This is a genomic window from Rubellimicrobium rubrum, assembly GCF_006152115.1.
GTDB lineage: Bacteria > Pseudomonadota > Alphaproteobacteria > Rhodobacterales > Rhodobacteraceae > Rubellimicrobium > Rubellimicrobium rubrum.
Genome location: NZ_VDFU01000008.1, coordinates 55,717 through 165,796 on the forward strand (window position 1 = coordinate 55,717; position 110,080 = coordinate 165,796).

112 protein-coding genes and 1 pseudogene (2 of these 113 running past the window's edge) are annotated in these 110,080 nt (G+C 68.7%); 51 read left to right on the forward strand and 62 right to left on the reverse strand.

The features are described 5' to 3' along the window. Positions 1-673 carry the 5' portion of an NADP-dependent phosphogluconate dehydrogenase gene (gene gndA / locus FHG66_RS08935; RefSeq protein WP_246082527.1) on the reverse strand. It extends 773 nt beyond the left edge of the window, so the window shows 673 of its 1,446 coding nt (coding positions 1-673); the start codon lies at positions 671-673; its stop codon lies beyond the left edge, outside the window. Between the two features lie 199 nt (positions 674-872). On the opposite strand from gndA, the gene FHG66_RS08940 reads away from it, so the two are divergent. The 3 genes from FHG66_RS08940 (at position 873) to FHG66_RS08950 (ending at position 4,015) form a co-directional block, all read left to right on the forward strand. Next, on the forward strand, positions 873-1,337 hold the full coding sequence (locus FHG66_RS08940; protein ID WP_139076405.1) for an NUDIX hydrolase: 465 nt from the start codon (positions 873-875) through the stop codon (positions 1,335-1,337). 79 nt (positions 1,338-1,416) lie between these two features. Continuing rightward, positions 1,417-2,091, forward strand: a complete 675-nt coding sequence (locus FHG66_RS08945) for an exopolysaccharide biosynthesis protein (RefSeq protein ID WP_218013812.1) — start codon at positions 1,417-1,419, stop codon at positions 2,089-2,091. A 52-nt stretch (positions 2,092-2,143) separates the two neighbouring features. After that, entirely contained in the window at positions 2,144-4,015 is a 1,872-nt protein-coding gene (locus FHG66_RS08950) for a monovalent cation:proton antiporter-2 (CPA2) family protein (protein WP_139076406.1), read from the forward strand. 4 nt (positions 4,016-4,019) lie between these two features. Here FHG66_RS08950 and rimO read toward each other — a convergent pair whose 3' ends face one another. Then, on the reverse strand, positions 4,020-5,390 hold the full coding sequence (gene rimO / locus FHG66_RS08955) for a 30S ribosomal protein S12 methylthiotransferase RimO (protein WP_139076407.1): 1,371 nt from the start codon (positions 5,388-5,390) through the stop codon (positions 4,020-4,022). A gap of 115 nt (positions 5,391-5,505) precedes the next feature. Between rimO and FHG66_RS08960 the strand changes: the two genes are divergently transcribed. Beyond that, a complete protein-coding gene (locus tag FHG66_RS08960; protein WP_139076408.1) occupies positions 5,506-6,531 on the forward strand; it encodes a hydroxyacid dehydrogenase in 1,026 nt (341 codons plus the stop codon). 6 nt (positions 6,532-6,537) lie between these two features. Here FHG66_RS08960 and FHG66_RS08965 read toward each other — a convergent pair whose 3' ends face one another. From FHG66_RS08965 to FHG66_RS08985, 5 genes are all read right to left on the reverse strand, one after another. Beyond that, on the reverse strand, positions 6,538-7,038 hold the full coding sequence (locus tag FHG66_RS08965; protein ID WP_246082528.1) for a GNAT family N-acetyltransferase: 501 nt from the start codon (positions 7,036-7,038) through the stop codon (positions 6,538-6,540). Continuing rightward, entirely contained in the window at positions 7,035-7,676 is a 642-nt protein-coding gene (locus FHG66_RS08970) for a GcrA family cell cycle regulator (protein ID WP_139076409.1), read from the reverse strand. Before FHG66_RS08970 ends, FHG66_RS08965 begins: the two co-directional genes overlap by 4 nt. Positions 7,677-7,780: 104 nt before the next feature. Further along, the gene (locus FHG66_RS08975; protein ID WP_139076410.1) at positions 7,781-8,575 is read right to left on the reverse strand and encodes a metal ABC transporter permease; all 795 of its coding nucleotides are present in this window, start codon (positions 8,573-8,575) and stop codon (positions 7,781-7,783) included. Continuing rightward, on the reverse strand, positions 8,575-9,321 hold the full coding sequence (locus tag FHG66_RS08980; RefSeq protein ID WP_139076411.1) for an ATP-binding cassette domain-containing protein: 747 nt from the start codon (positions 9,319-9,321) through the stop codon (positions 8,575-8,577). Before FHG66_RS08980 ends, FHG66_RS08975 begins: the two co-directional genes overlap by 1 nt. Further along, on the reverse strand, positions 9,321-9,797 hold the full coding sequence (locus tag FHG66_RS08985) for a Fur family transcriptional regulator (protein ID WP_139076412.1): 477 nt from the start codon (positions 9,795-9,797) through the stop codon (positions 9,321-9,323). The genes FHG66_RS08980 and FHG66_RS08985 overlap by 1 nt, the downstream gene beginning before the upstream one ends. 145 nt (positions 9,798-9,942) lie before the next feature. On the opposite strand from FHG66_RS08985, the gene FHG66_RS08990 reads away from it, so the two are divergent. Next, positions 9,943-10,848 carry a zinc ABC transporter substrate-binding protein gene (locus tag FHG66_RS08990; protein WP_139076413.1) on the forward strand — a complete coding sequence of 302 codons (906 nt, stop codon included), beginning with the start codon at positions 9,943-9,945 and terminating at the stop codon, positions 10,846-10,848. A 94-nt stretch (positions 10,849-10,942) separates the two neighbouring features. On the opposite strand, the gene FHG66_RS08995 is transcribed toward FHG66_RS08990, so the two are convergent. The 6 genes and pseudogenes from FHG66_RS08995 to FHG66_RS09020 all read right to left on the reverse strand — a co-directional run bounded on the left by FHG66_RS08995 (position 10,943) and on the right by FHG66_RS09020 (position 15,644). Then, a complete protein-coding gene (locus tag FHG66_RS08995; protein ID WP_139076414.1) occupies positions 10,943-11,503 on the reverse strand; it encodes a fasciclin domain-containing protein in 561 nt (186 codons plus the stop codon). 150 nt (positions 11,504-11,653) lie between these two features. Next, positions 11,654-11,926: an acyltransferase family protein gene (locus FHG66_RS09000; protein WP_139076415.1), complete on the reverse strand. Its 273-nt coding sequence runs from the start codon at positions 11,924-11,926 to the stop codon at positions 11,654-11,656. A 70-nt stretch (positions 11,927-11,996) separates the two neighbouring features. Continuing rightward, the gene (locus FHG66_RS09005) at positions 11,997-12,752 is read right to left on the reverse strand and encodes an acyltransferase family protein (RefSeq protein ID WP_176556173.1); all 756 of its coding nucleotides are present in this window, start codon (positions 12,750-12,752) and stop codon (positions 11,997-11,999) included. 178 nt (positions 12,753-12,930) lie between these two features. Next, positions 12,931-14,494 (reverse strand): annotated as a pseudogene (locus FHG66_RS09010) (trimethylamine methyltransferase family protein). Between the two features lie 114 nt (positions 14,495-14,608). Next, a complete protein-coding gene (locus FHG66_RS09015; RefSeq protein ID WP_139076417.1) occupies positions 14,609-15,307 on the reverse strand; it encodes an HAD family hydrolase in 699 nt (232 codons plus the stop codon). Between the two features lie 58 nt (positions 15,308-15,365). Then, positions 15,366-15,644: a DUF3572 domain-containing protein gene (locus tag FHG66_RS09020; protein WP_139076418.1), complete on the reverse strand. Its 279-nt coding sequence runs from the start codon at positions 15,642-15,644 to the stop codon at positions 15,366-15,368. 94 nt (positions 15,645-15,738) lie between these two features. On the opposite strand from FHG66_RS09020, the gene FHG66_RS09025 reads away from it, so the two are divergent. After that, positions 15,739-17,241: a diguanylate cyclase gene (locus tag FHG66_RS09025; RefSeq protein WP_176556174.1), complete on the forward strand. Its 1,503-nt coding sequence runs from the start codon at positions 15,739-15,741 to the stop codon at positions 17,239-17,241. A gap of 129 nt (positions 17,242-17,370) precedes the next feature. Continuing rightward, positions 17,371-18,021: a PAQR family membrane homeostasis protein TrhA gene (trhA, locus tag FHG66_RS09030; protein WP_139076420.1), complete on the forward strand. Its 651-nt coding sequence runs from the start codon at positions 17,371-17,373 to the stop codon at positions 18,019-18,021. Here the strand turns inward: trhA and FHG66_RS09035 are convergent. Next, positions 18,018-18,728 (reverse strand): M48 family metalloprotease, encoded by a 711-nt coding sequence (locus FHG66_RS09035; RefSeq protein WP_139076421.1) that lies wholly within the window; start codon positions 18,726-18,728, stop codon positions 18,018-18,020. The two genes, trhA and FHG66_RS09035, sit on opposite strands and share 4 nt — an antisense overlap. Positions 18,729-18,871: 143 nt before the next feature. Between FHG66_RS09035 and FHG66_RS09040 the strand changes: the two genes are divergently transcribed. The 3 genes from FHG66_RS09040 to FHG66_RS09050 all read left to right on the forward strand — a co-directional run bounded on the left by FHG66_RS09040 (position 18,872) and on the right by FHG66_RS09050 (position 20,652). Then, on the forward strand, positions 18,872-19,105 hold the full coding sequence (locus FHG66_RS09040) for a hypothetical protein (protein WP_139076536.1): 234 nt from the start codon (positions 18,872-18,874) through the stop codon (positions 19,103-19,105). A gap of 285 nt (positions 19,106-19,390) precedes the next feature. Next, positions 19,391-19,969 carry a nitroreductase family protein gene (locus tag FHG66_RS09045; RefSeq protein ID WP_139076422.1) on the forward strand — a complete coding sequence of 193 codons (579 nt, stop codon included), beginning with the start codon at positions 19,391-19,393 and terminating at the stop codon, positions 19,967-19,969. Beyond that, the gene (locus FHG66_RS09050; protein WP_176556175.1) at positions 19,966-20,652 is read left to right on the forward strand and encodes an EI24 domain-containing protein; all 687 of its coding nucleotides are present in this window, start codon (positions 19,966-19,968) and stop codon (positions 20,650-20,652) included. Before FHG66_RS09045 ends, FHG66_RS09050 begins: the two co-directional genes overlap by 4 nt. Here the strand turns inward: FHG66_RS09050 and FHG66_RS09055 are convergent. Next, entirely contained in the window at positions 20,649-20,933 is a 285-nt protein-coding gene (locus FHG66_RS09055) for a DUF1467 family protein (protein WP_139076424.1), read from the reverse strand. The genes FHG66_RS09050 and FHG66_RS09055 overlap by 4 nt on opposite strands. Before the next feature lie 72 nt (positions 20,934-21,005). Continuing rightward, positions 21,006-21,410 carry a methylmalonyl-CoA epimerase gene (mce, locus tag FHG66_RS09060; RefSeq protein ID WP_139076425.1) on the reverse strand — a complete coding sequence of 135 codons (405 nt, stop codon included), beginning with the start codon at positions 21,408-21,410 and terminating at the stop codon, positions 21,006-21,008. Between the two features lie 108 nt (positions 21,411-21,518). On the opposite strand from mce, the gene FHG66_RS09065 reads away from it, so the two are divergent. Further along, positions 21,519-22,199, forward strand: a complete 681-nt coding sequence (locus tag FHG66_RS09065) for a response regulator (protein WP_139076426.1) — start codon at positions 21,519-21,521, stop codon at positions 22,197-22,199. Positions 22,200-22,213: 14 nt separating this feature from the next. Here FHG66_RS09065 and FHG66_RS09070 read toward each other — a convergent pair whose 3' ends face one another. Beyond that, on the reverse strand, positions 22,214-22,924 hold the full coding sequence (locus tag FHG66_RS09070; protein ID WP_139076427.1) for a GNAT family N-acetyltransferase: 711 nt from the start codon (positions 22,922-22,924) through the stop codon (positions 22,214-22,216). A gap of 173 nt (positions 22,925-23,097) precedes the next feature. Between FHG66_RS09070 and FHG66_RS09075 the strand changes: the two genes are divergently transcribed. After that, on the forward strand, positions 23,098-23,388 hold the full coding sequence (locus FHG66_RS09075; protein ID WP_139076428.1) for a hypothetical protein: 291 nt from the start codon (positions 23,098-23,100) through the stop codon (positions 23,386-23,388). Positions 23,389-23,657: 269 nt separating this feature from the next. On the opposite strand, the gene aspS is transcribed toward FHG66_RS09075, so the two are convergent. The 3 genes from aspS to FHG66_RS09090 form a co-directional block, all read right to left on the reverse strand. Then, positions 23,658-25,436 carry an aspartate--tRNA ligase gene (gene aspS / locus FHG66_RS09080; protein ID WP_139076429.1) on the reverse strand — a complete coding sequence of 593 codons (1,779 nt, stop codon included), beginning with the start codon at positions 25,434-25,436 and terminating at the stop codon, positions 23,658-23,660. 62 nt (positions 25,437-25,498) lie between these two features. Then, positions 25,499-26,131, reverse strand: coding sequence for an aminotransferase class IV family protein (locus FHG66_RS09085; protein ID WP_176556176.1), 633 nt, complete (start codon positions 26,129-26,131; stop codon positions 25,499-25,501). Beyond that, complete coding sequence (locus tag FHG66_RS09090; RefSeq protein WP_425471720.1) at positions 26,089-27,240, reverse strand: aminodeoxychorismate synthase component I; 1,152 nt, start codon at positions 27,238-27,240, stop codon at positions 26,089-26,091. Before FHG66_RS09090 ends, FHG66_RS09085 begins: the two co-directional genes overlap by 43 nt. Positions 27,241-27,348: 108 nt before the next feature. Between FHG66_RS09090 and FHG66_RS09095 the strand changes: the two genes are divergently transcribed. Together FHG66_RS09095 and carB are read left to right on the forward strand one after the other, a co-directional pair. Continuing rightward, positions 27,349-28,932, forward strand: a complete 1,584-nt coding sequence (locus FHG66_RS09095) for an amino acid permease (RefSeq protein WP_139076431.1) — start codon at positions 27,349-27,351, stop codon at positions 28,930-28,932. Between the two features lie 128 nt (positions 28,933-29,060). Beyond that, positions 29,061-32,390, forward strand: a complete 3,330-nt coding sequence (carB, locus tag FHG66_RS09100) for a carbamoyl-phosphate synthase large subunit (protein ID WP_139076432.1) — start codon at positions 29,061-29,063, stop codon at positions 32,388-32,390. Here carB and FHG66_RS09105 read toward each other — a convergent pair. The 3 genes from FHG66_RS09105 to FHG66_RS09115 form a co-directional block, all read right to left on the reverse strand. Then, positions 32,302-32,661, reverse strand: coding sequence for a hypothetical protein (locus tag FHG66_RS09105; RefSeq protein ID WP_139076433.1), 360 nt, complete (start codon positions 32,659-32,661; stop codon positions 32,302-32,304). The genes carB and FHG66_RS09105 overlap by 89 nt on opposite strands. Before the next feature lie 30 nt (positions 32,662-32,691). After that, positions 32,692-33,141 carry a hypothetical protein gene (locus FHG66_RS09110; protein WP_139076434.1) on the reverse strand — a complete coding sequence of 150 codons (450 nt, stop codon included), beginning with the start codon at positions 33,139-33,141 and terminating at the stop codon, positions 32,692-32,694. Between the two features lie 234 nt (positions 33,142-33,375). Further along, positions 33,376-34,203 carry a heparin lyase I family protein gene (locus FHG66_RS09115; protein WP_139076435.1) on the reverse strand — a complete coding sequence of 276 codons (828 nt, stop codon included), beginning with the start codon at positions 34,201-34,203 and terminating at the stop codon, positions 33,376-33,378. A 189-nt stretch (positions 34,204-34,392) separates the two neighbouring features. On the opposite strand from FHG66_RS09115, the gene FHG66_RS09120 reads away from it, so the two are divergent. Then, complete coding sequence (locus FHG66_RS09120) at positions 34,393-34,974, forward strand: thymidine kinase (protein ID WP_139076436.1); 582 nt, start codon at positions 34,393-34,395, stop codon at positions 34,972-34,974. Here the strand turns inward: FHG66_RS09120 and FHG66_RS09125 are convergent. The 5 genes from FHG66_RS09125 to FHG66_RS09145 form a co-directional block, all read right to left on the reverse strand. Further along, positions 34,971-35,918, reverse strand: a complete 948-nt coding sequence (locus FHG66_RS09125; RefSeq protein ID WP_139076437.1) for a 2-hydroxyacid dehydrogenase — start codon at positions 35,916-35,918, stop codon at positions 34,971-34,973. The two genes, FHG66_RS09120 and FHG66_RS09125, sit on opposite strands and share 4 nt — an antisense overlap. Then, a complete protein-coding gene (locus tag FHG66_RS09130; protein WP_139076438.1) occupies positions 35,915-36,259 on the reverse strand; it encodes a tRNA-binding protein in 345 nt (114 codons plus the stop codon). The genes FHG66_RS09125 and FHG66_RS09130 overlap by 4 nt, the downstream gene beginning before the upstream one ends. Next, positions 36,256-37,062, reverse strand: coding sequence for a pyrroline-5-carboxylate reductase (gene proC / locus FHG66_RS09135; protein ID WP_139076439.1), 807 nt, complete (start codon positions 37,060-37,062; stop codon positions 36,256-36,258). The genes FHG66_RS09130 and proC overlap by 4 nt, the downstream gene beginning before the upstream one ends. Before the next feature lie 138 nt (positions 37,063-37,200). After that, a complete protein-coding gene (locus FHG66_RS09140; RefSeq protein ID WP_139076440.1) occupies positions 37,201-37,704 on the reverse strand; it encodes a type III secretion system chaperone family protein in 504 nt (167 codons plus the stop codon). 184 nt (positions 37,705-37,888) lie between these two features. Beyond that, positions 37,889-38,188 (reverse strand): accessory factor UbiK family protein, encoded by a 300-nt coding sequence (locus FHG66_RS09145; RefSeq protein WP_139076441.1) that lies wholly within the window; start codon positions 38,186-38,188, stop codon positions 37,889-37,891. 96 nt (positions 38,189-38,284) lie between these two features. Between FHG66_RS09145 and lgt the strand changes: the two genes are divergently transcribed. From lgt to FHG66_RS09165, 4 genes are all read left to right on the forward strand, one after another. Beyond that, the gene (gene lgt, locus FHG66_RS09150) at positions 38,285-39,181 is read left to right on the forward strand and encodes a prolipoprotein diacylglyceryl transferase (RefSeq protein WP_139076442.1); all 897 of its coding nucleotides are present in this window, start codon (positions 38,285-38,287) and stop codon (positions 39,179-39,181) included. Beyond that, entirely contained in the window at positions 39,178-40,233 is a 1,056-nt protein-coding gene (locus tag FHG66_RS09155) for a class I SAM-dependent methyltransferase (RefSeq protein ID WP_139076443.1), read from the forward strand. Before lgt ends, FHG66_RS09155 begins: the two co-directional genes overlap by 4 nt. After that, positions 40,234-40,989, forward strand: a complete 756-nt coding sequence (gene pgeF, locus FHG66_RS09160; protein ID WP_139076444.1) for a peptidoglycan editing factor PgeF — start codon at positions 40,234-40,236, stop codon at positions 40,987-40,989. Between the two features lie 364 nt (positions 40,990-41,353). After that, positions 41,354-42,166 (forward strand): Hint domain-containing protein, encoded by an 813-nt coding sequence (locus FHG66_RS09165; protein WP_246082529.1) that lies wholly within the window; start codon positions 41,354-41,356, stop codon positions 42,164-42,166. 4 nt (positions 42,167-42,170) lie between these two features. On the opposite strand, the gene FHG66_RS09170 is transcribed toward FHG66_RS09165, so the two are convergent. Further along, positions 42,171-42,650 (reverse strand): Lrp/AsnC family transcriptional regulator, encoded by a 480-nt coding sequence (locus FHG66_RS09170; protein ID WP_139076445.1) that lies wholly within the window; start codon positions 42,648-42,650, stop codon positions 42,171-42,173. 153 nt (positions 42,651-42,803) lie between these two features. On the opposite strand from FHG66_RS09170, the gene trxB reads away from it, so the two are divergent. Together trxB and FHG66_RS09180 are read left to right on the forward strand one after the other, a co-directional pair. Next, a complete protein-coding gene (gene trxB, locus FHG66_RS09175) occupies positions 42,804-43,799 on the forward strand; it encodes a thioredoxin-disulfide reductase (RefSeq protein WP_139076446.1) in 996 nt (331 codons plus the stop codon). Between the two features lie 183 nt (positions 43,800-43,982). Further along, the gene (locus tag FHG66_RS09180; protein ID WP_139076447.1) at positions 43,983-45,683 is read left to right on the forward strand and encodes a bifunctional sulfate adenylyltransferase/adenylylsulfate kinase; all 1,701 of its coding nucleotides are present in this window, start codon (positions 43,983-43,985) and stop codon (positions 45,681-45,683) included. A 56-nt stretch (positions 45,684-45,739) separates the two neighbouring features. Here the strand turns inward: FHG66_RS09180 and FHG66_RS09185 are convergent, their stop codons facing one another. From FHG66_RS09185 to FHG66_RS09195, 3 genes are all read right to left on the reverse strand, one after another. Further along, a complete protein-coding gene (locus FHG66_RS09185; RefSeq protein ID WP_139076448.1) occupies positions 45,740-46,270 on the reverse strand; it encodes a cytochrome b in 531 nt (176 codons plus the stop codon). A 103-nt stretch (positions 46,271-46,373) separates the two neighbouring features. Further along, entirely contained in the window at positions 46,374-46,619 is a 246-nt protein-coding gene (locus FHG66_RS09190; protein WP_246082530.1) for a DUF1150 family protein, read from the reverse strand. Next, positions 46,616-47,038: an Hsp20 family protein gene (locus tag FHG66_RS09195; RefSeq protein WP_139076449.1), complete on the reverse strand. Its 423-nt coding sequence runs from the start codon at positions 47,036-47,038 to the stop codon at positions 46,616-46,618. Before FHG66_RS09195 ends, FHG66_RS09190 begins: the two co-directional genes overlap by 4 nt. A gap of 161 nt (positions 47,039-47,199) precedes the next feature. Here FHG66_RS09195 and FHG66_RS09200 point away from each other — a divergent pair, with 161 nt between their 5' ends. The 5 genes from FHG66_RS09200 (at position 47,200) to FHG66_RS09220 (ending at position 49,968) form a co-directional block, all read left to right on the forward strand. Beyond that, positions 47,200-47,418, forward strand: a complete 219-nt coding sequence (locus FHG66_RS09200; protein WP_139076450.1) for a YdcH family protein — start codon at positions 47,200-47,202, stop codon at positions 47,416-47,418. Next, positions 47,418-47,897, forward strand: a complete 480-nt coding sequence (gene purE / locus FHG66_RS09205) for a 5-(carboxyamino)imidazole ribonucleotide mutase (RefSeq protein WP_139076451.1) — start codon at positions 47,418-47,420, stop codon at positions 47,895-47,897. The genes FHG66_RS09200 and purE overlap by 1 nt, the downstream gene beginning before the upstream one ends. Next, entirely contained in the window at positions 47,890-48,954 is a 1,065-nt protein-coding gene (locus FHG66_RS09210; protein ID WP_139076452.1) for a 5-(carboxyamino)imidazole ribonucleotide synthase, read from the forward strand. Before purE ends, FHG66_RS09210 begins: the two co-directional genes overlap by 8 nt. Positions 48,955-49,039: 85 nt before the next feature. Beyond that, a complete protein-coding gene (locus FHG66_RS09215; protein WP_139076453.1) occupies positions 49,040-49,483 on the forward strand; it encodes an NUDIX domain-containing protein in 444 nt (147 codons plus the stop codon). Continuing rightward, positions 49,480-49,968, forward strand: coding sequence for a GNAT family N-acetyltransferase (locus FHG66_RS09220; protein ID WP_139076454.1), 489 nt, complete (start codon positions 49,480-49,482; stop codon positions 49,966-49,968). Before FHG66_RS09215 ends, FHG66_RS09220 begins: the two co-directional genes overlap by 4 nt. Before the next feature lie 153 nt (positions 49,969-50,121). On the opposite strand, the gene groL is transcribed toward FHG66_RS09220, so the two are convergent. The 3 genes from groL to FHG66_RS22210 all read right to left on the reverse strand — a co-directional run bounded on the left by groL (position 50,122) and on the right by FHG66_RS22210 (position 53,855). Further along, positions 50,122-51,765: a chaperonin GroEL gene (groL, locus tag FHG66_RS09225; protein WP_139076455.1), complete on the reverse strand. Its 1,644-nt coding sequence runs from the start codon at positions 51,763-51,765 to the stop codon at positions 50,122-50,124. Positions 51,766-51,801: 36 nt separating this feature from the next. Beyond that, on the reverse strand, positions 51,802-52,119 hold the full coding sequence (gene groES, locus FHG66_RS09230) for a co-chaperone GroES (protein ID WP_139076456.1): 318 nt from the start codon (positions 52,117-52,119) through the stop codon (positions 51,802-51,804). Between the two features lie 176 nt (positions 52,120-52,295). After that, entirely contained in the window at positions 52,296-53,855 is a 1,560-nt protein-coding gene (locus tag FHG66_RS22210) for a BON domain-containing protein (RefSeq protein ID WP_139076457.1), read from the reverse strand. Between the two features lie 404 nt (positions 53,856-54,259). Here FHG66_RS22210 and FHG66_RS09240 point away from each other — a divergent pair, with 404 nt between their 5' ends. From FHG66_RS09240 to FHG66_RS09280, 9 genes are all read left to right on the forward strand, one after another. Next, the gene (locus FHG66_RS09240) at positions 54,260-54,514 is read left to right on the forward strand and encodes a hypothetical protein (RefSeq protein ID WP_139076458.1); all 255 of its coding nucleotides are present in this window, start codon (positions 54,260-54,262) and stop codon (positions 54,512-54,514) included. Between the two features lie 81 nt (positions 54,515-54,595). Beyond that, a complete protein-coding gene (locus FHG66_RS09245; protein ID WP_139076459.1) occupies positions 54,596-55,516 on the forward strand; it encodes a manganese-dependent inorganic pyrophosphatase in 921 nt (306 codons plus the stop codon). A gap of 3 nt (positions 55,517-55,519) precedes the next feature. Next, the gene (locus FHG66_RS09250; protein WP_139076460.1) at positions 55,520-56,398 is read left to right on the forward strand and encodes an HAD family hydrolase; all 879 of its coding nucleotides are present in this window, start codon (positions 55,520-55,522) and stop codon (positions 56,396-56,398) included. A 57-nt stretch (positions 56,399-56,455) separates the two neighbouring features. Beyond that, positions 56,456-57,070 carry a class I SAM-dependent methyltransferase gene (locus FHG66_RS09255; RefSeq protein WP_139076461.1) on the forward strand — a complete coding sequence of 205 codons (615 nt, stop codon included), beginning with the start codon at positions 56,456-56,458 and terminating at the stop codon, positions 57,068-57,070. A 76-nt stretch (positions 57,071-57,146) separates the two neighbouring features. Continuing rightward, on the forward strand, positions 57,147-58,073 hold the full coding sequence (locus FHG66_RS09260; protein WP_139076462.1) for a bifunctional riboflavin kinase/FAD synthetase: 927 nt from the start codon (positions 57,147-57,149) through the stop codon (positions 58,071-58,073). Continuing rightward, the gene (locus FHG66_RS09265) at positions 58,066-58,521 is read left to right on the forward strand and encodes a YcgN family cysteine cluster protein (RefSeq protein ID WP_139076463.1); all 456 of its coding nucleotides are present in this window, start codon (positions 58,066-58,068) and stop codon (positions 58,519-58,521) included. Before FHG66_RS09260 ends, FHG66_RS09265 begins: the two co-directional genes overlap by 8 nt. Beyond that, positions 58,518-59,588: a threonine aldolase family protein gene (locus tag FHG66_RS09270; RefSeq protein WP_139076464.1), complete on the forward strand. Its 1,071-nt coding sequence runs from the start codon at positions 58,518-58,520 to the stop codon at positions 59,586-59,588. Before FHG66_RS09265 ends, FHG66_RS09270 begins: the two co-directional genes overlap by 4 nt. 28 nt (positions 59,589-59,616) lie before the next feature. Further along, entirely contained in the window at positions 59,617-60,636 is a 1,020-nt protein-coding gene (locus tag FHG66_RS09275; RefSeq protein ID WP_139076465.1) for a ribose-phosphate pyrophosphokinase, read from the forward strand. Between the two features lie 64 nt (positions 60,637-60,700). Continuing rightward, positions 60,701-61,555 carry a class I SAM-dependent methyltransferase gene (locus FHG66_RS09280; RefSeq protein ID WP_139076466.1) on the forward strand — a complete coding sequence of 285 codons (855 nt, stop codon included), beginning with the start codon at positions 60,701-60,703 and terminating at the stop codon, positions 61,553-61,555. Between the two features lie 72 nt (positions 61,556-61,627). Here FHG66_RS09280 and FHG66_RS09285 read toward each other — a convergent pair whose 3' ends face one another. From FHG66_RS09285 to FHG66_RS09310, 6 genes are all read right to left on the reverse strand, one after another. Next, a complete protein-coding gene (locus FHG66_RS09285; protein WP_139076467.1) occupies positions 61,628-62,029 on the reverse strand; it encodes a F0F1 ATP synthase subunit epsilon in 402 nt (133 codons plus the stop codon). Between the two features lie 4 nt (positions 62,030-62,033). Continuing rightward, positions 62,034-63,467, reverse strand: coding sequence for a F0F1 ATP synthase subunit beta (gene atpD, locus FHG66_RS09290; RefSeq protein WP_139076468.1), 1,434 nt, complete (start codon positions 63,465-63,467; stop codon positions 62,034-62,036). An 84-nt stretch (positions 63,468-63,551) separates the two neighbouring features. Next, entirely contained in the window at positions 63,552-64,418 is an 867-nt protein-coding gene (locus FHG66_RS09295; RefSeq protein WP_139076469.1) for a F0F1 ATP synthase subunit gamma, read from the reverse strand. Between the two features lie 14 nt (positions 64,419-64,432). Next, positions 64,433-65,971: a F0F1 ATP synthase subunit alpha gene (atpA, locus tag FHG66_RS09300; protein ID WP_139076540.1), complete on the reverse strand. Its 1,539-nt coding sequence runs from the start codon at positions 65,969-65,971 to the stop codon at positions 64,433-64,435. Beyond that, positions 65,971-66,531, reverse strand: coding sequence for a F0F1 ATP synthase subunit delta (locus FHG66_RS09305; protein ID WP_139076470.1), 561 nt, complete (start codon positions 66,529-66,531; stop codon positions 65,971-65,973). Before FHG66_RS09305 ends, atpA begins: the two co-directional genes overlap by 1 nt. A 202-nt stretch (positions 66,532-66,733) precedes the next feature. Next, entirely contained in the window at positions 66,734-67,486 is a 753-nt protein-coding gene (locus FHG66_RS09310) for a class I SAM-dependent methyltransferase (RefSeq protein ID WP_139076471.1), read from the reverse strand. Between the two features lie 75 nt (positions 67,487-67,561). Between FHG66_RS09310 and gloB the strand changes: the two genes are divergently transcribed. From gloB to FHG66_RS09325, 3 genes are all read left to right on the forward strand, one after another. Beyond that, positions 67,562-68,338, forward strand: a complete 777-nt coding sequence (gene gloB, locus FHG66_RS09315; RefSeq protein ID WP_139076472.1) for a hydroxyacylglutathione hydrolase — start codon at positions 67,562-67,564, stop codon at positions 68,336-68,338. A 216-nt stretch (positions 68,339-68,554) separates the two neighbouring features. Further along, positions 68,555-70,885, forward strand: a complete 2,331-nt coding sequence (gene clpA / locus FHG66_RS09320; RefSeq protein WP_139076473.1) for an ATP-dependent Clp protease ATP-binding subunit ClpA — start codon at positions 68,555-68,557, stop codon at positions 70,883-70,885. A 482-nt stretch (positions 70,886-71,367) separates the two neighbouring features. Beyond that, complete coding sequence (locus FHG66_RS09325; protein ID WP_246082531.1) at positions 71,368-72,381, forward strand: M23 family metallopeptidase; 1,014 nt, start codon at positions 71,368-71,370, stop codon at positions 72,379-72,381. A gap of 198 nt (positions 72,382-72,579) precedes the next feature. Here the strand turns inward: FHG66_RS09325 and FHG66_RS09330 are convergent, their stop codons facing one another. From FHG66_RS09330 to FHG66_RS09340, 3 genes are all read right to left on the reverse strand, one after another. Further along, positions 72,580-74,844 carry a peptidoglycan -binding protein gene (locus tag FHG66_RS09330; protein ID WP_139076474.1) on the reverse strand — a complete coding sequence of 755 codons (2,265 nt, stop codon included), beginning with the start codon at positions 74,842-74,844 and terminating at the stop codon, positions 72,580-72,582. A 4-nt stretch (positions 74,845-74,848) separates the two neighbouring features. Next, positions 74,849-76,027: a biopolymer transporter ExbB gene (locus FHG66_RS09335; RefSeq protein WP_176556177.1), complete on the reverse strand. Its 1,179-nt coding sequence runs from the start codon at positions 76,025-76,027 to the stop codon at positions 74,849-74,851. Between the two features lie 162 nt (positions 76,028-76,189). Further along, on the reverse strand, positions 76,190-76,729 hold the full coding sequence (locus FHG66_RS09340; protein ID WP_139076475.1) for a gamma-glutamylcyclotransferase: 540 nt from the start codon (positions 76,727-76,729) through the stop codon (positions 76,190-76,192). A 56-nt stretch (positions 76,730-76,785) separates the two neighbouring features. On the opposite strand from FHG66_RS09340, the gene FHG66_RS09345 reads away from it, so the two are divergent. Continuing rightward, complete coding sequence (locus FHG66_RS09345; protein ID WP_176556178.1) at positions 76,786-77,730, forward strand: DUF2125 domain-containing protein; 945 nt, start codon at positions 76,786-76,788, stop codon at positions 77,728-77,730. Here the strand turns inward: FHG66_RS09345 and FHG66_RS09350 are convergent. The 4 genes from FHG66_RS09350 to FHG66_RS09360 form a co-directional block, all read right to left on the reverse strand. After that, positions 77,727-78,908, reverse strand: a complete 1,182-nt coding sequence (locus FHG66_RS09350) for an extensin family protein (protein WP_176556179.1) — start codon at positions 78,906-78,908, stop codon at positions 77,727-77,729. The two genes, FHG66_RS09345 and FHG66_RS09350, sit on opposite strands and share 4 nt — an antisense overlap. Positions 78,909-78,916: 8 nt before the next feature. Then, complete coding sequence (locus FHG66_RS22215) at positions 78,917-79,831, reverse strand: prephenate/arogenate dehydrogenase family protein (RefSeq protein WP_281282913.1); 915 nt, start codon at positions 79,829-79,831, stop codon at positions 78,917-78,919. Then, complete coding sequence (hisC, locus tag FHG66_RS22220) at positions 79,828-80,880, reverse strand: histidinol-phosphate transaminase (protein ID WP_246082537.1); 1,053 nt, start codon at positions 80,878-80,880, stop codon at positions 79,828-79,830. The genes FHG66_RS22215 and hisC overlap by 4 nt, the downstream gene beginning before the upstream one ends. An 86-nt stretch (positions 80,881-80,966) precedes the next feature. After that, entirely contained in the window at positions 80,967-81,569 is a 603-nt protein-coding gene (locus FHG66_RS09360) for a hypothetical protein (protein ID WP_139076478.1), read from the reverse strand. A 230-nt stretch (positions 81,570-81,799) separates the two neighbouring features. Here FHG66_RS09360 and FHG66_RS09365 point away from each other — a divergent pair, with 230 nt between their 5' ends. Together FHG66_RS09365 and FHG66_RS09370 are read left to right on the forward strand one after the other, a co-directional pair. Further along, on the forward strand, positions 81,800-82,978 hold the full coding sequence (locus FHG66_RS09365; protein WP_139076479.1) for a calcium-binding protein: 1,179 nt from the start codon (positions 81,800-81,802) through the stop codon (positions 82,976-82,978). 64 nt (positions 82,979-83,042) lie between these two features. Continuing rightward, positions 83,043-83,312: a WYL domain-containing protein gene (locus FHG66_RS09370; protein WP_139076480.1), complete on the forward strand. Its 270-nt coding sequence runs from the start codon at positions 83,043-83,045 to the stop codon at positions 83,310-83,312. Here FHG66_RS09370 and FHG66_RS09375 read toward each other — a convergent pair. Together FHG66_RS09375 and rpsD are read right to left on the reverse strand one after the other, a co-directional pair. Beyond that, on the reverse strand, positions 83,309-84,757 hold the full coding sequence (locus tag FHG66_RS09375; protein WP_139076481.1) for a homospermidine synthase: 1,449 nt from the start codon (positions 84,755-84,757) through the stop codon (positions 83,309-83,311). The two genes, FHG66_RS09370 and FHG66_RS09375, sit on opposite strands and share 4 nt — an antisense overlap. A gap of 98 nt (positions 84,758-84,855) precedes the next feature. After that, positions 84,856-85,479 (reverse strand): 30S ribosomal protein S4, encoded by a 624-nt coding sequence (gene rpsD / locus FHG66_RS09380; RefSeq protein ID WP_139076482.1) that lies wholly within the window; start codon positions 85,477-85,479, stop codon positions 84,856-84,858. A 163-nt stretch (positions 85,480-85,642) separates the two neighbouring features. Between rpsD and FHG66_RS09385 the strand changes: the two genes are divergently transcribed. The 3 genes from FHG66_RS09385 to FHG66_RS09395 are packed head-to-tail and all read left to right on the forward strand — an operon-like array spanning position 85,643 to position 87,365. Beyond that, positions 85,643-86,449 carry a glycosyl transferase gene (locus tag FHG66_RS09385; protein ID WP_176556180.1) on the forward strand — a complete coding sequence of 269 codons (807 nt, stop codon included), beginning with the start codon at positions 85,643-85,645 and terminating at the stop codon, positions 86,447-86,449. Beyond that, entirely contained in the window at positions 86,446-86,931 is a 486-nt protein-coding gene (locus tag FHG66_RS09390) for a DMT family transporter (protein WP_139076484.1), read from the forward strand. Before FHG66_RS09385 ends, FHG66_RS09390 begins: the two co-directional genes overlap by 4 nt. Beyond that, the gene (locus tag FHG66_RS09395; protein WP_139076485.1) at positions 86,928-87,365 is read left to right on the forward strand and encodes a DMT family transporter; all 438 of its coding nucleotides are present in this window, start codon (positions 86,928-86,930) and stop codon (positions 87,363-87,365) included. The genes FHG66_RS09390 and FHG66_RS09395 overlap by 4 nt, the downstream gene beginning before the upstream one ends. Here FHG66_RS09395 and FHG66_RS09400 read toward each other — a convergent pair. The 3 genes from FHG66_RS09400 to FHG66_RS09410 all read right to left on the reverse strand — a co-directional run bounded on the left by FHG66_RS09400 (position 87,354) and on the right by FHG66_RS09410 (position 91,635). After that, positions 87,354-88,016, reverse strand: a complete 663-nt coding sequence (locus FHG66_RS09400; RefSeq protein ID WP_139076486.1) for a VOC family protein — start codon at positions 88,014-88,016, stop codon at positions 87,354-87,356. The two genes, FHG66_RS09395 and FHG66_RS09400, sit on opposite strands and share 12 nt — an antisense overlap. Positions 88,017-88,142: 126 nt before the next feature. After that, positions 88,143-89,228 carry a hypothetical protein gene (locus FHG66_RS09405; RefSeq protein WP_139076487.1) on the reverse strand — a complete coding sequence of 362 codons (1,086 nt, stop codon included), beginning with the start codon at positions 89,226-89,228 and terminating at the stop codon, positions 88,143-88,145. A 91-nt stretch (positions 89,229-89,319) separates the two neighbouring features. Then, the gene (locus tag FHG66_RS09410; protein ID WP_139076488.1) at positions 89,320-91,635 is read right to left on the reverse strand and encodes an adenosylcobalamin-dependent ribonucleoside-diphosphate reductase; all 2,316 of its coding nucleotides are present in this window, start codon (positions 91,633-91,635) and stop codon (positions 89,320-89,322) included. A 147-nt stretch (positions 91,636-91,782) separates the two neighbouring features. On the opposite strand from FHG66_RS09410, the gene FHG66_RS09415 reads away from it, so the two are divergent. After that, positions 91,783-92,220, forward strand: a complete 438-nt coding sequence (locus FHG66_RS09415) for a DUF1489 family protein (RefSeq protein ID WP_246082538.1) — start codon at positions 91,783-91,785, stop codon at positions 92,218-92,220. On the opposite strand, the gene FHG66_RS09420 is transcribed toward FHG66_RS09415, so the two are convergent. The 4 genes from FHG66_RS09420 to hisS all read right to left on the reverse strand — a co-directional run bounded on the left by FHG66_RS09420 (position 92,217) and on the right by hisS (position 96,323). After that, entirely contained in the window at positions 92,217-92,900 is a 684-nt protein-coding gene (locus tag FHG66_RS09420) for an NYN domain-containing protein (RefSeq protein WP_176556181.1), read from the reverse strand. The two genes, FHG66_RS09415 and FHG66_RS09420, sit on opposite strands and share 4 nt — an antisense overlap. A 146-nt stretch (positions 92,901-93,046) precedes the next feature. Continuing rightward, positions 93,047-93,745: an ATP phosphoribosyltransferase gene (hisG, locus tag FHG66_RS09425; protein ID WP_139076491.1), complete on the reverse strand. Its 699-nt coding sequence runs from the start codon at positions 93,743-93,745 to the stop codon at positions 93,047-93,049. Further along, positions 93,742-94,839 carry an ATP phosphoribosyltransferase regulatory subunit gene (locus FHG66_RS09430; RefSeq protein ID WP_246082532.1) on the reverse strand — a complete coding sequence of 366 codons (1,098 nt, stop codon included), beginning with the start codon at positions 94,837-94,839 and terminating at the stop codon, positions 93,742-93,744. Before FHG66_RS09430 ends, hisG begins: the two co-directional genes overlap by 4 nt. After that, the gene (hisS, locus tag FHG66_RS09435) at positions 94,836-96,323 is read right to left on the reverse strand and encodes a histidine--tRNA ligase (RefSeq protein ID WP_139076493.1); all 1,488 of its coding nucleotides are present in this window, start codon (positions 96,321-96,323) and stop codon (positions 94,836-94,838) included. The genes FHG66_RS09430 and hisS overlap by 4 nt, the downstream gene beginning before the upstream one ends. Positions 96,324-96,427: 104 nt before the next feature. Here hisS and FHG66_RS09440 point away from each other — a divergent pair, with 104 nt between their 5' ends. Then, entirely contained in the window at positions 96,428-96,616 is a 189-nt protein-coding gene (locus FHG66_RS09440; protein WP_139076544.1) for a SlyX family protein, read from the forward strand. Between the two features lie 15 nt (positions 96,617-96,631). On the opposite strand, the gene FHG66_RS09445 is transcribed toward FHG66_RS09440, so the two are convergent. The 5 genes from FHG66_RS09445 to FHG66_RS09465 all read right to left on the reverse strand — a co-directional run bounded on the left by FHG66_RS09445 (position 96,632) and on the right by FHG66_RS09465 (position 102,717). Continuing rightward, the gene (locus tag FHG66_RS09445) at positions 96,632-97,165 is read right to left on the reverse strand and encodes a hypothetical protein (RefSeq protein ID WP_139076494.1); all 534 of its coding nucleotides are present in this window, start codon (positions 97,163-97,165) and stop codon (positions 96,632-96,634) included. 119 nt (positions 97,166-97,284) lie between these two features. Further along, positions 97,285-100,785: a DNA polymerase III subunit alpha gene (gene dnaE / locus FHG66_RS09450; protein WP_139076495.1), complete on the reverse strand. Its 3,501-nt coding sequence runs from the start codon at positions 100,783-100,785 to the stop codon at positions 97,285-97,287. A gap of 96 nt (positions 100,786-100,881) precedes the next feature. Next, on the reverse strand, positions 100,882-101,430 hold the full coding sequence (locus FHG66_RS09455; protein ID WP_139076496.1) for a DUF2269 family protein: 549 nt from the start codon (positions 101,428-101,430) through the stop codon (positions 100,882-100,884). A 109-nt stretch (positions 101,431-101,539) separates the two neighbouring features. Next, a complete protein-coding gene (locus FHG66_RS09460; protein WP_139076497.1) occupies positions 101,540-102,073 on the reverse strand; it encodes a hypothetical protein in 534 nt (177 codons plus the stop codon). A 95-nt stretch (positions 102,074-102,168) separates the two neighbouring features. Continuing rightward, positions 102,169-102,717 carry a DUF2269 family protein gene (locus FHG66_RS09465; protein ID WP_139076498.1) on the reverse strand — a complete coding sequence of 183 codons (549 nt, stop codon included), beginning with the start codon at positions 102,715-102,717 and terminating at the stop codon, positions 102,169-102,171. A gap of 219 nt (positions 102,718-102,936) precedes the next feature. Here FHG66_RS09465 and xdhA point away from each other — a divergent pair, with 219 nt between their 5' ends. The 5 genes from xdhA to FHG66_RS09490 form a co-directional block, all read left to right on the forward strand. Further along, the gene (gene xdhA / locus FHG66_RS09470; protein WP_139076499.1) at positions 102,937-104,526 is read left to right on the forward strand and encodes a xanthine dehydrogenase small subunit; all 1,590 of its coding nucleotides are present in this window, start codon (positions 102,937-102,939) and stop codon (positions 104,524-104,526) included. Next, on the forward strand, positions 104,523-106,865 hold the full coding sequence (xdhB, locus tag FHG66_RS09475; RefSeq protein ID WP_139076500.1) for a xanthine dehydrogenase molybdopterin binding subunit: 2,343 nt from the start codon (positions 104,523-104,525) through the stop codon (positions 106,863-106,865). Before xdhA ends, xdhB begins: the two co-directional genes overlap by 4 nt. After that, entirely contained in the window at positions 106,862-107,785 is a 924-nt protein-coding gene (xdhC, locus tag FHG66_RS09480) for a xanthine dehydrogenase accessory protein XdhC (protein ID WP_139076501.1), read from the forward strand. Before xdhB ends, xdhC begins: the two co-directional genes overlap by 4 nt. Next, positions 107,782-109,305, forward strand: coding sequence for an ABC transporter ATP-binding protein (locus FHG66_RS09485; RefSeq protein ID WP_139076502.1), 1,524 nt, complete (start codon positions 107,782-107,784; stop codon positions 109,303-109,305). The genes xdhC and FHG66_RS09485 overlap by 4 nt, the downstream gene beginning before the upstream one ends. Positions 109,306-109,398: 93 nt before the next feature. Then, positions 109,399-110,080, forward strand: partial view of an ABC transporter permease gene (locus FHG66_RS09490; RefSeq protein ID WP_139076503.1) — the 5' portion only. Its footprint extends 449 nt past the window's final position; the window shows 682 of its 1,131 coding nt (coding positions 1-682); the start codon lies at positions 109,399-109,401; the stop codon falls past the right edge of the window.

Below are 110,080 nucleotides of genomic sequence, written 5' to 3' on the forward strand. Positions count from 1 at the left end.
ACTGCCCGAACAGGGCCCCGATCTCGGCCGGGGCCTTGCCCTGCCCGTGGCGCAGCAGGCCATAGACCTCGGCGATCAGCTGCATGTCGGCGTATTCGATGCCGTTGTGCACCGTCTTGACGAAATGCCCGGCCCCATCCGGCCCCATAAGCGCCGCACAGGGCTGCCCCTCGTAGGTGGCGGCGATGGCCTCGAACACCGGGGCGAGGTGCGCCCAGGACTCGGGCCGTCCGCCTGCCATGATCGCGGGCCCGTGGCGCGCGCCCTCCTCTCCGCCGGACACGCCGACGCCCATGAAGATCAGTCCCTGCGCCTCGAGCGCGGCGGCGCGGCGGCGGGTGTCGTGGAAGTCGGCGTTGCCGCAGTCCACGATCGTGTCGCCGGGCGAGAGATGCGGCAGCAGCGCCTCGATCGCCGTGTCAACGGCGGGCCCGGCATCGACCATCAGGATGATCGCGCGCGGTGGCGCCATCGCGGCAGCCATGGCCGCGAGGCTGTCGTGCCCCGTGGCCCGCGCGCCCAGCGGCCCGGCGGCCTGGACGAACGGCGGTACCTTGGACGCCGTGCGGTTGCCCACATGCAGCGCAAAGCCCTTTTCCAGGATGTTGAGCGCGAGCGCCGATCCCATCACCCCCAGGCCATAGAGCCCCAGGCTCGCCGTCATCTCTCGCATCCCGTCTCTCCCTGGCTGCGTGTCCCGTTCAGTTAGCGGCTTGCCCGGGGAATGAGCAACCATCGACCGGGCCGTGGCCGATTGGCCTCTGTTCAACGAAAGATTGTTCGCTACAACTTAACATAGTTCTGCGGAACGCCGTGAATGATGTCATAGGCTGGCGCGGAACCCGTTCACCGTTTCCGAGTTACTTCTACCCATGACGTTGCAGCCGAACAACCTGGCCATCCGCTTCCCTCGCCGCCATCTCGAACCTCGCTTCGCGCAGTTGGCGGCGCTGTGCTGGCGCAAGGGCAAGAGGGGACCCGAGGTGCTGCTCGTCACATCCTCCTCCGGTCGCTGGATCCTGCCAAAGGGCTGGCCCATGGAAGGAAAGACCCACGCCGAGGCCGCCATGGTCGAGGCCTGGGAAGAAGGGGGCGTGTCGCGCGGCAAGGCCTCGCGCAAGCCGCTCGGAAGCTATGTCGCCATCAAGCGGACATCCGAAGGCGACGATCTCCTTTGCCTGCACCACGTCTACGCCATCAAGGTCCGCGAGTCCCTGGACGTCTTCCCCGAGGCGCATCGGCGGGATCGCATCTGGGTCACCCCCGAAGAGGCGGCCCGCCTCGTCGATGAGGAAGGCCTCCGCGAGATCCTGCTGAACTTCCGCCGCGCAACCTGACACCCGCCGCCTGACGCGCGCGGGCTTGCGGCCGACTTCGCGACGCCCTTAATCAGGGACAGCGCCTCTGGGGAATGGAATGCATCAGGACGATCCGCTTCGGGACGAGGCCGACGAGGCCACGGGCCCCCTGCGCCGGCGGCGCACGATGCCCCCGCGCAAGAAGCTGGCGCAGATCCTGGACGAGTTGGCCGCCGACGCGACCCGGACCCGCATCTCGCTGGCCGACTTGGTGCAGGCCATGCATGGCCGCGCCTTCGGGGCCCTCCTGCTGATCTTCGCGCTGCCCAACGCGCTGCCGGCGATCCCCGGCACCTCGGGCATCCTGGGGCTGCCGCTGGTGTTCCTGGCGTTCCAGATGATGCTGGGCAAGGAGCCCTGGCTGCCCCGCTTCATCGCCCTGCGCTCCATGCCACGCGACGACTTCGCCAACCTCGTGGAGCGGATCAATCCCTGGCTCGAATGGGCCGACCGCTTCACCGCCCCCCGCATCCAGATTCTGGCCGAGCCGTTGGCGCAGCGGCTGATCGGCGGCTTCTGCCTTTTGCTGTCGGTCGTGCTCGCGCTGCCGGTGCCCTTCGTCAACATGCTGCCGGGGGCCGCGCTCTGCCTGATCGGTCTGGGCGTGCTCGAACGCGACGGGCTTTGGATGAGCGGGGGGATCGCCGTGGGTGTCGTGGCGGTGATCGTGGCCGCCTTCGTGATCACCGTCCTGTCGGGCGGGGCCTGGTTCATCTTCACCAACGCCTTTTGACGGGGCACCTCCGGCCCGCTAGGCTTCTGCGATCCCCATCCAAGGAGGCCCCATGGCCGCCGCAGAAGCCGTCGCTCACGGCCCCGATCTCGCCGCTGCCGTGACCCTGCTTGGGGCTGCCGTGGTGGCGGTGCCCATCTTCCGCCGCCTGGGGTTGGGCTCGGTCCTGGGCTACCTTGCGGCGGGGCTCGTCATGGGGCCCTTCGGCTTCCACGTCATCCAGGACCCCGAGGCGATGCTCCATGTCGCGGAGCTGGGCGTGGTGCTGTTCCTGTTCATCATCGGCCTCGAGATGGAGCCGCGCCGGCTCTGGTCGATGCGGCAGGACATCTTCGGGCTGGGGCTCGCGCAGGTTGTCGCCTGCATGGCGCTGCTCAGTTGGGTGGGCGTGGCACTGGGCTATTCGGTCGCCACCTCGCTGATCGCGGGGACGGGCTTCGTGCTCACCTCGACCGCCATCGTCATGCAGATGCTGAACGAACGCGGCGACCTGTCCCGCGAAAAGGGGCAGCACATCGTCTCGATCCTCCTGCTCGAGGATCTCGCCATCGTGCCGCTCCTGGCCCTGGTGGCCTTCCTGGCCCCTGGCGGCGGCGAGCCGATGACGGGGGGCGAGCGGGCGATGTCCGTCGCTGTCGGGCTTGGTGCCATCGCGCTGCTGATCGTCGCGGGGCGCTACCTTCTCAACCCGCTGTTCCGGGTCCTCGCCACCTTTGGCGGCCGCGAGGTGATGACGGCTGGGGCGCTTCTCGTGGTGCTGGGCTCGGCGCTGCTCCTGCAGGGCGGCGGCCTGTCGGCGGCCATGGGGGCCTTCCTGGCCGGGGTGCTGCTGTCCGAGTCCACCTTCCGCCACCAGCTCGAGGCCGACATCGAGCCCTTCCGCGGCCTGCTCCTCGGCCTGTTCTTCCTGGCCGTGGGCATGTCGCTGGATCTGGCGGTGATCGCCGAGGAGTGGCCGGTGATCCTGCTCACCGTGGCCGCCTACATCCTCCTCAAATCCGCTGGCATCTACGCCGTGGCCCGCCTGTTCCGGGCCTCGCACGCCGAGGCGGTGGAACGGACCGTGCTGATGGCCCAAGGGGGCGAGTTCGCTTTCGTCCTCTACGGGGCCGCCCTGGCGGTCGGGCTGATCGACGCGCGTGGATCGGCCATGCTCACGGCCATCATCATCATCTCGATGATCCTCACCCCCCTGCTCATCTTTGCCCATGACCGGTTCGCGCGCGGCAGCACCGAGGCGGACGACAGCGACATGGAGGCCCCGGACGGTTTGGACGGATCGGTCCTGCTGATCGGCTACGGGCGCTTCGGCCAGATCGTGGCCCAGGTGCTGCTGTCGCGGGGCTGGTCGGTGTCGATCATCGACACGGACACCGACATGATCCGCGTCGCGGGCTTCATGGGGATGAAGGTCTATTTCGGCGACGGCGCGCGGCTCGACATCCTGCACGCGGCAGGCGCCCACGAGGCGCGCGCCATCCTCATCTGCATCGACCGCCCCGAGGCCTCGGTCCGCATCGCCGAGATCATCAAGGCCGAATACCCCCTGGTCCCGGTCTATGCCCGCGCCTACGACCGCGCCCATGCGCTGGCGCTGGTCCGCGCCGGGGTCGATTTCCAGATCCGCGAAACTCTGGAAAGCGCGCTCACCCTGGGGGCCCGCACGCTCGACGACCTGGGCGAAGCCCCGGAGGTGGTGGAGGAGGTCCTCGCCGCGGTGCGCAGGCGCGACGCGGACCGCTTCGCCGCGCAGATGGCCGGCGACCTCACGAGCGGGCGGGAGCTTCTCCTGTCGAACCTGCCCGACCACCTGAGGGACGCTGCCCGCGCCACGACCCTGCCGCAGAGCCTGTCGGGCTTCGGCCCGACCTACGGGTCGGGCGTGTCGGCGCCCCAGGACGGCCCCACGCCGTCCTCGGGCTAGGGGGTCAGACCCGCGCGCCCCACAGGTCGTATTCGCCCGCCTCCTCGACCTCGACGGTCACGAGGTCTCCGGGCTTCAGCCCCTCGAAGCCTTCGTCGATGAACAGGTTGCCGTCGATCTGGGGCGCGTCGCCCTTGGTGCGGCAGGTCGCACCGTCCTCGTCCACCTCATCGACCAGCACCTCCATCCGGGTGCCGACCTTGGTGGCCAGCTTGGCTTCGGAGATGGCCTGCGCCTTCTCCATGAACCGCTCCCACCGCTCCTGCTTGACCTCCGGGGCCACATGGTCCGGCAGCGCGTTGGACCGCGCCCCCTTCACGTCCTCGTACTGGAAGCAGCCCACGCGATCGAGTTGCGCCTCGTCCAGCCAATCCAGCAACGTCTCGAACTCCGCCTCCGTCTCGCCGGGGTAGCCGACGATGAAGGTGCTCCGCAGCACGATCTCGGGGCAGATGGACCGCCAGGCTGCGATCTCGTCCAGGGTCTTCGCGGCGGCGGCGGGCCGGGCCATGCGACGCAGCGTGTCGGGATGCGCGTGCTGGAACGGGATGTCGAGGTACGGGAGCACCAGACCCTCGGTCATCAGCGGGATCAGGTCGCGCACATGCGGGTACGGATAGACATAATGAAGCCGCACCCAGGCCCCCAACGACCCAAGGTCCCGTGCGAGGTTGGTGATATGTGCCCGGTGCCCCCGCTCCTCGGCATGCTTCAGGTCCACGCCATAGGCCGAGGTGTCCTGCGAGATGACCAGCAGTTCCTTCACCCCCGCTGCGACCAGCCGTTCGGCCTCCTTCACCACGGCAAAGGCCGGGCGCGACACCAGTCGCCCGCGCATGTCCGGGATGATGCAGAACTTGCATTTGTGGTTACAGCCCTCCGAGATCTTGAGGTAGCTGTAGTGCCGGGGAGTCAGCGACACCTGCTGAGCGGGCAGCAGGTCGATGAACGGGTTGGGCGACGGCGGCACGGCGGCGTGGACCGCGTCCAAGACCTGCTCGTACTGGTGCGGGCCCGTGACGGCCAGCACCTTGGGATGCGCGCCCGTGATGTATTCGGGCTCGGCGCCCAGGCACCCGGTCACCACCACCTTGCCGTTCTGCGCGATGGCCTCGCCGATGGCCTCCAGGCTTTCCGCCTTGGCGCTATCGAGGAAGCCGCAGGTGTTCACGATCACCGCATCGGCCCCCGAATAGTCGGGCGAGATGGCATACCCTTCGGCCCGCAGCCGCGTCAGGATGCGCTCGCTGTCCACCAGCGCCTTGGGGCAGCCAAGGCTCACCATGCCGATGGTCGGCTGGCCGGGGCGGGCCACGTCGGCGATCTTCAGCTTGGGCGCGAGGTCGGGGCGAAGGTTCGGCGGATTGAGCGTCATGCGGGCAGCCTCTGGCGGGATGGGCGGACATAGCGGCTTCACGCCCGCATGAAAAGTGGGACGCCTTGCCACGCCCATGCGCCTTCCGTCAGATGCCAGCAACAACGGAGCCATCATGACCGACCGTCCCCTGATCCTCGCCTGTCCGCTACCCCGAACGCTGCCCCTTCTTTTTGCGCCCGACCTGCTGCGCGGATTGTTCGACCGCTACGACGTGATAGAGACCACCGATGACGCGCTGCCCCACCTGCCCCCCGACACGCTGCGCGAGGCCCGCTACGTCATCGGCCAGCCGCCCCTGACGCCGGACCTGCTGGCGCGGATGGAGTCGCTGCGCTGCATCTTCAACGTCGAATCCAACCTCCTCCCCAACATGCCCTACGAGGACGCCTTCGCGCGCGGCATCCATGTCGTGACGACCGGCGCGGTCTTCGCGGAACCCGTGGCCGAGATCGGGCTGGGCTTCGCGCTGAGCCTCGCCCGCAATATCCACGGCGCTGACGCCGATTTCCGCGCGGGCCGGGAGCAGTGGGGCGGCGAAGGCAATGCCGCGGCGCGGCTCCTCACCGGCTCGACGGTCGGCATCCTCGGCATGGGAATGCTCGGGCAGGCCGTGGCGCGGGTTCTGGGCGGCTTCCGGCCCCGGCTCCTTGCCCACGACCCCTGGCAAGCCCCGTCCGTCACCCGCGCGCTGGGGGCCGAGCCGGTGGACCTGTCCACGCTGCTGTCCCAGTCCGAGACGCTGTTCGTCACCGCCGCCGTGACGAGCGAGAACCAGGGCTTCCTGGGGGCCGAGACCTTTGCCAAGATGCCCAAGGGCGCCGCGCTGATCCTTTTGTCCCGCGCGGGCGTGGTGGATTTCGACGCGCTGATCGAGGCCGTCCGCTCGGGCCATATCCAGGCGGCGAGCGACGTCTTCCCCGAAGAGCCCCTGCCCCTCGACCACCCTGTCCGGAGCCTCCCCGGCTTCCTGCTGTCCGCCCACCGCGCGGGCGCACTCGACATCGCGTTCAAGCGGATGGGCGAAATGGTGATGGAGGATCTGGCGCTCCTCGACCGCGACCTGCCACCCCAGGTCTGTCGCCGCGCCGAGCGCGAGACGGTGGCGCGCTTCCGCTCCAAGCCGGTCACGACGAACTAGGCGGGATCAGATGCCGAAGGCGGGATGGTAGCCCACGGCGCCCGTGGGCTCGTCCCCAAAGGGCAGGACGAACAAATGCTCGGCCGGCAGGCCCGGTGCATGGAGCCCGCGCGGTGGGCGGAACCCGAAGCGCCCGTAGTAGCCACCGTCCCCCAGCAGGACGCAGCCTCCTGACCCCAACCCGCGCAGCCGGGTCAGCGCTTCGACGATCAGGCCGCTCCCGATCCCTTGGCCCTGACGCTCCGGCAGGACCGCGACAGGCCCCAGGCCGTGCCACCCGGACGGTCCCCCGTCCAGAGTGACCGGAGAGACGATCACCTGCCCGACCACACGCCCGGTGTCCTCGGCCACAAGGGCAACCGTCGCGGCCCCGGCGTCGTGCAGCGCGGCATGGATGCGCGCCTCGGTCCCGCTCGCATAGGGACGGCCTGCAAAGGCCGAAACGACAAGGGCGGCGACCGCCTCGCGATCACCGCCCTCTTCGTCCCGAATCCGGATGGCCGTCACCGACGCCGGTCGCGGCGCGCGCTCATGGGCTGGAAGGCCACGCCCACATGCGCCTCGCAATAGGGCTTGCCCTGCTGCACGGGCATGCCGCAGAACCAGAAGTTCGGCGTCGCGGGATCGCCCACGGGCCATTTGCAGGTCTTCTCGGTCAGCTCCATGAGGGTGAGCCGCTTGGAGGTCTTCTCCACCGCCAGCGCGGCGGCCTGGGCCTCGGGGCTGATCTCGTTGGCCGAAGGCTGTGGCGGCAGGGGCTGCCCGGCCGGGATGATCTGGCGCCGGAACGGCACCGGCGCACTGGCCTCCTCCTGCTCCTCCGCCTCTTCGGGCTCGGGTTCCTCGACCTCGACTTCGGCGGGCATCTCCTCGGGCTCGTCGTCCTCGACGGGCGCAGCGGCGACGGGCGCGCGGGCCGGGGCGGCCGGGATCGGCTGGACGGGCACCTCCTCCTCCACGATCTCGGGAAGGCCATCCTCGGCACGGCTGCCGGGAACGGCGCGGTTCGACAGGCCCAGGCGATGCACCTTGCCGATCACCGCGTTGCGCGTGACCTGCCCCAGCTCCTTGGCGATCTGGCTCGCTGAGGCGCCCTCGGCCCACATCCGCTTGAGCGTTTCGACGCGTTCGTCAGTCCAGGACATCGCGCCCCCTCCGAAAATCATGACGCACCGAGATACAGACCACCCGGGCGGAGTTCAAGACGCGGCATGACCCGACCGGATCATTCGCCGCACCCCTTCAGACCTTATCCCTGACGAACGCGCCGCGCCGCCGTCAGGATCGCGAAGGCTCCCGCGGCCACGGTCACCGTGGCGGGACCGACCCCGGAATCCGCAGCCACCGCCAGCCCGAGCCCACCCAGGGATGCCAGCACCCCGATGCCGCAGGCAGCCAGCGCCATGCCTTCGGGCGTCCGGGCCAGGGTCCGCGCCGCTGCGGCGGGGATGATGAGCAGTGCCGTGACCAGAAGCGCCCCCACGACCTGGATCGCCACCGCTACCACCCCGGCCAGAAGCAATGACAGAAGCAGCGTCCCGCGCGAAGGGTCCATGCCCCCCGCCCGCGCAAGGTCGGGGGACAGCGTGGAGGTCAGCAGCAGCGGCCAGTTCCGCCAGACAAGGAACGCCACGACCGCCGCGCCGCCCCAGATCAGCGCCAGGTCTCCACGGCCCACGGTCAGCACGTCGCCGAACAGGAACGCCTCGAGGTTGACCCGCGGCCCCGGCGTCAGCGCCACGGCAAAGAGGCCGACCCCCAGCGCCCCGTGCGCCAGCACACCCAACGCCGTGTCCACCGCGTGCCCTCGCTCTGTCAGGGCAAACACCAGCAGCGCCATCGCCCCCGCCACGAGAAGGATGCCCAGCGTCACCGGCGTCCCGAAGGCGAGGCTCAGCGCGATGCCCAGGATCGAGGCATGGGCCGTCGCATCCCCGAAATAGGCCATCCGCCGCCAGACGACGAAGCAGCCCAGAAGCCCGGCGGCCAGCGCCACCCCCACGCCCGCCAGCGCGGCGCGCATCAGGAACGAATCGAGGAGCATCACGCCTCCTCGCCGTGGTGGTGGTGATGATGCGCCGCATGGTCCGCGTGGTCGTGATCGTGCCGGTACAGCGCCAGCGCGCCCCTGGTCCCCGTTCCGAACAGCTCCCGATAGGCCGGCGCGGCGGACACCATGGCCGGATGCCCCTCGCAGCAGACATGGCCATTGAGGCAGACGACCCGGTCCGACGCGCTCATCACGACATGAAGGTCGTGGCTGACCATCAGGATCGCGCAGCCCAGCCGTGCCCGAATCTCCTCAAGGCTTTGGTAGAAGGCCGCTGATCCCGGCTGATCGAGGCCCTGCGTCGGCTCGTCCAGCATCAGGATGTCGGGCCGGGACAGGATCGCGCGGGCCAGCAGCACCCGCTGGAACTGCCCGCCCGACAGGTCGGCCATCTGCCGCCCCATGACGTGCCCCGCCCCCGCCTCGTCCAGCGCGGCCTCGGCCTCGGCCGTCCCGACCCGCGTCGGGAGATCGAGGAAACGCCGCACGGTCAGGGGCAGCGTCGGGTCGATATGGAGCTTCTGCGGCACGTAGCCGATCCGAAGCCCAGCCGCCTTGAGGATGCGCCCCTTGGTCGGCCGCTGCGCCCCGATCAGGCAGCGCAGCAGCGTGGACTTGCCGGACCCGTTCGGGCCGACCAGCGTGACGATCTCGCCGCCGTCGATCCTGACGGAGACGTCATGGAGGACCTGCGTCCTACCATGGCGCACGTCGAGATGCTCCGCCGCGATCAGGGCCATCAGGCCGCTCCCTTCGCATGAGGCCGGCAGGCCGGGCAAAGCCCCTGCGCCTCGACCACCGTCCGCTCGATGGCAAAGCCCTCGGCCTCGGCCTCCGGGGCAAGGGGCGCTTCGATGGCCTCCTCGGCCACGCGGCGGCACGACCGGCAGACAAGGAAGCTCGGGGCGTGCGGGGCGCCGGGCCGCGCGCAGGCGACAAAGGCCGACAAGCCCTCGATCCGATGGGCAAAGCCGTTGTCCACCAGGAACCCCAGCGCCCGATACGCCACAGGAGGCTTGGAGCCGAAGCCTTCGGCCTCCAGCCGCGCCAGCACGTCATAGGCCCCCAACGCGGCATGGGACTCGAGCAGGATTTCCAGCGTCCGACGGCGCAGGGGCGTCAGCGACAGGCCGCGCCCGTCGCAGGTCTCCTCGGCCGCGCGCAAGGCCGAGGCGATGCAGGTGCCGTGGTCGTGGCGATCAAAGGCATGGGGCATCACAGGGCCTGCGTTACAAGGTAACGACGATTAGCATCCCCGCGCCTCCCAACGCAAGGCCACCATTACAAGGTAACGATGCCTCTTGTTATACTATAACGACGCCGGTAGGACGGAGGGCGACCAATGCCTTCAAGGAGCCGTCATGCCCGCCACCTTCCGCACCAGCGCCCTTCTCCTGCTCACCTCAGCGCCCGCCTGGGCCGAGGTGCCGACCGTGCTCGCGGACACCGCCCCTGTCCATAGCCTCGTTGCCATGGTCATGGGCGACCTGGGGGAGCCCGCGATGATCGTGCCGCCGGGCACTTCGCCCCATGACGCCAGCCTGTCCCCGTCCGAGGCGCAGGCCCTGACCGAGGCCGAGCTGATCGTCTGGACGGGCGACGCTTTCCTGCCCTGGCTAGGGGAAAGCCTAGCCTCCCTCGCGCCGCAGGCCGAGGTGCTCGGCCTCCTGGACAGCCCCGGCTGGGAGCCCCTGCCGGCCATGGCCGACGAGGACCATGGGCACGAGCATGACCACGACCATGGCGGGGCCGAGATCGACCCGCATGCCTGGCTCGATCCGGCCGTCGCCGCGGCATGGACCGCCAGCATCGCCGACGCGCTCGCCGCCCTGGACCCCGACAATGCCGAAACCTATCGCGCCAATGCGGACGCGGCCTCTCAGCGCCTGACGGTTTTGGGCCAGGACCTGGCCTCGCGCCTTGCGCCCCATGCGGGCGTATCGGTGGCCGTGGGTCACAACGCCTACCGGTATCTTGAACGGGCCTCGGGCCTCGGGTCCAGCCGCGCCATCGCCCATGCCGACGGCGCCGGGCCAGCCCCTTCGGACGTGACGACCCTGCGCGAGGCCGTCCTCGCGGGTGAGGTCCGCTGCCTGCTCGTGGACGCCGAAACCGACCCGTCCTGGGCCGAGACGCTGGGCGAAGGCGCGCAACTGCGCACGGCCACCGTGGACCCGGACGGGGTGAACCTTGCGCCTGGGGCCGATCTCTACCCGACCCTGGTCGAGAACATCGGGCAGGCGCTGGAAACCTGCCTCGCGCCCTAACGAAAAACCGCCGGATCGCAGGGGTGCGATCCGGCGGCCAGGTCACCGGGTCCAAGGACCCGGATCGCGACCCCGTTCCGGGGCCTGCGTCAGGTCACTGCTGGGCGTCGGCCGACGGCAGCAGCACGGTGTCGATCACGTGGATCACGCCGTTCGACTGGTCCACGTCCGCGATGGTGACGGTGGCCGTGCGGCCCTGCTCGTCGGTGATCATCACCATGCCGTTCTGGGTCGTGGCCTGCAGCACGCAGCCGCCTACGGTCTCGATCGGGTGGGTGCCGCCATCGGCCTCGATCATGCCGACGATGTCCGTCGAAAAGGCTTCGGCGGCGATGACGTGGCAGGTCAGGATCTGCGTCAGCCGGTCCTTGTTCTGCGGCTCGAGCAGCGATTCCACGGTGCCCGCGGGCAGCGCGGCAAAGGCTTCGTTGGTGGGGGCGAGCACGGTGAACGGTCCCGCGCCCTGAAGCGTCTCGACCAGGCCGGCAGCCTGGACGGCGGCCACGAGCGTGGTGTGGTCGGCCGAATTCAGCGCGTTGGTCACGATGTCATTGGTCGCGGGCATCTCCGCGCCACCAACCATGGGATTGGCCATCTGGGCCAAGGCAGCCCCCCCGACGAGCGCGAAAGCGGAAGCGGCAAGAAGCGTTTTCATGATCTGGTTTCCCTGACTTCGGTTCTGACACCCCGGGGATCGTCCCGGGAACACCCAAAGTCACGAAGCGGGCCGGGACAGAGTTTCAGCAGTCTGCAAATTCTTGTGTTCACGAACGCGTGAAGACGAACAGACGTCAGAGCAGGCCCGCTAATGGCCGGTGAGCCTGGCCCTCAAAGGACGGAACGGCTTTTCCACGACCTCGTACACCAGGGCGGCCACGGCCACCGACAGGGTGAAGGACAGCAGGATCAGGGGCACGCTTCCCATCGCCAGACCGTTCCGGACCAGCGCCTGGATGATGACGAAGTGGATGAGGTACATCGTGTAGGGATACACGCCGATCCGCCGGACCCAGCCCCAGTTCAGGACGCGGAACACCGGAGCATCGGGCCACGTGACGGCGTAATGGAACACCGGCATGAGAGCGAGGCCCTGAAGGCTGTAACGGAGCGTGGAGCGGAATGCCTCGCCCTGATGGACGAAGGTTCCTTCAAAGACGACGCAGGAGGGCCAGGGCGGAACGGCCGGTCGGGAAGACCTGCCCCGCCACGCCGCGCCAGTGCATCAGCGCCAGGACGCAGCCGTACAGAAGGCTGTCGAACCGGGTATCGGTAGAGATGTAGATCGACCATTCCGACGACCCGAGGACGAAGTACCGAAAGCTCCGCCAGACGAGCAGGGCAACGAGCAGGACGATCAGATGCCTCAACCCGATCCAGCGCCGCCCGATGGCGATGAACAGGGCGGGCCAGATCAGATAGAAATGCTCCTCCACCGACAGCGACCAGAGAATCCCCAGGCCATTGACCCATTCGTCCGACCCCGTGAGGAGGGAGTGGTAGTTGTAGTAGAACAGGATCTGGCTCACCAGCGTCGAGCGGTCCAGATCCGCTCCGGCCAGCCCCAACATCGCCGCGACGCCCGCAAGCAGCAGGCAGGCCAGCAGAGGCGGCCCCAGGCGGACCAGGCGCCGCAGGTAAAAGGCCCCCAGCGCGATCGAGCCATACCGGTCGTGCTCCCGCGTCAGCAGCGTCGTGATCAGGAAGCCCGAGAGGAAGAAGAACACCGTCACCCCAAAGCCGCCCGGAATCAGGCACGACGCCCCGGCGTGGCTCAGCAGCACGATGAGGATGGACGCCGCCCGCAGGCCATCGAGCGAGGGGATGTAGGACGAGCCAGCGATCCCGGATGGGTTGGTCCCCCGGCCCCGGCCCTTCAGCGGGATCGCAGGCTCAGGCTGCCCCAAGATTCAACGCACCCATACCCAAGTCGGCCACCCCGAGATGACACAGCCCATGATGCGGCCCCGTCTTGGTTCTGGGATGTGGTGCTCCGGGGCGGCTCCTGCAAGCGTGCCTTGCAGGAACACGCACCTGCCACGGGGCGTGGACGGAGCGTGGACGGAGCGTGGACGAAGTCCGGCCTCAGAAGTCCGTCGGCGCGCCGCCCTCGCGCTTTCGCCGGGGCCACGAAGTCCGTCAGCGACTCGCGTGTGGCCGGGTCCATGGGCGGCTCCTCGAAACTCGCGAGGATCTCCTTGTAAAGCCGGGGCGCGCGCTCCTGCGTCCAGACGCCGCCTGCGACCTCCCAAGCCTCGCAGTTCCGCCAGTCCGAGACAAAGGGCGCGTAGAAGGCCTTCGCGTAGCGACCCTGCGTATGCTGGATGCCGAAGTGATGCCCTGACGATCCGACCTCGCGGATCGCGTCCAGCGCGATGTCGTCCACGCCCGTGGCCCAGACCGCGGGCTCCATGTAACGTTGGATCACCTGCAGGACCTCGCAGTCCATGACGACCTTCTTGGGGGAAGCGATCAGCCCCCCAGCCAGCCGCGTGACAGACCATGTTGGTGCGCGCTTGGACCGCCGACCACAGGCTGTTGCTGGTTTCCCACATCGCCTGCCCGTCCGGCACGTTGGCGGCACAGACTCCGCTCGCGCGCAGGGGCAGCCCGCAGAACCGCGCCATCTGGCCGGTCATCGGCGTGGCGCGCAGGTATTCCGGCGTGCCAAAGGCCGGAGCGCCCGACTTCATGTCCACATTGCTGGTGAAGTTCCCGATCACGCAGGCGCACCCTGGCGCGGCCCACTGGAACAGCGCGATGGCCGACAGCGCCTCGGTGACCGACAGCGCAACCGCTCCCGCCATGGTCACCGGCGCCATGGCGCCTGCCAGCGTGAAGGGCGTCACCACCACCGCCCACCCCCGCCGGATCATCCGCAGGCAGCCGTCGATCATCGGCCGGTCGTGCTTCAGCGGCGAGGTCGAGTTGATGTTGGCGTACATCCAGGGCGTCGCCTGGAACTTCCCCTCGGACAGGCCCCCCCGCGATCCGCACCATCCCCATCGCGTCCTTGACCCGCTCGCGGCCCAGCGAATAGGCGTGCACGACCTTGTCGGTGATCGTCAGCTTGTCGAACAGCACGTCGAGGTGACGCACCGAGGGATGGATCTCCACCGGCTCCACCGGATAGCCGCCCGCGACGTGGATGCGGTTGACGTGCTGCGTCAGCCGGAACAGGTCCGCGCAATGCCCGCGCGTCCCCGGCACCTTCCGCCCGATCTCCATGTCCCAGTGGTTCGGAGGCGAGGACACGTTGCCGAACAGGATGGCCGTGTCGCCGATGGGCAGAACGCGGTCCGGGTTGCGGGGGGTCGATCGTGAACTCCGGGCGCGCGGCCCACCATCTCCATCACCCAGTCCCGTCCCATGCGGAGGTTTCGGCCGTTGACCGTGCAACCAGCCTGCTGGAACAGCGCCACGGCCTCGTCGTTCAGGAACTCGATCCGGATCTCCTTGAGGACGCGCATCGCGGCGGCGTGGATCGCCTCCACGCCCGCCTCGTCCAGGGGCTCGATGCGACGGTCGTGGTCGACGGGATACGCCAAGGCATCTGCTCCATGACGGCCGTGCCCCGCCGCGCTGCGTTCCCGGCCCGTTCCCCATGGCGGCGCTTGCGCCCGCCCGCATCGGCCAGATCGTTGGGCATGGGGCCCTCCCTCCCGGTTCCGGGCACAGCCTGTCAGGCGGCCCGGTCCCGGTCGGACCCTCCTGCTGACGTCGGGGGTCGCTTTCGGGAAACGCCCTTGCCGCGTCCCGGCGCTCAGCCCCGCTCGGCCACCCAGTCCGGCAGCTCGGCGATCGACTCCAGCACCACGGTGCCGGCAGGCTCCAGCGCCTCGCGCCCGGCCACGCCGGTCAGGACGCCGACGCCGGCCATCCCCGCCGTCCGGGCGGCGGCAAGGTCATGCAGGCTGTCGCCCACCATCACGCAGGCGGCGGGCTCCAGCCCAACCGCATCGGCAAAGGCGAGGAGCTGCCCCGCCGCGGGCTTGCCGCCCCAGCCGCTGTCGAACCCGGCGATGAAGCCGAACCGCTCCTCGATCCCCGCCGCGCGCAGATGCGACCGCGCGGGCCCTTCGGTGTCGTTGGTCGCCACCCCCAGCGACAGGCCCATGCCCGCCAGCCGGTCCAGCACCTCGCGAAGACCCGCGACCTCCACCTGCGGCGCGTCGGCGGCGCGGTCGTTCATGCGCGCCATCAGCGCCTCCTTGTCCACCCCCGGCAGGACGGCGGTCAGGTGCTCGGCCACTGTCTCGGTGGTCGAGGCGATGACGATGCTGTCGGGATGGAACCGGCTCGTCGCCAGATCGTAGCCCAGCACCTCGGCGATGCGGTCGCGCAGGGCGGGGTCGCCGCCCGACTCGGCCTCGATCATGCCGCGGCTCCAGGCCCCCCAGGTCGCCTGGAAATCGAACAGCGTCCCGTCCTTGTCGAAAAGGATTCCCTTGATGCGCGTCATTCCACCGACCACGGCTCTGGAACAACAAAGGCCTTTAGGCCCGATGAGTGAACGCGCATCACGGCCACTCGTCCCGTTGCTGCCCCGGCAGCGCCATCAGCGCCCGCATGGGCGCGTCATAGGGCAGGCTGTGGTCGTCGCAGAACCTCTGGACCCAGCGATCCTCCATGGTGAGGAACTCGAGGATTCCGGCAAGGAAGGCAGGGTCCTGGGCCCGCTCCCTGGCATCTTCAAGGCTCGCTCCCGTTGCACCGCTCAACTGCGGGAGAAGCTCCTCGTCGGCGGCGATCCAGGCCAGGGCCTGCAGGGCGATGGTTTCGGCTTGGTCAGGGTTCATGAGAGATGGTTACCAGCATGGAAAGGGATTCTTAAGGTTTTGGTCTCAGATTTGACACAGAGGGACAAGCGGCGGCCAACGAAGGATGGAAATGATGGGCGGCCACGTCTTGATTGTCGATAGGGACCCGGTGCGACGCGCCGCCCTGGGGGCCGACCTGGCCGAAGTGGGCAAGAAGACGGCGGAATGCGGCCATCCTTCGGACCTCCCCGGCCTTGTGGCAGCCTGCCGTCCCGACCTCCTGCTCCTCGACCTCGATGAGGACGGCGCCGCTGCCATCGAAGCCATGGAACAGGCCAGGGCACGACCCGGCAGCCCCCTCCCCACGCTGGCGCTGACTCCGCTGGGCCGGCCAGACCTCCGGCTGGCGGCGCTGCGCGCCGGGGCCGAGGATGCGACCAGCCGCGGCATGGCCGCACGGCTCCTCCAGGCGCGGGTCCGCAGCCTCCTGCGCGGCCGCGAGGCCTCGGTCGATCTCGGCGGGCCGGAGGAGCAGGCGCTGTCCCTGTCCGGCCTGTCGGAGGAACCCGCGGCCTTCGTCGCGGCCCCCGCCCCGTGGCGGCCGGCGCCCACCCGCGTCGCGGTCCTGTCCGCGCTGCGCGGGGCCTCGCTGCCGCCTGGCGCGCTGGCCCCCCTTTTGGGGTGCGAGGTGACGAGCCTTCCCCTCGTCACCGGCCTGCCGACGAGACTCAGCCCCGACCTGGTGGTGATCGACGTCAGCGGCATGCGGGGCGATCTCGCGCAAGGCGCGCGCGTCCTGGCTCTTCTGGCCGAACTGAAAGGCCACGCCGACACGCGCAACGCCGCCACGCTGGTCCTCCTCCCCGCCGAGGCAATCGAAACCGCCGCCCTCGCACTCGATCTCGGGGCCGGCGACGTTGTGGTCGGCCCGGTTCTTCTGGACGAGGTGGCGGAGAGGGCCCGCGCCCTCCTGAGCCGCCGCGCGGTGGCGGAACGCTTCCGCGCCCAGATCCGGCGGCATCTGCGCGCGGCCGTGACCGATCCCCTCACCGGGCTGCACAACCTGCACCACGCCGACCCGGCCCTGCGCCGCATGGCCGAGGCGATGGGACAATCCGGCCAGGGCCTCGCGGTCATGATGCTCGACATCGACCACTTCAAGTCGATCAACGACCGCCTGGGCCACGCCGCCGGGGACCGCGTGCTGACCGAGGTGGCGCGACGGCTCAAGGCCCGGCTGCGCAAGGGCGACCTCCTGGCCCGCGTGGGAGGGGAGGAGTTCCGCGCCGCCCTGCCGGGCTGCACGCCCGAACGCGCCCGCGCGATTGCCGAGGATCTCCGGCAGGCCGTGGCCGCGCGCCCCTTCGCCGTCGGGCCCGGCCGCCCGTCCGTGAGCCGCCGCGCCGTGGCGGCAGTCGGCGCCAGGGCCTCGGCCCCCGTCGCTCCGGCAGCCAAACCGACGCCCGGCCCGGCAACGCTGACCGTCACGCTGTCCATCGGCATCGCGACGGCATCGGCCGAGGACGTGGCGGCGGGCCTGTCCCTGCCCCAGCTCGTGGCGCGGGCGGACGCAGCGCTTTATGCGGCCAAGGACGCAGGCCGCAACACGGTGGTGCTGGCCCCCTCCGGCCCCTGAGGCCGGACGGCGGGGGTTCCGCCCAAAGATCGGAAGCGAAGGGATCCAAGCGAGCCTTGGGGCGTTATCCATGCGTCATCCCCCGCAGAGCCGGCGCATCCCTGCGCCCCATCAGCCCCGATCAGGTCCATGGAGCAGCCCTCCTTCGTCTATCCCGCCTACGCCCGCTCCGAGCGGATCGCCGATGGCGTGATCCACGCGCTGGGGGTCACCTTTGCCCTGACGGGGGCCTCGATCCTGACGACCTTCGCGATCCTGCACGCCGACAGCGCGCGAGCCGTTGCGGTCGCGGTCTACGGTTTGGCCCTGATAGGGACGTTCATAGCCTCGGCCTGCTACCACATGACCCCATGGGAGCGGCTCCGCCCCACGCTGCGGCGCCTGGACCACGCCGCGATCTTCCTCAAGATCGCGGGCACTTTCACGCCGCTCGCGCTCCTCATCAACGGCGCCTTCGCCTGGGCGGTGCTGGCGCTGGTCTGGTCGCTGGCGCTGTTCGGGGCGGTGTCCAAGGTGTTCTTCTGGCGCGAGCCCGGACGATTGGGCTACGCGATCTACCTTGGCCTGGGCTGGCTGGGCGTGCTGCTTCTGTGGCCCCTGGCCGCCGCGCTGCCGCCGCCCGCTCTGCTGCTGACGGCGCTGGGCGGCGTGCTTTACACCTTGGGCGTGGTGTTCTTCGCCTGGGATTCCCTCAAGTTCTCGAACGCGATCTGGCACGCCTTCGTGCTCGCGGCCTCGGGCTGCTTCTTTGCCGCCATCGCGATGGGGACCTTCGCCTAGCGCCGGATCTCGGCCGCGGCCCGCGCCACCGTCGCGATCCGCTCCCCGTTCGACGGATGCGTGCCCAGGAAGCGGTTCCCCGGATCGGGCAGCCGAAGAAAGAACTGCGCCCCCAGGATCGGGTCATAGCCGGCCTGAGTGGCCACAAAGGTGCCCAGCCGGTCGGCTTCCAACTCGAAGTCCTTGGAGTAGCTGCGCGCGCCCACCTGCGCGCCCAACCGCTGCGCTTCGCGGATCGAGGCGGGGGTCGCGCCCTGGGCCTGGCTGGCAAGCTGGCCAAAGACCGCCGCGCCCAGGCTCGCGTATTCGTCCTGCAGCGCCAGATGCCCGGCGATGTGATGCGACGCCTCGTGCGCCATGACAAACGCCAGCTCGTCCGGGTTTTGCACCGCCGAGATCAGCGACACCGTGAAGGCCAGGAGAGGCCGCCCGCCGGATTCCAAGGTCTGAAAGGCGTTGGGCGGCATGCCGGGACGGTCGTCCACCACGATCCGGAAATCGCAGTTGGCCGTGGGATTGCGCTGCGCGCATTCGGCCTCGGCCACCGGCTCCACCCGCGACACGACCTCCAGGAAACTTTGCGCCTGAGCCCGTCCGGCTTCCAGCGTAGCCTCGGGAATCACCCGCTCGGACCCGGGGCGCAGGGGAAGGCCGCAGGCGGCAACGGTCAGGCAGGCCGCCAAAGCGGCGAGAAGACGCAGGCTCATGAGGTCCGGAAAAGCCAGAAAGGGACGCGAGCCAAGCCTACCGGGGGCCGCGCCCGCGGACCAGCCGCGACATGCCCCCGCTCACGAGATCGGCACCATCCTGTCCTGTTGCGGCCACGGGCTCCGCGCCCTACCCTTTGGCCATGGTCACCATCGAGCACGACTTCGACGCCACCGTCGTCACCCTTGTGGATGACGGCCCCGCCCCTCTCCAGGAGGATGTGACGATCTGCCTTTTCGAGGAATGCGTCACCGTGGAGCAGTACGACGAACGCCGGGACGAGGTGGTCAAGGTCACCCTGTCCACGGCCCAGGTCCGCGACCTTCGCGCGGCGCTGAACCTGCCGGAAGGCATCTACAAGGTCCGCGCCAGCTGAACGCGGTGCCGGCCCGCAAGCCGGCTCCCGCCTCAGCCCCCGGCCCGGAGGAACCCGCCAGGCCAGCGCGCAGCCTGCCGAGCGCGCGCGGACGATGATGATGTGCCAGTCGCCCTGCATGACGCAGGGCCTTAGCGCCCGCCCCGCACGCGCGAAGCGACGGAGGCAACCTCCGGCTTCGTTATTGGGGATGGCCGGATTGCGGATGGCGGGGGCGCGGCGAACGCCCTTCCAACGCCGCCGGCCAGGGATTACGTCAGCCCCGACGCATCCGAAGGACGACCCATGCCCGACAAGAACCCTGCCGCGCTCGACTTCCTGCTTTCGCGCCGCTCGCGCCCCGCGCGCACCCTCGGGCTGCCCGTCCCGTCGCAGGACGAGGTCGGCCAGCTTCTGGCCGCCGCGACCCGCGTCCCCGATCACGGCAAGCTGGAGCCATGGCGCTTCATCGTCCTGACCCGCCCCGCGACCGACCGGCTCGCCCGGCTGGTCGAGGAGCGCGGCCCCGTCCTAGGGCAGGAGCCTGAGCGGATCGCCAAGGCGGCCTCGCAGTACTCCATGTCCGACCTCGCGGTCGTCGTCGTGCAGGTGCCCCGGCCCACAGAAAAGGTGCCGCTGATCGAGCAGACCTACTCCGCCGGGGCGGTCTGCCTGTCGCTGCTCAACGCCGCACTTGCGCAGGGCTGGGGTGCCAACTGGCTGTCCGGCTGGCCCACCTACGACGAGACCTTCCGCCGCGAGGGCCTGGGCCTGCGCGATGGCGAAACGGTGGCGGGCGTCATCCACATCGGCACGCCGGTGGCCGAATCCCCCGACCGCCCCCGCCCCGACGTGGCCAAGCTTACCACTTGGATCAGCGCGTGATCCGGGACGTCACCCTCGCGGTCGGGCAGCTTCCCGATCGGCGGTTCCAGCGGGTGCTCTGGCGCGGCGTGGCGCTGGCGCTGCTCCTCCTGGCCGCGGCCTCGGCGGGGCTGCTCTGGTTCCTGGCCTGGGCACTGCCGGACACCTTCACGCTCCCCTTCGTGGGCGAGGTGACTTGGCTCGACAACCTCGCGGGCTGGGCGGCGGTCCCGGTCGTGTTGGTACTGTCGGTGTTCCTGATGGTGCCCGTCGCTTCGGCCATGACCTCGATCTTCCTCGACGAGGTGGCCGAGGCGGTGGAGGACCGGCACTACCCCGGCCTGCCCCGCGTGCGCCCGCAAGGCTGGGGCGAGGCGCTGCGCGAATCGGTCGGCGCCTTCGCGGTCGTCCTCGTGGCCAACGCCCTGGCGCTGGTGGCCTACCTGCTGCTGGCGCCGCTCGCCCCTGTGATCTTCGTCGTGCTGAACGGTTTCCTGCTCGGCCGCGAATACTTCCGCGTGGCGGCCCTGCGCCGCGAGGGACGCGCAGGCGCGGACGCGCTACTGCGCGCCCACCGGGGCAAGGTCTGGCTGCTGGGCGGCCTGATGGCGATCCCGCTCTTCGTGCCGATCCTGAACCTGATCGTGCCGACGCTGGGCGCGGCGGCCTTCACCCATCTCTATCACCGCGTCAGGCGGCGTTAGTTCGCCACGCGCGGGGGCTCCATCCGGCCGAACCAGTCAAGGTCGCGGACCCCCCAGGGCCCCCAGGTCAGCATGATGGCCAGCCCCACCCAGATCGCCACGGCCCAAAGCGTGGTGATCCGCGCCTTCCGCCCGAGCGCGAACTCGTGCGGCGAGGAGGCATGCGTGCCCGGCACGATCTCGCCCGCGTCGCCCTGCGTGACAAGCCGCAGGGGCAGCACGATGAAGAACACCATGAACCAGACGACGGAAAACAGCACGATGGCGCCGGTGATGGTCATGGATTCCTCCCTGCAGGCCCGCCCGACATAAGCGGCGCCGCGCCCAAGGCCAAGGCGCCCCGGTGCCGCAGGTCAGGCCTGCTCCAGCTCGATCAGGGTGCCGTTGAAGTCCTTGGGATGCAGGAACAGCACGGGCTTGCCATGCGCGCCGATCCTGGGCTCCCCGCCACCCAGCACGCGCGCACCCGCTCCCACCAACCGGTCCCGTGCCGCGAGGATGTCGTCCACCTCGTAGCAGATGTGATGGATCCCGCCCGAGGCGTTCTTGCCCAGAAATCCCTCGACCGGGCTTCCCTCGCCCAGAGGCTCCAGCAGTTCCACCTTGGTGTTGGGCAGGGTCACGAAGACCACCCGCACCCCATGCTCGGGCAGGTCCTGCGGAGGTTCCACTTCCGCCCCCAGCGCATCGCGGTAGCGCGCGACGGCCTCAGGCAGGTCGGGGACCACGATGGCCACGTGATTCAGGCGTCCGATCATGAACGGATTACGGGCCAGCCGCAGCCGAAAGGCAAGTCGTTCGTGCTTAACCAAGAATTCACCAGAACGCGCGAATCTGTTTCCCAGGACAGAACGGAAGCACTCCTCATGGGCAGCCTCGACGATCTCCTCCCACATCGTGCCGCTTCAGCCGACCAACCGCTGGCCGGGCTGACCCTCCTCCTCGTGGAGGACAGCCGCCTCTCTGCCGAGGGGGTGCGGATGTTCTGCCGCCGGTCCGGGGCACGCCTGCGCCGCGCCGACAGCCTGGCCACCGCGGAACGGCACCTGCGCGGCTACCGGCCGGACGTCGTGATCGTGGACCTCCACCTGCCGGACGGCTCGGGGCTGGACCTGATCGCCCAGTTGTCCCAATCGCGGCCGCGCATCGACGCCATCCTTGCCCTCAGCGGCGATCCCGACACCGCGCTCTTGGCGCGCGCGGCCGGGGCCGATGCCTTCCTGGCCAAGCCGCTGACCCTTGCGGCGTTCCAAGACACGCTGCTGTCGCGGCTCCCCTCCGACCGGCGTCCCCAGGGCTGGCGCGCCGGTCCCCCCGTCCCGCCGGTGGTCGATCCCACAGCGCTGCGCGAGGATCTGGAGCACGCCGCAACCCTGCTGGCGCAAGCAGATGCCCCCCTCGAGTATGTATCGGGCTTCGTCAAGGGCGTGGCCCGCACCGCCGGGGACCGCGCCCTCGCCCAGGATGCCGCCGCCGCCGCCAGCGGGACGGCACCCGACGTCGAACGTCTGACCCGGTCGCTCGGGCGCAGGCTCTCTCACCCCTAAGGCCAGGGTCCGCCCTAGGCCAAGGGGTCGCGAGCCACCAGAACCGGCGCGGTCAGCGCGGAAAGCGCCTCCCTCTGCCGCCGCATTCCAACGAAATTCCCCGGGTCGAGCCAGCGGTCAAAGGCCGCCTCCAGCGCGGGCCAGTCCTTGTCGATCGCGGCGAACCACGCGGTGTCGCGGTTGCGCCCCTTCACCACCGTCGCCTGCCGGAACACCCCCTCGAAGGACAGTCCCAGCCGTTGCGCGGCCCGGCGCGAGGGACGGTTCAGCGCGTCGCACTTCCATTCATAACGGCGATATCCCGCCGCAAAGGCCCAGCGCATCATCAGGACCATCGCCTCGGTCGCCGCCGGCGTCCGCTGGAGCGCGGGGGACAAGCAGATATGCCCGACCTCGATGGACCCCGCCTCGGGCGCGATCCGCAGGAAGCTCGCCACCCCCGCCGCCCGGCCGGTGTCGAGATCGCGGATCGCGTAAAAGAAGGGGTCCTCTCGCCGGGCCATGTCCTCGGCCCAGTCCTCCCAGTCCCGCTGCGCGGCGAACGGGCCATAGGGCAGGTAATCCCAGATGGCGTCGGACTCGCGGTTGGCCGGGTGGATCTGCGGCCCGTGCCGCGCCGGGTCCAGCCGTTCGAGCCGGACCCAATGCCCGTCCAGCACCGCCGGACCGGGCCGGGGCGGCGGGGTCCAGTTCAGGACGGGCTCACCGAAAAGAGGCGCGGACATGGGGGCTCCTTAGCTATGCGGGCGCACCGTGGCGCGCGGCCCGCGCAACCGCAAGGGCGGCCCCCCGCCGCATCCCGACCCTCGCCCGCCCCGGCGCGCCTCCGCCGTGGACAGGCCGCCGCCCGTGCCCTAGCCTTCCCCTCGTCCAGCGCCCCACCCTCCTGAGGCCCCCGATGACAACCCACGCCTCCGACCGCCGCCGCCTGCTCCCCTGGGCCATCGCGGTCGTCGTCCTGCTGCTCGTGGCCGTCGCCATGCAGGTGACGGACGCAGTCAACTGGGCCCCCGGGGATTTCCTCGCCGCCGCCCTGATCATGGCCCTGGGCTTGGGCGTTTGGGAAATCGCTCAGCGCCTCACGCCGCATCGGGGACGGCGCGCCCTCGCCGCCGCCGCGATCTGGCTCGTGGTGATCTGGATCTGGGCCGAACTTGCGGTGGGCGTCGTCACCACCCTGGGGTCCTGAGGCCGGGTCGCGGGGGACCGCTCGGCGCCCTCGGGCTTCGTTAATCGCGACGCGCGATCCTGCCAGCGATCCGGGCCCTGCCCCGGCCATCCAAGGCGAGGGCTCGACCCGTGACCACCCGCGACCACGACATCTCCTGGATGCGAGCCTATGGCTGCGATGACGCGTTCCTGGCCACCGTCCGCCTAAACGAATCCAGGCGCAAGGCGCGGGATTCAAAATGGCGCGCCGAGCTTGCGCCCGAGGAGCGGCGCGCCTGGGACCTGATCCTAGGCCTCGCGGACCACCCGGAGCCCGAGGTCGCGCAACTGGGCAGGCGTGGGCTCGCTGGGCGCGCCCATGAGCAGGTCCTCGGCCCGCTGGTTCATCGGGAACAGGATGACCTCGCGAATGTTCTGCTCATCGGCGAGCAGCATCACCATCCGGTCGATCCCGGCCGCGCAGCCCCCGTGCGGGGGGGCACCATAGCGAAAGGCGTTGACCATGCCGCCGAACCGCTTCTCGACCTCGTCCTGCCCGTAGCCCGCGATCTCGAAGGCCTTGAACATGATGTCGGGCCGGTGGTTCCGGATGCCCCCGGAGATCAGCTCATAGCCATTGCAGGCGAGGTCGTACTGGTAGGCGTGGATGGAGAGCGGGTCCCCGTTCAGAGCCTCCAGCCCCCCCTGCGGCATGGAGAAGGGGTTGTGCGAGAAGTCGATCTTCCCGTCGTCGGTCTTCTCGTACATCGGGAAATCGACGATCCAGCAGAAGGCGAAGCGGTCCTTCTCGGTGAGCCCCAGCTCGTCCCCGATCACGGTCCGCGCCCGCCCCGCGATCTTCTCGAAGGCGTCGGGCTTGCCGCCCAGGAAGAACGCCGCATCGCCCAGCCCGAGGCCCAACTGCTCCCGAATAGCCTCGGTCCGCTCAGGCCCCAGTGCCTTGGCGATGGGCCCGGCGGCCTCCATGCCCGACTTGTCCTCGGCCTCGCGCCAGAAGATGTAGCCCATCCCCGGCAGCCCCTCCTTCTGGGCCCAGGCGTTCATGCGGTCCGCGAACTTGCGGCCGCCGCCCTTGGGCGCGGGAATGGCGCGGACCTCGGTCCCGTCCTGCTCCAGCAACTTGGCAAAGATGCCGAAGCCGCCGCCCCGGAAGTGGTCCGAGACGACCTGCATCCTGATGGGGTTCCGCAGGTCGGGCTTGTCCGTCCCGTACCAGAGCGCCGCGTCGCGGTAGGAGATCAGCGGCCAGTCGGCATCGACCTTGCGGCCGCCGCCGAACTCCTCGAACACGCCCTTGATGACCGGCTGGACGGTCGCGAAGACGTCCTCCTGCGTGACGAAGCTCATCTCCAGATCAAGCTGGTAGAAGTCGGTGGGCGACCGGTCGGCGCGCGGGTCCTCGTCACGGAAGCAGGGCGCGATCTGGAAGTAGCGGTCGAAGCCCGACACCATCAGAAGCTGCTTGAACTGCTGCGGCGCCTGGGGCAGCGCGTAGAACTTGCCGGGATGCAGACGCGAGGGCACGAGGAAGTCGCGCGCGCCTTCGGGCGAGGACGCGGTGATGATCGGCGTCTGGTATTCGCGGAAGTTCTGGTCCCACATGCGCTGGCGCAGGGAGCGGACGACATCGCTCCGCAGCATCATCTTGCGCTGCATCTGCTCGCGCCGCAGGTCGAGGAAGCGGTAGCGGAGCCGCGTCTCCTCCGGGTATTCCTGGTCGCCGAAGACCTGGAGCGGCAGTTCGCCCGCCGGGCCCAGCACCTCGACCTCACGGATGAAGACCTCGACCTCGCCGGTCGGGATCTTGGGGTTCACGAGGGAGGCATCGCGGGCCTTCACCACGCCGTCGATGCGGACGCACCATTCGGCGCGGAGCTTCTCCACGTCCTTGAAGGCCGGGGAGTCGGGATCGGCCAGGCACTGCGTGATGCCGTAATGATCGCGCAAGTCCACGAACAAGATGCCGCCGTGGTCGCGGACGCGGTGGACCCAGCCCGCCAGCCGCACGGTCTGCCCGACGTCGGAGGCGCGCAGGTCGGCGCAGGTTTGGGTGCGATAGCGATGCATGGGCGGTCCTCCGGAACGGTCGGGCCGATCCATCGCAAAGGGGCGGGGAAGTCAAGCCGGGGTCAGGCTACCAGCACCGCCGGCACAAGGCCCCGCAGCGCATTGCCGACCGCGAGCCGCACCCGGGGCAGGTCCTCGGCCCTCAGCACCTCCTCGCGCGCGCCCTGCTCCAGCATCTCCTCCCGCAGGATGCCCGGAAGGCAGCCGCAGGCGAGCGGAGGGGTGCGCCAGCCCTCGCCCCGGTCGAAGAACAGGGTGGTGATGGTGCCCTCGCAGACCTCGCCCCGTTCGTTCAGGAACAGCCATTCCTCGATCCCAGCGGGCAGCGCGGCTCGCGCCTGATCGTAAAGGGCACGGCGCGTCGTCTTGTGACGCAGCCAGGGGTCGGCCGAGGCAAGGCGCGTTGGGTGGACCGCGACACGCCAAAGCGTTGCGGGGGCGGGCAGCGGCCCCTCGGTGACGTGGAACCGGCCTTCATGATCCATCGTCAGCCGCAGGCGCGCGGGAGTCGTCCGGCCCTCGCGCAAAGCCGTTCGGGCCGCCCCACGGTCGAAGCCCCAGCCCAGCGCGGCGGCGGAGCGGGCCATGCGGGCCAGGTGGCGCCCTTCGCGCAGCGGGGCCGCGCCGTCCCAGGCCAGCGTCTCGATGAGCGTCAGGCCGGGCTCAGCGCCGGCCCGACGAAGCGCGTCTTCCACAGCGCCTCCTCCCATTCGCCCTGGGCGGTTGAATCCGCCACGATGCCCCCGCCCACGTTCAACGTGACGTCCCGCCCCTCGATCCTCAGAGTCCGGATCGCGACCGAGAAGTCGCAGGACCCGTCCGGCCCCATCCAGCCGACCGCGCCGCAATAGACCCCGCGCGGATGCGGCTCCAACTCGCGGATGATCTGCATGGCCCGGATCTTGGGCGCGCCGGTGACAGAGCCGCAGGGAAACAGCGCGGGCATCAGCTGCGACAGCGAGGCGGGCTCGGCCAGATCGCCCTCGACCGTCGAGGTCATCTGGTGGACCGTGGCGTAGGGCTCCAGGGCATAGAGCGCGGGGACGCGGACGCTGCCGGGTCGGGCCAGCCGCCCGATGTCGTTGCGCAGAAGGTCCACGATCATCAGGTTCTCGGCGCGCGCCTTTTCGCTGGCCTGCAATTCGGCCGCGAGCGCCGCATCGCGGGCGGGGTTCGGGTCGCGCGGCGCGGTGCCCTTCATGGGGCGCGACGTGATGCGGCCCGCTGGGTCCACCCGGAAGAACAGCTCGGGCGAGAGCGACACGACCGTGGGCCCGACGCCCAGCTCGGCATAGGCGGCGTGCCCGGCCCCTCCGGCTCCGCGCAGGCGGTGGAAGAGATCGAGCGGCGTGCCTGTCAGGCGCGAGGACAGCGGGAAGGTCAGGTTCACCTGATAGCAGTCCCCGGCCGCGATGTAGGCCAACACCGCGGCAACAGCGCGGTCATAGTCGTCGCGGGCAATGAGCGGCTTTGGCTCGGTGAGCGTTGCCGCACCGGCTTGGGTGGCTCCCAGGCCCCCTCGGGCCGGCCCGTCCGGAAAGACCCCCATGACGAGGAGCGGCGCATTCCCCCGCGCGATCCCGGCCAGACGCGGTTCAAAGGCCGCCCCGGCCTCGTAGGCGATCCAGCCCGCGACCCAGTGACCCGCAGCACGGGCTTCGTCGAGCCGCGCCAGGGCGGGCGCGACCTCTGGCACGGCATGGGCCGTGACGACCTCGCGCGCGGATTCGAACCAGGCCGGGCCGTTCGGGCCATGCTCAACGAAGACGCGAGGCTGTTCAGTCATGGCGCGCAAGCGGCACATCCAGGTTGGGAAAGTCAACGAGCCCGCTTGCCGCATAGGTCAAGCTCATGCTCACTGAGGACACGGCGGAGCAGATAACCGCGAAAAACACAACAGGAGAGGACTAACTTGAGCGACTATTCCGATCACGACCGACACGAGGACATCAAGGTCCTCCACGGCATGGGCTACGCCCAGGAACTGGAGCGGTCGATGAGCCGCTTTTCCAACTTCGCGATCTCCTTTTCCATCATCTGCATCCTGTCCGGCGGGATCAACTCGCTCGGGCAGGCGACCTCGGGCGCGGGGGGCGCGGCCATCGGCATCGGCTGGCCCCTGGGAGTCCTGATCTCGGGCGTCTTTGCGTTGGGGCTCGCGCAGATCGCCTCGGCCTATCCCACAGCCGGGGGGCTCTACCACTGGGGCTCCATCCTGGGGAACCGCTTCACGGGGTGGCTGTCCGCCTGGTTGAACCTGCTGGGCCTCGTGACCGTGCTGGGGGCCATCAACGTCGGCACCTACTACTTCTTCCTGGGCGCCTTCGGACCCGCCCTGGGCATGGAGGACACGCTGGTCACCCGCGTCGCCTTCGTGGCGGTCATCACCGCGCTGCAGGCGCTGGTGAACCACATGGGCATCCGGCTCACCGCCAAGCTCACCGACTTCTCGGGCTACCTCATCCTCCTCACGGCGGCGGCGCTGGCCATCACCTGCCTTCTCGCGGCCGACACCTGGGAATGGAGCCGGCTCTGGACCTTCGGCAACTACACGGGGACCGAGGGGGCGAGCGCCGTCTGGCCGGTGGCCGTGGGGGGGCTCATGGCCTTCCTTCTGGGGCTGCTGCTGCCGGTCTATACGATCACGGGCTACGACGCCTCGGCCCATACCGCCGAGGAGACGATCAACGCCTCGCGCGCAGTGCCCATGGGCATGGTGACCTCGGTCCTCTGGTCGGGCCTTGCCGGGTGGATCATGCTGTCCAGCTTCGTGCTCATGCTCCCCAGCATGGACGAAGCAGCGGCGCAGGGCTGGAACGTGTTCTTCTGGGCCATGGACACCCAGGTGAACCCGGCGGTGAAGGTTGTGCTCTACGTCGCGATCTTCGCGGCGCAGTGGCTTTGCGGGCTGGCCACCGTGACCTCCGCCTCGCGGATGCTTTTCGCCTTTGCGCGGGACAACGGGGTGCCGGTCGCCTCGCGGACGCTCGCGACCGTGTCGCCCCGCTACCGCACACCGGTGGCGTCGATCTGGACGGCCTCGACCCTTGCCGTGCTGTTCGTCTGGTTCACCTCGCTCATCACCATCGCGGGCACGCCCGCCTATTCCATCGTCGTGTCCTGCACGGTGATCTTTCTGTTCCTGAGCTTCGCGCTGCCGATTGGGCTGGGCCTGGTCGCCATCGGCGGGCCGAAATGGCCGGTGATGGGTCCGTGGAACATGGGAATCGGCACCTACAAGGTCGTGGCGGTCCTTTCGATCCTGTCCATGGCGCTGATCTTCTTCATCGGGGTCCAGCCGCCCAACGACTGGGCGCTGGAGATCACGCTGGGCTTCGTCGTGCTGGCGCTGCTGATCTGGGTGCTGGTCGAGAACCGCCGCTTCAAGGGCCCGCCCATCGGCGACGAGATCGCGCGTCGCCAGGCGGCCATCGCGGCGGCCGAGCGGGCCGTGGGCCAAGGTTCGGCCCCGGCGGCGGAAGGTCAGCGGGCCTGAGAGTCCCCGCGGCATCGGCAGGATCGGTGAAGGGGGGCGGGCCTGCGACGGCTCGCCCCTTTTCATGTCCCTTGCGGCCCCGCGCCCCGTGTCTATAAGCGCGTCGATTTGCGCGAGGGGTGGGACCAATGCCGAAGCGGACCGACATCAAGAGCATCATGATCATCGGCGCTGGCCCCATCGTGATCGGGCAGGCCTCCGAGTTCGACTATTCCGGCGCCCAGGCCTGCAAGGCCCTGCGCGAGGAAGGGTACCGGGTGATCCTGGTGAACTCCAACCCCGCGACGATCATGACCGACCCGGGGCTGGCCGACGCCACCTACATCGAGCCCATCACCCCCGATGTGGTCGCCAAGATCATCGAGAAGGAGCGGCCCGACGCGCTGCTGCCCACGATGGGCGGGCAGACGGGTCTGAACACCTCGCTCGCGCTCGCGGATATGGGCGTGCTGGAGCGGTTCGGGGTGGAGCTGATCGGCGCCAAGCGCGAGGCCATCGAGATGGCCGAGGACCGCAAGCTGTTCCGCGAGGCGATGGACCGCATCGGCATCGAGAACCCGAAGGCCGAGATCGTGACCGCGCCCAAGGATGCGAACGGCAAGCGCGATCTCGCTGCCGGCGTGGCCATTGCCATGGAGGCGCTGGAGCATATCGGCCTGCCGGCGATCATCCGGCCCGCCTTTACCCTTGGCGGGACCGGGGGCGGCGTGGCCTACAACCGCGCCGAATACGAGCACTACTGCCGCACGGGCATGGACGCTTCGCCTGTGGGGCAGATCCTTGTCGATGAATCCCTGCTGGGCTGGAAGGAGTACGAGATGGAGGTGGTCCGCGACCGTGCGGACAACGCCATCATCGTCTGCTCCATCGAGAACGTGGACCCGATGGGCGTCCACACCGGGGATTCCATCACCGTCGCCCCGGCGCTGACGCTGACCGACAAGGAATACCAGGAGATGCGCAACGGCTCCATCGCCGTGCTGCGCGAGATCGGCGTGGAGACGGGCGGGTCGAACGTCCAGTGGGCGATCAACCCCGCCGACGGCCGCATGGTCGTGATCGAGATGAACCCGCGGGTGTCGCGGTCCTCAGCGCTCGCCTCCAAGGCCACGGGGTTCCCCATCGCCAAGGTCGCGGCCAAGCTGGCCGTGGGCTACACGCTGGACGAGCTCGACAACGACATCACCAAGGTCACGCCCGCGTCCTTCGAGCCGACCATCGACTATGTCGTCACCAAGATCCCCCGCTTCGCCTTTGAGAAGTTCCCGGGCGCGCAGCCGCTGCTGACCACCGCCATGAAGTCCGTGGGCGAAGTCATGGCTATCGGGCGCACGATCCACGAATCGCTCCAGAAGGCGCTGGCCTCCATGGAGACGGGGCTCACGGGGTTCGACGAGGTGGCCATCCCCGGCGCGCCCGACAAGTCGGCCGTGGTCGCGGCGCTGTCCAAGGCGACGCCCGACCGGCTGCGGACCATCGCCCAGGCGATGCGCCATGGCCTGACCGACGACGAGATCAACGCCGCGACCAAGTACGATCCCTGGTTCCTGTCCCGCATCCGCGAGATCGTCGAAACCGAGACCCGCATCCGCAAGGACGGCCTGCCGGTGACCGAGCACGGGTTGCGGCAGCTCAAGATGATGGGCTTCACCGATGCGCGTCTGGCCAAGCTCACGGGCCGGGACGAGGGGCAGGTGCGCCGCGCCCGCCAGCGGCTGGGCGTCCATGCCGTCTTCAAGCGCATCGACACCTGCGGCGCCGAGTTCGAGGCCCAGACGCCCTACATGTATTCGACCTACGAAGTCCCCGCGATGGGCGACGTCGAGGACGAGGCCCGGCCCTCGGACGCGAAGAAGGTGGTGATCCTCGGCGGTGGCCCGAACCGTATCGGCCAGGGGATCGAGTTCGACTATTGCTGCTGCCACGCCTGCTTTGCGCTGAGCGAGGCCGGCTATGAGACCATCATGGTCAACTGCAACCCCGAGACGGTCTCCACCGACTATGACACCTCGGACCGGCTCTACTTCGAGCCCGTCACCTTCGAGCACGTCATGGAGATCCTGCGGGTCGAGCAGGAGCGCGGCACGCTGCACGGCGTCATCGTCCAATTCGGCGGGCAGACGCCGCTGAAGCTCGCCAACGCGCTGGAAGAGGCGGGCATCCCGATCCTGGGAACCACGCCGGACGCCATCGACCTGGCCGAGGACCGGGAGCGGTTCCAGCAACTCGTGGAGCGGCTAGGGCTGAAGCAGCCGGTGAACGGCATCGCGTCCTCGCCCGAGCAGGCCTTTGCCATCGCCGAGCGCATCGGCTTTCCGCTGGTGATCCGGCCCTCCTATGTGCTGGGCGGCCGCGCCATGGAGATCGTGCGCGACCAGGACCAGCTGAGCCGCTACATCCGCGAGGCGGTGAACGTGTCGGGCGACAGCCCGGTGCTGCTGGACAGCTACCTGTCGGGCGCGACCGAGGTGGACGTGGACGCCCTGTGCGACGGCACCCGCGTCCATGTCGCGGGCATCATGCAGCATATCGAGGAGGCCGGGGTTCATTCCGGCGATTCGGCCTGCTGCCTGCCGCCCCATTCGCTGGAGCCCGCGATCATCGAGGAGATCCGCAAGCAGACCGAGGCGCTGGCCCTGGCGCTGCAGGTCGTGGGCCTGATGAACGTGCAGTTCGCGATCAAGGACGGGGTGGTCTACCTCCTCGAGGTGAACCCCCGCGCCTCGCGCACGGTGCCCTTCGTGGCCAAGGCCACCGACAGCGCCATCGCGTCCATCGCCGCGCGGCTGATGGCGGGCGAGACGTTGGACGGATTCCCCCTGCGCGAACCCTATCCGAACGCGACCTACGACACCCCCCTGCCCTATGCCGATCCGATGACGCTGGCGGACCCGAACATGCCTTGGTTCAGCGTCAAGGAAGCGGTGCTGCCCTTTGCCCGCTTCCCCGGCGTGGACACGATCCTTGGCCCCGAGATGCGCTCCACGGGCGAGGTGATGGGCTGGGACCGGTCCTTTGCCCGCGCCTTCCTCAAGGCGCAGATGGGCGCAGGGGTCCAGCTTCCGCGCGACGGGCGGGTCTTCGTGTCGGTCAAGGACGCCGACAAGGGCCCTGCCATGCGCGAGGCCTCGGACGTGTTGGTGACCCTTGGCTTCCAGATCGTGGCCACCCGGGGCACGGCCTCCTGGCTGGAAGGGCACGGCATCCCCTGCGAGATCGTCAACAAGGTCTATGAGGGCGGTCTCACCATCGTGGACCGACTCAAGGACGGGCATATCGCGCTGGTGATGAACACGACCGAGGGCACGCAGGCGGTCAGCGACTCGCGCGATATCCGCGCGGCGGCGCTGAGCGAGCGCATCCCCTACTTCACGACGGCGGCTGGAGCCCACGCGGCGGCGCTGGCGATCCAGGCCCGGGAGGAAGGCGAGGTGGGGGTGAGGAGCCTGCAGGCGTGATGTCGTCCTGGCCGGACCCAGGCCCGTCCGCCTCGCGGCGCCGGGCCTCGGACCTGGCGTCGTTCTCGCCCTCGCGCCGTCCAAAGTAGTAGCCGATGACCACGCCGACGATGCCGGTGTAGACGCTGGCCGTCTGGGCGAAGTACTGCGAGTACTCGGTCAGCGGCACGTTCGGCTTCAGCAGCGGATAGAGCGCCATGGAGCCGGTGATCGTCATGAAGAACCCGACCACGAGAAGGGCCAGGACCGACTGGACGTGGGGCTTTCTCATGCTGGTGACCTGTCCTTCATGGGTTGTTCGTCACTCCTGAAAGAGCACGTAAAGCTGGACCTCCTTGATCACCGCTTCCATGGTCTCGGAGTTCTGCTTCACCACGACCCTGCGTGGCTCGGAGTAGCCGAAGGCCAGGACGTACTGCCCGTACAGCCATTCGACGAGGACATTGGATTCGTCCTCGACGTCGCGGGTGAAGCGGAAGATCAGCATCTCGGTCGTGTTGGCGTCGATCAGGCGCTTGCCGCCGACGATGCCGCTGCCCAGGTCCATCCGGGCCAGCGAATAGCCGTGACTGTTCAGGATCTCGACGACCTTCTTCATCAGGGGACGGGCTTCGGGCACGTCCGGAAAGGTCGAGCCGGTCGGAAATTCCAGGGCCGTGTCCGGGTGGAAGACGACGTCAGCCTGAGCGACGGCTCCCAGCACGACGCAATGGAGGGCGATCAGGGAACCGACGACCCGGGAGATGACCATGGCACCCTCCTTGTCTCCAGCGAACCCCTAAACAGTAGCATCAACTTGTGCTTCTGTGTGGATAAACTGGAAACACTGGGCGACTGGCGTTGGGCCGAGCCGGACCATCGCCTGACACCCCCGCGAGGCGCCATGGGTGATTCCGAGCCCGGGCTCTTGCCGGGCCTAGCCATGCAGAAGGCGCCCGGCCCAGAGGAGGTGCCCGCCCCGTAAGGCGGGCCCGAGGCATGCGGCTTAGCGCACGCCGAGGTTCGCCCGGTCGAAGGCGTAGCGCTGCTCAATCTCCTCAAGGCTCGCGCCCCGGATCGCGTCGTCGATCCACATGGTCGAGGTCGTGGGGATCTGGCCCAAGCCGTTGGGCCGCAGGATCATGAAGCGTTGGTTCACCTGGTCCGCGCCCTCGGCGGCGAGCGTGGGGCCGGTGTAGCTGTAGACGAGTTGGTTGTTCAGCAGCACCCGGAACAGGCCGTCCGCGCCCTTGGACCAGTTGGCCAGCACCACGAATTCGTTGAACTGGTCAAAGGGGCTGACGCGGAGCGTGGTGTCCTGCGGCTCACCGACGCCATAGCTCCCCTGCGGGCAGCGGTTGCGCAGGAACATCCGGCGGTCCGCGATGCTGTACTGGATCGAGAAGCACGGCCCCGCATTCTGCTGGAACCACTGGACCAGCGTCGGCGCCGAGCCCGAGCTGGCCTGGCCAAAATCGCCGCCCAGCATCAGGCTGAAGGCCTGGAGCGTGGTGCCGGCCAGGGGCGTGGTGTCGTTGATCTCGATCCGCTCATTGCCCTCGGCGCAGTCGTCGGGAAGGCCGCCGCCGATCCGCGCCCCGCAGTCGCCCGGGACGAGCTGCATGCGGATGGAGGTCGCGCCCAGGCGGATGCGGTTCGGATCGGTATCGACCGCGATGCGGCCCGGGCGCAGGGACGCCTCCTGCGAATGGGCCGGGGTGAGGCCCGCAAAGTTCTCGGCCACCGCCGCGCTCTGGAAGTCGAGGCCCTGCGCGTGCCCCAGATTGGCGGCCAGCATCAAGCCACCTGCCAGAAGTAGACCTCGTCCCGTCATGGCTCGTGCTCCCCATGGGTTTCGGGGGCGGCTGCTTGGCCCCCCTTTCGTTCTGGAGGTAAGCGGGGATCGCCATGGGGGAAGTCAGGATTTCCCCGACGGGCCGGGATGCGCCAAAGCCACGCCATCCGGCGACGGTCGCCCCCGGAACCCTGGAAGCGGGCGGCCTGCGGAGGTAGTCCTGAGGGCATGGCCAAGCTGCATTTCAACTATTCGACGATGAACGCGGGGAAGAGCACGATCCTCCTCCAGGCGTCCTACAACTACAACGAACGCGGGATGGCGACCTACCTGCTGACCGCCCGGCTGGATGACCGGGCGGGCCAAGGGCGCATCCGGTCGCGCATCGGAATCGGAGCGGAGGCGGACACCTACGGGCCGCAGGACGACCTTTACGCGATGATCGCGGCACGGCTGGCGACCGGACCTTGCGCCTGCGTCTTTGTCGATGAGGCGCAGTTCCTGAGCCCCGCGCAGGTCTGGCAGCTTGCGCGGGTCGTGGACGACTTGGGCGTGCCGGTGATGGCCTATGGGCTGCGGGTCGACTTTCGTGGAGAGCTGTTCCCGGGCTCGGCCACGCTGCTGGCGCTCGCGGACGAGATGCGGGAAGTGCGGACCATATGCCATTGTGGGCGCAAGGCCACGATGGTGGTGCGGCGGGATGCCGAGGGCCGCGCCTTTCGCGAAGGGCCGCAGGTCGAGATCGGCGGCAACGAGCGGTACGAGTCGCTCTGCCGCCGCCACTGGCGCGAGGCGGTGGGCGACCGTTAGAGCGTGTTCGGGGGCGTGCGCCCCTCGGCGAAGGCCACAAGGTTGTCGAGCGCCATCCGGCCCATCGCCTCGCGCACGCTGAGGGTTGCGGTGCCGAGGTGGGGCAGCAAGACGGCGTTGTCGAGCGCGCGGAGGCGCTCGGGGACCTCGGGCTCGCGGGCATAGACGTCGAGGCCCGCGCCCGCGATCTGGCGGGACTCAAGGGCAGCCATGAGCGCGTCCTCGTCCACCACGTCGCCGCGGGCGATGTTCACGAGGAAGGCGCTGGGCTTCATCTGGGCAAGTTCGGGCGCGCCGATCAGGCCCCGCGTCTCGGCCCCGCCGGGGACGGCGGTGACGACGATATCGGCTTCGCGCAGGAGGTCGGGAAGGTCGGCCACCTGCCGAGCGGGCAGGTCCACCGCCTTGGGCGAGCGGTTGTAGTAAAGGACCGGCATCCCGAAGCCATGATGGCAGCGCCGCGCGATGGCTTGGCCGATGCGGCCCATGCCGACGATTCCGACCGTCAGGCCGGTGACATGGGTGCCCAGCATCTGCGTGGGCTCCCAGCCGGTCCATTGTCTGGCGCGGAGCATCCGCTCCCCCTCGCCCGCGCGGCGGCAGGTCATGAGGATCAGCATCATCGCGATGTCGGCGGTGGCGTCGGTGACGGCGCCGGGGGTGTTGGTCACGGTGATCCCGGCGGCCTTGGCGGCGGCGACGTCGATGTGGTTCACGCCGACGCCGAAATTGGCGAGGATACGGCAGCGGAACGGGCCGCCCGCAAAGGCGTCGGCGGTGAAGCAGTCGCCCAGCGTCGGCAGGATCGCGTCGTAGTCACGCAGCGCCCGCGCGGCCTCCTCGGGCGAGAGGCCGTGGTCGTTGTTGGCGAAGGTCGTGTCGAAGTGCTGCGCGGCAAAGGCCATGTTGGCCTCGGGCAGGCGGCGGGTGACCAGGAGCTTCAATGGAGCCGCCCGCCCACGGGGACCTGATGCTCGGGCTGGACCAGGACCACGGCGCCGTTCTCGTCGGGGAGGCCCAGGACCAGCACCTCGGACACGAACTTGCCGATCTGGCGCGGCGGGAAGTTGACCACGGCCAAGACCTCCTGCCCCACAAGCTTCTCGGGTGCGTAATGGACGGTGATCTGGGCGGAGGAGCGCTTTTCCCCGATCTCGGGGCCGAAGTCGATCCAGAGCTTGATCGCGGGCTTCCTGGCCTCCGGGTAGGGTTCGGCGCGGGTGATGCGGCCCACGCGGACGTCCACGCGAAGGAAGTCGTCGAAGGTGATCGTGTCGTCGGTCATGCGCGTCCAAGCTCCTCGCTCCGCGCGGCAGCGGCGCGGACGGTACGGCGGATAAGGGGGGGCAACTCGGCCATCAGGACCTCCAGGCCCGCCTGGGTGGTGCCGCCCGGCGAGGTCACGTCCCGGCGAAGCTGGGCGGGGTCGGTTCCCGTCTCCTGCGCGAGGGCCCCGGCCCCGGCGACGGTCGCGCGGGCGAGTTGGAGGGCGAGGTCGGGGGACAGCCCCTCGGCCTCGCCTGCGGCGGCGAGGGTCTCGATCAGGTGGAAGACATAGGCCGGACCGGAGCCCGAAACGGCGGTCACGGCGTCCATCTGGGCCTCGGCGTCGAGGCGCACGACCTCGCCCACGGCGGACAGGAGCGACTCGGCCAGCGCGATATGCGCGGGCGTGGCCTGAGCGTTGCCGATGATGGCGGTGATGCCGCGCCCGATGGCAGCGGGGGTGTTGGGCATGGATCGCACGACCGGAGTGCCGGGGCCGAAGGCAGCCTCGAAGGCGGACAGCGGCGTGCCGGCGGCGATGGACACGACCAGCGTCCGCCCCCCGCCCAGCGCGGTCATGACGGGCAGCGCCTGTCCCATCATCTGGGGCTTTACGGCGACCAGGGCCACGGCGGGCGCGTCGGGCATCGGGCCGTTCAGGGCCGCGCCGGTGGAGCGGAGCCAGTCGGACGGATTCGGCTCGATCACATGGACGGCAGAAGGCGGCAGCCCCCTGGCGAGCCAACCCCTCAGCAGCGCCGATCCCATCTTACCGCAGCCCAGGAGCACGAGCCCCCGCGCCGCCACATCGTCCATCGCCATCGCATCCCCCGAGAAGTCGGGGCGACCCTAGGGGCACGGCGGGGCCGCTTCAAGCACGGCTGGGTTTCAGGCGCGGTTGGGCAAAACGAAACGGCCGGGCGCTGGGCCCGGCCGTCGAGATCGTTGCCGTGAGGCGGGTCAGGCGCGGCCATAGGCCTCGGCGATGGCGACCTGCATCGCGTCCTTGGGCGACTTGCCGCCCCAGACGGCCAGTTGCACGGCGGGGTAGAAGCGCTCCGCGCTCATCATCGCGGCGTGGATCATGGTGTCGATCTGCTCGGGGCTCGCGATCTGGTCGCCCGCCAGCACCAGGCCGTAGCGGAACACGACCATCTTCTCCTCCTCCCACCAGGTGAAGGAGCCGGCCCAGCACAGGTCGTTGATCCGGTTCAGGAGGTCGAAGAGCGCGGGCAAACGGTCCGCAGGCGGGTCGAGCTCGTAGGTGCAGAGAAGGCGCAGGGTCTCGTCCGAAGGGGACCAGGCAAGGGTCAGCGCATAGGAGCGCCACTGACCTTCGAGGGTCATGGCGATCTGGTTCTCGGCCACGCGGTCGAAGTCCCACTCGTAATGCGTGGCGATGGTTTCCACCACGTCGATCGGGTGGATTTCGCCTTCGTCGAGATAGGTTTCGGAGATGGTCATAGCTCGGGCCCCTTGCTGTGGCGTCCCGGAGCGGAATGCGTCCGGAGCGCGTTGCCTGCTCCAAGGTTCGGTGGGCTTGCCACCGCCCCCTACGAGATATGGTGAGGCTTACGGCGAGTCTGTAAAGCGGTTTCTTGGGGACAAACGGGAACACGGGCGTGAACGACACGCCCTTGCCGCTTTGTCAGGCGCCGGGGGAACCGGGCCATTCGTCCTGGGATTGCACCTCATGGGCCGCGCCCTGGAGACGCGACTCGAGCGCGGTGATGCGGGCGGACAGGGCGTCGTTCTCCTCGCGGGCCTTTTGGGCCATGGCGCGCACGGCCTCGAACTCCTCGCGGGTCACGAGGTTGCGGTCGGCCAGGATGCGATCCACCAGGGACTTCATCGCGCCCTGCGCCTCGTCCCTCGCGCCCTGCGCGACGCCCATGGCGTTGGTCACGAGTTGCGACATATCGTCGAGAAACTTGTTCTTGGTCTGCATGGGGCGCTCCGGCATCTGGTCGTATCGAGATATGGGGGGAGCCGCGCCCCCACGCAAGGTTGACACCCCGCGCGGTCCTGCCCAAGGAAAGGGCTTATGACCGGCATCCCTTTTCCCGACATCTCGCCCGAGATCTTTTCCGTGACGATCTTCGGCCTGCATTTCGCCCTGCGGTGGTATGCGCTGGCTTACATCGTCGGCATCGTCATCGGGTGGCGGATCGCGGTCGCCGCCCTGAAGCGCCCGCATCTTTGGGCCGGGGGCGTCCCGCCGATGACGCCCGCGCAGCTCGAGGCGCTGCTGACCTGGATCATCCTGGGGATCATCGCGGGCGGGCGGCTGGGCTATGTGCTGTTCTACCGCCCCGGCTACTACTTGGAGACCTGGTGGGAGATCCCGGCCATCTGGCAGGGCGGCATGTCCTTTCACGGCGGGTTCCTGGGGGTGACGACGGCCATCCTCGTGTTCTGCTGGCGCGAGAAGGCCCCCTTGGGCGGGGTCGCGGATGCCATCGCCCTGGCTTCGCCCCCGGCGATCCTGCTGGGACGCATCGCCAACTTCATCAACGCCGAGCTTTGGGGCCGGCCGACCACCCTGCCCTGGGGCGTTATCTTTCCGGGCGAGGCGGCGCAGGACTGCCCCGGCGCGGTCGATGCCTGCGCGCGACACCCGTCGCAGCTTTACGAGGCGGGGTTGGAGGGCCTGCTGCTAGGGACTCTCCTGATCCTGCTGGCGTTCCGCTGGGGGGCTTTGCGGCGGCGCTGGTTGCTGACGGGGGTGTTCCTGGCCGGCTACGGCATCGCGCGGTTCCTGGTGGAGTTCGTGCGCCAGCCCGACGCGCAGTTCGTGTCGCCCGGGAATCCTTTGGGCCTTGCCGTCCATTGGAACGGCTGGGGGCTGACGATGGGGCAACTGCTGACGCTGCCGATTCTGCTGGCGGGCGCGCTGCTCATTCTTTGGGCACGGCGGCGGACGCGGGCGGTCCCGGCGTGACGCCTCTGGCCCGCCTCCTGGCCGAGCGGATCGCCGCGACGGGGCCGATGACGGTGGCGGACTACATGGCGGAATGCCTGCTGCACCCGCGCTATGGCTACTACGCGACACGCGATCCCCTGGGCGCGGCGGGCGACTTCACCACCGCGCCCGAGATCAGCCAGATGTTCGGGGAATGCCTGGGGCTGGCCCTCGCGCAGGCCTGGATTGACCAGGGCGCACCTGCGCCGTTCGTGCTGGCCGAGATCGGGCCGGGGCGCGGGACGCTCATGGCCGACGTGCTGCGGGCGACGCTCCGGGTGCCGGGGTTCCACGACGCGCTGTCGGTGCATCTGGTCGAGGCCTCGCCCACGCTGCGGGCCGAGCAGGCCAAGCGGGTGCCGGGCGCGGTCTGGCACGACACGGTGGAGGGCCTGCCCGACGCGCCCCTGTTCCTGCTGGCCAACGAATTCTTCGATGCGCTGCCGATCCGGCAATTCCTGCGAGAGCCCTTTGGCTGGTCCGAGCGGGTGGTAGGGCTGTCGGACGGGCAACTGGGCTGGGGCCTTCGACCGCTGGGACAGGTTCCGGTGCTGGCGGAGCGGCTGGCCGACACCCCCGAAGGAGAGGTGGTCGAGCATTGCCCCGCCCTGCCCGGCATCATGGGCGAGATCGGCCGCCGCATCGCCGCGCATGGTGGCGCGGCGCTGGTGGTGGATTACGGCGGCTGGCACCTGACGGGCGACAGCTTCCAGGCCGTGGCGCGCCACGCCTATGCCGACACCCTCGGGACGCCCGGCGAGGCGGACCTCACGGCTCATGTGGATTTCGAGGCGCTCGCCCGCGCCGCCCTGCCCGCCCGCGCCACGACCATGGCGACCCAGGGCGAACTGCTCCTCCGGCTCGGCATCGCCCAGCGGGCCGAGGCGCTGGCGCGGAAGCTTGCGGGGGATCGCCTGATGTCGCACCTCGCTGCGCTGCGGCGCTTGACCCTCCCCGACGAAATGGGGACGCTGTTCAAAGCGGTGGCCTTCCATCCGCCCCATACCCCACCGCCGCCTGGATTTGAGTAGTTGAGCCTCGACATCATCACATCGCCCGTGCTGGAGCCCGTTCGCCACGCCTTCTTCGGCCGCGCGGGGGGTGCGTCATCGGGGGTCTTCGCGGGCCTCAACTGCGGGCAGGGCTCGACCGACCAGGCCGAGGCCGTGACCATCAACCGCCGCCGGGTGGCCGAGGCGATGGGCGTTCCCGCCGAGGCGCTGGTTGGCGTGAACCAGGTCCATTCCGCCGATGTGGTGGTGGTCGAAGGCCCCCTTGCCACCCGGCCCCGGGCCGACGCGCTGGTCACGCGCGTTCCGGGCCTTGCGCTGTCGGTCCTGACCGCCGACTGCCAACCCGTGCTGTTCGCCGATGCCGAGGCCGGGGTCATCGGGGCGGCCCATGCGGGCTGGAAGGGCACGCTGGGCGGCGTCCTCGAGGCCACTGTGGCGGCCATGGAGCGGCTGGGCGCCCGGACGAACCGCATCCATGCGGCCATCGGGCCCACGATCAGCCAGCGTGCCTATGAGGTCGGGCCCGAGTTCATGGACCAGATTCTGGCCGAGGATCCCCGCGCCGCGCGCCACTTCGCCAGCGGCAAGGGGGACCGGCTGCTGTTCGACCTTCCGGGCTATGGGCTTCAGCGGCTCCGGCAGGCGGGCCTGGGCGAGGCGGCCTGGACGCGGCACTGCACCTATTCCATGGCCGACCGCTTTTTCAGCTACCGCCGATCGGTCCATGCGCGCGAGGCGGATTACGGGCGCCTGATCGCCGCCATCCGGCTTTAGGGCCGGTCGTTACGCCACCTTAACCGGCCCTCGTGCAGGTTGTCCGTGCAGGGCACCCCCGCCCTGCCGGAGCCTGGATGATGACGCGGCTGCATGGCCCACCCATGACCCTGTATGGGCCGATCCGTCCGATTCGGCCGGCTGGACCGGTTGGCCGGACCGCAGGCACACGCCCGGGGCGAGGTCTGGCGATGGATTGGGACAATCGCCCCAGCCTTTGGATGATTGACCCTGCGCGTTCAGCTCACCCGCCCCGGTATTTGACTGGGCGTCAGCGCTCGGGCGATCCAAGGGGGGAAGCCATTCTTCATGGCTGTTGTCGGTGGGGGCCGACAGCTGGCGTGACGCACCGAACGGTGATCGGATGACCAAGACGTATGGACCCCCGCCCGGGACGGCCGCAGGCCGCTCCCTTCCCTTCCTGCCCGAGCCCGGGAGCGCGCCGACGCCTGGCCTGGGTGCGGAGCGCCCGACCCGCAGGGCCGTGACGCTGCTGCGGCGCGTGGAGGTGGTCACCCTGTCGCCACGCGGCGGGATCGAGGAGACGAGCTGCCTCCTCCCGTCCCTGCCCGCCTTCGAAGAGCCCTTCTCCGCCTTTGCGCGCGGCACGATCTTTGCGTCCGACCGGGGCATGGTCTCGGTCGAGGATGTGTGGCCCGGCATGGTGCTGCGCATCGCGGACGGGGGAACGGCGCGGGTGCTCTGGCGCGGATCGACAGTGATCGTCCCCCGGGGCGAGGGCCAGGATCCCGCGATGACACGGCTGACCCGTGTCGCCGCCGAGTCGATGGGACTGGGGAAACCGTTCCAGGATCTCGTGCTCGGGCCGCGCGCGCGGGTCGTGGTTCGCCGCCCCGCCGTGCGCCTGCTCACGGGGCGGGATGCCGCGCTCGTTCCGGCAGCGGATCTGGTGGACGGGGTGAGCCTTGTCGAGGTGACGCCCCCTTCTCCGGTCGAGGTCTATCACCTGGCCTTCGCCCGCCACGAAACGCTTCTGGCCAATGGCATAGAGGTGGAAAGCTATCATCCCGGCCCGCTGCACGCGCTTTCGCTCCGGGGCGATCACCTGGCCCTGTTCCAGAGCTGTTTCCCGCAGCACCCGGACCTGCTGTCCTTTGGCGATCCCGCGCTGCCCCGGCTCCGGCGGCACGACCTCGATCTGTTCGACGCGGTCTGATGGGTCAGGATGCGGGGGGGACCGGAACGCCGGGCTCGTCCTTGCCGCTGCGGATCACGAGGCTGGTCTTGACGCTGGCCACGTTCGGCGCCGGGGTCAGGGCCTCGGTCAGGAAGCGCTGAAAGGCGCGCAGGTCGGGGGCCGCGCATTTGAGGATGAAGTCCACCTCGCCGCTCAGCATGTGGCATTCGCGGACATAGGGCCATTCGCGCGCAAGGGCTTCGAAGGCCTGCAGGTCGGGTTCGGCCTGGCTTTTCAGGCGGACATGGGCAAAGGCCCTGACCTCGAAGCCAAGGCGCTGGGGGTCGATGTCGGCGTGGTAGCCGCGGATGTACCCGGCCTCCTCCAGCGCGCGGACGCGGCGCAGGCAGGGCGGCGGCGAGATCCCGACGCGGGCGGCCAGTTCGACGTTGGTCATGCGGCCCTGCGCCTGGAGCAGGGCCAGGATGTGCCGGTCGATATGGTCGAGCCGCTGGCCGGGCATGGGTCCTCCGTCAATCCGCGCGACCCTACAGGCCACCCCCGGCACGCGCAATTATGTTTCGCGCCACACATTGTCGCCATGCAGGGCGCGAGGGTTCCGCAGGCTGGTGCGGCAGGTTATATGCAGGCCCTGCACGCCCGAGGGAGATGAACCATGGCCGATCCGCGTCACGTCCGGCTTCTGATCGTGGGGTCCGGCCCCGCCGGTTACACGGCTGCCGTCTATGCCGCGCGCGCGATGCTCGCGCCCGTGCTGATCCAGGGCATGGAGCCGGGCGGGCAGCTCACGACGACGACGGACGTGGAGAACTGGCCGGGCGATACCAGCGTCCAGGGGCCCGAGCTGATGATGCGGATGGAGGCTCATGCGCGCGAGATGGGCGCGGACATCGTCACCGACCTCGTGACCCGGCTCGACCTGTCGAAGCGGCCGTTCCGGGCCGAGACGGACTCGGGGCAGGTCTGGCTGGCCGATGCGATCATCCTGGCCACGGGCGCGCGGGCCAAGTGGCTCGGGCTGCCGTCGGAGGAAAAGTACAAGGGCTTTGGCGTGTCGGCCTGCGCGACCTGCGACGGGTTCTTCTACAAGAACCAGGAGATCGTGGTCGTGGGCGGCGGCAACACCGCGGTGGAGGAGGCGCTGTTCCTCACGAATTTCGCCAGCAAGGTGACGCTGGTTCACCGCCGCGACACGCTGCGGGCCGAGAAGATCATGCAGGACCGGCTGTTCCGGCATCCCAAGATCGACGTGATCTGGAACCACGCGATCGAGGAAGTCCTGGGCGAGCAGGGCGTGACGGGCGTGCGCCTGCGCGATGTCAGGACCGGTGCTGTCCGCGACGTGCCCGCGACCGGCTTTTTCGTCGCCATCGGCCACGCCCCGGCCTCGGAACTGGTCGATGGGCAGCTGGAGTTGCACAACGGCGGCTACGTCAAGATCGAGCCCGGCTCCACCCGGACCAGCGTCGAGGGCGTGTTCGCCGCGGGCGACCTGACGGACCACGTCTACCGTCAGGCGGTGACCAGCGCCGGGATGGGCTGCATGGCCGCCCTGGATGCGGAGCGATGGCTGGCCGCGCAGCCTATGACCCACCTGGGCGAGACGCTGTCCAAGACCCAGGATCCGAGCCCCGCTTTCTCGCATTGGTAAGGCGTTCGCACGGGCCGCCTTGCTGATGCTGCAATGCGGCGTTTCGTGACCTTGGGGCCTTTCCCTCCTTGCAGCGCGCTCGCGCCGCCGTTACGGGGGCGCGCTAACCCGTGTGCCTTTTCGCCAGAAAGCTTTCGAATGCTGGACTCCTCCGTATCCGCCTCCGACGAAGGTCCCTCTCCGATGCAGAACCTCGGCCCGATCCCAGAGCTCTACGTGTCCGCCGATTCGGCTCAGAAGCTGAAGGTCGAGGCCGGCAACCTGCCGAGCCATGACCTGTCGGCCCGGCAGATCTGCGATCTCGAGCTGCTGATGAACGGCGGGTTCTTCCCGCTCAAGGGCTTTCTCGGGCAGGCGGACTACGACTCGGTCGTGGATAGCATGCGGCTGAAGGACGGCACGCTTTGGCCGATGCCGGTGACGCTCGACGTGTCCGAGGCGTTCGCCGACAAGGTAGAGGTCGGGCAGGACATCGCCCTGCGTGACCAGGAGGGGGTGATCCTCGCCGTCCTGTCCGTCACCGACAAATGGGTGCCCAACAAGGCGGTCGAGGCGGAAAAGGTGTTCGGCGCCGACGACCCTGCCCATCCGGCGGTGAACTACCTGCACAACAAGGCGGGCAAGGTGTACTTGGGCGGGCCGATCACCGGCCTGACGCCGCCCGTCCATTATGATTTCAAGGCGCGTCGCGACACGCCGAATGAGCTGCGGGCCTTCTTCCGCAAGATGGGCTGGCGCCGGATCGTGGCGTTCCAGACCCGGAACCCGCTGCACCGCGCCCACCAGGAGCTGACCTTCCGTGCCGCGCGTGAGGCGCAGGCCAACCTGCTTATCCATCCCGTCGTCGGCATGACCAAGCCGGGCGACGTGGACCACTTCACCCGCGTCCGCTGCTACGAGGCGGTGCTGGACCAGTACCCGTCCTCGACCACACACCTGTCGCTTCTGAACCTCGCCATGCGGATGGCTGGTCCGCGCGAGGCGCTGTGGCACGCGATCATCCGCAAGAACCACGGGCTCACGCACTTCATCGTGGGACGCGACCATGCGGGTCCGGGCAAGAACAGCCAGGGCAAGGACTTCTACGACCCCTACGCCGCGCAGGATCTGGTGCGCCAGCACCAGGCCGAGATCGGCATCGAGATGGTCGACTTCAAGCAGATGGTCTACGTTCAGGAGAAGGCGCAGTACTTCCCCGTGGACGAGGTGCCCGCCGGATCGACCGTCCTCGACATCTCGGGGACCGAGCTGCGCCGCCGCCTGCGCGAAGGGCTGGAGATCCCGGAATGGTTCTCCTTCCCTGAGGTGGTCAAGGAGCTGCGGAAGACCTCGCCCGCGCGGTCCAAGCAGGGATTCACGGTGTTCTTCACCGGCTTCTCGGGCTCGGGCAAGTCCACCATCGCCAACGCGCTGATGGTCAAGCTGATGGAGATGGGCGGGCGTCCGGTGACGCTTCTCGACGGGGACGTGGTGCGCAAGCACCTGTCGTCGGAGCTGGGCTTCTCCAAGGAGCATCGCGACATCAACATCCGCCGCATCGGCTATGTCGCGAGCGAGATCACCAAGAACGGTGGCATCGCGATCTGCGCGCCCATCGCCCCCTACGCGACCACCCGCCGCGAAGTGCGCGAGATGATCGAGTCGTTCGGCGCCTTTATCGAGGTGCATGTGGCGACATCGATCGACGAGTGCGAGCGCCGCGACCGCAAGGGACTCTACAAGCTGGCCCGCGAAGGCAAGATCAAGGAGTTCACGGGCATCTCGGACCCCTATGACGTGCCGGCGAGCCCGGAGTTGCGTGTCGACACCGAGGGGCTCGATGTCGATACCTGCGCGCATCAGGTGATCCTGAAGCTGGAAAGCATGGGCCTCATCAAGGGCTGACACGACAAAGGGGGCCGCAAGGCCCCCTTTTCACATCCAGCGACAGGCTGCGACCGTCAGGTGCCCGCAGTGGGGCGGACCATGCGGCGGATGATGTTCTCGCCCAGGACAAGGTGCAGCAGCGCCCCGCCCACATGCAGCACCACCAGCAGCAGCAGAACCCAGGCCAGCAAGCTGTGCAGGTTTCCGGCCGCGTCGATGCCGAAGAACCAGGCCAGAACGCCCAAAGGCGGCATCAGCAGCAGAACGATATAGAAGGCCCAATGGTTGAGCCGTCCCAGCAGGGCCAGGATGTGATGCTTGCTGCCCGCCGCCGTTTCGACCGGGCGCCGGAGCCGGGCGGCCAAGCGGCCCAGCATGATCAGGAAGATCGCGATGCCGAGGCAGATGTGCACGAAAGCCGGACCCCATTGGCTAATGGACTGGCCTTGCTGCACCGCCTCATAGACCTGTGACATGCCTCCGCCGATCAGCCAGTTCACCACCACGAGGACGGCAACCGTCCAGTGCAGCGTGATCTGGTAGGAGGAATAGCCATGCCGCGCATGAGCCGCGCGCGCCGAGGGAGTCGTAGGTGTCGTGGTCATGCCTTGGGTCCGGTCGTCGGGGCCCCGCTGCCCCTGCCCGGATAAACCTGATCCGGCGGGCCGGGTCGTCAATCCCCTGCCCGCCTCGTCGGGGGTGCCTGCATCAGTGGACTGTCACCGGCACCCGGTCGTATTGCCGCGCAAGCACAAAGGCGAGGTCGCGATCCGCCACCAGCGCGAGTTGCTGGCCTTCGGCGTCATGGACGGCAAAGATGGTCTCCAACTCGCCCGCCTGCTCGCGCAGTTCCTCGGGGAGGTCGGCGACAGCGATGGGCTTCACATAGACGATGTCCGCGCCGATAACCTTCAGATCAGGCTTGGCGCGGTGGTTTGCATAGGGACCAGTCACTTGACCGCACTCCTTTTGATGCGGACGGTCTGGACGACCGTCTCGGGGACATGGCGGGTCAGGTCGACATGAAGGAGACCGTTCTCCATCACCGCCTCACCTACCTCAACGCCTTCGGCCAGCACAAAGCTCCGCTGGAATTGGCGTGACGCGATGCCCCGGTGCAGAAAGACCCGTCCTTCGCCGTCCTCGACCTGCCGCCCGCGGATCACGAGCTGCCGATCCTCGACGGTGATCGAGAGGTCGGTTTCGGTGAAGCCGGCCACCGCGAGGGTGATCCGGTAGGACCGATCCGAGGTCTGCTCGATGTTGTAGGGTGGGTATCCGTCGTTCCCGGTCTTGGCGGTCCGTTCGACCAGGCGTTCGAGCTGCTCGAACCCCAGCAGGTACGGATGGGTCCCCAAGGTGAGTTTCGTCATTGCGACACGTCCTTTGCGCGAAAGCGACCGTCAGTCACGGTCCCCATGGTAGGCAACCGCTTGTGGCAAATATGGGGAAGCTCTTGGGCTCCAGCAAGAGCCCCGGGGCTGGTCGGGGCGGGCCTGACACGTTAATGTTCTCGCACCCTTGCGAGGATCCGATGAACATTACAGCCGCGATGGACGAGTCCGAAGTGCTGCACGTCGAGCTCGACGTGCTCCGGCGCGAGCACCGGGAGCTTGATGAGGCGATCCAGGCCCTTGAGGCGGAAGGGTCGCGCGACATGCTGACGATCCGCCGCAAGAAGAAGGAAAAGCTGGCTCTCAAGGACCGCATCCGGATGATCGAGGATCGTCTCCTGCCGGACATCATCGCCTGATGGCCTATGTCGGGATCATCATGGGCAGCCAGTCGGACTGGCCCACCATGCGCGAAGCCGCGCGCGTCCTGGACGAGCTTGGCGTCCCGCACGAGGACAGGATCGTGTCGGCCCATCGAACCCCGGACCGGCTCTGGTCCTATGGCAAAGAGGCCAAGAGCCGCGGCATCCGGGTCATCATCGCAGGGGCCGGGGGCGCGGCGCACCTGCCCGGCATGATGGCGTCCAAGACCCCCCTGCCCGTCATCGGCGTCCCTATCGAGACCAAAGCCCTGGGCGGCGTCGATTCGCTGTATTCCATCGTGCAGATGCCGCGCGGCTTTCCGGTGGCGACCATGGCCATCGGGGCGGCGGGGGCCGTGAACGCGGCGCTGATGGCGGCGTCCATCCTGGCGCTGTCGGATGACAGCTTGGCCGAGCGGCTGGAGGCGTGGCGCGACGCGCTGTCGGCCTCGGTCCCCGAGGTGCCGCATGACTGACGTGCTTGCCCCCGGGGCGACCATCGGCATCCTGGGTGGCGGACAGCTTGGCCGGATGCTGGCGGTGGCCGCCGCGCGGCTGGGCTACCGTGTCCACATCTACGATCCGGACCAGGGCGCCCCGGGGGCCGAGGTGGCGCGGGTCGCGACGCATGCGTCCTATGGGGACGAACAGGCGCTGCGGGCCTTTGCTCAGTCCGTCCAGGTCGTGACCTACGAGTTCGAGAACATCCCGCCCGCCGCTCTGGACCTCATAGAGGCGGTCGTGCCGATCCGTCCGAACCGCAAGGCGCTGGCCACCTCGCGCGATCGGCTGGACGAGAAGACCTTCCTGCACGAGTTGGGCCTGAGGACCGCGCGCTTCGCGGCCGTGGACGACGCGGAGGATCTTGCACAGGCGCTGACGGTGATTGGGACGCCCTCGATCCTCAAGACGCGGACCATGGGCTATGACGGCAAGGGGCAGGCGCGCATCCTGTCGCCCGAGGGGGCCGAGGCAGCGTTCGCTCAGATCGGCGGGCGGGCGGCCATCCTGGAAGGCTTTGTCGATTTCGACCGCGAGGTGTCGGTCATCGCCGCGCGGGGGCTCGATGGGTCGGTGGCGGCCTATGACCCCGGCGAGAACGTCCACGAGGGCGGCATCCTGCGGACGACCACCGTGCCCGCCCGCCTGTCGCCAGGGATGCGAAGCGATGCGGTCCTTGCGGCGGCCCGCATCCTGAACGCGCTGGGCTATGTGGGAGTGCTGGGGGTGGAGTTCTTCGTGACCCCCCGTGGCCTTCTGGTGAACGAGATTGCGCCGCGCGTCCACAACTCGGGCCACTGGACCGAGGCCGGGTGCCTGATCGACCAGTTCGAGCAGCATATCCGCGCCATCGCGGGGCTGCCGCTGGGCGATGGCAAGCGGCACGCGGATGTCGTGATGGAAAACCTGATCGGCCATGACATGGACCGGCTGCCCGACCTGCTGGCGGACGGCGCGCAGATCCACCTGTACGGCAAGGCCGAGACGCGCGAAGGCCGCAAGATGGGCCATGTGAACCGCATCAGGCGTTAGGTCCCGCCACACCGGCAAGGAGGGCCGTGGGCTTTGGCTCGTGTCCCCTCTTGCGGGGCGACCACCAACGCGCCACCCTGAGGGCATGCCGACGCCCCGCCTTGCCGTCCGTGCGCTGATCCTGCGCGACGACCGCCTCCTCCTCGTCAACGCCTGGAAGGGCCGCACGCATCTGTGGTGCGCGCCGGGCGGCGGGGTTGAAGTGCACCAGTCCCTGCCGCAGGCTCTGGTCCGAGAGATCCGGGAAGAAACCGGCCTGGCGGTGGAGGTCGGCCCGCCATGCCTCGTGAACGAGTTCCACGATCCGCATGGGTCGTTTCATCAGGTGGACATCTATTTCCGTTGCCACATCCTGGGGGGTGATCCAGAGGGCGACTGGGTGGACCCGGAGGGCGTCGTCACGCACCGCATCTGGGTCACCCGTGAGGAGATGACGGCGCTGACAGTCAAGCCGGACAGCCTGGCCGCCGTGGCCTGGGGTGATCCGGGAGGCATTGCCTACGATCCGCTGGAGCCCATCCTGCGATGATCCGTCCGCTGCATCCGGGGACGGACCAGGATGCGGTGCTGGATCTTTATGCGCGGGCTTCGGACTACCTGGATCTCGAATCGGGGCGCGTGCCCACTCTTGCCATGGTGGAGGAGTTCTTTTCCGACGCGCCACCGGGCGGCAATCCATCGAAGTCGCTCAAGCTTGGGCTGTTCAACGAGGAACGGCTGCTGGGTCTGGCCGATCTGGCGTTCGGCTATCCCAATCCGACCGACGCCTATCTCGGCCTGATGATGCTGGCGGCGGACGCGCGCGGGCGTGGGCTGGGCCGGATCTTCCTGCGCCATGTGGAGGCTGCCGCTCGGGAGCGCGGGGCTGTGCGCCTGCTCCTTGCCGTCCTGGAGGCGAACCCTCGCGGGCGGGCCTTCTGGGAGGTTCAGGGGTTCGGGGCGCCCAAGGTGTTTGCGGCGACCCGGATCGGGGAGCGGACGCATGTGCGGATCCGGCTGGAGAAACCGCTCTGACAGGTTCGGCCCGGACGGGCGAAGGATAGCCAAGTAGATCGAGGCGGGCCCGTCAGGCCCGGCGAAGGCGTCGCACTTCAGGACCCGAAGGGACGGAACGAAAAAGGGCGCCCGGAGGCGCCCTTTCCCTTGGTCTGTCGGTCGGTCAGGCGATCAGAAGTCGCCCATGCCGCCCATGCCGCCGCCCATGCCGCCGCCGGCGGGGGCCTTCTCGTCCTTGGGCTTGTCCGCAACCATCGCCTCGGTGGTGATGAGCAGACCGGCCACGGACGCGGCGTCCTCGAGCGCGGTGCGAACCACCTTGGCGGGGTCGATCACGCCGAAGGCGAACATGTCGCCGTACTCTTCGGTCTGGGCGTTGAAGCCGAAGGCCTTGTCTTCGGACTCACGGACCTTGCCGGCCACCACGGCGCCGTCGACGCCGGCGTTTTCGGCAATCTGGCGCATCGGGGCTTCGAGGGCGCGACGGACGATCGAGATGCCCGCGTCCTGGTCGGAGTTGATGCCCTTGAGGTCCTTGAGAACCTTGGCAGCCTGGACGAGCGCCACGCCGCCGCCGACCACGATGCCTTCCTGAACGGCAGCGCGGGTCGCGTTGAGCGCGTCATCGACGCGGTCCTTGCGCTCCTTGACCTCGATCTCGGTCATGCCGCCGACGCGGATGACGGCAACGCCGCCGGCCAGCTTGGCAACACGCTCCTGCAGCTTCTCGCGGTCGTAGTCCGAGGTGGTTTCCTCGATCTGGGCGCGGATCTGCGAGACGCGGGCTTCGATCTCGGCCTTGTCGCCGGCACCGTCGATGACGGTGGTGTCGTCCTTCTTGATGACGACCTTCTTGGCGCGGCCCAGCATGTCGAGGGTGACGTTCTCGAGCTTCATGCCGAGGTCGTCGGAGATCACCTGGCCGCCGGTCAGGATCGCGATGTCCTGCAGCATGGCCTTGCGGCGGTCACCGAAGCCCGGAGCCTTGACGGCGGCGATCTTGAGGCCGCCACGCAGCTTGTTGACGACGAGCGTGGCCAGAGCCTCGCCTTCCACGTCCTCGGCGACGATGACGAGCGGGCGCTGCGACTGGATCACGGCTTCGAGCAGGGGAACCATCGGCTGGAGCGACGACAGCTTCTTCTCGTGCAGGAGGATGTAGGCATCCTCGAGGTCGGCGGTCATCTTCTCGGCGTTGGTCACGAAGTAGGGCGACAGGTAGCCGCGGTCGAACTGCATGCCTTCGACGACTTCGACTTCCGTCTCGAGACCCTTGTTCTCTTCGACGGTGATGACGCCCTCGTTGCCGACGCGCTGCATCGCGTCAGCGATGAAACGGCCGATCTGGACTTCGCCGTTGGCGGAGATGGTGCCGACCTGGGCAACCTCGTCCGAGTCCTTCACGGGACGCGAGGAGGACTTGATGTTCTCGATGACCTTCTGAACGGCGAGGTCGATGCCGCGCTTGAGGTCCATCGGGTTCATGCCGGCGGCGACCGACTTCATGCCCTCGATGACGATGGCCTGGGCGAGAACGGTGGCGGTGGTGGTGCCGTCGCCGGCCTCATCGTTGGTGCGCGAAGCGACTTCGCGGACCATCTGGGCGCCCATGTTCTCGAAGCGATCCTCGAGTTCGATCTCCTTGGCGACGGTGACGCCGTCCTTGGTGATCCGGGGGGAGCCGAACGACTTTTCGATGACCACGTTGCGGCCCTTGGGGCCGAGGGTCACCTTGACGGCGTTGGCGAGTACGTTGACGCCGCGCAGCATGCGGTTGCGGGCATCGGTGTCGAACTTGACGTCCTTGGCAGCCATGATCTGCTGTCTCCTTGGAATGTCAGTGAAAAGGGATCAGGCGGCAGCGGCCTGGGCGGCGGACGACTCGATGATGCCGAGGATGTCCGACTCTTTCATGATCAGGTATTCCTGACCGTCCAGCGTCACTTCCGTGCCCGACCACTTGCCGAACAGGATGCGGTCGCCGGCCTTGACGGAGGGGGCGATCAGTTCGCCGGAGTCCTTGCGGGCGCCTTCGCCGGTCGCGATGACTTCACCTTCGGCAGGCTTTTCCTTGGCGTTGTCGGGGATGATGAGCCCCCCCTTGGTCTTCTCTTCGCCTTGGACGCGGCGCACCAGCACCCGATCGTGAAGCGGCTTGAACGAGGCCATTGTGAAGCTCCCAGTGGTCTTGTGGTTTGAATCTCTGGCTCTGTTAGCACTCACCGTTCAGGAGTGCCAGCAACGCCGAGATAGGAAACCGCTGGGCGGCTGTCAACAGGGTCGATCACCGAAACGAGACCGGCCGCCCGAAGGCGGCCGGTCCGTGCCGATCCGATGGATGCGGGTCAGCTGCGGCTGGACGAGGAGCCGGAGGTCGAGCCCAACCCGCTGGAACCCGACATCGATTCACTGCTGCCCGTGGTGCCCGAGCTTGCGGTGCTCGACGATCCCGAGCCGCTCAGCGATGAGCCCGGGGCTCCGTAGGTCGTGCCCGAGGTTCCGGAGGATCCGCTGGAACCCAGCGACCCGGACGATCCCAGGCTGGAGCCCGACGACGATCCCGTCGAGGAGCCGGACGATCCGATCGACGAACCCGACGAGGCTCCGCCGGACATCGCGCCAAAGCCCGACGACTGGCTTTGCACGCGGATGTTGTTCTGAACGTGCTTCACGCCCGACACGTCATCCGCGATGTCCTCGGCACGCCGCTTCTCCCAACGGGAGTTGACGGTGCCCGACAGGGTGACCTCGCCGCTGCTGACCGAGACATCGACCTCGGACGCGTCGATGCCGGCCTGGGAGAGACGCTCGTTCACGTCTTCCTCGATCCGCTGGTCGGAGCGGGTGTAGCCCTTGGGACCGCGGCCACGCTGCTGCTGCCCTTGTTCGCCACCGAAGCCCAGCGCGCTGGCCGCCGCGCCGATCAGGCCGCCGACGAACCCGCCGCCCATGCCGCCCTGCTGGCCGGCCTGGTTGCTGTACTGGTTCTGCTGGCCGTAGCCCTGGTCATGGCCCGATCCGAAGTAGCCGCCCTGCTGGCCGCCCTGGCCCGAATACTGGCTGTGCTGGCCATATCCGCCCTGGGACGACGAGGAGCCCTGGCCATAGCCGCCCATGCCAAGGCCGCTGCCCTGACCGTAGCCGCCCTGCTGGCCACCCGAGGAGCCGTGCTGGTTCTGCTGGTGCCCGCCGTGACCATAGCCGCCTGAGGAGCCGTAGCCCTGGCCGCCGAAGCTCGACCCGCCCTGGCCGCTGTAGCTGCCAAACGAGCCCTGCCCCGCGCCGCCGAAGCCGCCGGTGCCTTGGCCATAGCCGCCCTGACCGCCTTGGCCGCCCTGCCCGAAGGTCGAGCCGGACTGCTGGCCGTAGCCGTAGTTGTGCTGCCCGCTGCCGGCGTTCTGGTTATGCTGACCGCCTTGGCCGTAGCCATAGCCGCCCATGCCGAAGCCACCCTGGCCGCCCTGCGAACCGTAGCCGCCCTGCGAGCCGCCGAAGCTGCCCGAGCCCATGTCGCCATAGCTCTGCTGGCCACCCTGGCCGCCAGAGCCGTAGCCCGACTGGCCGTAGTTGCCCGACCCTTGGCTGCCCGCGAAGCCCGATCCCATGCCGGAGCCCTGACCATAGCCGCCGGAAGAGCCGAAACCGCCCTGGACGCCGCCTTGGTGCCCTTGATGGCTTTGGCTGCCGCCATAAGCGCCACCATAGCTGCCTCCCGAGCCGCCATAGGTGCCGCCCTGGTTGCCTGGGCTGCCGGGGTTGCCGTGGCTGTACTGGTCGCGGCCTGCCTGGCTTTGGCCATGCTGGCTTTGATTGTGCTGGCCGCTGCCGAAGCCGCTGCCCTGGCCATAGTCCTGGGAACCGCGGCTCCCGCCGAACTGCCGATCGTCATCGTGATTGTTGGCCATCTTCTCCTCCTGAGTTGACTGCCACGAACCGGTTGCCCGTCGCCCCGACGAGCTTCGGTTCTGCGAAGGATGAACGAGTCGCCGTCTTGTCTGTTCCATGGGCAGATCGCGAAACGAGGCGGCCGGCTGAGTTGCGCCGGCGGAACAGTCTGCCGCCAACTCAGAAAAAATCGACACCTCACGAACAATCACGCTGGCGCGAGCGCATGAATCCTGGTATGTGCCACGTTGTGGCGCGGCATTGCCGCACCGACGATGGAGGCTGCTCATGCACCAAGGATTTGCACCCGCTGCCTATTGAAGGCGCCCGCAGCTTCCCCCGGCCGCTTCCTGCGGCCAGACCCTCATCGCCAGCCTGACATCGCTCCGATTGCCCCGGGCTGGGCTCCCGTGAGATCGCCACCATGCTTCCGTTCCACACGGTCGATCATCGGATCGACCACACCTCCTTGCCGTTCGAGGAACGCCGGGTCCTGCGCCGCTCCTCGCCTGAGCGGCTGCGCTTCGATTGCCCCGCCGCCACGACGCAGTTCCTGCGGCTGGGCGACCTGCCCCCGCCCGAACCGGCGATGGTCCGGCCCTCGTGGCTGCGGATGCGGCTGGGGTCCATGCTCATTGCCTGGGGCCAGCGCCTGACGGCGCCGACCCATGGCCTGTAAGGCCGGGCCGGGGGCGGCGCGTGGACAAGCGTGCCGCCCCCCGCTATGGGGTCGCGCATACCATCCTGGGGACCCTGCCACATGACCATCTTCGTCTTCGGCCACAAATCGCCCGACACCGACTCGACCGCTTCGCCCATCATCTGGGCCTGGTTCCTCGACCATGTGGGCGAGCCTGCGGAGGCGCGGCTCCTGGGGACGCCCAACACCGAGGCGCAGTTCGTGGCCAAGCGCTGGGGCTTTGAGCTGCCCGAGCAGATCCTGGACGTCGAGGACGGCCAGCCCGTGGTCATCGTGGACACCAACAACCCGGCCGAGCTGCCCGCCAACATCAACCGCGCCGAGATCCGGGCGATCATCGACCACCACAAGCTGGTCCCCGGCCTCGAGACCAAGAACCCCATCGAGGTGACGATCCGCCCTCTCGCCTGCACCGCCACGCTGCTGTGGCAGCTGATGGGCGGTCATGGCGGCCACGCGCCCGAAGGCATCAAGGGCCTCGCGCTGTCCGCGATCCTGTCCGACACTCTCGAGTTCCGCTCGCCCACCACGACGCCGGTGGACCGCCGCCTGGCCGAGCAGCTGGCGCAGGATCTCGGGATCGACATCCCGTCCTATGCCGCCGAGATGTTCGCGGCCAAGTCCGACGTGTCTGCCTTCTCCGAGGCCGAGTTGCTGCGCATGGACTCCAAGGAGTTCACCGTGGACGGCATGGACTTCCGCGTCTCGGTCCTGGAAACCGTGTCGCCCCAGCAGATCCTGGCCCGCAAGGACGCCCTGATGGCCGCCATGCCCCAGGTCGCCGCCGAGGATGGGGCGCAGCAGGTGCTGCTGTTCGTCGTGGACATCCTCAACGAGGAAGCGACGATGCTGATCCCCAATGAGTTGACCAAGAAGGTGGCCGAAGCCTCCTTCGGCGCTACCGTGAGCGGCGACACAGTGGTTCTGCCGGGTATCATGTCGCGCAAGAAGCAGATCATTCCTTCGCTCAAGGTCGCCTGACCCGTGGCGCAGATCATCCAGGGCTTCGCGGAGATCGCGGACCGCTACGACGCGGCCTTCGTGGACCTTTGGGGCTGCATGCACAACGGCCTTAGGGCGTTCCCCGAGGCCGTGGCCGCGATGACGGCCTACCGGGAGCGGGGCGGAAAGGTGATCCTGGTCACCAACGCCCCTCGCCCCCGCGCCAGCGTGGAAGCGCAGATCGAACGGCTGGGCATCCCGCGCGAGTCGTGGGACGCCATAGCCACCTCGGGCGATGCCGGCCGGGTGGCGCTGTTCCAGGGCGCCGTCGGCAACCTGATCTGGTTCATGGGCGAAGAGCGCGACCGCGTGTTCCTGGAACCGCCCCGCATCGTCCAGAACCCCGTCCCGATCACCGAAGTCCCGCTGGACGAGGCCGAGGGCATCGTCTGCTGCGGCCCCTTCGATCCGTTCGCGCATCCAGACGTGAACCGTCCCGGCTTTGAGCTGGCGATCGCCAAGGGGCTTCGTCTCCTGTGCGCCAATCCCGACCTCGTGGTCGACCGCGGCGAAAGCCGGGAATGGTGCGCGGGCGCCCTGGCCCGGCTCTACGAAGAGATGGGGGGCGAAAGCCTCTATTTCGGCAAGCCCCATGCGCCGATCTACGATCTGGCGCGCAGGCGGCTTTCGCAGATCGGGCTGATGCCACCAGACGACAAGATCATCTGCGTGGGCGACGGCATTCTGACCGATATCGCAGGCGCGGTGGGCGAAGGCTTGGACAGCCTGATGATCACCGGAGGCCTTGCCGCCGCCGAGACGCGGACGACCCCGGGCGGCCAGCCCGATCAGGGCGCGCTGGACGCCTATCTGGAGGTGGAGCGCCTGAAGCCCACCTACGCCATCGGGTTCCTCCGCTAGGCGCTGGGCGGGGCGGCCGGGCGGCATAGCTCCGGAAGGATCATTCCGGAGCTTCCCATGCCGCTTCAGCTTCCACCCGAGGCGTTCCGCAAGGACGACACGACGCCCGACAGCCGCTTCTACCAGGTGCCCCGCTTCGTCACCCATATCGACGACCAGGTCATCGCGGCGATCACCGAAACCTACCGCGAGATCCTTCCCGTCGGGGGTGCCGTCCTTGACCTGATGTCGAGCTGGGTGAGCCATCTGCCGCCCGAGCTGGACTATGTGGTCACGGGCCATGGCATGAATGCAGAGGAGCTGGCCGCCAATCCCCGCCTGTCCGACTGGTGGGTGCAGGACCTCAATGCCGACCCTGTGCTGCCGCTGGAGGACGCGTCCTTCGATGCCGCCTGCCTGTGCGTGTCGATCCAGTATCTCCAGGACCCCGTGGCCGTGCTGACCGAGTTGCGCCGGGTGCTTCGTCCGGGCGGGCCGCTGGTCGTCTCGTTCTCCAACCGCTGCTTCCCGACCAAGGCGGTGGCGATCTGGCTGGCGCTGGGCGGGCGCGACCAGGCGCGGCTGGTGTCGGCCTATCTGACCGAGGCCGGGTTCGACGCGGTCGAGATCCGCGAGCCCCTGCCGCCCGGCGGGCGCGGCGACCCTCTCTGGATGGTGATCGGGCGAGCCTGAGGCCGATGGCCAAAGGCCAGGGCGGCATCACCGTGTCGGGTTGCGCCTTCTACGCTGGACAGCTAACCAGCCGCCCATGCTCATCCTTCGCGACCGTCATGCCATCCCGCCCGGGGCCCGGGGCACCTCGGCGGCCATCGGGAACTTCGACGGCGTGCACCTGGGGCATCAGGCCGTGCTGGATGCCGCACGCCGGACCGGCGCGGCGCTGGGCGTCGTCACCTTCGAGCCCCATCCGCGCGAATGGTTCGCGCCCGACGCCCCGCCCTTCCGTCTCATGAACGCCCAAGCCAAGGCGCACCGGCTGGAGCGGCTGGGCGTGGACACCCTGTTCGAAGTGACCTTCGATGCCGCGCTGGCGTCGCTGACCCCGGAGGACTTCGTGTGCGACGTCCTCGTCCGCGACCTGGGCCTGTCGCACGCGGTGGTGGGCGCGGATTTCCGCTTCGGCAAGGGCCGCACCGGGACGGCCGAGGTCCTGCGCGCCCTGGGGCACGAGGCCGGGCTCGACGTCACCATCGCCCCGATGGTCGAGGTCGGCGACGGCGAGGTGTCATCGACCGCCATCCGCCAAGCCCTGACGGACGGGCGGCCCCGCGATGCGGCGCGGATGCTCGGGCACTGGCACAGGATCGAGGGCCCGGTGATTCAGGGCGACCAGCGCGGGCGGACCTTGGGCTATCCTACCGCGAACATGAGCATCGCGGGCCTGCATCCTCCCCGGTTCGGCGTCTATGCCGTCAAGGTCGATATCCTCGACGGCCCCCATGCGGGCAGCTACGGCGGCGCGGCCTCGATCGGGGTGCGGCCGATGTTCGGGGTCAATCAGGCGAATTGCGAAACCTTCCTGTTCGACTTCGCGGGCGACATCTACGGAGCGACGCTGTCGGTCGCCCTGCTCGACTATCTACGGCCCGAGATGACCTTTGACGGCCTTCCGGCGTTGATCCGGCAGATGGACGCCGATTGCGCCCAGGCCCGCGAGATCCTGGCCCATGCCTGACGACCTGCGCCCCCGCTTCTGGGAGCTTCCCCTGCGGTCGCTGACGCGCCCCGAATGGGAGGCGCTCTGCGACGGCTGCGGGAAATGCTGCCTCAACAAGCTCGAGGACGAGGACACGGGCGAGGTCGCGCTGACCAACGTGGCTTGCCGGCTGCTCGACGGATCGACCTGCCGGTGCAGCAAGTATCCGACGCGGCACGACTATGTGCCGGAATGCATCGTGCTGACGCCCAAGACCCTTCGCAAGAACATGTACTGGCTGCCCCAGACCTGCGCCTACCGCCTGCGCTACGAGGGGCGGCCCCTGCTCGACTGGCACCCCCTTCTCAGCGGCGACCCGGACAGCGTCCACCGCGCGGGCATGTCGGTCGCGGACATGACCGTCTCGGAGGCCGAGATCACCGACGACGAATGGGAAGACCACATCATCGAGGAGCCCGGCACGTGAACTTTGCCAGCGACAACGCAGGCCCGGTCCATCCGCGCGTGATCAGCGCCATCATCGACGCCAACGAGGGCCATGTCCCGGCCTATGGCACCGACCGCTGGACCGAGGAGGCCGTCGCCCGCATCCGCGAGATCTTTGAGGCGCCGGATGCTGCCGTGCACCTGGTCGCCACCGGGACCGCGGCCAACTCACTTGCCTTGGCTGCGCTGGCTCGGCCATGGGATGCGGTCTTCTGCACCGAGATGGCGCATATCCACGAGGACGAGTGCAACGCGCCCGAGGCCTTTACGGGCGGCGCGAAACTGCTGGGGCTGCCCGCCCCACAGGCCAAGCTGACGCCCGAGGTTCTGCGCCCCGCCATGGCCCGGCTGGGTAGCGTCCATGGCCCGCAGGTCGGTCCGGTGTCGATCACCCAGGCCACCGAAAAGGGCACCGTCCATTCGCTCGACGAGATCCGCGCCCTGACGGCGGTCGCCCGTGAGTTCGGCGCCCGCGTCCACATGGACGGGGCCCGCTTCGCCAACGCGCTGGTCGCCCTGGACTGCACGCCGGCCGAGATGACCTGGAAGGCGGGCGTGGATGCGCTGAGCTTCGGCGGCACCAAGAACGGGTTGATGGGCGTCGAAGCGGTGATCCTCTTTGACCCCGCGCAGTCATGGGAGATGGAGCTGCGACGCAAGCGCGCCGCCCATCTGTTCAGCAAGGGCCGCTACCTGGGCGCTCAGATGGCGGCCTACCTGACCGATGGTCTGTGGCTCGAGATGGCACGCTCGGCCAATTCGGCGCTGGCCCTGCTGGTCGAAGGGCTGCGAAGCCTCGGCGTGACGCCGGAATGGGAGCCGGACGCCAACCTCGTCTTCGTGCGCCTGCCACGCGCCATGCACCAGCGCCTGCGGGATGCGGGCGCGACCTACCACCTTTGGGACGGTCCGCTGGAGGAGGGTGACCCCGACGAGCCCCTCCTCTGCCGCCTTGTCTGCGATTGGTCGCTGGGCACCGGGGCCGTGGACCGCTTCCTTGCCGTTGCGGCTGGGCAGCCCGTTCCGGCTGCCGTGCCTCCGTGCTAGGCCCCGGCCAGCGTAGAAGGAATCACCCATGCCCGTCATGACCGAGCCCAAGCTCATCTCCGGCAACGCCAACGTCTCTCTGGCCAAGTCGGTCGCGCGGCGCATGTCGCTGCACCGCGGCGTCGCAGTGGAACTCGTCAGCGCGCGGGTCGAGCGGTTCAACGACCAGGAAATCTTTGTCGAGGTCTTCGAGAACGTCCGCGGCGAGGACATGTTCGTCATCCAGAGCACGTCGAACCCTGCGAACGACACGCTCATGGAATTGCTAATCATGACCGATGCGCTGCGCCGGTCCTCGGCCCATCGGATCACGGCGGTGATCCCCTATTTCGGCTATGCCCGGCAGGACCGCCGCGCCAAGGCCCGCACGCCGATCAGCGCCAAGCTGGTCGCGAACCTGCTGACGACCGCCGGGATCGACCGGGTGCTGACGCTGGACCTCCATGCCGCGCAGATCCAGGGGTTCTTCGACGTCCCGGTGGACAACCTTTATGCCGCGCCGATCTTTGCGTTGGACATCGAGCATCATTTCAACGGGCGCTCGGCCGAGATGACGGTTGTGTCGCCCGACGTGGGCGGCGTGGCCCGCGCGCGGGAGTTGGCGCAGCGGATCGGGGCGAACCTCGCCATCGTGGACAAGCGCCGCGCCCGTCCGGGCGAGATCGCCGAGATGACGGTGATCGGGGACGTCAAGGACCAGATCTGCGTCATCGTGGACGACATCTGCGACACCGCCGGCACGCTGGTGAAGGCGGCCGAGCTGCTCTGCATGCAGGGGGCCAAGGAGGTCCACGCCTACATCACCCACGGCGTCCTGTCGGGTCCTGCTGTCGAACGGGTATCGAATTCCATGCTCAAGAGCCTGGTCATCACCGACTCCATCGAGCCGACCGAACATGTCAGGGCCGCCCACAACATCCGCATCGTCCCGACCGCGCCGATGTTCGCGCAGGCAATCCTGAACATCTGGAACGGCACGTCGGTGTCGTCCCTGTTCGAGGCCGACAGCCTCGCCCCGATCTACGAGGGGATGTACTCGCGCGGGTGACCCCCGGAACGACAGGGGTCAGCCGGGGCCGATCGTGCTAACCTCCCGAGAGGAGGTGACCCGCATGACCACTGCATCGGCTGGCAACGCCGCACAGGCGGAGTACTGGAGTTCCCCCTCGGGACGGCTCTGGATCGATCACGAGGCGGCGCTCGACGCTACGCTCGAACCCGCGCTTGCCGTCCTCATGGAAGCTGCCGCGCCCCACCGGGGCGAGGAGGTGCTCGATGTCGGTTGCGGCACCGGGGCCAGCACGCTGCGTCTGGCAGAACTGGTCGGAGCCGGGCATGTGACGGCCCTGGACATCGCAGAGCCGTTGCTGGCGCGGGCGCGTGAACGGGCCGAGCGGGCCGGGCATGGCTCCATCCGGTTCCTGCGGGCCGACGCGCAGACCCACGACCTCGGCCCGGGCCGTTTCGACCTCATCCTGTCGCGGTTCGGAGTCATGTTCTTCGAGGACACGGTGGCAGCCTTCAGGAACCTTGGCCGCGTGCTGAGGCCCGGAGGGAGGATCGCCGTCGTGGCCTGGGCCGGAGTGGAGCAGAACCCCTGGTTCCTGATCCCGCAGGCCGCCGCCGTCGAAAGGCTCGGGAGTCCCCCGGCAATTGAACCGGGGGCCCCGGGACCCCTCGCCTTCGCCGACCGGGATCACGTCGTCGCGCTCCTGCGCGCGGCCGGGCTCACGGATGTCCGGAGCCAGGAGCGCCACGTCATGCTGACCCCGCCCGGCGATGTTCAGAGCGTGGCCCGCCTCACCAGTCGAGTGGGCCCGGCCGCGCGGATCCTGAGACTCCGGGAAGGCAGCGGGGATGATGTAGCGGCCATCGAGAGCGCGGTGGCCGAGCGCCTAGGCGGTTTCGAGAGCGGTGGAACAGTGCGCGTTCCGGCCACGCTCAACCTGTTTCTTGCTTCGGCGTGATGCCTGACCATCGCCAAATGGAAAAGGCCCGGCATCGCTGCCGGGCCCCATAGGATTGGGATGCAACCGAGGTCAGCGGGTGCCGATCGCCTCGACATCGGCCAGCGCCTTGGCGGCTTCGTCCACGCGGCTCGAGTCGCCGGCACCCTGTGCAGTCACGACCGCCTCGCGGGCTTCGGCGACCATGCGAGCGTGCACGTCGGCCGTCACTTCGGCGCGTGGCAGGGCCTGCTCGGCCAGGACCGACACGTTCGTCGCCGTGATCTCGGCGAAGCCGCCAGAGACCACGAACTCCTCGGTGCCGCCGGTGTGGAGCACCCGCAGGATGCCGGGCCGCAGCGTGGTGATGGTGGGGACATGCCCCGCCATCGCCGTAAGATCCCCGTCCGTTCCGGGGATCTGCACCTCGCGGGCCGTGACGGAGGATAGCCTCCGCTCCGGGCTCACGAGGTCGAACTGGAGCGTGTCCGCCATCTGATCAGGCCGCCGCCGCTGCCATGCGCTCGGCCTTGGCGATCACGTCCTTGATGCCGCCGACCATGTAGAACGCACCCTCGGGCAGGTGGTCGTACTCGCCGTTCACCACCGCCTTGAAGGAGGCGATGGTTTCCTCGATCGGCACCTGCACGCCGGGCGAGCCGGTGAAGACCTGCGCCACGTCGAAGGGCTGCGACAGGAAGCGCTGGATCTTGCGGGCGCGCGACACGGTCAGCTTGTCGTCCTCGGACAGCTCGTCCATCCCGAGGATGGCGATGATGTCCTGGAGCGACTTGTACCGCTGCAGGATCCCCTGCACGGCGCGGGCGGTGTCGTAATGCTCCTGCCCCACGACCTGCGGGTCGAGGATCCGCGAGGTGGAGTCGAGCGGGTCCACGGCCGGGTAGATCCCGAGCTCGGAGATGGCGCGCGACAGCACGGTCGTGGCGTCGAGGTGGGCGAAGGACGCGGCCGGCGCGGGGTCGGTCAGGTCGTCGGCTGGAACGTAGATCGCCTGCACCGAGGTGATCGAGCCGTTCTTGGTCGAGGTGATCCGCTCCTGCAGAACGCCCATGTCGGTGGCGAGCGTCGGCTGGTAGCCCACGGCCGAAGGAATACGGCCAAGAAGGGCCGACACTTCGGACCCGGCCTGGGTGAAGCGGAAGATGTTGTCCACGAAGAACAGCACGTCCGTACCCGAAGCGTCGCGGAACTGCTCGGCGATGGTCAGTCCGGTCAGGGCCACGCGGGCGCGCGCTCCCGGCGGCTCGTTCATCTGGCCGTAGACGAGGGCCACCTTGGACTTCTCGAGGTCGTCCATGTTGATGACGCCGGACTCGATGAACTCGTGGTAAAGGTCGTTCCCTTCGCGGGTCCGCTCACCCACCCCGGCGAACACGGAGAAGCCCGAGTGCACCTTGGCGATGTTGTTGATGAGTTCCTGGATGAGCACGGTCTTGCCCACGCCGGCGCCGCCGAAGAGGCCGATCTTGCCGCCCTTGGCATAGGGGGCGAGGAGGTCGATCACCTTGATGCCGGTCACGAGGATCGTCGACTCGGTGGACTGGTCGGCGAAGAGGGGCGCGTCGGCGTGGATCGGGCGCGTCTCGGTCGCATGGACCGGGCCACGCTCGTCCACGGGCTCGCCCACGACGTTGAGAATGCGTCCGAGGGTGCCCGGTCCTACGGGCACCGAGATCGGCGAGCCGGTGTCGGACACGGCGGCGCCACGGACGAGGCCGTCGGTCGCATCCATGGCGATGGCGCGCACGGTGCTCTCACCGAGGTGCTGCGCCACCTCGAGGATGAGGCGCCTGCCGTTGTTGGTGGTTTCCAGGGCGTTCAGGATCGCGGGCAGGTGCCCGTCGAAGTGCACGTCCACGACGGCGCCGATCACCTGGGTGATCTTGCCGCTGGGGGTGGCGTCCAGTGCCATTGCGTCTCTCCTCGTGTGTCGGTGCGGGGGCGGTCCCCCGTGGTCTGGTCGTCCGGCCGCCCGAGGGGGCCAGGGGGCGCGGGCTTAGACCGCCTCCGCCCCCGAGATGATCTCGATGAGCTCCTTGGTGATCGCGGCCTGCCGGCTCCGGTTGTACTGGATCGTCAGCCTATCGATCATGTCGCCCGCATTGCGGGTGGCGTTGTCCATGGCCGACATCCGCGCGCCCTGTTCCGAGGCCGCGTTCTCGAGGAGGGCCGCGAAGATCTGCGTGGCCACGCCGCGAGGCAGCAGGTCGGCCAGGATGGCCTCCTCGCCGGGCTCGTAGTCGTAGTTCGCGGACGCGCCCGTGTCCTCGAAGGTCGCGGGGATCACCTGCCGCGCCGTCGGGATCTGGGAGATCACCGACTGGAAGCGGTTGTAGAAGATCGTCGCGACGTCGAACTCACCGGCTTCGAAGCGGGCGATGATGTCGCGGGCGATGCGCTGACCGATGGCGTAGCCCAGCCGACGCTCGGCCGAGAGGTCCACATGGGCGATGAAGTACTGGCCCAGGTCGCGCCGCAGCGCGTCCCGGCCCTTCTTGCCGACGGTGACGATCTTGATCGTCTTGCCGGCCGCCAGGAGCCGCTGGGCTTCCAGGCGCGCCATCCGCGAGATGGACGAGTTGAACGCGCCGCAAAGCCCCCGCTCCGAGGTCATGACGACCAGCAGGTGCACCTGGTCGCGCCCCGTCCCGGCCAGAAGCGCCGGTGCGGCGGGCGATCCCGCCGTGCCGCCCGCGAGTCCCGCCATCACGGCGTTGAACCGTTCGGTGTAGGGACGCGCCGCTTCCGCCGCGTCCTGGGCACGGCGGAGCTTGGCCGCCGCGACCATCTGCATGGCCTTGGTGATCTTCCGTGTGGATTTCACCGAGGCGATGCGGTTCTTCAGGTCCTTTAGGCTGGGCATCCCCTATCCCACCCTTATGCGAAGTCGCGGGCGTATTCGTCGAGGGCCCCACGGATGGCCTTCTCGGCGTCGCCGGCGATCTTCGGATCCTGCGTCGTGAGCATGTCGAGCACGTCACGGCGACGGTTCCGCAGGTGGCTGAGCAGCCCCGCTTCCCAACGGCCGACCTGGTTCACTGGAACCTTGTCCAGATAGCCCTTAGTGCCCGCATAGATGACGCAGACGATCTCGGCGTTGGTCAACGGCGAGTACTGCGGCTGCTTCATCAGCTCGGTCAGGCGCGCACCACGGTTCAGCAGCTGCTGGGTGGACGCGTCGAGGTCCGAGCCGAACTGCGCGAAGGCGGCCATCTCGCGGTACTGCGCGAGTTCCAGCTTCACGGGACCGGCCACGGACTTCATCGCCTTGGTCTGGGCCGAGGAGCCCACACGCGACACCGACAGGCCCGTGTTCACGGCCGGACGGATGCCCTGGTAGAACAGCTCGGATTCAAGGAAGATCTGGCCGTCGGTGATCGAGATCACGTTGGTCGGGATGTAGGCCGAGATGTCGCCGGCCTGCGTTTCCACGATGGGAAGCGCGGTCAGCGAACCCGAGCCGTTGTCCTCGTTCAGCTTGGCCGAACGCTCCAGCAGGCGGGAGTGGAGGTAGAACACGTCGCCCGGGTAGGCTTCGCGTCCCGGCGGACGGCGCAGCAGCAGCGACATCTGGCGGTAGGCCACGGCCTGCTTCGAGAGGTCGTCATAGATGATGAGCGCGTGGCGGCCGTTGTCGCGGAAGTACTCCGCCATGGCAGTCGCGGCGTAGGGCGCCAGGAACTGCATGGGCGCGGGGTCGGAGGCGGTCGCGGCGACCACGACGGTGTAGGCGAAGGCACCCGACTCCTCGAGGCGGCGGACAAGCTGCGCCACGGTCGAGCGCTTCTGGCCCACGGCGACGTAGACGCAGTAGAGCTTCTTGCTCTCGTCGGCGCCGGCGGCCTCGTTGTAGACCTTCTGGTTGATGATCGCGTCGAGCGCGATGGCCGACTTACCGGTCTGGCGGTCGCCGATGATGAGCTCGCGCTGGCCGCGGCCGATCGGGATCATCGCGTCCACGGACTTGAGGCCCGTGGCCATCGGCTCGTGCACCGACTTGCGCGGAATGATGCCAGGGGCCTTGACGTCAGCCACGCGGCGCTCGGCGAAGGCGATCGGACCCTTGCCGTCGATGGGGTTGCCCAGCGCGTCCACGACGCGGCCCAGGAGGGCGTCGCCGGCGGGCACGTCCACGATGGACTGGGTGCGCTTGACGGTGTCGCCTTCCTTGATGTCCCGGTCCGAGCCGAAGATCACGCAACCGACGTTGTCGGTCTCAAGGTTGAGTGCCATCCCCATGATGCCGCCGGGGAATTCGACCATCTCGCCGGCCTGGATGTTGTCCAGGCCGTAGATGCGGGCGATGCCGTCGCCGACGGAGAGCACGGTGCCCACCTCGGCCACCTCGGCTTCACGGCCGAAGTTTCTGATCTGGTCCCGAAGGATCGCCGAAATCTCGGCCGCTTGGATCGCCATCATCCCACCTCTTTCATCATGTTCTGCAACCGGCCGAGCTTTGCGCGGATCGATGTATCGATCATGCGCGAGCCCACCCGAACGACGAGGCCGCCGATCAGCGACTCGTCGACTTGTGTCCGTAGTCTGATGCGCTTGCCTTCGCGGGCCGCGAGCATCTCTCCCAGGTTCCGCTCCTGCTCGGGCGTGAGAGGCTGGGCCGAGATGACTTCGGCCGTGACCTCGCCCCGGGCCTGGCTCAGCCGCTCCCGAAGGACGGCGACCAGTTGGGGCAGCACGAACAGGCGGCGTTTTTGGGCCATGAGGCCAAGCACGTTGCGCATCACCGGCGTCAGGGCCATGCGCCCCGCGACCGCGTCCATCGCCGCGCCCTGCTCCTCTCGGGAATAGATGGGCGACGAGATCAGCGACCGCAAGTCGGCGCTGTCCGAAAGCGCCGCCTCGAGCGCATTGATGTCGGCTTCCACGCCGTCCAGCATCCCCTCCTCGCGCGCGAGGTCGAAGACGGCCTGGGCATAGCGGCTGGCGATGCCGGTCGAGATCGAAGCTGGTTCGGACACGTCCACCCTTCCGTTTGTCGATGGCCCCCGTCCGCCCTGTCGCAGAGATCCTGCGCCAAGCGTCCGCCCGGAGCCCGGCTCCGGCGGAGGCGTTCATTCGTGGGCGCGTCTAGCAGACCGATCCTGCGCTCGCAACGGCTTGGAAAGGGTTTTCGCTGACCACCCGGCCCCCTGCGACCTTGGTCGCGGGGCGTGCCGGACCTCAAGATGAGGGGAGGCGGCCGACCGGCGCCGGCATGCCTTGAGGGATCGCGATGGGGCGCCGCACCGCTTCGGTCAGGCCGGGCCGGGTGGGGTTCGCGACCTGCTTGGACGCTTCGACCATCAGCACGCCCCCGGCGGCGAGGGCCGGCATGCGGCGGCCCGCCTGCTCCATGACGCCGCCGACGCGCCGCCAGATCCGCTTGGTCGAAGGCGGCTGGTACAGGGTCGAGTGCCCCCGCTCGATGGTGAAGCGGTGACGGCGCAGCACCACCTCGAGCTGGCCCATGGTATAGGGGCGGCCGTAGCCGAACGGCGTGGCATCCGTCCGGGACCAGAGCCCCGCCCGGTTCGGCACCACGAAGACCGCCCTCCCCCCTGGTCCCAGAACGCGCCAGCATTCCTCGAGAAGGGCGGCGGGATGCTCGCTCACCTCCAGGCCGTGCATGACCACGAGCTTGTCCACAAAGCCCGTTGAGATGGGCCACAGGGTTTCCTCGCACAGGAGCGAGATGTTGGGCTGCCCGGCGGGCCAGGGCATGACGCCCTGTGGTCCCGGCATGAGGCCGATGACGCGCCGCGCCTGCGGGAGATAAGGCCGCAGCAAAGGAACCGCGAAACCGTAGCCCGCGACCGCCTGCCCCTTGGCCTCGGGCCAGAGCCCTATCAGCTCGTCGCGAATGACCCGCTGGGCCGCACGCCCCAGGGCGCTGCGGTAATAGAAGTCGCGAAGCTCGGTAACGTCTAGATGCATGCGACGGGTTGCATTGCGGGTAGGCCTTTGCCCGGGCAGGATGCCCCGACCATATCAAGAGAAGGCAGCCCCGCCATGCCCGACAACGACGCCCCCCTGACGCTCGTCACCGTGCCGTGCCTCCAGGACAACTATGCCTTCCTGCTGCACGACGAGGCCACGGGCGAGACCGCGCTCGTGGATGCGCCCGAGGCCGCGCCGATCAGGGCCGAGCTCGACAGGCGCGGCTGGACCCTGAGCGACATTCTGATCACTCATCACCACGACGACCACATTCAGGCGGTGGATGCGCTGCGCGGGGGTGCTCGCGTGATCGGAGCCCGCGCGGATGCGCACCGGCTGCCAAGGCTGGATCTCGAGGTCTCGCCCGGCGACAGCGTCACGGCCTGCGGCGAGGCCGCTCAGGTCATCGACGTGTCCGGCCATACGGTGGGGCATGTGGCCTTCCATTTCCCCCGTTCGAAGATGGTCTTCACCGCCGATAGCCTGATGGCGCTGGGCTGCGGGCGGCTCTTCGAGGGAACGGCGCCCATGATGTGGGACTCGCTCCTGCGGCTTCGTGCGCTGCCGCCCGACACCACGGTCTGCTCCGGCCATGAGTACACGACGGGCAACGCGCGCTTCGCCCTGTCGATCGACGGAGAGAACGCGGCGCTCCAGGCCCGGGCCGAGGCGATCCGCCAGGCGCGCGAGCGGGGCGAACCCACCGTGCCGTCTCTGCTTTCGGAGGAGATCGCCACCAACCTCTTCTTGCGCGCGGACGACCCCGTTCTTAAGTCCGCGATGGGAATGCGGGACCGCTCCGACGCCGAGGTGTTCGGCGCGATCCGCTCCGCGAAGGACAGGTTCTGAGTGCGCCTAACGAACAGGCGCTTTCCGTGTCGCCTGTCCCTCTCCGGACCGCTTCGGCGTCGCTGACGCGGCGTCGGACCCTTACCCATGGGATCGTGATCGGCCTGCATAAAAAAACCGCTTGAAGCGCGGGCGCAAACACCGATCTTTAAACCCAAGAGGCCCAAGGTCGCGTGGGGCAAGTCCCCTAACGGCCCCCGACAGAGGAGCACGCAAGTGCCGTCTTTCTCGACCACTCTCGAGCAGTCCATCCATGCCGCGCTTGCCATCGCGAACAGCAAGCGTCATGAACTCGCCACCCTCGAACACCTGCTCCTCGCCCTCATCGACGAGCCCGACGCGGCACGCGTCATGCGCGCTTGCTCGGTCGATCTGAAAGAGTTGCGGAAGAACCTCGAGGATTTCATCGACGACGACCTGTCCACTTTGGTCACCGACGTCGAGGGGTCCGAGGCCGTGCCCACCGCGGCGTTCCAGCGCGTCATCCAGCGGGCGGCCATCCACGTCCAGTCCTCGGGCCGCACCGAGGTCACGGGCGCGAACGTGCTGGTCGCGATCTTCGCGGAGCGTGAATCCAACGCCGCCTACTTCCTGCAAGAGCAGGACATGACCCGCTATGACGCCGTGAACTTCATCGCGCATGGCGTGGCCAAGGATCCCGCCTTTGGCGAGTCCCGTCCCGTCACGGGCGCCAGCTCCTCCTCGTCCAAGAACGAGGAGCACGACAAGTCCGAGTCCGCCGACGACAAGGAGAGCGCCCTGGCCAAGTATTGCGTCGATCTGAACACCAAGTCCCGCAAGGGCGACGTGGACCCGCTCATCGGCCGCGAGCTGGAGGTGGAGCGCTGCATCCAAGTCCTCTGCCGCCGCCGCAAGAACAACCCGCTCCTGGTCGGTGATCCCGGCGTGGGCAAGACCGCCATCGCCGAGGGCCTCGCCTGGAAGATCGTCAATGGCGAGGTTCCGGACGTGCTCGCGGGCGCGACCATCTTCTCGCTCGACATGGGCGCGCTGCTGGCCGGGACGCGCTATCGCGGCGACTTCGAGGAGCGGCTCAAGGCCGTCGTCAGCGAGCTGGAGCAGCATCCCGACGCGGTTCTGTTCATCGACGAGATCCACACCGTGATCGGCGCGGGGGCAACCTCCGGCGGCGCGATGGATGCCTCCAACCTGCTCAAGCCCGCGCTCCAGGGCGGCAAGCTGCGCTGCATGGGCTCGACCACCTACAAGGAGTTCCGCCAGCACTTCGAGAAAGACCGCGCCCTGTCGCGGCGCTTCCAGAAGATCGACGTGAACGAGCCTTCGGTGGAAGATACCGTGAAAATCCTCACGGGCCTCAAGCCCTACTTCGAGGAACATCACCACATCAAGTACACCTCCGACGCGATCCGGATCGCGGTGGAGCTGTCGGCCCGCTACATCAATGACCGCAAGCTGCCCGACAAGGCGATCGACGTGATCGACGAAGCCGGGGCCGCCCAGCACCTGATGCCGTCCAGCAAGCGCCGCAAGACCATCGGCGCCAAGGAGATCGAGGCCGTCGTGGCCAAGATCGCCCGCATCCCGCCCAAGAACGTCTCCAAGGACGATGCAGAGGTTCTCAAGGACCTCGAAGGCGCCCTGAAGCGGGTGGTGTTCGGGCAGGACGATGCCATCGTGGCGCTGTCCTCGGCCATCAAGCTGGCCCGCGCCGGCCTGCGCGAGCCCGAGAAGCCCATCGGCAACTACCTGTTCGCCGGCCCCACCGGCGTCGGCAAGACCGAGGTGGCCAAGCAGCTCGCCGACACGCTCGGCGTGGAACTCCTGCGCTTCGACATGTCCGAGTACATGGAGAAGCACGCGGTGTCGCGGCTGATCGGGGCGCCTCCGGGCTATGTCGGCTTCGACCAGGGCGGGATGCTCACGGACGGGGTGGACCAGCACCCGCACTGCGTGCTCCTCCTCGACGAAATGGAGAAGGCGCACCCGGACGTCTACAACATCCTGTTGCAGGTCATGGACCACGGGAAGCTCACCGACCATAACGGCCGGTCTGTGGACTTCCGCAACGTGATCCTGATCATGACGTCGAACGCGGGTGCGGCGGACATGGCCAAGGCGGCCATCGGCTTCGGCCGCGACCGTCGCGAGGGCGAGGACACCGCCGCCATCGAGCGGACCTTCACGCCCGAGTTCCGGAACCGTCTCGACGCCGTGATTTCCTTCGCGCCCCTGTCGAAGGAGGTCATCCATCAGGTGGTCGAGAAGTTCGTCCTCCAGCTGGAAGCGCAGCTGATGGACCGTCATGTCCATATCGAGCTGTCGCGTGAGGCGGCGGCGTGGCTTGGCGAGAAAGGCTACGACGACAAGATGGGCGCGCGTCCCCTGGGCCGCGTGATCCAGGAGCACATCAAGAAGCCGCTGGCCGAAGAACTGCTGTTCGGCAAGCTGACGAAGGGCGGCGTGGTCCGCGTGGGCGTCAAGGACGACAAGCTGGACTTGAAGTACGAGTCCGCTTCGGTCCCGCGCCTGACGGACAATAAGCCGCCGCTTCTCACGGCGGAATGATCAAGGAAGCGCCGCCCTCCGGGGCGGCGTTTTCATTAGTGGGTTCTGGACAGCAGGCAGGGCTGCTGAAAGCCCTGCCCAAGCTTGGCCACTTGCCCTGAAACGGAGGGGCAGGCCGTGCCGCCGGGTGTAAGTCGCGCGGCCATCTGGACGGCGAAGTCTTGCCCGGCGGGATGCAGCGCGGTCGGGTCATAGACACGGTTCTTGAACCGAAAGCTTTGGCTATAAGGGTCTCGCACGGCCCTCACCCTGTCGAACAAGCTTCTCCATGGTTTCTACAGCTTCGACCCGATGTCGATGCGGGCGTGGAAAACGGTGCTACCGCAATACGGCAAGTCCTGGCCAGTCTGCGCGCGATTCCCTGCGGATCTGACAAAGGTTGTCCTGATCCCCAGCCGCCCTCAGGATGCTCCACACGACATTCGAGGCGCTCCGAGGCAGGATTGGTCCTGCCAAAGGCGCGAAGCGACGGAGGGGTGCCCATGACGAGGATGCAGGAGTCGACACAGGCAACAGGCCGGGCACGGTCCTGGACAGCGCTGGGTCTGGTGCTGGGTTTGACGCTGACAGTGTGCCCCAAGGGCGCCGGTGCGTTCGAACTTGCCTTTCCGGTCGCCTGCACGCCGGGCGACGATTGCTATCTCCAGAACCTGTTCGACCACGATCCGGGTCCTGGCGCGCAGGATGCCGCCTGCGGCCCGCTGGCCTATGATGGACACGACGGGACCGATATCGCCCTGCCGACGCTGGCTGCCCAGCAGGCTGGGGTCGAGGTCAGGGCTGCTGCGGCCGGAATCGTCCAAGGTGCGCGGGACGGCATGGAGGACATCCCGCAGGGCACGGACGGCGCGCCGGACGTCGCCGACCGGGAATGCGGCAATGGCGTCCTGATCACCCATGAGGACGGCTGGGAGACCCAGTACTGCCACATGGCCCGGGGTTCGATCGCGGTGGCCCAAGGGGATCAGGTGAAGGTTGGGGACGTGCTTGGGCGTGTCGGCCTTTCCGGCCAGACCGAGTTCCCGCATCTTCACCTCACCGTTCGGACGGACGGGCAGGAGGTGGACCCCTTTGCGCCGGATGCCCCATCGACCTGCGGCGCCCTGCCTGCAACGGATCTTTGGGCCGTCCCGTTGCCGCTACCCCAAGGTGGCGTCACCAATGCAGGCTTCGCGACCGCCGTGCCGGAGTACGATGCCGTTCGTGCCGGCACAGCGGCCGTTGCGCCGGTTCCCGACCAGCCGCTGGTTCTGTTCGGCCTGTTCTTCGGTGGGCGCGAGGGGGACGAGGTGCAAATCTCCATCCTCGGTCCCAGCGGCGAAGAGGTGCTGGACCACTCCGAACCGCTGGACCGCACTCAGGCCCTCCTGTTCCGCGCCGCCGGGCTGCGTGCGCCCCAGGGTGGCTGGCCCGCAGGAAACTACCGTGGAACGGTGACCCTCGTCCGCAACGGCGCCGAGATCGGCCGGCAAGAGATCACGACCGACATGCCCTGACATCCGGGCAGGGGCGGTTACCAGAAGGACGTCCGCTCTCGGCGGGCCGGGCCCCGGCAGGACGCGACAGACTGGTGGTGCCATGCAGTGGGCGGTCGATGCCCTGCCCGCGATAGGCAGACGGCGAGCCTGTGCCGACCTACTGGGCAAGCGGCAGAGCGGGCTTTCGATCATCGCTCGCTGCCCGGAGGAGCCGCGTTACCGTTCCGTCAGCTTTATCTCGATCCGGCGATTGCGCGCACGGGCCTCCGGCGTGTCGCGCGGATCGACGGGCTGGTACTCTCCATAACCATTGGCGGACAGGCGCTCGGCGGGGATGCCCTCGACCTCGCTCATCTGACGGACCACGGACAGGGCGCGTGCCTGACTGAGTTCCCAGTTGTCGCGGATCGTACCCGTGCCGGACAGGGGAAGGTCGTCGGTGTGGCCGTCCACCTGGATCACCCAGTCGATCTGGGGCGGAATATCGGAGGCGATCTCGGTCAGGAGGCTGGCCACGCGCGCGATCTGGGCCTGCCCTTCGGGCGATAGCTGGGCACTGGCTGGCTCGAACAGCACCTCGGAGGAGAAGACGAAACGGTCACCCACGACCTGGATGCCTTCGCGGCCCTCCAGCAGCCGCCGCATGTTGCCGAAGAACTCGGACTTGTAGGTCTCCAGGTCCTCGGCCTCAGCGGCCAAGCGTGCGGCTTCCTCGCTCAACCTCTGTCGTTCGGCCTCCTCCAACTCGGCACGGCGGCGCTGCTCGGCGGCGACCCGGGCCAATGCGGTGTTGAGCTCGGCCCCTAGGGACTCGATCTGCACCTGGGCGTCTTCGTCGGCGTCCTGCGCCACCTCCAGCAAAGCCTGGAGCGTGCCGACCTGGGCCCGCAACTCGGCCACCTGCTGGTTGAGCGCGGCGACCTGACGCTGCGCTTCGGTGGAAAGCTCCTCCTGATCCGCAAGTTCGGCCTGGGCGATGGCGAGAAGCGCCGCCTGACGCTCGGCTTCGGTCAGCGCCTGATCGGACGATGCCTCGGCTTCGGCAAGGCGTTCCAGCGCCGCCGTGAGGCGGGCTCGCAGATCGTCGTCGCGAGTCGGACCGGCTTCGGGCTCCTGCCGTGCCAAGGCTTCGGCCAGTTGCGCGGACAGGTCCCGCCGCTCGGTCGTAAGGCGCTCCAGTTCTGCCTCCGCCGCCTCGCGAGCAGAGATTTCCCGGGCGAGACGTTGGCTCATCGCATCCTGACCCTCGGTGGCGCTGGCCAGCGCCGCTGCCCGCTCTCGTCCCTCGACTTCCAGGGCGGCAAGGCGGGCCTCGGTCTCCTCGCGCTGCGCCTGGGCGGCGTCGCGGGCCAGGATCGCCTGGGCCAGACGCTCCTCCACCTCCTGCCGGCTGGCCTGGGCCTCGTTGAGGGCCGCTTCCAGGGCTTTCTGCGCCTCCGCCATATTGCCTTCGGTCAGGTCCTGGGCGGACAGCGCGGCGGCGAGGCGGGTGGAGAGCGACGCCCCTTCCGCCTGGGCGGCCTCCAAGGCTTCGCGGGCGGTATCGAGTTCGGCCTGGGTGCTCTCCTGAAGGTTGAGCGCCGCAAGCAGCCGAGCGTCGAGATCGTCGCCTTGCGTCCGAGCCTCCTGGGCCTGCCGGTCGGCCTCCTGCCGCGCCAGGATCGCGGCGGCAAGCTGGATGTCGAGGTCGTCGCGCGCGGCCTCGGCAGCGGCCAGGAGGGTCAGGGTTTCCTCGGCCTTTCTGCGCTCGTCCTCGAGGGTGAGGGTCATGGCTGTCAGTTCGGCCTCGGAGTCCTCCAGCCGCTGCCGCAGGGCTTCGGCCGCCGCGGCGTCGACAAGACGTTGCTGCTCGGCTTCGGACAATCGCTCGTTCACCTCGGCCAGCGCCTCCCCGCCCTGGGCGGTCTGGTTCTGGAGCGAGCGAACCAGTTGTTCCAGCGCCTCGCGGCGGGCAGCAGCAAGGCGGGCCTGTTCGGTCTGCGTGTCGATCTCGTCCCGGGCGGAGGCGAGCGCCTGGCTGAGGGTCGCCGCTTCCTCCGCCTGCTGCGCAGCCTGGGTCTCGAGGGCCGCCACCTGACCCCGAGCCTCGTCACGTTGAAGAAGAAGGGTGGCAACCTGCGCTTCGATGTCGGTGATGCGGATCCGCGCTTCGGTCAGGGCAGCGTCCTGCGCCTGCCGTTCCTGTGTCAGGCTGTCGATCAGGGTTGCCTGCTCGTCGCCGCGCCGGGTGGCTTCCGCCAGAGCGTCCGACAGGTCGGCCTCGCGCCCCTGCGACAGGCCCAACGCTTCGGTGAGCGAGGCCACCTGCCCGGTCAGGTCGTCCAGCCGGGTCTGCTGGCCGCTGATCTGGTCGCGCAGGGTGAACTGCACCACCGTGAAGATCGTGAGGACGAACATGAGGACAAGCAGCAGGCCCGTCATCGCATCCACGAAGCCGGGCCAGGTCGCCGCATGGACCCCGCGTCGGCGGGCGCGCAGCATCGCCCTACCTCGTTTCGTCGCGAACCCGCGCCGGGCCGCGCAGGGTCCGGGTCAGGCTGGCAAGATCGGCGCGCAACTCGGCCATGCTTTCCTGCCGGCCCGCCGAGATTTCCTCGAGGATGCGGAGCAGCTGCACGTCGATGGAGCGAAGGCGCATCCGGCTTTCCGCGTCCGCGCCACCCTCGGCCATCTGCTGGCCCAGCCGGTCCAGGGCGGCCGCCATGCGATCCTGCCCCTCCACGAGGCGCTGCAGAGCGGGGCCGGTGTCGCGCTCGTCGATCTTCTGGACAAGCTGGCCGATCGCGATGGCAAGATCCCCCAGCCGCCGGTCCGTCTGCGCCCGCGCGCTATCGGACTGCGCGAACATCCGGTTCAGCCCCTCCATCTGCTCGGCCATCGTGTCGACGACCTGCCCCAGCATGGACGCCTCGGCCGAGCCGCCCTCCTCGCCCGACAGGCCCACGCGAGTGATGGAGGACAGCCATTCCTCGAGTTCGCGGTAGAAGCGGCCCTGCCCGTGGCCGGCGAACAGTTCCAAGAGCCCCACGATCAGCGATCCCGCCAAGCCCAGGAGCGAGGAGGAAAAGGCGGTGCCCATGCCGCCGAGCTGGCTTTCCAATCCCGCCTGGAGCCGGCCAAAGATGTCGGCCCCCGTCTCTCCCTCCGCTGGTGTCAGGGAGCGGATAGTCTCCACGAGCGACGGAACGGTGGTGGCGAGGCCGTAAAAGGTGCCCAGGAGCCCTAGGAAGATCAGCGTGTTCGACAGGTAGCGCGTGATCTCCTGATCCTCGTCCACGCGCGTGGCAACCGAGTCGAGGATCGAGCGGGTCGAGGTCGAGGTGAGCTGCATCCGTGCGCCCCGCGTCCGCATCAGCGCCGCCAGGGGCGCGAGGAGCGAAGGCGGCGCGGGCAGGCCCTCGGCTCCGCGGGATCGGGAGAAGGCTTCGATCCATGACACCGAACGCATCAGGAGGAACACCTGCCGGAAGCAGCTGAACACCCCGAGCGCGAAGACGACGGCGATGGTAGTGTTAAGATAAACGTTGGTGAAGAAGATTGCCTGAAGCGTGCGGAAGCCGAAATACGCCCCGGTCAGCACGAGCCCAAGGGCGACCAGCATCAGGGTGATCTGGCGCACCGGCTGCGAGAAGTGCGGCGCCGCTTCGGAATCCTGCCTGTCCATGCCCCGGCTGTTACCCCTGCCCGTCAACACCATCGTATCACGCTAAAGGACCGCATGGCGAAACCCAAGCCCCGCCACACCCGCACAGGCGGAGTCCCCCTGCCCTGACGCAAGGGTATGACCGATCCAACACGGCGGAACTTGGGCGGGGGCGCGGCGACCTCAGGAGGCGAGGCTTCGGGTCCGCTCGATCAGCGCTTCGATCTGCGCGTCCTGGATGCCCAACCGCAGGAGTTGTGCGGCTGTGTTGGACAGGTACTCCATGTTCCGCCCGCGCAGTCCCCTGGCCTCGACGATGGTGCGGGCCTGGGTGTCCAGGTCCACGCTGGCGTATTGCCGATGATCGCGCCGGACGACATAGGTGACCGCCGTCACGGCCTGCCCGTCAGTCAGCGTCACCGACAGCCAGCGCTCCTCATAGGCATCCGACACCAACTCGCGCGAGCGGACCTTGTCCAACACCTCATCCCGGCGCTCGGGCTCGACCTTGAGGGCCACCCCCTCGCAGAAGGCGCCCGCGTCCTCGTCCAGCGCGAGCACGAGGCCCGGGCGTTCCTCGGTGCCCCGGTAGTGGAACGACCACATGCAGAAGCTTCGCCGCCAGCCGTCGAGACGGGCGCGCACCGAGCGGGCGGGTTCGAAGCCTGGATCCCACAAGAGCGAGCCGTAGGCGAATAGCCATAGATCCGTTCTGTCCGTCACGTCTCTGGTCCCTCCCGGCCCGACATCTATAGATGAGCGTGGAAAGGAACACCCCGATGCGCGCTCTCTTCTTCGTGGTCGCACTGCTGGCGGCGCTTTACGCCGGCTACTGGTTCATAGGCTCCTCCCAGGTCGAAACCCGGGCCGAAGCCGCCCTGGCCCAGTTGGAATCACGAGGCTGGGAGGTGGACTACACGGACCTGTCCACGCAAGGCTTCCCGTCCCGCTTCGACACGACCGTGACCGATGTCCATCTCGGCTCCCCCGACGGGCAGGTCCGTTGGGACGCACCCTTCGTGCAGGTCTTCGCGCTCAGCTATCGGCCCAACCAGGTCATCGCCGTCTGGCCCCCGGAGCAGCGCCTTTTGGTGGCCGGACAGCCGCTGACCGTGATCTCGGAAGGGCTGCGCGCCAGCGGCACCGCGCAGTTGTCGCCGGACCTGCCGCTGGATCATGCGGCGGTGGAGAGCGGCCCGTTGAGCGTGACCTCGGAGCAGGGCTGGAGCGCTTCGCTCAGCCGCCTGCTGGGCGCAATCCGTGAGGCGGGCGCTGCGCCCGCCACCTATGACGTGTTCGTCGAGACCGAGAACCTCGTCTCGCCCGCCGTGCCTGTCGGCTTGGACCTCCTACGGCTCGATGCCCAGGTCACGCTGGACCAGCCGCTCAACCGTCATGTGACGGGGACGCCCCACCCCCGAAGCATCGCGCTTCGCGAGGCGAGGCTCACACGGGGCGACGTGGCCATCTCCGCTCGGGGCGATCTGGCCCCCGACGCCCAGGGAGTCCTTGCCGGCGAAGTGACGGTCACAGTCAATAACTGGCCGGGGCTGCTGGATCTGCTCCAGGAGTTGGAGTTCCTGCCTTTCGACCGTCGCGCGCTGTTCGAGGGCGCCTTCAGGAGCCTCGCGCAAGGCGAGGACAGGATCGAGGTGCCCGTGACCTTTACCAATGGCAAGGTCGAGGCGCTGGGGCTCGTTCTCCTCGACGCGCCGCGCCTTTAGCGGCACAAGGCTCCGCGGCCGCGCGCGGTATCGAGATGCAGGTGGTCGTCGTGGAAGGCGTCCGAGCCCGGCCCCAGCACCGTCGAGAAGTTCTGGCAGGCGGCCTCGCGCATGGCGCGCAGGGCCGGGTCGGGCCAGTCCCGCAGCACCTCGATTCTGGATCCGTCGGCAAGGATGGCCGCGCCGATGTCCACCGCGCGGCCCCGGCCATGTTCGGACAAGCGCGCGCCGGCCTGATTGTTGCGAGGGCGGCAGGAGTAGCTGCCCATCACCTGCAGCCCCACGAGCCCGCCACCACGGCTGCCCACGGCGGGCCGCGCCCCGTCGCGCGTCCATTCGAGCAGCGCCTCGGCGGTGACGCAGTCCATGGTGGCGGGCTCGGACAGCGCGATGCCATCGACCGAGCGGATCTCGACGGGCTCCTCGATGCCGCAGCCATTCCCTGACCGGATGGCGGCGGTGACCTCGCCCTGGAGGCCCGGGTTCCCGCAAACCTGCCCCTGGATCAGCGCGGCCTGCCTCCGGGCAGCCTGTTCGACGATGTCCGGGGGACGCACGGTCGGCAGGCGGACTCGCGCGACCGCCAGACGCGAATACTCCGGCCCGATGGGAAGGATGTCCGGCTGCGTCTCGGGCGCATAGGCCGGAGGGGCATCGGGTTCGGGGGGGAGAAGCGGGCGCGGATCCTGCGGAGGCAGCGGCCGGAGACGGGGACGACCCGGCTTGGGGGGCTCGGCCCGACGGGGCTCGGCGTCCGGACGGGTGGGCGGCGTGCTGCCGTCCCAGCCGTCCAGCATCACCGGCACGGGTGGCGGCTCGGTCATCAGCTCCTCGGCCCGGACGATCCCCATGGAGCCCTCGAGTTTCGGCTCCGGCGGCTCGGTCTCGATCAGGGGCGGCTGGCGTGGGACCGGAGGAAGGACATCGCGCTGGAGGTCCGGGATGGACCCCCCACCGATGGCAGGGCGGCCCAGGCTTGGGGCGGCGTCCTGGGCCGCGGGTTCGTCGCCGGGGCGAACCAGGTCCACCGGCGGGCTGCCCCGGTCGGTACGGGGTCCGGGGCGAACAGGAGCATTGGACAGGGGGCGCGGTTCGGGCCGGAGCGATCCTTCGGGGGCCTGCTGCGCCACCACTGCCTCGGCCAAGGCGATGAGCCCCAGCGCCAGGAGCGGCGGCACGAGCCGCCTCATGCGCCGGGGGCCGGCACCCGGCCGAAGTTCGGGGCGGCCGTGTCCTGCCCCGCCTCCACGATCCCGCGCCGGATCGCGCGGGTCTTGGAGAAGTAGTCGTGCAGGTGCTGGCCGTCGCCCATGCGGATGGCGCGCTGGAGCACGAACAGCTCCTCGGTGAAGCGTCCCAGGATGTCGAGCGTCGCATCCCTGTTGGTCAGGAACACGTCCCGCCACATGGTCGGATCCGACGCCGCGATGCGGGTGAAGTCCCGGAAGCCCGAGGCGGAGTACTTGATGACCTCGCTGTTGCTCACCTGCTCCAGATGGTCGGCGACGCCGACCATCGTATAGGCGATCAGGTGCGGCGTGTGGGACACGACCGCGAGGACGAGGTCATGGTGATCGGGGTCCATCTCGTCCACGTTGGCGCCCATCCCGCGCCAAAGCTGCGCGAGCCGCTCTACCGCCTGCCGGTCCGCCCCGTCGGGGACAAGGATGCACCAGCGATTGTCGAACAGCGTGGCGAACCCCGAACGTGGGCCGGAGTACTCTGTCCCGGCCAGGGGATGCCCAGGGATGAAGTGGACGCCATCGGGCACATGAGGGCCGACAGCCCCGATCACCGCGCGCTTGACCGAGCCCACGTCGGTCAGCGTGGCCCCTGGCCGCAGCACAGGGGCGATCTCCTCGGCCAGGGCCCCCATCGCACCAACGGGCACGGCCAGCACGACAAGGTCCGCCCCGTCCGCCGCCTCGCGGGCGCTGTCCACGACCCGGTTGCAAAGCCCGATCCCGCGCGCAACGTCGCGCGTCTCGGCCGTCCGGGCATAGCCCACGATCTCGCGGGCCAGTTGCCCACGCCGCATGGCATGGGCCATGGACGAGGCGATCAGCCCCAGGCCGATCAGCGCGACGCGTTCGTAGATCACCGCAGGCCCTTGAACTGACCGATGGCGTGGGCCACGCGGCGGCACGATGCCTCGTCCCCCACGGTGATCCGCAGGCAGTGGGGCAGCTTGTAGCCCGCAACCCGACGCACGATGATCCCCGCCCCGCGCAGATGCTCGTCGCAGGAGTCCGCCTCGGCGGCGTCGGAGAACCGGGCCAGGATGAAGTTGGCGGTGGACACGTCGGAGGGTACGCCCATCTCTGCCAAGGCACGCGCCAGCCAGTCGCGCCAGCGGGCGTTCTCGCTGCGGCAGCGAGCAACCCAAGCGCGGTCGCGAACGGCAGCCTCGGCGGCCATCAGGGCGGCCGTGGACAGGTTGAAGGGGCCGCGGACGCGGTTCAGCACGTCGATGATCGCCTGCGGACCATAGCCCCACCCCACGCGCAGGCCGCCAAGCCCGTAGATCTTGGAGAAGGTCCGCGTCATCACGACGTTGTCCTGTTCGGCAATGAGCGCGGCCCCGGCGTCGTAGCCTTCGACATACTCGGCATAGGCACCATCCAGCACCAGGATCGCCTGCGGAGGGAGACCCTCGGCCAGACGCCGCAGCTCGGACGTGCCCACCATGGTCCCGGTCGGGTTGTTGGGGTTGGCCAGGAACACGAGGCGGGTCCGCTCGTTGCAGGCGGTCAGGATCGCGTCGATGTCGGTGGTCCGCTCCCGCTCCGGCACCTCGACCGGGGTGGCCCCGACCGCGAGGGTCGAGATGCGGTACATGGAGAAGCCGTGCTCCGTGTGGATCACCTCGTCTCCGGGGCCGGCATAGGCCTGGCACAGGAAGGTGATGATCTCGTCCGAGCCCACGCCGCAGATGATCCGCCGCGGATCGAGGCCCCATACCTCGCCGATGGCCTGCCGGAGGCTGGCGTGGTCGGTGGAGGGGTAGCGGTGCAGGTCGCGCACGGCGCGCTGGAACGCCTCGCGCGCCGGTTCGGGCGCGCCGAAGGGGTTCTCGTTGGAGGACAGCTTGAGGACATTGGCCCGGCCCTCCAGATGCGACACGCCCGCCTCGTAAAGGGCGATGTCCATGATGCCGGGCTGGGGGACGATCCTGGTCACGTCGGGGGCCTCCTGTCGGGCGCCCTTCTAGCGAGGCGTGACCAGGGATGCCACCGTCATTTCACGGCCCTGGCCACCAGCGCCGACAGCCGTTCGGGACCGTATTCCGGCGGCAGGACATGGGCCGCGCCGTTCTTCACGACGGCCAGGGTCGGAAAGCTGCGAAGCCCGATGCGCCGCCCCTGTTCCCAGACGGCCTCCCAAAGCTGCGGGTCGTGGATGTCCGGCAGGTCCGGCGGCAACCCGATCGCGGCAAGCAGAGGGGCATAGGTGTCGGCCCTGTTGAGATCGCGGCCCTCGCCGTGGTGGGCGTCAAGCACGCTGTGGGCGAACTCCACCGCCCGATCGGGTTTCATACCCGCCGCATGGGCGATGGCCACCGAAGGGGGGCCGCTGTTCGCATCCACCCCCGGCGTCTCGATGAGACGGAAAAAGGCCTCTGACGGCTCACGGCCCGTGACCGTCCTGAGATGCCCCGAGGCCTCTCGGATGAAGCTTTCCATCTCCGCATAGGGGCCGACGCGCTCGTCGGATATCAGGCCGGCCATGACCAGGCGGATGGGAAGGTCCGGGTGATCCGCCGCCACACGGCGCATCGCGGGCACGAGGCCGTAGCACCAACCACACAGCGGGTCGAAGCCGTAGATCAGTTCGGCCATGGTCCAGTCCCCCGAAGAACGTGTTGGGCCCGCGCCCTGCTCCTCGCAGATGGCGGCGCGTGATCCGTCCCGCAAGGGCCCAGGGCGGCGGGCCGGCACCGGTCCTTTTCGCCACCCTGTAAGAGCGCGCCCCGCGACCTAGGTGATAGGCGCTGGGGCAACAACTCGGCCGGGCGTCCCAACACGCCGTCCCGGCCCACAGCGCTCCTATGGCGCACCGGAGGAATTGAATGCCGACGAACTTCTCCTTTTCGGACAACTCGCTGGCCGAGCCGACCTATCTGAGCCGCGGGCTCTTTACGACTGGACCGGGCGGGGGCGTGGATGACCGCACCTCCTTTTCCGCGGCGGCGTTGAACCAGTCCATCGAGTCCCCTGGCGACGTGGACATCTTTGCCGTGACGCTGGTGGCCGGGCAGCGCTACACCTTTGACGTGGACGACGGAGCGGGCGACTCGAGCGACATCGACCTCGAACTCGATCTGATCAACAACGAGGGGTTGCGTGTCGCGTCCAGCGACGACTCCTCGGGAAGCGACGATCCGCGCTTGGTCGTCACGGTAAACACGACGGGCGTCTATTACGTGGCCGTTCATGAGGACGAGAACGACTACGTCAACGGCGGCTACCGGTTCGTCAATCGGGACGACGACACCGGCGACTACACGCTCAACGTGTCCACCCCCAGCCTTCCCCGCCTGACCGCCCTGACCGATGGCGCCAACAGCAGGAGCTATGGGGATACCGCACAGCGCGTGCTCGCGCTTGGCGGAAACGACATCCTCAACATGAACGGGGGCAATGACATCGCCTTGGGCGGTGCGGGCAATGACATCCTGCGGGGCGGCATCGGCAGCGACGAACTGGTTGGCGGCGATGGCACGGACCGGCTAGAAGGCCAGAGCGGCTCCGATGCGCTGGTTGGCGGCAGCGCACGGGACTTCCTGTATGGCGGCAGCAGCGGCGACGACCTGCTTGGCGGCACGGGCGGCGACCTCCTCCTGGGCGAGACCGGCAACGACGACATCGACGGCAACTCGGGCAACGACCAGCTTTACGGCGGCGACGGGGCCGACTTCGTGCGCGGCGGGACCGGGGTCGATGTGCTTTATGGCGGCGCAGGGGCGGATACCTTCCACTTCCTGGCCAACGAAGCCCCGGCCAGCAGCCGCTCGATCGAGGACCGGATCGAGGACTTCCAGGAGCAGGACACCATCGACCTGAGCGACCTGCTGCTGGGTGAGTTGTCGTTCGGTGGCACGGGCCGCAACTCGGTCCGCGTCGTGGAACTGACCAATGGGTACTACGACGTCCGGGTGAACCTCGATTTCGACTCCGCGAGCGAGTTCGAGATCCTGGTCGACTCGATCGGCAACTTCCGCCCCAGCCGGGACGACTTCATCCTCTGATCCTGCCAGAGCGGGCGTCCGGATCTGTCCGGGCGCCCGGTCCTACCCTGTCCGGGACGGGCCCATGGACGACACTCTTCTCCGGCAGGCGATCCGGGATCGCCGCGTGATCGAGTTCCGATACCACGGCGAACATCGGACCGTCGAACCCTACCGGCTGGGCCTGGATGGCGGGCGGCTGCGGCTCATGGGCTGGCAGGCCCGCAAGGGCTGGCGCAGCTTCTACGCGCACGAGATGCTGGACCTCGAACTGACCGAGCGCACATTCCTCGACCCGCGCGAGGGCTACACGCGCGGCGATCCCCGCATGGACCGCATCTTGGCCGAGGTCTAGGTCGCCAGCACGTTCAGGAAGGCCCAGGGCTCCTTGTCGTCATGCTCCTCGGGGAACAGGTCCCACCGGGTCGCGAGCGGGGTCCAGTCGGTGTAATGCGCTTCGACCGGCCCCAAGTAGGGGCGCTGGATCTCCAGGCACCGGGCGTGGTCCATCTCGTCGGTTTCGACGATTCCGGCCTCTGGGTTCTCCAACGCCCAGACCATGCCTGCGATGATGGCCGAGGACACCTGCAGCCCCGTCGCGTTCTGCAGGGGTGCCAGCCGCCTCGCTTCGTCGTTGGACAGGCGCGAGCCGTACCAGAGCGCGTTCTTCTCGTGGCCGAACAGGAGAACCCCCAGCTCGTCCCCGCCTTCGGTGATCTCGTCGGCGGTGAGGATCTCGAGCCGATCCTGCTTGCGGCCTCCGCCGAACAGCTCGTGCAGGGACAGGATGGCCTCGTCGCAGGGGTGGTAGGCGTAGTGGCAGGTCGGGCGGAACGTAGGGGAGGCGGCGTCGCCGACCGTGTAGTAGTCGCTGATCGAGATGGCTTCGTTGTGGGTCACGAGGAAGCCGAACTGCGGCCCCGGCGTCGGGCACCAGCTATGGACTCGGGTGATCGCGCCGGGCCGCTCCAGCCAGATCGCGGAGCGGCAGCCCGTCTCGAAGCGATGGCCGTTCTCGGGGAACCAGGGCTCGAAGGTGCCCCAGCCCAGTTCGGCCGGCTGGAACCCTTCGGCGATGAAGCCCTCGACGGACCAGGTGTTGACGAACGTTCCGCGCGGCTTGGGACGGGCGCGGGCCTGGGTGTCCCGCTCGGCGATGTGGAGACCCTTGACCCCCAGTGACTGCATGAGCCGCGCCCAGCCCTCGCGGGTGGTCGGCGCCGTGACCGCGCGGCCGGTGTCGGCGGCAAGCCGCAGCAGCGCATCCTTGACGAACCAGGACACCATGCCGGGGTTGGCGCCGCAGCAGCTGACCGCCGTGGTGCCGCCGGGGTTGCGCGCCGCCTCGTCCCGCACGGCCTGGCGCAGCGCGTAATTGGTGCGCGCGGCGTTGTCCTCGGTCTCGAAGTAGAAGCCGGACCACGGCTCCACCACCGTATCGATGTACAGGACGCCGATCTCGCGGCAGAACTTCATGACGTCGAGAGAGGACACGTCCACAGACACGTTCACGCAGAAGCCGGGCCCGCCCGCGAACAGATCGCCCAGCACCTCCCGGTAGTTGTCGCGGGTCAGCCCAAGGCTGAGATGCCGGATGCGGTGCTGCTTGAGCCAGATGGCCATGTCCGGATCGGGATCGATCACGGTGAGCCGGCTGGCGTCGTAGTCGAAGTGCCGCTCGATCAAGGGCAGGACGCCCATGCCGATGGAGCCGAAGCCGATGATGACCACGGCGCCGTCGATGCGGCCGTGGACGGGATAGCTGGGCGTCGTGCGCCCGCGAGGAGCCGTTTGAACCATGATGCCGCCCCTATGCCTTGGGACGAGGGGTTCGGCAATGCAAAGACCCGCCGCGAGGGATCGCGACGGGTCTGAAGCCTTGGCCAGAAAGGCTGGTGTCAGCCGTTCTTGGCGTAGAACTCGACCACGAGGTTCGGCTGCATGATGACCGGATAAGGCACATCGGACAGGCCGGGCTGGCGCACGAAGGTGGCGGTCAGCTTGTTGTGGTCCACTTCCAGGTAGTCGGGCACGTCACGCTCGGTCAGGGCGATGGCTTCCTGGATCAGGCCCATCTGCTTGGACTTGGCGCGGACCTCGATGACGTCGCCTTCCTTCACGCGGTAGGAGGGGATGTTCACCGACTTGCCGTTCACGAGGACGTGGGCGTGGTTCACGAACTGCCGGGCAGCCCAGATGGTCGGCACGAACTTGGCGCGGTACACCACGGCGTCGAGGCGACGCTCGAGGAAGCCCACGAGGTTCTCGCCGGTGTCACCGGTGACGCGGGCGGCGTCGGTGTAGATGCGCTTGAACTGCTTCTCGGTCAGGTCGCCGTAGTAGCCCTTGAGCTTCTGCTTGGCGCGCAGCTGGGTGCCGAAGTCCGACAGCTTGTTCTTGCGACGCTGGCCGTGCTGGCCGGGGCCGTATTCACGCTTGTTGACCGGCGACTTGGCGCGTCCGAAGACGTTCTCGCCCATGCGGCGGTCGAGCTTGTATTTGGCAGCGGTGCGTTTGGTCACCCCTGATCTCCTTCGATGGGCCCATGGCGGGCAGGTTGAAGGGCGTTGTCCTTTCCCCGAAGGGCGACAGGCATCCCCTTGCGGGGGCCGCCAACACCAGGCGCGCCTCATGACCTCTCGGAGAGGGGTTGTCAACCCTGGCGGCAGGGCCAAGAGTGGCGCCATGCACAAACAGTTCCTGGCCATCCGCTGGGGCCGGAAATACGGGCCCGAGTACCTCAACCGCCTCTACGGCATGGTCGCGCGCCATACCACGCCGCCCTTCGACTTCTGGTGCCTGACAGACGACCCGGTTGGCACCAGGCCCGAGGTGAAGTGCCTCCCCCTGCCCGATCTCGGCTGCGAGCCACCCAAGAACACCCTGGGCAAATGGGGCAAGTCGCGGCTCTGGCGTCCCGACTTGGGCGGCCCCACGGGCCCCGTGCTGTTCCTGGACCTCGACGTGGTGGTGACCGGCTCCATGGACGGCTTCTTCGAGGTAGGCTCGCCCGACGACGTCATCCTGGCGCGCAGTCCCACAAATCCCTTCGAGAAGCTGGGCCAGACGTCGATCTACCGTTATCCGGTGGGCAAGCTCGCCCCCTTGCGCGAGATGTTCCTCGCGGACCCCCAGGGCATCGCGGACCGTTACCGCTTCGAGCAGCGCTTCGTCAGCCGCCATGCACCGGGCGGCATCAGCTTCTGGCCCAAGGGCTGGGTTGCGCACTACAAGCGGCATTGCATCCCGACATTTCCGATGAACTACATCCGGACGCCGCATCTGCCCAAGGAGACCCGCGTGGTCATCTTTCCCGGCCCCCTCAACCCCCCTGACGCCATCGCCGGGCGCTACCGGGACACCGTGCCGGAGCGCCCTCCGCTCGATCATATCGCGGCCGGGTTCAGGGGTGAGCGGCGCGAAGGGCTGCTCAGCCATTTGCGCCACTATACGCTGCCGGCGCCCTGGGTTGCGGAGCACTGGCGCGAATGACGGCCGGACCTGATCCAGCCGCCGCAACGCGTCCGCGCGTCCTTCATGTCTTGGCAGCGTTGGGAACGGGCGGGCTGCTGTCGCTCATGGTGCTGTGCAACTCCACCATCACGGCCCATGCGAACGCGCTCTGGGGGTCTCTGGTCCCGCATGCGACCGGCACCCTGGCCGCGGCCCTGGCTTTGGCGCTGCTGGTCCGCCGATCCCATGGCGAACGGACCGGCAGCGCTCCCGCTTGGGCCTATCTCGGCGGGCTTCTGGGGGCGCTGACGGTGATGCTGTCCTCGGTCGCGGCAAACACGGCGCTGGCGCTGTCGGGAACGCTGGCGCTGGGGCTTCTTGGTCAGGCGGGGTTCGGGCTCGCGGCGGACCGATGGGGACTGCTGGGGCTACCACGGCGCCGGGCGACAGGTCGGGACCTTCTGGCGCTGGGCCTGATCCTGGGGGGCAGCGCCATCCTGATCTTTGGGGCGCCCGCGTGATCGCACCCGTCGCCATGTCAATCCTGGCCGGCGTCCTGATCGGCCTGAGCCGTCAGGTCAACGGGCGGCTGTCGCTGACCAAGGGGGCCTTGGGGGCTTCGTTCTGGAACCACCTCGTCGGTGCGATTGCCCTTGCGCTTGCGGCCTTGGCGGCATGGGGTGTGTCGAATGGACCCCTGGTGCCGCCCGGCCTGTCAGAGGCACCCCTGCCCGCCTGGGCCGGCGGGCCGCTGGGCGTGCTGTTCGTCGCGGCGGGAAGCTGGCTCGTGGCCCGGATCGGCGCGGCGAACACGGCGCTCCTGGTGATCGCTGGACAGATGGTCTCGGGGGCGCTGCTGGACACCCTGCGCGAGGCCGAGGGCGCGCCGATCCGTGCCCTCGGCGTGGCCATCATCCTGGCAGGGGTGGCGATCCCGCGCGGGTCAAAGGGGTAGGACCTCCACCCCTTCGGGACCCGTTCGTGGTCCGTCGATGCCTTGGGCACGCAGGCGGCGCCAGAACCCCAGGCCATCGGACAGCGTCGGGTCGGCCCGGGTCTCGGGCAGGCAGTACAACTCCACCACGTCGTCGCCCCAGGCCAGGAAGGCCACATCGACACGACCCTCGGGCTGGTCCAGCGTTACTGCCGCCCGTTCCTCCAGCCCCAGGCCCAGGAAGAAGGCCCGCATGGGACCAAGCTCCGTGCAGGAGATACCGATGTGGTCGTGGCCCCAGGGTGCGGGGACGGCAGGGGACCGCTTGGCGATCAGCTCGAACTTCGCGCCCTCGGGGCCGTCCAGGAACACGTAGTCCACGCCGTTCTCCCAGAACTCGGCGATGGAGAGCGGCCCTGTGGGCGTGGCTGCTGACAGGTGCCCCCCACGCGCCAGGCAATCCTGCAGGGCCGAGCCGAGGTCCGGCACCGACAGGGCCAGATGGTCGATGCGCCCGTGCCGTCCATCCGGCTGGCCCCGCGACAGGAGCACGGTCTGGGTGCCCAGAACCATCCGGTCCCCCTGCCGCTCGAAGCCGAAGACCTGCTGCAACTGGGCCGCGCCAGCTTCCGGGTCGGACAGCACGAGTTCGGGGATCAGGGCGCGCGTCATGGGGGCATCCTTGGACAGGGAGTGACGCCTCCTAGCCAGCCCGGTCACGGATGGCGAGTCTTCCAACGCACAGAAGGGCGCGGCCTGATCGGCCACGCCCCCGGACCCCTGCGCAAGCGCGAGGGGTCAGTCGTTCTCGACGCCGCCCTTGCGCTCGTTGCCGGCCATGGAGTCGTCCAGGAACTCGCGCGTGTCTTCATAAGTGCGGGAGATGCTGTCGGTCTGGTTCAGCTCCTCCGCCTCCAACTCCTCGTTGACGCCGATCTCGGCGCCCGAGGACAGCACGTCCTCGCCCGGCGTGGCGATCAGCTGCTCCTCGAGCGACAGGTTGTCGTCGGGCATGGCCCTGTGCTCGGGCAGGAAGGGCATGTTGTTGGGGTCGCGGATGGATCCGTCCTCCATCACGTCCTCGGCCATGTCGTCGATGGCCATGTCGCCCAAGACTTCCTCCTCCTCGGACAGTTCCGAGTCGAAGGTAGGATCGTCGCCCTGATCGATGGTGGGCGAGGCATCCCCGCCTTCCCAGCCCTGCATCACGCCCCCCAGCACGGCGCCGCCCACGCCCGCATCCTCGGAGGTGGCGTCGCGCAGGTCGCGCTCGTCGTTTTCCAGATCCTGGAGATGGGCCACGCGCTCCCGGTTCCAGGCGGCCTTGTCCTCGTGGCCGTGGCCGATGATCGACAGGTCCGTGGGCTCGTCCTCGATCGGGACGGGGCCTTCCTCGGGCGCGGTCATCTGGATGCCGTGCCCTCCATTGAGGTTCGGGTCGGTGTCGCGGTTCCCGCCCAGGGCGTCCCCGCCCGGCGGAACCAGGACATCCTGCAAGGCATCCGGGTTGGCACCCAGCGTCTCAGCCTCCGTGTCGTCCGAGGTGCGGTAGCCGTCCTCGTCCGCCTCTTCGGCATCCTCGGCGTCATCGTCGTTGTCGAGGTCGTTGTCGGCATCACGATAACCGTCGTCGTCCTCGGTCTCGATCTCCGGGTCCACGTCGTCCCGGTCCTCGGACGGATAGCCCGCGCCTTCGATCCGCGTGTCCTGCTGGCCAGTGGTCTGGACCTGCGGGGCCGGCTCCCCCTCGGGGCGGCGACGGCTGAAGGCGGCGTTGATGGCGCGGCCCGCCCCTGCCGTGGAGCCGACAGGGCGGGTGTCCATGGACACGGCGCGCTCGGTGACGGCGTCGTCCCGATCGGGTGGGTTCGGTTGGTCAGCCACGGTAGCGCTCCTTCGGATGCAGTGCCTTGGGGGCGGCATGCCTGTCCCGGCCCCTTGCCTGCTCAATGCCCGAGGCGCGCGGGGGTTCCTGTCAGCCGCAGCGCGAGAAGCCGCAGGTCGCGCAGCTCAGGCAGCCCTCCTGCACGCGGACCTCGTAGCTCCCGCAGGAGGGGCAGGCCATGCCGGGCGGGGCTGCGACCGCGTCCTGGGCCGGGGTCTCCTCCCAACCGGCATCGTCGAACTTGCCGGTCCGCACCACGGGCGTGGCGGTGCCCTGCGGCTCGACCAGGGACGCCGCGCTGTCCAGAAAGCCGGTGTGCTTGAGGTGCTTCTCGATCTCGATGCCGATGGCGGCCAGGATCGAGGGCACGTACTTGCCCCCCATCCAGGCCCCGCCGCGCGGGTCGAACACGGCCTTGAGCTCATCGACCACGAAGGCCACCTCGCCGCCGCGCCGGAACACGGCCGAGATCATGCGCGTCAGCGCCACCGTCCAGGCGTAGTGCTCCATGTTCTTGGAGTTGATGAAGACCTCGAAGGGCCGCCGCCGCCCGTCCACGACGATGTCGTTGACGGTGATGTACATGGCGTGCTCGGACCCCGGCCAGCGCAGCTTGTAGGTGGCGCCCTCAAGCTCCTCGGGGCGCTCCATTGGCGGGTCCTCGGCCTTCGGCTCGGGCTTCGGAGCCTCGGCGACCGACAGCACGGACCCGGTGACCGCGTTCGGGCGGTAGGTGGTGCAGCCCTTGCATCCCCCGTCCCAGGCGGCCTGATAGACGTCGCGGAACTCCTCGAAGGGGATGTCGGCGGGCACGTTGATGGTCTTGGAGATGGAGGAGTCCACCCATTCCTGCGCCGCGGCCTGCATCCGCACGTGATCCATCGGGGTCAGGTCCTGCGCCGTGACCACGTGGTCAGGCAGCGGCGCGGCGCCCCTAAGCCTGCGCCAGAGCGCGACGGCATGATCGACGACCTCCTCCTCCCGCCGGCTCCCGTCCGGCATCAGCACCTTGCGGGTGTACGCGGTGGCGAAGACCGGCTCGATCCCCGAGGACACGTTGCCCGCATAAAGCGAGATGGTCCCCGTGGGCGCGATGGAGGTGAGGAGCGCGTTGCGGATGCCATGCGCCCGCACAGCCTCGCGGACGTCCTTGTCCATGCGCGACATGGTGCCGGAGGCCAGGTACTTCTCCGCATCAAAGAGCGGGAACGGCCCCTTCTCCTTGGCGAGGTCAACCGAGGCCAGATAGGCCGCCCGCGCGACCTGCCGCATGGTGGCGCGGGTCCAGTCCGCCGCCTCCTCGGAGCCGTAGCGCAGCCCTACCATCATCAGCGCGTCCGCGAGCCCCGTCACCCCGAGTCCGATGCGCCGCTTGGTCCGGGCCTCCTCGGCCTGCTGGGGCAAGGGAAAGCGCGACAGGTCCACGACGTCGTCCATCATGCGAACGGCCACGGCCACGAGATCTCGCAGGTCCCCTTCGTCCAGTTGCGCGCCCGGCCCGAACGGGTCCCGCACCAGCCGCGACAGGTTCACGGAGCCGAGGAGGCAAGCCCCATAAGGAGGCAAGGGCTGCTCCCCGCAGGGATTCGTGGCCGCGATGGTTTCGGCGTAGCGCAGGTTGTTCTCCCGGTTGATCCGGTCGATGAAGATCACCCCCGGCTCCGCAAAGTCGTAGGTCGACCGCATGATCCGGTCCCACAGGTCCCGCGCCCGGATGGTCCTGTAGACCCTGCCGCCGAACACGAGATCCCAGTCGCCGTCGGACCTGACCGCTTCCATGAAGGGGTCCGTGACCAGCACGCTCACGTTGAACATCCGCAGCCGCGCCGGGTCCTGCTTGGCGGTGACGAAGTCCTCGATGTCGGGATGATCGCAGCGCAGGACCGCCATCATCGCGCCACGCCGCGATCCCGCCGACATGATCGTCCGGCACATCGCGTCCCAGACATCCATGAACGACAGCGGGCCCGAGGCGTCCGCGCCCACGCCCTTCACCTCGGCTCCCCTGGGCCGCAGGGTCGAGAAGTCGTAACCGATCCCGCCCCCCGCCTGCATCGTCAGCGCCGCCTCTTTGAGGGCGTCGAAGATGCCGGCCATGGAGTCCTGGATCGTGCCCATGACGAAGCAGTTGAACAGGGTGACGGACCGCCCGGTCCCCGCCCCGGCGACGATCCGGCCGGCCGGCAGGAAGCGGAAGCCATCGAGCGCGGCTTGGAACCGCGGCTCCCACACCTCCGGTTGCGCCTCGACCGAGGCCAGCGCCCGCGCCACCCGGCGCCAGGTGTCCTCGACCGTGACGTCCAAAGGCGTCCCGTCCGGCCCCTTGAGGCGGTACTTCATGTCCCAGATCGATTCCGAGATCGGCGCGAGGAAGCGCGAGCCGATGGGGTTCTGGTCGTTGGCCATCAGGGTCTCCACTCAGCCGAAAGCCCGATCCTGGGGCCACATGGGGGATGGGTCAACAAGATGTGGGGTCGCGACCCTTGCGGGCAAGCGGCCCGACCTTATGCTGCCGCGGCTGGAACGGAGGCGGGATTGGCGGAACTGCACTTGATGAAGCTGTCGGTCGGCACGGAGGACGTGGCCGACCTCGCCGCATGGCAGTCCGGGCGGGGCCGAGGGCCCGACGGCCTGCCCCGCCACGTCACGCGCATGTGGCCCAAGCGCGAGGCGGAGCTTCTCGACGGCGGCTCGATCTTTTGGACGATCAAGGGCGTGATCCTCTGCCGCCAGCGCCTCCTTCGGCTGGAGGAGGTCGTGGGATCGGACGGCATCCCCCGCTGCGCGCTGATCCTCGACCCCCAACTGGTGCGCGTCACGCCGACGCCCCGCCGCCCCTTCCAGGGTTGGCGCTACCTGCCCCATGCCGAGGCCCCTCGGGACCTTGGCGAGTGGGATGAGGCCGAGGACGAGTTGCCCCCCAAGCTGTCGATGGCCCTGGCGGAGTTCGGTGTGGTCTGGGGCCCAGCGCCCAAGCGGTCGGCGTCCTAACCGCTGATCCAGCGGACCCAGGCCTGCGGTCCTTTCGGATCGAGCGCATAGAGGCTCGGGCGCTCCGACAGGTAGGATCGCCAGTTCGCAGCGCCGATGCTGGCCAGCGTGACCTTGTGAACCGAGCCCATGCGCGCGCCCAGCATCATCATGGCCATGGCGTCACCCTGGCCTTCGGCACGGATCAGATCCCGAATCTTGGCATCGATGGTGGGCAGAGGCTTGGAGGAAACGACCGTGCCAACCACCTCGGCCTGTGCGGGCATCGCAAGCGCGACGAACTCCGTACAGGCCGCCCGCCATGTGGCCGGCGCTTTCGTCGTCCCGATCCCCAGGATGGGCAAGCCCCGCTCACGCAGCCAGTGCGCCAGATGCGTGAAGTCCCTGTCGTTCGACGCGACGGCAAAGGCCCCAATCCCGCCCTGGCAAGCCAGTTCCACCGCCTCGATGCAAAGCAGCAGATCCGTCCCATTCTTGGCCCCGCCCACACGGATGGCGCGGAAGCCCGCCACCCCCTCCCAAGCGCGAAACCCGGCCTCGGCGGCATAGACACGGCGCAGATCTACGCGCCCGAGTTGGGTGGCTGTTCCCAGGATCGCCCCGGCCAGCACCGGTGGAAGGTTGTCCCCATCCACTAAAAGAGCGACTCGCCGAACCGACCCTGGGAATGACACGGCCACTCGTTCCTCGTGCTGTATCAGCACAGGACTCCAGCCCGAATGCGGCATGGTAAAGGCGCGTTTACGTCCACGGGCCCGCTTGGGACACAAACCCCGTCAGCAGCCTGCCATTGTTGACGGATCGTCGCTCCCGGTCTGCGGGGCGATCATTTCGGTGGCAGGCGCAACTGCTCCCGCAGCCGGAGCAGAGTCTTCTGCTCCGTGTCGTTCCAAAGCGCGAGGCGGCTCAAGAACAGGGTGGCCTGACTCTGGTGGATGACGCCGTCGGCCAGAACCTTGAGGCCGTTTGCCCGCAGCGTCTCGCCCGTGGAGGTGATGTCCGAGATGGCCTCGGCCGTTTCGCCCCGGACCACGCCTTCGGTCGCGCCCTGACTGTCCACCAGCAAGTAGTCCGCGACTCCGTGCTGACGCAGGAAGTCGCGCGTGAGCCGGTGGTACTTGGTGGCGATCCGCAGCCGGTGGCCGTGGTTCCGGCGAAAGGTAGCGCAGGCGGCGTCGAGGTCGTCGAGTGTTTCCACGTCCACCCAGAAGCGCGGCACCGCGATTACCACATCGGCCGCACCGAAGCCCATGGGCGCCAGTTCCTCGACGCGGTCCTCCCATCGAGCGACCTTCTCGCGCACCAGATCCGAGCCCGTCACGCCCAAATGGATGCGCCCCGCCTCCAGTTCGCGGGGGATCTCTCCGGCAGACAGCAGGACGGGCTCCAACCCGTCCCAGTCCGACTGCGCGGCATATTCCCGGTCGCTTCCGCTGCGACCTAGCGTGACCCCTCGTGCGGCGAACCAGCCGAAGGCATCTTCCATCAGTCGTCCTTTGGACGGCAGGCCCAGCCGCAGCGTCATGCTCCACCCCGCAACTGCGCCACGAGCTCGGGCCGGATTACCCCACCCACCGCCGGGACCACGCGCCCCTGCCCCAGCACCCGCGTCAGCGCGTCATAGCGCCCGCCCGTAGCGACAGGAGGAAGCTCGGGCCGGGCGGCCGCAAAAAGGCCGAACACGAAGCCGTCGTAATACTCCAGTGTCGTGCGGCCGAAGCTGCCCTCGAACGTGACGTCAGCAAGGTCGATGCCACGCCGCTCCAGGGCCTCCACCCGACGCTCCAGCCGATAGATCGCGGGTCCGATCCCGGGGGCGTCCTGTTCGAGGGTTCTCAGCGTGTCCAAGGCCGAGGGCACCGGCGCGGCGAGCGACAGGAGAGCATCGATGAGAGCGAGTTCCTCGCCCGGCAGCGGCGGCGCCAGCGCCTCGTCGCGAAGCTGCTGGAGTCGGGCCTCGATCTCGGCCCGCGTCCGAACCCCGATCTCGGGACCGGCGTCCGCCAGGGGATCGGCCAAGGCCAACAGGGCTGCGCGCTCCTCGGACACGGGGATGCGACCGGCGAACCGGTCGAGCAGCGCCCTGAACCGCCGCGGCCGCCAGACATGCCGCCGCAGCGCGGCCTTGCGCATGGGCGTGGTAGAAAGCCCGTCCACCGCCGCGAGGATGAGGCCGATGTCCCCCATGGCCGCGCGCAGATGCAGGTCGGACAGGGCAGAGGCCAAGGACACGAAGACCTCGGCATCGGCATCGGCCGGATCACGCCCCCCGAACAGCTCGAAGCCCACCTGGAGGAACTCGCTGGGCCGCAGGGGATCGTCCGCCTCCTGCCGCCGGAACACCTCGCCCGCATAGGCGTAGCGGGCGGGGTCGAGCCCCGCCTCCATGTGCATCCGCACGACCGGCACCGTGAAGTCGGGCCGCAGCATCATCTCGCCCCGCAGCGGGTCCTGCGTGACGAAGGCCCGGGCCCGGATATCCTCGCCGTAAAGGTCGAGAAGCTCCTCGGCGGGTTGGAGGATGGCGGCCTCCACCTCCTCCGCGCCCAGGGCACGGAGGTGAGCAAGGAGGCGCTGCGCCTCGGCCTTGGCGGCCGACTTCTGGGCGGGAAGGGTCACTTGGCGAGCAGGGCCTTGAGGTGGGCGACCAGGTCCGTCCGCGCGATCTCCTGCTGCGCGGGACGGTCCTTCCATTCCTCGAGGCTCGCGGTCTGGGCGGCCTGCGCCCCGGCGATCAGGTCCTTGACCTGTACGACCCCCCTCGCCTTTTCGTCGCTGCCTTCGATGATCGCAAAGGGCGCGCGGCGGCGGTCGGCGTATTTCATCTGCGCGCCGAACTGCTTGGGGTTACCCAGATAGGCCTCGGCCCGGATGCCCGCCTGACGAAGCTCGGCCACGATGGCAAAGGTGTCGGCCATGCGATCGCGGTCCATGACGGTGACGACCACCGGCCCCGGTTCCTCGGCCTGCGTCCGCCCCTTGGCCCGCAGCGCGGCGAGCAGCCGGTCCACGCCGATGGAGACGCCCGTCGCGGGGACCGCCTCGCCGGTGAAGCGCTTCACGAGGTCGTCGTAGCGCCCGCCTCCCGCGACCGAGCCGAACTGGCGCGGCTTGCCGTCCTCGCCCAGGATCTCGAAGGTGAGCTCGGCCTCGAAGACCGGGCCGGTGTAATAGCCAAGACCCCGGACGGTCGCGGGATCGAGCAGGATGCGGTCCGCGCCGTAACCACCGGCATCGAGGAGCTCAGCCATCTGCGAGAGTTCCGATACCCCTGCCGCGCCGATCTGCGTCTGCCCGCACAGGGCCGTCAGGTTGCGGAGGGTGTCGGGCCCGGTCGCGCCACGGGCCTCGATGAAGCCCAGGACGACCTGCACCTGATCCTCGGAGAGCTTCGCGCCCTTGGTGTAGTCGCCGCTCTCGTCCTTTCGGCCTTCGCCCAGCAGCGCCTTCACGCCTTGGGGGCCCAGCCGGTCGAGCTTGTCGATGGCGCGCAGCACGATGCCCCGTTCGTGGGCAAAGCGGTCGGGGTCGGCGGGATCGAGGACGCCCGCAGCCTCCATGACGCCGTTCAGGACCTTGCGGTTGTTGATCTTCACCAGGTAATCGCCCCGCGCGATGCCCAGCGTTTCCATCGCGTCGCAAAGCATCCCGCAGATCTCGGCATCCGCCGCGACGGTCGGGGTGCCGACGGTGTCGGCATCGCATTGGTAGAACTGACGGAAGCGGCCCGGTCCCGGCTTCTCGTTGCGCCAGACGGGGCCCATGGCATAGCGGCGATAGGGCGTGGGCAGGCTGGCGCGATGCTGGGCATAGACGCGGGCCAGCGGCGCGGTCAGGTCGTAGCGGAGCGCGAGCCAGTCGCGATCCTCCTCCTGCCAGGCGAAGACCCCTTCGTTCGGGCGGTCTACGTCGGGCAGGAACTTGCCCAGCGCCTCGACCGTCTCGACCGCGCTCGTTTCCAGCGCCTCGAAGCCGTAATGGCGATAGACCTCGGCGATCCGCGACAGCATCGCGGTGCGTTCGGTCACCTCGGCGCCGAAGGTGTCGCGAAAGCCCTTGGGCGTCTCGGCCTTGGGGCGGCGGGTCTTGGGTTCCTTGGGCACGCGGGCTCCTCCGGGCTGCCGGGCCGCTTTAGCGTGGCCGATGGGCGGGGGCAACGGCGGGGCTGGACAGGGCGTAGCCGCTCGGGCTTGGTGCGGCCATGGACCTGACCCCCCTGGAAGAACGCATCGCCCACCTCACCCGCGCCATGGACGATCTGTCCGAGGTCGTCGCCCGGCAGGAGCGCGAGATCGCCCTTCTCACGCGCCGGGTGCAGATGCTCATGGAACGGGAAGGCGAGCGCGAGGCTCAGGGGATGCGCGACGTCCCCATCGACCGGCCGCCCCACTGGTAGGGCTGAACCCGACAGTTAGCCCCCGTCCACTGCCACGAGATCGCCGTCATGGAGCAGCAGGTCGGTGTGTCCCTCCGCTCCGAAGACCGGATAGACCGACACGAACACCGTGTCCTGCGCCAGTTGGGCCAGCCGGGTGCCGCAGGGCTGCCCCGGGCCCGCGCCGCAGACCTGCGACTTGATCCGCTCATAGGCCGCGTCAGTCGGCGAGTAGGCGACGGCCGATGCGCCATAGCGCGTGGTCTCGTGGGTGGCGAGGTCGCCGAACATGACCAGGGCCCCTGTCACGGGCCGGGCACAGCCATCCGCGAATCCTGTGATGTAGTGCGTCCGCGGGGCGACGGTGTTCGGTGCGGTGTCGTGCACCACGTAGCCTGCCGCTGTGTCAATCGCCGGCCCAAGCTGGGCTTCGGACAGGCCGCAGGCGGAGGGGACCGCGGTCGTGGCCTCCGCGAAGGCTGCGGTCACGCCCGGTGCTGGGGCCAATCCCGCCTCGCAGGCCGGAAGGGCCAGAAGGGCCAGGGCAGCCAGTCCGACGGCGCGGGTCATGGGGGAGTCTCCTTGGGCGATGCGATGCCCGAAGGGTGTAGGACGCCCCCGGCGGATGTCGAAGACTGCGGCCCGGGTCGGTGGTTCCCCGCGCAGCCGGCGCGCCGTGCTGGCCGCCGTCAGACCTCCTCGACCTCGACCACGCCGGGCAGCGACCGCAGCGCGCGGCGGATCTGGGGCGTGACGGGGACCGTATCACCGATCTCCACCTCGACCTCGCCGGGGAGCGAGGGGTGCTGGAGCAGCAGGACCACCGGACCGCCCCTTGTCCGCTTGGCGGCCTGACGGGCCTGTTCGAGCACCTTGGCGACCGAGACCAGCGCCTCTTCGGCGTCCACGAAGACCCGCAGGCCCGTCCCGCTGTTGGCGAGCGCGTCGTCGATGGGGGTCACGGCGCGGCCTGTGAGCCTGAGCTGGTCACCTTCGGAGGTGGCCTCCACCTGGATGATGACGCGCGAGCCCGGTTCGAGATGGGGCCGCCCGGCCTCCAGCGCCTCGGAGAACAGCGTCACCTCGAACTGGCCGGTCGGATCGGACATCGCGACAAAGGCGAAGCGGTTGCCGCGGGCCGATTTACGTTCCTGCCGGGCGGCGACGGTGCCCGCGATCTTGGCGATGTGGGGCCCCTCCTGCACCCGGAGCGTCACCTCGTCGTAGGTGGACACCCCCTGCCGCTTGAGAGCGGGGAGATAGTCGTCCAGCGGATGGCCGGTGAGGTAGAAGCCCACGGCCTTGAACTCCTCGGCCAGACGCTCGGGCGGGTCCCAGTCGTGGGTGTTGGGCAAGCGCGGCTCGGGAAGGTCGGCCCCCGCCTCTCCAAACAGGCTCACCTGAGAGGAGGCGCGCTGCTCGTGGACGGCTGCGGAGTAGGCGACGAGTGCATCAAGCGACTCGCAGACCCGCTTGCGGTTCTTGTCGAGCATGTCGAAGGCCCCGGCGCGGGCCAGCATCTCGAGGGGCCGCTTGCCCACGCGCTTGAGGTCCACGCGCCGCGCCATGTCGAAGACGGTGGCGAAGGGCCTGCTCCCCCGTCCCCTGACGATCAGCTCCATCGCATCCACGCCCACGTTCTTGAGCGCACCGAGCCCGTAGACGAGCTTTCCGTCCTCCACGCTGAACACCGCTTGGGAGCGGTTCACGCAAGGGGGCACGGTCGGGATCTTGAGGTGCTTGCGCACCTCCTGGAAGTAGACGGCCAGCTTGTCGGTGATGTGGAGGTCGCAGTTCATGACGCCGGCCATGAACTCGACGGGGTGGTTCGCCTTGAGCCAGGCGGTCTGGTAGCTGACCACGGCATAGGCGGCGGCGTGGGACTTGTTGAAGCCGTAGTTCGCGAACTTTTCCAGAAGGTCGAAGACCTCGCCCGCCTTCTTGTCGGGCACGCCGTTCCGTTTGGCGCCGTCCACGAACTTGGGACGCTCCTTGGCCATCTCCTCGGCGATCTTCTTGCCCATGGCGCGGCGCAGCAGGTCCGCGCCGCCCAGCGAATAGCCCGCCATGACCTGGGCGATCTCCATCACCTGTTCCTGGTAGACGATGATGCCTTGGGTTTCCTTGAGGATGTGGTCGATCGTGGGATGAATGGACTCGAGCGGCCGGGTTCCGTTCTTGACCTCGCAATAGACGGGGATGTTCTCCATCGGACCGGGACGGTACAGCGCCACGAGCGCCACGATGTCCTCGATGCAGGTGGGCCTCATCCGCTTGAGCGCGTCCATCATGCCGGTGGACTCCACCTGGAACACGGCGACGGTTCGCGCGCGGGCATAAAGGTCGTAGGTCGCCGCATCGTCCAGCGGAATGGCGAGGATGTCGTTCTCCGTTCCCGGCGCGGGGTCGTAAAGACGCGTGCCATCGGCAGCCACGTGCAGGTCGCGCGTCTTGCGGATCAGCTTCACCGCGTTGTCGATCATGGTCAGCGTCTTGAGGCCCAGGAAGTCGAACTTCACGAGGCCCGCCTGCTCCACCCATTTCATGTTGAACTGGGTCGCGGGCATGTCCTCGGTGCCCGGCGCGCGGTAGAGCGGCACCAGCTCATCAAGCGGCCGGTCGCCGATCACGACACCCGCCGCATGGGTCGAGGCGTTCCGCAGCAGCCCCTCCAGCTGCTCGGCGTATTCCATGCAGCGCTTGACCACCTCGGCGGCGCGCATCTCCTCGCGCAGGCGGGGCTCGTCGGCCAGCGCCTTGGTGATGGAGACGGGCTTCACGCCCTCCATCGGGATCATCTTGCTGAGGCGGTCCACCTGTCCGTAGGGCATCTGGAGCACGCGGCCCACGTCGCGCACGGCGGCCTTGGACAGCATCGCGCCGAAGGTGATGATCTGGCCCACCTTCTCCGCGCCGTAGCGGTCGCGGACGTACTCGATCACCTTTTCGCGGCGGTCCATGCAGAAGTCGATGTCAAAGTCGGGCATCGACACCCGTTCGGGGTTCAGGAACCGCTCGAACAGCAGCGAATATCGCAATGGATCGAGGTCGGTGATGGTGAGCGCATAGGCCACCAGCGAACCCGCCCCCGAGCCCCGGCCCGGCCCCACGGGGATGCCCTGCGACTTGGCCCATTTGATGAAGTCGGCCACGATCAGGAAGTAGCCGGGAAAGCCCATCTGCTCGATGATGCCGACCTCGAAGGCGAGGCGCTTCTCGTACTCCTCCACGGGCGCGGCGTGGGGGATGACCTTCAGACGGGCCTCCAGCCCTTCCTTGGCCTGACGGCGCAGCTCCTCCACCTCGTTGTCGGCGAACTTGGGCAGGATCGGCTTGCGCTTGGGCACCTTGAAGGCGCAGCGGCGCGCGATCTCGACGGTGTTCTCCAGCGCCTCGGGCAGATCGGCGAACAAGGTCGCCATCTCGGCCTGGGACTTGAAGTAGTGCTGGGGCGTCAGGCGGCGGCGCGGCTCGGACTGATCGACATAGGCTCCTTCGGCAATGGCCAGCAGCGCGTCATGCGCTTCGAACAGACCCTCCTTGGGGAAGTAGACGTCGTTCGTGGCCACGATAGGCAGGTCGAGGTCGTAGGCCAGTTCCAGCGTCGGCCGTTCGGTCAGCCGCTCGGCCTCGGGCAGGCCGCCATCGACAGGGTGACGCTGAAGTTCGACATAGAAGCGGCCCGGAAAGATCCCGGCCATGCGGCGAAGGACCTCTTCGGCCCGGCCGCGCTGGTTCTGCTGAAGAAGCCGCCCCAACGGACCGTCAGGCCCGCCGGACAGGCAGATCAGGCCCGCGCTGTGTCGCTCCAGATCCTCAAGGGTGATCTGCGGCAGGCCGTCGCCGTTGGTGTCCGCCAGATAGGCGCAGGAGGACATCTTCATCAGGTTGTTCCACCCCGCCTCGCTTTGGGCGAGGAGGACGATCGGGGCGGGGCGGTAGGGCGGCCGGCCCGGATCGGGCGGCAGGTAGCACAGGTCCATCTGCGCGCCGACGATCGGTTGGACGCCCATCTTGCAGGCGTAGTCCGAGAACTCCAGCGCGGCGAACATCGCGTTGGTGTCGGTCAGCGCCACGGCGGGCATTCCGGCCTCGGCCGCCAACTTGGGCAGCTTCTTCACGGGAACCGCGCCTTCCAGGAGGGAATGCTCGGAATGGACGCGGAGGTGGATGAAGCGAGGATTGGCCATCCCCGCAGTCTAGGCCACCCCGCGCCCGAGTCGGAAGCCGGGTTCAACAACAACCGCGTGGGGCTGTGCCCGATGGGCCGGGCCGGATGCTGTGGCTCAGGCCGGTTCGACCAAGCCGGGCAGCGGTCGCAAGGTCAGCAGGGCACCGATGGTGACCAGGATGCCAAGGCCCGCGATGATGCCCTCGTCGGTCCAGGCGGGCTGGATCACGTTCAAGGCCAGGATCGCGAACTGGAGCACCTGATCAAGCCGCGCGATGCGCAGGGCGCGCCGACCGCAGGCCAGGGCCCGCGTCTCGTCCCCGTCCCGTTCCCAGATCAGGGTGGCCCATTCCGGCTTGGGCCCAACCACCCCGGCCCCCAGCCCGAAGATCGCAGCCACGCCCAGGAGGGAGAGCAGGACCCAGGCCTCCCACTCCAGCCCGCCGGCCCAGACCATGCCTAGACCGCTTAGCAACACGAGCAAGCCTGCCGGGACCGACAGCGTGGGCCCGAGGATGGAGGCCCCCTTGATCACGCGAAGGGCGTCGGCGTTGTCGTGCGACCGTTCGGCAGCGGCGAAAAGGACCAGAAGACCGAGGCCGCCGCCGACCCAGACGATGATGGCCCCGATATGGACCACCTTTAGCACTTCATAGAGACCCATGATGTCTCTCCACTTGGAACTGCACCTGGCCGTGAGCCGGGAGTCTACATCATCCAGACCTTCGGGCGGAGGGTGGTTTTCCGCACCTTTGCCCGTCGCGCCCTTCCGTTCAGACTGCGTCGGAGGCGCCTTCGCCCATGCCGCGCGCCAGCGCCACGGCCAGACCCAAGCAGGCGGCCAGACCGGCCAGTAGCGCGGCCTCGCTCCAGCCCGGCGTCAGGATCAGCGCCGCCAGCGCCCCAAGCTGGAGCATCAGGCTCCCCCGCAGGAGGCGGAGCGCTTGGCGGGCCTGGAACGGGGCAGCCCCGTGCGGCATCTGGATCGCCTTGTCGCAGGCGGGCTCCGCGGAGCGTCGGGCCACGACCCAGGCGGTCAGCGACAGCCCTCCGGACAGAAGCACCCAGGCCTCGCTCACGAAGCCGCCGATGCCGGCCAGCACCACAAGCGCCAGAAGGGTTACCGACATGGCCGGGCGGATGCCCCGGCGCGAGATCAGGGCGGATTCGGCCGCCGCGCGAAGAACGGCGTCGTCGTCGCCATCCCGGTCGGCGCTCAGGAGGATGAGGCCGAGCACGGCCGCCGCGCCCATCCAGGCCAAGGCGGCCACGATGCCGGCAAACTCCAGCGCAATCATTAGGTCCATGATAATCGATCCTGAAATGGCTAGTTGGAGCTAGAACAGTTGCCGCCATCTCTGGGGCCGGACTGTCCGGCCCCGCTTGACGGACGAAGGCAGCCTCAGGCCGGCTGCGCTGCTGCTGGGGCGGTGGTCCGCAGAAAGGACAGCGCGCCCGCCACGAGGATGACCACGGGTACCAGCAGGTGCAGGTCGGCCCAGGACGGCTTGAGCACCATCAGGCTGATGATCGCGAACTGCCCGGCCAGATCGAGCTTCACGAGGCGCAAAACCTGCCGCCCCATGGCGATGGACGCCGCTACGTCGCCCGTCTCGGCCCAGGTCTTGACCGAGCGTTCGCAGGTCGGGCCGAGCACCAGTGCCCCCAGAAGGAAGGTGCAGGCGACGATCGCAGCCGCAAGGATCGTCCAGGCCGCGAAGCCCCAGCCGCCCAGCCAAGCCAAGGTCAGGCCGGTCAGGATCGTCAGGAGGCCCAGGGGCGCGAAGACCCGGTTGCCGAGCAGCGCGACATAGGACACGCCGGCCATGGTGGCCCGGTCGTCGCCCCGCCGGTCGAGGATGACGACAAGCAACGTCAGCACCGACGCGCCGCCGACCCAGATGATGGCGCCCACGACATGGACGAGCTTCAATAGAAGGATGATATCCATTGTTGAATGGTCCTGGAAAATGATTGTCAGTTTGAATGATGGTTCATGACCTACCCTCAGGTGCCGGGATGGAGACAGTCCGGTTTTCCTGACCGCGGCAGGGTCACGCGCACGGCACTTGCCAACCGGGCGCGCTTTGGGCTTTGATCCCCGAAGCGCGGTCTACGCCGCATCGACCGCGCGACCTCACGGCCACCTGGTAACGCGGCGGGCTTTCACATGCAGATCGAGTTTCTCCTGAACGGGGAGACGGTCAGGGCCGACGGCCCGGCCACACGCACGCTGCTGGACTGGCTGCGCGAGGAGCGGGGACTTCGGGGCACCAAGGAGGGCTGCAACGAGGGCGACTGCGGGGCCTGCACGGTGATGGTGACCGATACGCGGGGGGTTCATGCGCTGAACGCCTGCATCCTGTTCCTGCCCCAGCTTGCCGGAAAGGCCGTGCGGACCGTCGAAGGGATCGCCTCACCGGGCGGGGACCTGCATCCGGTCCAGCGCGCGATGGTCGAGCATCACGGGAGCCAGTGCGGCTTCTGCACGCCGGGCTTCGTGGTGGCGATGGCGGCAGCGCATCTGAACGGCGACCGGGATCATGACACGGCCCTTGCGGGGAACCTGTGCCGGTGCACCGGGTACGCGCCGATCATCCGCGCGGCCGAAGCGGCGGCCTCGGAGCCGGTGCCGGACTGGCTGCGCGACGTGCCCCCGGGTGGCGCGCCCACGGGGACCATCGGCACGGCCGGCGCGACCGGAGCGGGCGACATGCCCCCCGCCGAGGGGTGGGCCGGAACGCGCGACGATGCCGTGGGGACGGCCGACACGTCGGCCACCGCTGGAGGGCCCTCCCCTGCTTTCAAGGGCGAACGGGGTGAGACGACGGGCGGAGCCGTGTCCTCGGGCACGGGAGTGGCCGCGCCGGTCGCCCTGCCCCCCGCAATGCCGGAGACGGATGGAGAGGCGTTCCTGCCCGAAAGCGCCGACGCACTCGCCGCGTGGTACCTGGCGAACCCGGACGCCACACTGATCGCAGGGGCGACGGATGTTGGCCTGTGGGTGACCAAGGGCCTGCGGGACTTACCCAAGGTCGCCTTCCTGAACCGTGCGCGCGACATGGCCCGGATCGAGGTGGCGGGCGGCCGCATCAGGTTCGGCGCGGCGGCCACGATGAGCGAGGTGCTGCGGGCCGTCGAAGAGCCTTTCCCAAGCTGGGCGGCGCTGATCCGGCGCTATGGCTCGGCGCAGGTGCGGAACGCCGCGACCATCGGGGGCAACATCGCCAATGGCAGCCCGATCGGGGACAACCCGCCCGCGCTGATCGCGCTGGGGGCGACCCTGCATCTGCGGCGCGGCGCCGACCGGCGCGAGATGCCCATCGAGGCGTTCTTCTTGGATTATGGCAAGCAGGACCGCCAGCCCGGCGAGTTCGTGGAAGCCGTGACGGTGCCACTGGGCGCCTCGGCCTTCCGGGTCTACAAGCTGTCCAAGCGCTTTGACCAGGACATCTCGGCCGTCTGCGGCGGCTTCAACGTCACCGTGCAGAACGGGACCGTCGCAACGGCGCGGATCGCCTTTGGCGGCATGGCGGGCGTTCCCCAGCGCGCGACCGCCGTCGAGGCGGCCCTGACCGGCAGGCCCTGGACCTCGGAGACCATTGCGGCGGCAATGCCGGCCTTGGTCACCGATTTCTCGCCACTCTCGGACATGCGCGCCTCGGCGGCCTACCGGCTGGAAGGTGCGGGGGGGATGCTCATGCGCTACTTCGCTGAACTGTCAGGGGCGGCCACGGACATCCGGGAGGTCGCGCCATGAGCGTGGGTCTTCGCGAGACGCACGACTCGGCCCATCTGCACGTCACCGGGCAGGCACGCTACGTGGACGACATCCCAGCGCCGGCGGGTTGCCTGCATCTGGCCTTTGGGCTTTCAGCCATTGCCCGGGGACGGCTCCTGACGCTCGACCTGTCGGCGGTACGGGGTGCGCCCGGCGTGGTCGAGGTGATGGTGGCCGAAGATTTGCCGCGCCCCGCCGACACCTCGCCCAGCGCCCATGACGAGCCGCTCCTCTGCAACGGGCCGATCCACTTCCTGGGCCAGCCTCTTTTCCTCGTGATCGCCACGAGCCACCTCGCGGCCCGGCGTGCCGTGCGGCTGGCCAAGGCCGAGGTCGAGGAGAACACGCCGATCCTCACCCTCGACGAGGCGCTGGCCGCGAACAGCCGCTTCGAGGACGGGCCCCGCATCTGGACCAAGGGCGATGCCGAGGCCGCGTTAGCCAAAGCGCCGCGCCGCCTTGAGGGATCGATGGAGATTGGCGGGCAGGAGCACTTCTACCTCGAAGGACAGGCGGCGCTGGCGCTGCCGGGCGAAGGGCAGATGGAGGTCCACTCCTCCACCCAGCACCCGTCCGAGATCCAGCACAAGGTGGCCGACGCACTGGGCGTCCACATGAACGACATCCGCGTGGTGATGCGGCGGATGGGCGGCGGCTTTGGCGGCAAGGAAAGCCAGGGCAACGCATTGGCCATCGCCTGCGCCGTCGGGGCGGAACGCACCGGGCGCGCCTGCCGGATGCGGTACGACCGCGACGACGACATGGTCATCACCGGTAAGCGGCACGACTTCCGCATCGACTACGAGGTGGGCTTTGACGAGGACGGGCGGCTCCACGCCATCGACGTGACCCAGTATGCCCGGTGCGGCTGGTCGCAGGACCTGAGCCTGGCCGTAGCCGACCGGGCGATGCTCCACGCCGACAACGCCTACCTGATCCCGGCCATGCGGATCACCTCGCACCGGCTCAGAACCAACACCCAGAGCGCGACGGCCTTCCGTGGCTTCGGCGGCCCGCAGGGCATGCTGGGGATGGAGCGCATTATCGAGCACGTCGCCCGCGCGCTGGGAAAGGACCCGGTCGAGGTGCGTCGCCTGAACTTCTACGACCCCCCCGGCGGTGCCAAGACCGGCCCCGGCACCGGGCGGCGCTTCGGCGGCCCGCACTCCCGCCCCGCTGGGGATGAGCAGACCACGCCCTACGGCATGGAGGTCACCGACTTCATCCTTCACGAGATGACCGAGGACCTGCTCGAGGCGTCCGATTTCACCAAGCGACGCGAGGCGATCCTCGACTGGAACGCGCAAAGCCCGATCCTGAAGAAGGGCCTGGCCTACTCTCCCGTAAAGTTCGGCATTTCGTTCACCCTCACCCACCTGAACCAGGCGGGGGCGCTGGTGAACGTCTACCGCGACGGCTCGATCCTGCTGAACCATGGCGGGACCGAGATGGGCCAGGGCCTGCACCGCAAGATCATGCAGGTGGCGGCGGCCCGGTTCGGCGTGCCGCTGGACCGCATCCGCATCAGCGCGACCGACACGACCAAGGTGCCCAACACCTCGGCCACGGCGGCGTCCTCGGGCGCGGACCTGAACGGCATGGCGACGCAGGCCGCCTGCGACACGCTTCGCGACCGCATGGCCGCGCATCTGGCGGGGCTCTATCAGACCACGCCGGACCGCGTGGAGTTCCGGGACGGCATGGTGGCCGTAGGTCCGGAGAGCCTGACCTGGGACGGGGCAGTAGAGGCCTGCTACCTTGGCCGCGTCTCCCTGAGTTCGACGGGCTACTACGCCACGCCGGACCTGGAATGGGACCGGCTGCGCGGCACGGGACGGCCCTTCTTCTACTTCTCCTACGGCTGCGCGGTGACCGAGGTCGTCATCGACACCTTGACGGGCGAGAACCGCATCCTGCGCGCCGATATCCTGCACGACTGCGGCAACTCGCTGAACCCCGCGCTGGATATCGGCCAGATCGAGGGGGGCTACGTCCAGGGTGCGGGTTGGCTGACGACCGAGGAGCTTGTCTGGGACCAGAAGGGCCGCCTGAAGACCCACGCCCCCTCGACCTACAAGATCCCGGCCGTGTCCGACCGGCCGGCCTTGTTCAACGTCCGTCTGTGGGACGCTCCGAACCGGGTTGAGACGATCTACCGTTCCAAGGCCGTGGGGGAGCCGCCGCTCATGCTGGGGATCTCGGCGTTCCTGGCGCTGCAGGACGCCTGCGCGGCGTGCGGGCCCGCGTTCCCGGACCTTCACGCCCCCGCGACGCCCGAACGGGTTCTGGCGGCGGTCAAGCGGGCGCGGGCCGGATGAGCCTCGACCTCCCCGCCCTGCGCGAGGCGGTGGCGGCGCATGGGCGCGTCGTCCGCATCCTCGTGGTGACGGTTGCGGGGTCCGTGCCCCGGGACGCCGGGACGTCGATGCTGGTCTGGGACGGCGGCGAGGACGGCACCATCGGAGGCGGGGAACTGGAGAACCAGGCCGTGCGCGAGGCGCGAGCGATGCTGGCGGGCGAGCCGGGGCCGTTCCTGCGAACGGTGCCGTTGGGTCCCGCGCTGGGGCAGTGCTGCGGAGGGGCGGTCACGCTGGCCTGGGAGCGGTTCGACGCCGCGAGCCTGCCGGACGCCCTCCCGCACGCACGCCCGTTGGCAGGGACATCGGGGGCAGGTCCGCTGGTGGAGCTTCGGCCCGGCGCGCGCCCTGTCGTGCGTGACGGCTGGCTGATCGAGGCTGGGCCCGCACCCGGACGGCCGCTCTGGGTCTGGGGCGCGGGTCATGTCGGCCGGGCGATCGTGAACGTTCTGGCCCCCTGGCCCGGCGTCGCCGTCACCTGGGTGGACTTGGGACCGGACCGCTTCCCCTCCAGCGTGCCGCCCGGCGTGACCACCCTCCCGGCCACCGAGCCTCCGGCGCTCGTCCGCTATGCCCCTGGGAACGCGGACCACCTCGTGCTGACCCGGTCGCACGAGTTGGACCTCCAGCTCTGCCACGCGCTGCTCCATCATGGATTCGCGAGCCTCGGTCTTATCGGGTCCGCGACTAAGATGGGCCGGTTCCGTTCGCGCCTCACTGCGTTGGGTCACACAGCTGCCCAGATTTCGCGCATTGCCTGTCCGATAGGCGACCCCAGCCTCGGCAAGCACCCCCAAGCCATTGCCGTTGGCGTCGCTGCCGCGCTAATCAGGGCGGCAGGGACAAGCGGGCAATGCCAGGACAAGGATGCCACCGGATGAGTGAGGTGCTGCTGGCGATCCGAGGCCTGACCAAGGCCTATCCGGGGGTCGTCGCCAACAGCGAGGTGAGCTTCGACATCCGCCCCGCCTCGGTGCATGCCCTTCTGGGCGAGAATGGCGCGGGCAAGTCCACGCTGGTCAAGACGATCTACGGCCTCGTGCGGCCGGATGCAGGCGCCATGGTCCTCGCGGGTCAGGCCTACGCCCCGCCCGAGCCCCGTGCCGCCCGCGCGGCCGGGGTGGCGATGGTGTTCCAGCACTTCTCGCTGTTCGACGCTCTCAACGTCGCGGAGAACATCGCCCTTGGCATGGAGAACCCGCCGGCCCTAGGCGTTCTCGCCCAGCGCATCACCGAAGTCTCGCGCGAGTATGGCCTGCCGCTCGATCCGCGCCGCACCGTGGGCGACCTTTCGGCCGGTGAGCGTCAGCGGGTGGAGATCATCCGTTGCCTCCTCCAGTCCCCCCGCCTCCTCATCATGGACGAGCCAACCTCTGTCCTGACCCCGCAGGAAGTCGAGATCCTGTTCCGCACCCTGCGCCAGCTTCGGGACGAGGGGCTCGCGATCCTCTACATCTCGCACAAGCTCGAAGAAATCCGGGCGCTCTGCGAGGAGGCGACGATCCTGCGGGGCGGCCGGGTCGTGGCGACCTGCGACCCCCGCTCGACGTCGGCCCGCCAGATGGCCGAGATGATGGTGGGTGGCACGCTCAAGACCCCGACGCGGGCCGCCTCGGTCGGCGGCGAGGTGGTGCTGGAGGTCCAGGGCCTGACGGCGGCGCCCACCCGCCTGCACGGACAGGCACTGCGGGACGTGACCTTCAGCGTAAGCCGGGGCGAGGTGCTGGGCATCGGCGGGGTCGCCGGAAACGGCCAGGACGAGTTGCTGCTCGCCCTTTCGGGCGAGATGCGGGTCGCGCCGGGGATGGTCCGGCTTCGGAGCGATCCCATCGGGAGTCTTCGTCCGTCGGAGCGGCGCGCGCGCGGTCTTCTTTGCGCCCCGGAGGAGCGGAACGGCCACGCCGCAGCGTCCGACATGACCCTGACCGAGAACGCGCTGCTCACGGGGCGCGTGCGCGAAGGTCTGGCGCGGCGGGGCTTCGTGGACTGGTCGGCCGCCCGCGGCTTTGCCGAGCGCATCATCGCCAGCTTCGACGTCCGCACGCCGGGACCCCAGGCCACCGCCCGTTCGCTGTCGGGCGGCAACCTCCAGAAGTTCGTGATCGGCCGCGAGATCCTGCAACGCCCCGACGTGCTGGTGGTGAACCAGCCCACTTGGGGCGTGGACGCCTCGGCGGCGGCCTCGATCCGGCAGGCGCTTCTCGATCTCGCGTCCAAGGGCGCGGCAGTGGTGGTGGTGAGCCAGGACCTCGATGAGCTCATGGAAATTTCGGACCGCTTTGCCGCCCTGAACGAAGGCCGCCTTTCCCCCGCCCGCCCCGCGCACGGCCTGACGGTCGAGGAGATCGGCCTCTTGCTCGGCGGCGCGCACGGGATGGAGGTCGCCCACCATGCCCACTGATCAGCGCCCGCATCGGATTTACCCGGTCTTGAGGGCCGGGGCGCTATCGCTCCGCATGGCAGGTCACGACCACCCCGTCAGGAGGCGCATGCCATGATCGTCCTGGAGAAGCGCCCGGCCCCGTCGCGCGGCTGGGCCCTGGCGACCCCTGTCCTCGCGGTGCTGGCCACCATGGTCGTGGGGGGCCTCCTGTTCGCGGCGCTGGGCAAGGACCCGGTGCTGGCGATCCGCACGATCTTCTGGGACCCGCTCTTCGGCGACTTCGCGAGCTATACGCGCCCGCAGCTTCTCATCAAGGCGGGGCCGCTGATCCTGATTGCGATCGGGCTGTCCTTCGGCTTTCGCGCGGGCATCTGGAACATCGGGGCCGAGGGGCAATACGTCCTGGGCGCGCTGACCGGCGCAGCCGTGGGACTGGCCTTCTATCCGTCCGAGTCGCGGCTGATCTTCCCCCTGATGGTCCTGGCAGGGGCCTTGGGAGGCATGGCCTGGGCGCTGATTCCGGCCCTGCTCAAAGTCAGGTTCGGCACCAACGAGATCCTGGTCTCGCTGATGCTGGTCTATGTCGCGACGAACCTGCTTGCCTATGCCGCGCTCGGGCCGCTGCAGAACCCCGAGGGCATGGGTTTTCCCGGCTCGCGGAATCTGGCGCAATGGCCGGCTGCGGCCAACCTTGACCTGCTGCCGGGAACGGGCGTCCATTGGGGCGTCGTGGCGGCGGGGCTGGCGGTGATCGCCGCCTATATTCTGTTGTCGCGGCATGTTTTCGGCTTCG

What these genes read in the sequence shown, in the direction of transcription:
- carB (WP_139076432.1), top strand. Translation starts at nt 29,061, where the DNA reads ATGCCGAAGCGGACCGACATCAAGAGCATCATGATCATCGGCGCTGGC.
- FHG66_RS09390 (WP_139076484.1), top strand. Translation starts at nt 86,446, where the DNA reads ATGACGGCCGGACCTGATCCAGCCGCCGCAACGCGTCCGCGCGTCCTT.
- FHG66_RS09130 (WP_139076438.1), bottom strand. Translation starts at nt 36,259, where the DNA reads ATGACCGACGACACGATCACCTTCGACGACTTCCTTCGCGTGGACGTC.
- FHG66_RS09335 (WP_176556177.1), bottom strand. Translation starts at nt 76,027, where the DNA reads ATGGACAGGCAGGATTCCGAAGCGGCGCCGCACTTCTCGCAGCCGGTG.
- FHG66_RS09220 (WP_139076454.1), top strand. Translation starts at nt 49,480, where the DNA reads ATGATCCGTCCGCTGCATCCGGGGACGGACCAGGATGCGGTGCTGGAT.
- FHG66_RS09310 (WP_139076471.1), bottom strand. Translation starts at nt 67,486, where the DNA reads ATGCATCTAGACGTTACCGAGCTTCGCGACTTCTATTACCGCAGCGCC.
- FHG66_RS09295 (WP_139076469.1), bottom strand. Translation starts at nt 64,418, where the DNA reads ATGCCCAGCCTAAAGGACCTGAAGAACCGCATCGCCTCGGTGAAATCC.
- FHG66_RS09035 (WP_139076421.1), bottom strand. Translation starts at nt 18,728, where the DNA reads ATGAGCCTGCGTCTTCTCGCCGCTTTGGCGGCCTGCCTGACCGTTGCC.
- FHG66_RS08985 (WP_139076412.1), bottom strand. Translation starts at nt 9,797, where the DNA reads ATGCCCCATGCCTTTGATCGCCACGACCACGGCACCTGCATCGCCTCG.
- xdhB (WP_139076500.1), top strand. Translation starts at nt 104,523, where the DNA reads ATGAGCGTGGGTCTTCGCGAGACGCACGACTCGGCCCATCTGCACGTC.
- FHG66_RS09455 (WP_139076496.1), bottom strand. Translation starts at nt 101,430, where the DNA reads ATGGGTCTCTATGAAGTGCTAAAGGTGGTCCATATCGGGGCCATCATC.
- FHG66_RS08995 (WP_139076414.1), bottom strand. Translation starts at nt 11,503, where the DNA reads ATGAAAACGCTTCTTGCCGCTTCCGCTTTCGCGCTCGTCGGGGGGGCT.
- purE (WP_139076451.1), top strand. Translation starts at nt 47,418, where the DNA reads ATGGCCTATGTCGGGATCATCATGGGCAGCCAGTCGGACTGGCCCACC.
- FHG66_RS08990 (WP_139076413.1), top strand. Translation starts at nt 9,943, where the DNA reads ATGCCCGCCACCTTCCGCACCAGCGCCCTTCTCCTGCTCACCTCAGCG.
- FHG66_RS08975 (WP_139076410.1), bottom strand. Translation starts at nt 8,575, where the DNA reads ATGCTCCTCGATTCGTTCCTGATGCGCGCCGCGCTGGCGGGCGTGGGG.
- atpD (WP_139076468.1), bottom strand. Translation starts at nt 63,467, where the DNA reads ATGGCACTGGACGCCACCCCCAGCGGCAAGATCACCCAGGTGATCGGC.
- proC (WP_139076439.1), bottom strand. Translation starts at nt 37,062, where the DNA reads ATGGCGATGGACGATGTGGCGGCGCGGGGGCTCGTGCTCCTGGGCTGC.
- trxB (WP_139076446.1), top strand. Translation starts at nt 42,804, where the DNA reads ATGGCCGATCCGCGTCACGTCCGGCTTCTGATCGTGGGGTCCGGCCCC.
- FHG66_RS09275 (WP_139076465.1), top strand. Translation starts at nt 59,617, where the DNA reads ATGCCCGTCATGACCGAGCCCAAGCTCATCTCCGGCAACGCCAACGTC.
- mce (WP_139076425.1), bottom strand. Translation starts at nt 21,410, where the DNA reads ATGATCGGACGCCTGAATCACGTGGCCATCGTGGTCCCCGACCTGCCT.
- dnaE (WP_139076495.1), bottom strand. Translation starts at nt 100,785, where the DNA reads ATGGCCAATCCTCGCTTCATCCACCTCCGCGTCCATTCCGAGCATTCC.
- FHG66_RS09045 (WP_139076422.1), top strand. Translation starts at nt 19,391, where the DNA reads ATGCCCGACAAGAACCCTGCCGCGCTCGACTTCCTGCTTTCGCGCCGC.
- FHG66_RS09330 (WP_139076474.1), bottom strand. Translation starts at nt 74,844, where the DNA reads ATGCTGCGCGCCCGCCGACGCGGGGTCCATGCGGCGACCTGGCCCGGC.
- FHG66_RS09145 (WP_139076441.1), bottom strand. Translation starts at nt 38,188, where the DNA reads ATGCAGACCAAGAACAAGTTTCTCGACGATATGTCGCAACTCGTGACC.
- xdhC (WP_139076501.1), top strand. Translation starts at nt 106,862, where the DNA reads ATGAGCCTCGACCTCCCCGCCCTGCGCGAGGCGGTGGCGGCGCATGGG.
- FHG66_RS09345 (WP_176556178.1), top strand. Translation starts at nt 76,786, where the DNA reads ATGCGCGCTCTCTTCTTCGTGGTCGCACTGCTGGCGGCGCTTTACGCC.
- FHG66_RS09170 (WP_139076445.1), bottom strand. Translation starts at nt 42,650, where the DNA reads ATGCCCGGCCAGCGGCTCGACCATATCGACCGGCACATCCTGGCCCTG.
- FHG66_RS09020 (WP_139076418.1), bottom strand. Translation starts at nt 15,644, where the DNA reads ATGAACCCTGACCAAGCCGAAACCATCGCCCTGCAGGCCCTGGCCTGG.
- FHG66_RS09210 (WP_139076452.1), top strand. Translation starts at nt 47,890, where the DNA reads ATGACTGACGTGCTTGCCCCCGGGGCGACCATCGGCATCCTGGGTGGC.
- FHG66_RS09180 (WP_139076447.1), top strand. Translation starts at nt 43,983, where the DNA reads ATGCAGAACCTCGGCCCGATCCCAGAGCTCTACGTGTCCGCCGATTCG.
- FHG66_RS08945 (WP_218013812.1), top strand. Translation starts at nt 1,417, where the DNA reads ATGCATCAGGACGATCCGCTTCGGGACGAGGCCGACGAGGCCACGGGC.
- gloB (WP_139076472.1), top strand. Translation starts at nt 67,562, where the DNA reads ATGCCCGACAACGACGCCCCCCTGACGCTCGTCACCGTGCCGTGCCTC.
- atpA (WP_139076540.1), bottom strand. Translation starts at nt 65,971, where the DNA reads ATGGCGATCCAAGCGGCCGAGATTTCGGCGATCCTTCGGGACCAGATC.
- FHG66_RS09280 (WP_139076466.1), top strand. Translation starts at nt 60,701, where the DNA reads ATGACCACTGCATCGGCTGGCAACGCCGCACAGGCGGAGTACTGGAGT.
- FHG66_RS09410 (WP_139076488.1), bottom strand. Translation starts at nt 91,635, where the DNA reads ATGGCCAACGACCAGAACCCCATCGGCTCGCGCTTCCTCGCGCCGATC.
- FHG66_RS09360 (WP_139076478.1), bottom strand. Translation starts at nt 81,569, where the DNA reads ATGGCCGAACTGATCTACGGCTTCGACCCGCTGTGTGGTTGGTGCTAC.
- FHG66_RS09400 (WP_139076486.1), bottom strand. Translation starts at nt 88,016, where the DNA reads ATGACGCGCGCCCTGATCCCCGAACTCGTGCTGTCCGACCCGGAAGCT.
- FHG66_RS09025 (WP_176556174.1), top strand. Translation starts at nt 15,739, where the DNA reads ATGGGCGGCCACGTCTTGATTGTCGATAGGGACCCGGTGCGACGCGCC.
- FHG66_RS09000 (WP_139076415.1), bottom strand. Translation starts at nt 11,926, where the DNA reads ATGCCGGTGTTCCATTACGCCGTCACGTGGCCCGATGCTCCGGTGTTC.
- FHG66_RS09115 (WP_139076435.1), bottom strand. Translation starts at nt 34,203, where the DNA reads ATGACGGGACGAGGTCTACTTCTGGCAGGTGGCTTGATGCTGGCCGCC.
- trhA (WP_139076420.1), top strand. Translation starts at nt 17,371, where the DNA reads ATGGAGCAGCCCTCCTTCGTCTATCCCGCCTACGCCCGCTCCGAGCGG.
- FHG66_RS09075 (WP_139076428.1), top strand. Translation starts at nt 23,098, where the DNA reads ATGACAACCCACGCCTCCGACCGCCGCCGCCTGCTCCCCTGGGCCATC.
- FHG66_RS09245 (WP_139076459.1), top strand. Translation starts at nt 54,596, where the DNA reads ATGACCATCTTCGTCTTCGGCCACAAATCGCCCGACACCGACTCGACC.
- FHG66_RS09285 (WP_139076467.1), bottom strand. Translation starts at nt 62,029, where the DNA reads ATGGCGGACACGCTCCAGTTCGACCTCGTGAGCCCGGAGCGGAGGCTA.
- FHG66_RS09015 (WP_139076417.1), bottom strand. Translation starts at nt 15,307, where the DNA reads ATGACGCGCATCAAGGGAATCCTTTTCGACAAGGACGGGACGCTGTTC.
- FHG66_RS09370 (WP_139076480.1), top strand. Translation starts at nt 83,043, where the DNA reads ATGGACGACACTCTTCTCCGGCAGGCGATCCGGGATCGCCGCGTGATC.
- FHG66_RS09215 (WP_139076453.1), top strand. Translation starts at nt 49,040, where the DNA reads ATGCCGACGCCCCGCCTTGCCGTCCGTGCGCTGATCCTGCGCGACGAC.
- FHG66_RS09165 (WP_246082529.1), top strand. Translation starts at nt 41,354, where the DNA reads ATGACCAAGACGTATGGACCCCCGCCCGGGACGGCCGCAGGCCGCTCC.
- FHG66_RS09040 (WP_139076536.1), top strand. Translation starts at nt 18,872, where the DNA reads ATGGTCACCATCGAGCACGACTTCGACGCCACCGTCGTCACCCTTGTG.
- FHG66_RS09240 (WP_139076458.1), top strand. Translation starts at nt 54,260, where the DNA reads ATGCTTCCGTTCCACACGGTCGATCATCGGATCGACCACACCTCCTTG.
- FHG66_RS08960 (WP_139076408.1), top strand. Translation starts at nt 5,506, where the DNA reads ATGACCGACCGTCCCCTGATCCTCGCCTGTCCGCTACCCCGAACGCTG.
- FHG66_RS09105 (WP_139076433.1), bottom strand. Translation starts at nt 32,661, where the DNA reads ATGAGAAAGCCCCACGTCCAGTCGGTCCTGGCCCTTCTCGTGGTCGGG.
- lgt (WP_139076442.1), top strand. Translation starts at nt 38,285, where the DNA reads ATGACCGGCATCCCTTTTCCCGACATCTCGCCCGAGATCTTTTCCGTG.
- FHG66_RS09140 (WP_139076440.1), bottom strand. Translation starts at nt 37,704, where the DNA reads ATGACCATCTCCGAAACCTATCTCGACGAAGGCGAAATCCACCCGATC.
- FHG66_RS09445 (WP_139076494.1), bottom strand. Translation starts at nt 97,165, where the DNA reads ATGACCCGCGCCGTCGGACTGGCTGCCCTGGCCCTTCTGGCCCTTCCG.
- FHG66_RS09055 (WP_139076424.1), bottom strand. Translation starts at nt 20,933, where the DNA reads ATGACCATCACCGGCGCCATCGTGCTGTTTTCCGTCGTCTGGTTCATG.
- FHG66_RS22210 (WP_139076457.1), bottom strand. Translation starts at nt 53,855, where the DNA reads ATGGCCAACAATCACGATGACGATCGGCAGTTCGGCGGGAGCCGCGGT.
- hisG (WP_139076491.1), bottom strand. Translation starts at nt 93,745, where the DNA reads ATGACGCTGCGGCTGGGCCTGCCGTCCAAAGGACGACTGATGGAAGAT.
- FHG66_RS09260 (WP_139076462.1), top strand. Translation starts at nt 57,147, where the DNA reads ATGCTCATCCTTCGCGACCGTCATGCCATCCCGCCCGGGGCCCGGGGC.
- FHG66_RS09255 (WP_139076461.1), top strand. Translation starts at nt 56,456, where the DNA reads ATGCCGCTTCAGCTTCCACCCGAGGCGTTCCGCAAGGACGACACGACG.
- FHG66_RS09485 (WP_139076502.1), top strand. Translation starts at nt 107,782, where the DNA reads ATGAGTGAGGTGCTGCTGGCGATCCGAGGCCTGACCAAGGCCTATCCG.
- FHG66_RS09365 (WP_139076479.1), top strand. Translation starts at nt 81,800, where the DNA reads ATGCCGACGAACTTCTCCTTTTCGGACAACTCGCTGGCCGAGCCGACC.
- FHG66_RS09195 (WP_139076449.1), bottom strand. Translation starts at nt 47,038, where the DNA reads ATGACGAAACTCACCTTGGGGACCCATCCGTACCTGCTGGGGTTCGAG.
- groL (WP_139076455.1), bottom strand. Translation starts at nt 51,765, where the DNA reads ATGGCTGCCAAGGACGTCAAGTTCGACACCGATGCCCGCAACCGCATG.
- FHG66_RS09415 (WP_246082538.1), top strand. Translation starts at nt 91,783, where the DNA reads ATGAAGCTGTCGGTCGGCACGGAGGACGTGGCCGACCTCGCCGCATGG.
- FHG66_RS08970 (WP_139076409.1), bottom strand. Translation starts at nt 7,676, where the DNA reads ATGTCCTGGACTGACGAACGCGTCGAAACGCTCAAGCGGATGTGGGCC.
- FHG66_RS08950 (WP_139076406.1), top strand. Translation starts at nt 2,144, where the DNA reads ATGGCCGCCGCAGAAGCCGTCGCTCACGGCCCCGATCTCGCCGCTGCC.
- FHG66_RS09065 (WP_139076426.1), top strand. Translation starts at nt 21,519, where the DNA reads ATGGGCAGCCTCGACGATCTCCTCCCACATCGTGCCGCTTCAGCCGAC.
- FHG66_RS08940 (WP_139076405.1), top strand. Translation starts at nt 873, where the DNA reads ATGACGTTGCAGCCGAACAACCTGGCCATCCGCTTCCCTCGCCGCCAT.
- FHG66_RS09325 (WP_246082531.1), top strand. Translation starts at nt 71,368, where the DNA reads ATGACGAGGATGCAGGAGTCGACACAGGCAACAGGCCGGGCACGGTCC.
- hisC (WP_246082537.1), bottom strand. Translation starts at nt 80,880, where the DNA reads ATGGACATCGCCCTTTACGAGGCGGGCGTGTCGCATCTGGAGGGCCGG.
- xdhA (WP_139076499.1), top strand. Translation starts at nt 102,937, where the DNA reads ATGCAGATCGAGTTTCTCCTGAACGGGGAGACGGTCAGGGCCGACGGC.
- FHG66_RS09375 (WP_139076481.1), bottom strand. Translation starts at nt 84,757, where the DNA reads ATGGTTCAAACGGCTCCTCGCGGGCGCACGACGCCCAGCTATCCCGTC.
- FHG66_RS09070 (WP_139076427.1), bottom strand. Translation starts at nt 22,924, where the DNA reads ATGTCCGCGCCTCTTTTCGGTGAGCCCGTCCTGAACTGGACCCCGCCG.
- FHG66_RS09465 (WP_139076498.1), bottom strand. Translation starts at nt 102,717, where the DNA reads ATGGATATCATCCTTCTATTGAAGCTCGTCCATGTCGTGGGCGCCATC.
- FHG66_RS09265 (WP_139076463.1), top strand. Translation starts at nt 58,066, where the DNA reads ATGCCTGACGACCTGCGCCCCCGCTTCTGGGAGCTTCCCCTGCGGTCG.
- FHG66_RS09385 (WP_176556180.1), top strand. Translation starts at nt 85,643, where the DNA reads ATGCACAAACAGTTCCTGGCCATCCGCTGGGGCCGGAAATACGGGCCC.
- FHG66_RS09090 (WP_425471720.1), bottom strand. Translation starts at nt 27,240, where the DNA reads ATGTGCCGCTTGCGCGCCATGACTGAACAGCCTCGCGTCTTCGTTGAG.
- FHG66_RS08980 (WP_139076411.1), bottom strand. Translation starts at nt 9,321, where the DNA reads ATGGCCCTGATCGCGGCGGAGCATCTCGACGTGCGCCATGGTAGGACG.
- FHG66_RS09200 (WP_139076450.1), top strand. Translation starts at nt 47,200, where the DNA reads ATGAACATTACAGCCGCGATGGACGAGTCCGAAGTGCTGCACGTCGAG.
- FHG66_RS09120 (WP_139076436.1), top strand. Translation starts at nt 34,393, where the DNA reads ATGGCCAAGCTGCATTTCAACTATTCGACGATGAACGCGGGGAAGAGC.
- FHG66_RS09110 (WP_139076434.1), bottom strand. Translation starts at nt 33,141, where the DNA reads ATGGTCATCTCCCGGGTCGTCGGTTCCCTGATCGCCCTCCATTGCGTC.
- aspS (WP_139076429.1), bottom strand. Translation starts at nt 25,436, where the DNA reads ATGCATCGCTATCGCACCCAAACCTGCGCCGACCTGCGCGCCTCCGAC.
- rimO (WP_139076407.1), bottom strand. Translation starts at nt 5,390, where the DNA reads ATGACGCTCAATCCGCCGAACCTTCGCCCCGACCTCGCGCCCAAGCTG.
- FHG66_RS09460 (WP_139076497.1), bottom strand. Translation starts at nt 102,073, where the DNA reads ATGGACCTAATGATTGCGCTGGAGTTTGCCGGCATCGTGGCCGCCTTG.
- FHG66_RS09185 (WP_139076448.1), bottom strand. Translation starts at nt 46,270, where the DNA reads ATGACCACGACACCTACGACTCCCTCGGCGCGCGCGGCTCATGCGCGG.
- groES (WP_139076456.1), bottom strand. Translation starts at nt 52,119, where the DNA reads ATGGCCTCGTTCAAGCCGCTTCACGATCGGGTGCTGGTGCGCCGCGTC.